Raw genomic sequence first — 82,675 nt, 5'->3', positions numbered from 1 at the left:
GTCGAGGAGCAGGACGTCCTTGACCTCGCCCTTGAGGACACCGGCCTGGAGCGCGGCGCCGATGGCGACGACCTCGTCCGGGTTCACGCCCTTGTTGGCCTCGTTGCCGCCGGTCAGCTCCTTGACGAGCTCGGCGACGGCCGGCATGCGGGTCGAGCCACCGACCAGGACCACGTGGTCGATCTCGGAGAGGGCGATGCCCGCGTCCTTGATGACGTTGTGGAACGGGACCTTGCAGCGCTCCAGGAGGTCGGAGGTGAGCTGCTGGAACTGGGCGCGGGTGAGCTTCTCGTCCAGGTGCAGCGGGCCCTCGGCGGAGGCCGTGATGTAGGGCAGGTTGATGGAGGTCTCGGTCGAGGAGGAGAGCTCGATCTTCGCCTTCTCGGCCGCCTCGCGCAGACGCTGGAGCGCCATCTTGTCGGCGGAGAGGTCGACGCCGTGGCCGTTCTTGAACTGGGTCACCAGGTAGTCGACGACGCGCTGGTCCCAGTCGTCGCCACCGAGGTGGTTGTCACCGTTGGTGGCCTTCACCTCGACGACGCCGTCGCCGATCTCCAGGAGGGACACGTCGAAGGTGCCGCCACCGAGGTCGAAGACGAGGATGGTCTGGTCGTCCTTGTCCAGGCCGTAGGCCAGGGCGGCCGCGGTCGGCTCGTTGACGATGCGCAGGACGTTGAGGCCCGCGATCTCGCCGGCCTCCTTGGTGGCCTGGCGCTCGGAGTCGTTGAAGTACGCCGGGACGGTGATGACCGCGTCGGTGACCTTCTCGCCCAGGTAGGCCTCGGCGTCGCGCTTCAGCTTCTGGAGGATGAAGGCCGACATCTGCTGCGGGTTGAAGGTCTTCCCGTCGAGCTCGATCTTCCAGTCGGTGCCCATGTGGCGCTTCACGGACCGGATGGTCCGGTCGACGTTGGTGACGGCCTGGCGCTTGGCGACCTCGCCGACCAGCACCTCGCCGTTCTTCGCGAAGGCGACGACGGACGGCGTGGTCCTGGCACCCTCGGCGTTGGTGATGACGGTGGGCTCGCCGCCTTCGAGAACGCTGACGACGGAGTTAGTGGTGCCCAGGTCGATGCCGACCGCACGTGCCATTTCGATTCCTCCAGCTGACTGACTTGAGTGGAACTGACTCAAGGATGCACGACGGGACGCGGGGCGTCAACAGACCTGAGTCGAGGCGACTCAACTCTTCACCGCGCGCACCACTCAAAGGGACGCGGAGAGCGCGTCGTTCCCTGACTCCGGGGGCGGGAGATGGGAGAGTCCTGGTGCCCCGTGTCGGGCAAAGCGGGCATATTCCACGAACATCCCATGATCTCAGCCGGAGGGGTCCGGGGCATGACGGCGAACCGTACGCATCACGCGCACCGCAGTTTCGGCCCCGAGGACGGTCCCGGGCCCACCGGGACCCCCGGCCTCCCGCACACCTCCGGGACCCCCGGCCCCCGGCGCACCTCCGAGCCCACCGGGACCCCCGGGACCCCCGACCCCCGGCGCACCCCCAGCCCCCCGTACGCCACCACCCCCCGGCGCGCCCCCGGCCTCCCGTACGCCACCGGCCTCCCGCGCGCCTTCGACCTCAAGCGCGCCTTCGACCTGCTGGGGGGCACGCTCCTGCTCCTCGTCCTCTCCCCCCTCTTCGCCGCCGTCGCCCTCTCGCTCGCCCTGGGCTCGCCCGCGCCCGGCGGCGCCCCGCTGCTGCGCCGCCGGGAGGTGGCGGGCCTCGGCGGCCGCCCCTTCACGATGCTGACCTTCCGCACCAGGAGCCCGCTGGCCGCGCTGCCGCTGCTGCTGCACGTCGTACGGGGCCGGATGTCGCTCGTCGGACCGTGCCCGCTCTCCCCCACCCACCCGGAGTGCACGGGCGAGGCGCGGCGCCGGCTCTCCGTGCGCCCGGGGCTGACCGGGCCGTGGCAGATCAGCGACCGGTCCGACCTGCCCTGGGAGGAGCGCGAGCTGCTGGACCTCCACTATGTGGACCACCACTGGCTCGGGATGGATCTGGCCGTTCTGGCGCGTACGCTTCCAGCAGTCCGCCGTCGTCGTCTCCGGCGCGCCTCGGCCCGTCCGGCAAGGCTTGCCTGAGCGACACAGATCACCGCGAGGGCCGCTACAAGTGGAGCGCCCCGCCCGGTAATCTCAGCACGGACTAGATAAGTTACCGCTTAGTAGGCTCAGGGCGAAGGTGAGGCGAGCACAGGCCGCGCCAGCCGCGCCCCAGGCCCGCCCGAGGAGCCCGTCATGCAACTCGCCGCGATCATCGTGTCGCTGACGCTGACCGTGGTCGGCGTTGCCCTGCTCGCTCGCGCCATCGGCCAGTTCGTCCGGTACTTCAAGCTCGGCCAGCCGGTCCCGGCCGGCACCCGGACCGACAACCCCTACCAGCGCAGCGTCACCCTGGTCCGGGAGTTCCTGGGCCACACCCGGATGAACCGCTGGGGCATCGTCGGCTTCGCCCACTGGTTCGTCGCCGTCGGCTTCCTGACCCTGCCGCCGACCCTCGCGCAGGCGTTCGGCCAGCTCTTCCAGGCCGACTGGACGCTGCCGGTCATCGGCGGCTTCCTGCCCTTCGAGCTCTACATCGAGTTCATCGGCGTGATGACGATCCTCGGCATCGCCGCCCTGATCGTCATCCGCCTGCTGAGCCTGCCGGGCCGGGCCGGCCGCAAGTCCCGCTTCGCCGGCTCCAAGGCGGGCCAGGCGTACTTCGTCGAGTACGTGATCCTCACCATCGGCCTCGCGATCTACGTGCTGCGCGGCCTGGAGGGCGCGATCCACCACGTCGAGCACTACGAGGCCGCGTACTTCGCCTCGTACCCGCTCGTCCTGGCCTTCAAGGGCCTCTCCCTCTCCACCCTCCAGACGCTCATCTACTTCACCGCCATGGTGAAGATCAGCACCTCGTTCATCTGGATGATCGTGGTCTCGCTGAACACCAACATGGGCGTCGCCTGGCACCGCTTCCTCGGCTTCCCGAACATCTGGTTCAAGCGCAACGCCACCGGCGAGACCGCGCTGGGCGCGCTCCAGCCGATGACGACCGGCGGCAAGCCGATCGACTTCGAGGACCCGGGCGAGGACGACGTCTACGGCGTCTCCCAGGTCGAGCAGTTCTCCTGGAAGGGCCTGCTCGACTTCTCCACCTGCACCGAGTGCGGCCGCTGCCAGTCGCAGTGCCCCGCCTGGAACACCGGCAAGCCGCTCTCCCCCAAGCTCCTCATCATGTCGCTGCGCGACCACGCGCACGCCAAGGCGCCGTACCTGCTCGCGGGCGGCGGCAAGACCATGGAGGGCGACGAGAAGGCCACCGAGGAGCAGCTGAAGGACGTCCCCGCCGCGGCCCTGGCCGAGGCCGAGCGCCCGCTCATCGGCACCGTCGAGGAGAACGGCGTCATCGACCCGGACGTCCTGTGGTCCTGCACCACCTGCGGCGCCTGCGTCGAGCAGTGCCCGGTCGACATCGAGCACATCGACCACATCGTCGACATGCGCCGCTACCAGGTCATGATCGAGTCCGCGTTCCCGTCCGAGGCGGGCACGATGCTCAAGAACCTGGAGAAGAAGGGCAACCCCTGGGGCCTGGCCAAGAAGCAGCGCGTCGAGTGGACCAAGGAGGTCGACTTCGAGGTCCCGATCGTCGGCAAGGACGTCGAGGACCTCTCCGAGGTCGACTACCTCTACTGGGTCGGCTGCGCCGGCGCCCTGGAGGACCGCGCCAAGAAGACCACCAAGGCCTTCGCGGAGCTGCTGCACATCGCGGGCGTCAAGTTCGCGATCATGGGCGGCGAGGAGAAGTGCACCGGTGACTCCCCGCGCCGTCTGGGCAACGAGCCGCTCTTCCAGCAGCTCGGCCAGGAGAACGTCGCGATGCTGAACATGGCGTTCGGCGAGGACGACGAGGACGAGTCGACGAAGAAGCCGAAGTCGGCGAAGAAGATCGTCTCCACCTGCCCGCACTGCTTCAACACCATCGCCAACGAGTACCCGCAGCTCGGCGGCGAGTACGAGGTCATCCACCACACCCAGCTGCTCCAGCACCTCATCGACGAGGGCAAGCTGATCCCGGTGACCCCGGTCGACGGCCTCATCACCTACCACGACCCGTGCTACCTGGGCCGCCACAACAAGGTCTACACGCCGCCGCGCGAGATCATGTCGGCCGTCCCCGGCCTGCGCCAGCAGGAGATGCACCGCCACAAGGAGCGCGGCTTCTGCTGCGGCGCCGGCGGCGCGCGGATGTGGATGGAGGAGCGGATCGGCAAGCGCATCAACACCGAGCGCGTCGACGAGGCGCTGTCCCTCAACCCGGACATCGTCTCCACCGCCTGCCCGTTCTGCCTCGTCATGCTCACGGACTCCGTGAACGGCAAGAAGAACGACGGCAAGGCCAAGGAGAGCCTCCAGGTCGTCGACGTGGCCCAGCTGCTGCTGGAGTCGGTGAAGACCCCGGTCGACCCCGAGCCGGAGACCCCGGCGGAGGAGCCGGAGCCGGTCGCGTAAGACCATGCGAGAAGGGCCGTCCCACCCGGTGGGACGGCCCTTTTTCACGCCCTCAGCGCTTCTGGGCGTGGTACTGGGCGACGAGCCTGCCGTTCAGGTCGTAGACCCAGCTGTCGCCGCCCTGCTTCGGGGCGCCGATCACGACGAACCGGTACTGGTGCTCGCCGGGCTGCGCGGCGAGCTTGTAGGTCCAGCCGTGGTGCCGGACGGTGAGGTGCTTCGCGTCGACGGTGGCGAGGCGCTCGCCGTCGAGGGCGGCGATCCGGACGCGCGGCCCGTCCTTGACGTTCTTGGCGAAGGTGGCGACGGTCCCGTCGGCGAGCTTGGCCTCGGGCTCACGGTGGGGGACGGGCTTCGGCTCGGGGGCGGGGACCCGGTCGAGCCACGAGCTGACGGTCCCGTCGGGCCGGAGCACGAGGTGGAGCCCGTTGTTCTCCCCGTACGCGGGCTTCCCGTCGGTGCTGCTGAGGGTGCCGAGCAGCTGCCCGCCCCCGTAGACGTCGGCGGAGAAGCGCCCGGGGCCGTCCCGGTAGACCTTGGCGAGCGAGCCGTCGGCGAGGTCCACGTTCCGCCAGAGGACGGACCGGTCGCTCGCGGCGGCGGCAGGGTCCGCGGGTCCCGCGGGGTCCTCGGTGGCGAAGGCCGCGGCCGCCGGGAGGAGGAGGGCGGCGGAGGTGCCGGTGGCGACGGCGGCGGTACGGAGGACGCGGGCACGGCGGTTGAGACGCATGGAAAGCTCCAGAAGGGTTTCGCTGCTGACCCCACCGAAGCTACGAGCCCGATATGTAGCAATTGCGCCCGTTTCGTAACAGCGACCGCACGGTCGTCCGGCGACCCCGTGACCCCCTGGGGGATGTCACAGCTCCGCACCGAAGGCGCGGGGGCGCCGCGGAAGCGGGTACGTTCAATGACGTGGCTGGATTCAGGAACGGACGCGGCCGGGACAACCGCCCCCCGCAACAACAGCATCGACCGCAGCAGGCGCCGTACGGGTACAACGCGCCCCCGCAGGGGTACCCGCCGCAGCAGCAGTGGCAGCAACAGCCACCGCGGCAGCCGTACGGGGAGCCCGAGTACTTCGGCGACCCGCACGCGCAGCACCCGCACGCGTCGACGGCGAACAACCCGGGCCACACCCAGATGTTCAGCGTCGACGACCCCTACGGTCCGCAGGGCGGCTACCAGCCGCCCCCGGCCCCCGTCGGCCCCCGCCTGGGCTGGAAGGCCCTGCTGAGCGGCATCGTGCTGCGCCCGGCGGATACCTTCCTCCAGATGCGCGACCACGCGGTCTGGGGCCCGGCGCTGATCGTCACCTTCCTCTACGGCCTGCTGGCGATCTTCGGCTTCGACCAGGCCCGCGACGAGGTGCTGAACGCGACGATCTCCAGCACGATCCCGTACGTCCTGATGACCGGCGTCGGCTTCGTCCTCGCCGGCCTGATCCTGGGCGCGGTCACCCACACCCTCGCCCGCCAGCTCGGCGGCGACGGCGCCTGGCAGCCCACGATCGGCCTCTCCATGCTGATCATGTCGCTCACCGACGCCCCCCGCCTCCTCTTCGCCCTCTTCCTGGGCGGCGACAACGGCCTGGTGCAGATCATCGGCTGGCTGACCTGGGGCGCGGCCGGCGCGCTCTTCACGCTCATGGTGAGCCGCTCCCACGACCTCCCCTGGCCCAAGGCCCTGGGCGCCTCCGCCATCCAGCTGGTGGCCCTCCTGAGCCTGATCAAGCTGGGCACGCTGTAGGGCGGACGCGAGAGAGCCCCCGCCGGGCGTCCGGCGGGGGCTCTCTCGCGCGTCGGGAGGCTCAGGCGTCGAGGACCTGGCCCTCGCGCTTGACGACGGGCGGCTGGACGGACCACGGGAAGTTGATCCACTCGTCCGTCTTCTTCCACACGTACTCGCACTTCACGAGGGAGTGGGACTTCTCGTAGATGACGGCGGAGCGGACCTCGGCGACGTGGTCGACGCAGAAGTCGTGGACGAGCTTGAGGGTCTTGCCGGTGTCGGCGACGTCGTCGGCGATCAGGACCTTCTTGTCGGAGAAGTCGATCGCGTTCGGGACGGGCGCCAGCATGACCGGCATCTCCAGGGTCGTCCCGACCCCGGTGTAGAACTCCACGTTCACGAGGTGGATGTTCTTGCAGTCCAGCGCGTAGGCCAGACCGCCGGCGACGAACACGCCGCCGCGCGCGATCGACAGGACGATGTCGGGCTCGTACCCGTCGTCGGCGATGGTCTGCGCCAGCTCGCGGACGGCCGTCCCGAAGCCCTCGTACGTCAGGTTCTCGCGTACTTCACTCATGTCCGGCTACCGCCTCACACCTGGGTCCGATGGAAGTTCATGTACGAGCGGGAGGCCGTCGGCCCCCGCTGCCCCTGGTACCGGGAGCCGTACCGCTCGCTGCCGTACGGGAACTCGGCGGGCGAGCTCAGCCGGAACATGCACAGCTGCCCGATCTTCATCCCCGGCCACAGCTTGATGGGGAGGGTCGCGAGGTTCGACAGCTCCAGGGTCACGTGCCCCGAGAAGCCGGGGTCGATGAACCCGGCGGTGGAGTGCGTGACGAGCCCGAGCCGCCCGAGGGAACTCTTCCCCTCCAGGCGCGACGCGATGTCGTCCGGCAGGGTGATGACCTCGTACGTCGAGGCGAGCACGAACTCGCCCGGGTGCAGGATGAACGCCTCGTCGCCCTCCGGCTCCACCTCGCGCGTCAGGTCGAGCTGCTCGGTGGCGGGGTCGATGTGCGGGTAGCGGTGGTTCTCGAACACCCGGAAGAAGCGGTCGAGCCGCACGTCGATGCTCGACGGCTGCACCATGGATTCGTCGTACGGGTCGATGCGCACCCGCCCGGCATCGATCTCGGCCCGGATGTCCTTGTCTGAGAGAAGCACGCCCCCACGATACGCAGAGGGCGCGGGCCGCCCCAATCGGGCCACTCCGCGCCCCGCCCAGGTCAGCCCGGCTCAGCGCGGCTGGACCTCCACCGGCACCGCGTGCCTCAACCGCGCGCACCGCGGACACCGGACGAGCCGCGCGGGCCCGATCCGTCCGGCGCCGAGCTGCTGCAGCGGAAACGAGGCGGTACTGAACACGTGCCCTTCGGCACAGCGGACGACGGTGCGCTCCACGGAACCCATCAAGTCCCTTCCCCTACACACGTGGTGGACGAGACAGCCACATTAGGGGATCAACGGGACAGCCCTCCACGCGGCACTCCGACCCGCCGAAGAGAGACGGAGTACGCCACCCGTGGCACATGGGGTACAGTGTGCAACGATGCGGCTGGTTCATCCGGCCGCTGCGCGGATGTAGTTTAATGGTAGAACATGAGCTTCCCAAGCTTATAGCGCGGGTTCGATTCCCGTCATCCGCTCGTAGAGACGAAGCCCCAGGTCGGTGACCTGGGGCTTCGTCGTTGCCCAGGTCTCTCCGGGCGCGCGCACCGCACCGGCTCCGCCCTCCTGGTCGCCGGCCTCGGCGCCGCCGGGTCGCCGTCACGGCGGTCATCGGCGGTCATCGGCGGTCATCGGCGTGAAAGCGTTCCACGCGGCCGGGGCGGTACGGCAGGCGGTGTCTGCCGGGTTCCCGCGCCGGTCCCGGTGCCGGCTCGACCGTCGTCGTGCGTATTCCGCGATCAGGCCCGGGCTGCCAGGATGCCTGCACGCTTTCGTTCTCGGCGCGGCCCCAGCTCCGGTGCCTGGCCGCAGGGCACGCGATACGTGTCCCCCTGCGCAGCCCGTCGGTATGGAGGAGGCCGTCGCGCCGGGCCGGAGGCCTGTTCACGGGTATGGGAAGGATGGGGGCCGTGTTCGTAGGGCGCGAGCGGGAACTGGATGAGCTCCAGAACGCGTTGAAGGTCTGCCGGCTGGTGACCGTGACCGGTGTGGCGGGCGTCGGCAAGTCGCGGCTTGCGCGGCAGGTGGTGGACCTCGGTCTGGCGGCCGCCGCGGAGGATTCCTGCTGGGCGGATCTGTGGCAGCTGCGCGATGACGGCCTGCTCGCGGCGCTCGTGGCTGATGCGTGCGGTCTGTCCGATCACACGCCGAGGATGCCGGTGGAGGTGATCTGCGACTGGATCGGCGATCGCGAACTGCTGCTCGTGCTCGATTCCTGTGAGCACGTGCTGACCGCGTGCCGGAGCCTGGTGCAGAGGCTGCTCGAGAAGTGTCCGCGACTGAGGATCGTGGCCACCAGCCGCGAAGTGTTCCACCTGGACGGGGAGTACGCCGTTGTCGTCGAACCGCTGCCGTGCGCCACGGACGCCCCCGAGTTGTTTCTGCGGCGTGCCACGGAACTGGGGCACGTGCCCGAACCCGGGGACCTGAACCAGGTCACCGAGCTGTGTTCCTACCTCGACGGGCTTCCGTTGGCGCTGGAGCTCGCCGCGGGGACACTGCGGCACTGCGGAATCGAGGACCTTCTGCGGCGCCCGCGGCACGAGTTGAGCCGGGGGGAGGACGAGGTGCGTCCGGTGGCGCCCCGCCGGCACGACGTTCTGCGGACCGCCCTGGGGTGGAGCCATGAACTGTGCGCGCCCGCGGAGCGTCTGCTGTGGGCGCGGCTGTCCATCGTCCAAGGGCACTTCGACGAGCCCCTGGCAGTGGCCTTGTGCGCCGGTGGGCCGCTCTCCGCCCACGACGTGGGCCACGCTCTGGAGAGGCTGGTGGACAAGTCCGTCGTGACCCGCAGACGCGGACGCTACCTGTTGCTCGACACGGTGCGTGAATACGGACGCCTGTGGCTCGCCGAACTCGGCGAGCTGGACGCGATGGCGAGCCGGCACGCCTCGTACTTCCTGACTCAGGCGCGGCACGCGGACGCCACGTGGACGAGTGCCGAGCAGACCGGCTGGTACCGCACCATCAAGGAGGCGCACCCCGATCTGTGTGCGGCCCTGGACCACCTGATCGTCCACGACGTCGACGCGGCGCTCGAGCTGGCCACCTTGACGGGCTTCTACTGGACTTGCTGCGGACATGCGCACACCGCGCAGCTCTATCTCTCCCGCACGCTGAAGGCCTGCGACGGCCAGGGGCCCGTGCGGCAACGAGCTTTGTGGGCCCTCGGCCTGACCTATCTCCTGCAGGGAAACCACGCCGCGGGGACGCACCTGGCGCGTCAGTGCCTGGAGCACGCCCGTGTCACCGGGGATGCGACGGCGCTGCTGCGGGCCTCCTACCTGCAGGCCATGAGCGACCTTCTGCGGGGCGATCCCCGGCCGGGCCTGGAGCTTCTGGAGCAGGCCCTGCGGAACGCGGGCGCACACGGCACGGACGCCGCTCCCCAGGCCGTGATGATGTGCCGGATGCTGCGTCTGTTCGCCCTCACCGGGCTCGGTGAGTTGGAGGAGGCCCTGGAGTCGGCCGCGGTTCTGCGCGCGGAGTGTGTCGCCATGGGCGAGCACTGGATCCGCTCCTACGCCGATTACCAGATGTGTGTGATCGCGCTGCGTGAGGGGGACAGTGAACTGGCCCTGGAGTACGCCCGTTCGATGCTGCACGCGAAGCAGCAGATCGGTGACACCTTCGGTATCGCGCTGGGCCTCGACATGCTGGCCGCGGCCTTCTCCGCCAACGGAGACGGCTATTCCGCGGCGCTCGCATCCGGCGCGGGCCAGCGGCTGTGGGACGCGGTGGGGCATCCACAGCGTGGCGCCCCGGACGTGGCCCCGCTGCGCGAGGCGGGCGAGGACACTGCGCGCAGGCTGGTGGGCGCGGTTGCCTACGAGTCGTACCGCAGCGAGGCCGCCCATGCCGACCCCGGCGAGATGCTCGCCTGGGCGGCCGGCGGTGAGCCACCCCTGTAGGGCGTCGGCGCGGCACGATCACAAGAGATGACTTTCCCGGGCGGTCACCCGTTTGCCGCGCCCGGTGCGACTTTCTCCGCACCGGTCCGGAGCGGCGAAAAGCGTTGTGCCACCTGGCCGAAGTCGCCTTCGGGAGCGCGTCGGCACAAGGGGGCGCGAGGTGGTGAAATACCGCGCACGAATTCGACCGCGTACGCCCCCTCGCGCAGAGGGATTCAAAGATCACGCGCTGGTAGCTTCCGGCCTCGTGACCGATTCGTTTCCCGAAACTCCGAGTGCCCCGCAGTACCCCATGCCGATGCCGACGGGGCGGGCGGTCTCCGTCCGGCCCACCCTGCTGCGCCCCGCCGAGGAGGACGACCGGGCCGTCCTCGACGCCCTGCTCGACTCCGGCCGCGTGCGCGAGCGGCACGACCGCATCGACGAGCAGCTCGCCGAACTGGCGCGCTGCTCCCGCCCTCATGACGTCCTCACGGCGCGTCGGCTGGCGGAAGCCGTGGCAGAGCTGACCGGTGGCGCCGAGCTCAGCCGTTACGGAACGTGGGTGTGGTACCCGTGGTCCGGGCGCCTCGTGCGGGTGCTGCCCCGCGAGGAGTTCCGGCGGGTGCGCACCGACCGCAACCGGGGCAAGATCACCACTGCCGAGCAGCGGCACCTGCTCGCGCGGCGGATCGGGGTGATCGGCCTGTCGGTGGGCAACAGCGCGGCGCTCACCTGTGCCATGGAGGGCGTCGCGGGATCGTTTCGTCTGGCCGACTTCGACACTCTCGGACTCAGCAACCTCAACCGGTTGCGGGCCGGCGTGCACGACTTGGGGCTGCCCAAGACGGTGCTGTGCGCACGGCAGATGTACGAGATCGACCCGTACCTCGACATCGAGCTGTGGCAGGAGGGACTCACCGAGGACACCATCGACGCCTTCTTCGGCGCCGCGGGCCGTCCGCTCGACCTCGTGATCGAGGAGTGTGACACCCCCTGGGTGAAGACCGCCGCTCGCGAACACGCACGACGGCACGGTGTCCCGGTCCTGATGGACACCAACGACCGGGGGATGCTGGACGTCGAGCGCTTCGACCTGGAGCCGGACCGCCCTCTGTTCCACGGCCGGGGCGGCGGCCTGAGTTCCGAGGACGTACGGCGCCTCTCACCGGCGGACGCCTTGGCCTACCTGCTGCGCGTCTGCGACGAGAGCCGGCTCAGTCCTGCCATGAAGGACGCTCTCGGTCGGATCGGGCACTCCCTGTCCAGCTGGCCACAGCTGGCCAGTGGGGTGACGCTGGGCGGCGCCCTGGTCACCGACACCGCGCGCCGCATCCTGCTCGGCGCGCCCGTGGCCTCGGGCCGCTACTACACGGATCTCGAAGAGATCATCGGCGCCGAGCCTGTCCCCGCGGGAGCGTCCCGGTGAACCGCCTTCCCGAACTCCACGGTGAACACCTGTGGTTGCGCGAACTGCGGGCCACCGACCTGGCCCCCTTCGAGCGCATCCACACCCACCGTGTGCTCACGCGCTACCTCGGTGTCGACCGGATGGACGCCCGTCAGGCCCAGGACGCGTTCGCGCAGCATCTCGCCCAGCCCTACACCCATCCGCGGCGCAAGCACACCCTGGCCGTCTGTCCACCCGGCCAGGACGTCATGGTCGGCACCATGGGCCTGCTCATCGAGGAGTACGGGCGCAACGCCATGCTCACCGGCCTGGTCCTGCTCCCGGACGCGCCTGTACGGGGTCACGGGCACGAAGCGGGCCGCCTCCTGATGGCCTATGGATTCGGGCACTTGGGGCTGCACCGCATCTGGGCCGGGCACCGCGCCGATCACCCCCGGATGCGTGAGGTGATGCTCGCGGCCGGCCTGCAACCCGAGGCCACGCTGCGGGAACTGTTCCACACTCAGGGCCGGTGGCACGACGTCACCACCTACGCGGCGCTCGCACCCGCATGGATCCGCCGTGCCACCCCCGCCGAACAGGCCATCCTCCGCGGTGCCGCCTTCCCCTCCCCCGCCGGCGCTCCGGACGCACCGGCACGGCCCGCGTACGCGACGACCGGCCGGTGAATCCTGCCGACGGCGGGACGCGAGGACGGTGTCCGCAGCGGGACGGCCCTCACGGCGCGAACGGCGGACGGCATCGCCGGCTGTCCCCGCGAGGCATCCCCGCGGGGGCAGCCGATCAGTCCGAGGCCGAGAACCGCGCCTGTCTCGCCTTGCACGCCGACGACGCCTCCGCCCCGCGTGACCTCGTCGTCGCCGAGATCGAGGCCCGTCCACGCGGCACCGAGCCCGCCACCCGGGGCCCGGGAGCCCGCCCCGTCCGCGTCCGCCCGGAGGGCCGTGTGCCGCAGCGTGCCGGCAGGGGCGGTGCACAGCGGTCACCAAGGGGCTCGGCACGGCAGCCGGAACGACGAGCCTGAGGAACACGCTCGCAGGTCAGATGCCGTCCAGAGGCCCAGGTGCCGGATGCTTCCCGAGCTCATGGCGCGGGTTCGATTCCCGTCATCCGCCCGTAGGGACGAAGCCCCAGGCCGGTGACCTGGAGCTTCGTCGTCGTCCAGACCTGTCGGGGGCGGTACGAGGGCGGGGCGGGGGAGCCGCTGAGGCGGCCGGGCGGGGGCCGTGGCCGGCGGGACCGCCTCCCGCCGGGGCCCTTCCGTCCCGGGCCGTCCGGTTCAGTCCCACCAGAGGGACCACATCGTCGAGCGGACCATGCCGTCGCCGGCCGTGATCGCGTCCTGCACGGTGTCGCCGCAGCAGGCGAGCAGCTCGGTGGTGGCCTGCGCGGCGTCCCGCGGGTCCAGGGGCGGCCGGTCGACCACCAGCTCCAGGTAGGGGCCCGTGGCGAAGAACAGCTGTGCGCCCCACCGTTCCTGCCAGCGGCGCAGGAGAGCCGCGTCGTCGAGGGGAGTCAGGGACCGGCCGCCGTGCCCGAACCAGTTCATGGTGTCGTACAGGCACGGGAGGAGGACGGGCACCTCGTAACCGCCGCGCGCGACCACGAAGTCGACCCATCGCGTGCCGCTGGAGGGGGCGCTGCCGTCAGTGGCCCACCGCGGCGTTCCCGGCGTCGCGCCCACCACGGCAGGACCGAGCAACGGTGCCAGGCGGTCGGGATCGTGGTCGTCCCGCCATCCCTCGAAGTCCTCGTCGCCGAAGGCGAGTTCCGCGGTCGACCGCCGGAAGCCGGAGACCACGACCGACGCGGCCCGGGCGTCGTGGTCCTGGCGGACGGCCTCGCGGACCGAACGCTGCCATTCGGCCGGGTCGTGGCCGGCCTCGTCGTCGCAGGCGGCCTCCCCCTTCGGCGAGGCCGTCGTGACACAGGGCCACCAGCCGGTCCGCCCGTTCCCGTCACGGCCCGCGCGACCTCGGCCCCGGGGCACCACTCCCGCAGGAGAAGCAGGAGCTCATCGGCGGAGAGGGCGGGCGGGCGAAGGAACGGCGTCATGGGCTCAGGACCCTAGAGGCCATCGGCACAGACCCCGCCCCCTTTTCTTCCCGGCGCGCGCGGAACGGGCGCCGGTCGGGGAGGGGAGTCGCGGGCCCGCCGGCGCCCCGGCGGCCGCGGAGGGGCGTGTCCCCTCCGTGCCCGTCGGGGCGGCGAGGTCCGGGCCCTGGCCGGGCGGTGCCGGGTGGTGGCGGGCGGTGCCGGGTGGTGGCGGGGCGTCAGCTCTGGGCGGTGTCGTCGTCCGTCCGCCCGGTGCCCTCGGCGGCGTGGGTCTTCTCGCGCATCTTGCGCACCAGCTCCGCCTTTCGGTCGGCGGCGCCCTGGCGGTCGAGGTTGCGGTGCGGGCCGTTGTTCTGCCGTTCGGCGCGGGACAGCCTCTTGCGCTGGCCGCCGCCCTGGCCCACGGGGTTGTTGATGTTCTTGCTGTCGGTCACGGGGTCTCCCGGCGATGAGGTGAAGTGTTCTACGGCTCCATCCTGGGGGACGGGCGCGGCGGCGACCGCCGATCGCCCGGGGCACGGGGCCAGGGGGAAGGGGGCCGGCGCCCCCGGGGGCTTGTGGCAGGGCCCCGGTCGCGCCGCGGGGAGGGGGCGATATCTCACTGCGCGGAGTGAGAATTCGGAAGGCGGCGCGACGAGGATTGTTGCCGCGCAAAAGGAGCGGAGATATTCACCCGGCTTTCGGGGCGGTGCCGTGCTACTGTCGATATCAGTTGCAGTTGTGGTTCCCGAAACTTCAAGTGCTCCCAGCGGCCTTCGAGGCGGCGGTGGCGCTTTTTTCGTCTCCGGATTTCTCCGGCGGGGCAATCATCACAGCGACATGGTTTCCGCACAGTGCGGACGCCGATGATCCTCGAAGGAGAAAACATGAGCACGGGCACCGTGAAGTGGTTCAACGCGGAAAAGGGCTTCGGCTTCATCGAGCAGGACGGTGGCGGCCCCGACGTGTTCGCCCACTACTCGAACATCGCCGCCCAGGGCTTCCGCGAGCTGCAGGAGGGCCAGAAGGTCAGCTTCGACATCGCGCAGGGCCAGAAGGGCCCGACGGCCGAGAACATCGTCTCCGTCTGATCCTGGCGCACACACCGCAGCAGGGGCCCGCATCCTTCGGGGTGCGGGCCCCTGCTGCGTACGCCCCACCGGAATCCCGCCGGGCGGACCCGTCCCAAATATCCGCCCCCGGTCCCGCCTCCGGTCCCGCTCCCGGACCCGCTGCGGCCCGACCGAGCGGACGTCGCCTCCGCGGCACGCCGCCCCTTCCGCCGATCGCGCCTTCCGGGCCCCTTTCCGGCGGTTCAGCTTTCGTGCCGCATTCGAAGCCGTCGGAAAACATTCCGTCCCGTTCCCCGGTCGCGGAAATTCCTTGACGTGCCCCGCACCGAGGAAGGCCCCGCATGAACAGCACGCGTCCGACCGGTCCTCGCCCCGCCCCGGACGACGGGGAATCCGTCCACGGGCCGCAGGAGACCGCCCTCCCCGAACCGGTCGCTCCCGCGCCGGCGGCCGTCGGATCGTTCGCCGGGCTGGGCCTGCCGGAGCGGCTGCTCGCCGCGCTCGCCGGCGAGGGCGTCACCGTCCCGTTCCCCATCCAGAGCGCGACCCTCCCGAACGCGCTCGCGGGCCGGGACGTCCTCGGGCGCGGCCGCACCGGCTCCGGAAAGACGCTGGCCTTCGGCCTCGCCCTGGTGGCCCGTACGGCCGGCACGCGGGCCGCGCCCAGGCGACCCCTCGCCCTCGTCCTCGTCCCCACCCGCGAGCTGGCGCGGCAGGTGGCCGACGCGCTCGCGCCGTACGCCCGTGCCGTCGGGTCGCGGCTGACCACGGTCGTCGGCGGAACGCCCCTCGGCAGGCAGACCTACGCCCTCCGGAAGGGCACCGAGATCGTCGTCGCCACCCCGGGGCGGCTCACGGACCTCGTCGTCCGGGGCGACTGCCTGCTGGACCGGGTCTCCGTCACCGTCCTGGACGAGGCCGACCAGATGACCGACATGGGCTTCGCGCCCCAGATCGCCGGCCTCCTCGACCGCGTGCCCGCCGACGGCCAACGGCTGCTCTTCTCCGCCACCCTGGACCGCAGCGTCGACCGGCTCGTCGGCCGCTACCTGTCGGACCCCGTCGTGCACTCCGTCGACCCCGCCGCCGGGGCCGTCGCCACGATGGAGCACCACGTCCTGCACGTCCACGCCGACGACAAGCCGGCCGCGACCGCCGAGATCGCCGCCCGCACGGGGCGCGTGATCCTGTTCCTCGACACCCAGCACGCCGTCGACCGGCTGACCGGGGACCTGCTGGCCCGCGGGGTGCTCGCCGCCGCGCTGCACGGCGGCAAGTCCCAGCCCCAGCGCACCCGCGCGCTCGCGCGGTTCCGGAGCGGACAGGTGCCGGTGCTCGTCGCCACGAGCGTCGCGGCCCGGGGCATCCACGTCGACGGCCTCGACCTCGTCGTCAACGTCGATCCGCCCTCCGACCCCAAGGACTACCTGCACCGCAGCGGCCGCACCGCCAGGGCCGGGAACCCCGGCAGCGTCGTCACCCTGGTCACCCCGAAGCAGCGCCGCGCCGCCGTCCGCCTCATGTCCGAGGCGGGCGTCCAGCCCCGGATCACCCGGATCCGCCCCGGCGGGGCGGAACTCCACCGCATCACGGGGGCACGGACCCCCTCGGGCGTCCCCGTCCCCGCCCCCGTCCCCGGGACGGAGCCGTCCGGCGCCCGCCGTCCGTCCCGCGCCGCCGCTCCGGCGCGGCACGACGGCCGCCGGGCGGTCCCGGACCCCGCCCCCGCGTCCCCCTCCTCCCCTCTCCCCAGGAGCCGCTCGTGACACCGACCCGCACCCCACCCCACCGCCCGACCGGCCCGGCCGGCCCGGCCACGGACGCACCGCACGTCTGGGCGGACATGACCGTCGAGGTCGCCCTGGCGGTCATGGCCGGAGCGCGCACCACGCACCTGGTCATCCACGACGCCGACGGCCGGCGCACCGGCCTCGTCACCCGGGACCGGCTCGCCGGCTTCCGCGCCGGTCCCGCGTACACCGACCGGGTGCGCCTGAGCGAACTCGTCGCCGCGGACACCGCGCCCCGCACCTGACCGTCCGCGCCGGGACGGCCGTCCCGGCGTTCCCCTTCCCCCTGTGAGGTCCCATGCGCTGCGTGATCGCCCGTTTCCCGTTCGAGCTGACGAAGAACGGCGTCCTGGAGTCGATGAAGGGCGTCAGGCCCGAACCCGTGACCGGTGCGTTCGTGACCATCGGACGCCGCGACTACCCCGCCAAGCAGGTCGGCGCGGTCGTCACGCGCCAGGACCGCCGCGACTTCGGCGTCGGCGAGGTCCTGCGGGCCATGACCCGGCTCGGCTTCACGTGCGGCACCCGCCCGGCCGCCTCCCCCTCGGCCACCGCCGCGCCGGGCCACGAGACGTCGGACTTCCTGGGCGTGCCCCCCGCGGCCTGACGGCCGAAGGGCCGGCGGAGGGAGCGAAGCCCTCCCCCGCCCGGCCTCCGCTCTCCTCTGTTCTCCTCCGCTCTCCTCCGCCCCGTCCGCCTTCCGCCCCTCCAGCCGTCAGGAGCGCCGCTACCGGCGTCGCCGACGACGGCGTTACCCTCGGTGAACGAGCCGGACCGCCGGCCGCGCACCGAAAGGTCCGACGGAGAGGTGAGAATGACAGCAGACGATCCGCTCGGCCGTCTCGACGACGACGACTACCCCGCCTACACGATGGGCCGGGCCGCCGAGATGATCGGTACGACGCCCGGCTTCCTCCGTGCCCTGGGTGAAGCCCGGCTGATCACCCCGCTCCGCTCCGAGGGCGGCCACCGCCGCTACTCCCGCTACCAGTTGCGCATCGCCGCCCGCGCCCGCGAACTCGTCGACCAGGGCACCCCCATCGAGGCCGCCTGCCGCATCATCGCCCTCGAGGACCAGCTCGAAGAAGCCCAGCGCATCAACGCCGAGTACCGCCGCGCGGCGGGCGGACCCCACCCCCCGTCGACCGACTGAACCCGGCCCCGGCCCCGGCGCGCCCGCGTGACGCGGGGTCACGCGCCGCCGCGCGCCGTCCGGGCCGGCGGGCGGGGCCCGGGTCGGGCGCCGTCCGGGGCTCCGGGCGGGTCCGCGCGTGGCGCCCTCAGGTACCTCGACCGGGGGACGGGTTCCCCCGGGCAGGGGCCGCCCGGGGCCGCTCCTGTCGCGCGGGGCACGGCGCCGTGGTGGGCTGGGGCGGCGGGGACGTCCGACCAGCCGATCTCCCTGGGTGGCCAGCACATGACCATGATCCTCACCATCGTCGCCATCGCCGCGGCCCTCGCCGTCGGCCTGTTCGCCAATCAGGTCCGCCGCCGGCGCCGCGCGGCCGGCGGCGACGGCGAGGAGGCGTCCGTCAGCGATCTGGTCAGCCCCCTGGAGACCCTCGCGGTCCTCCTGGTCGCCTTCGTCATCGTCGTGGCGGCCGAGTCGTACGGCTCCGCCTCCACGGCCGTCGAGGCCGAGGCCGGGCGGGTCGACCAGCTCTACGAGGTCGCCGACTACGCCCCGGAGCCGCAGCGCGAACGGCTCCAGGCCGCGGCCGTCTGCTACGCACGGGCGATCCAGGCCGCGGAATGGCCGCTCATGGCCGAGGGCGGGGAGAAGTCCCCGGCCGCCTCGGTGTGGTCCACCGGCTTCCGCACCCACTTCAAGGAACTCGCCCACCAGGACGACGCCACCTTCGCCCTCCTGGTCGAGGCCGACGACGAACGCTCCAAGGCCCGCCAGACCAGGATCTCCGAGGCGAGCCCGGCCATCCCCCCGGCCGTCTACTGGTTCATGGTCGTGGCCCTCGCCGCCACCGTCGGGGCCTTCGCCTTCGGCCTGCCCCGCGACCGGGGGCCCTCGCACCTCACCCTGCTGTGCGTGCTCGCCGTGCTGTTCACCGGCTCCCTGCTCCTGATCCAGGACATCGACACGCCCTTCTCGGGCCAGATCCAGATCACCAGCGACACCATGCGGCAGACCGCGGAGGACATCTCCGAGGACTACGCCACCGACCACCCCGGCGCCACCCTCCCGTGCGACGCGGAGGGGAAGCGGATCTGATCCGGTGGCGGACCTGACCCGGTGGCGGACCTGACCCGGTGGCGGACGGGGTCCGGTGGCGGACGGGGTCCGGTCCGGCGACGGAGTCGTCAGCTGCCCTCGGCGAGGGTGTGGGCGACGAGGGCGTTGGCGTGGCCGTGGCCGAGGCCGTGCTCGGTCTTGAGCCAGGCGACGATCTCCATGTGCTTGGTGAGCGGAGAGGCGCGGACGAGGTCCTTCCACTCGGCGATCGGACGGCCGTACTTCTTCTCGATGGAGGGGAAGTAGCTGGCAGGGCCCTTCACGGCTTCGGTCATGGGATGTCCCCGTTCTCTCACTCGTCGGTCTCGGTCGTGTCGGTGACGCCCACCGGAGCGGCGGTCGGCCTGCGGTCGGTCATGCCGGCTCTTCCTCCGGCGTGGTCGTCGCTCATATGACCGGCGGCGGGCGGCGGACTCATCGCTTCCCGCGCCGTGAACTGGATCACGTTTCCCTGCGGGCGGCCTGATCTCGCGTCAGGGGGCGACGGGGTCAGTCCCAGGTCCGGGGCGGGAGGGTGGTGAGGGCGGTGGCCCGGGCCCGCACGAGTGCTATTTGGTGCCCCCCGGCGAATTCCGTGGGCTGCCGGGAGGTCTGGGCGGCGTGGCGGCGGTAGCGGAGGGTGGGGGCGTCGACGAGGACGCCGTCCGTGGTGGCGGAGGCGGCCATCAGCAGGCCCGTGTCCTCCATGCCGTGGAGGGCGGACCAGCCACCCAGGAGGTGGAGGAGGGGGCGGCGCCACATGACGCCGGCGGGATGGACCGGCAGCCGGTAGTCGGTGGCGGTCGTCGTCCACGCGGCGAGGAGGGCGCCCCTCGGGAGGAGGCCGGGGCGGACCGGGAGGGGGTGGTCGGTGAGGGTGCCGTCGGGGGCGAGGTCGCGGGCGTGGCCGACGGCGTAACCGGCGGAGGGGTGGGCGGCGAGGGCGGCGGCCAGGGCGGTCAGGGCGCCGGGTTCCAGCTCGTCGTCGGCGTCGACGTTCTGGACGAGGGGCGCGGTGGCGCGGGCCAGGGCGATGTTGCGGGTGACCGCGGGGCCCTCGGCGGTGGCGTGGGAGGCGACGAGGACGCGGGGGTCGCCGGCGGCGGCGCAGGCGGACAGGGCCGCCCGGGCCTCGTCCTGGGGGCCGTCGATCTGGACCAGCCACCGCCAGGAGGGGTGCGTCTGGTCGAGGAGCGAACGCCACACCGCCGGGAGGAAGGCCGCGTGAGCGGCGTGCACGGCCGTCACCACGTCCACCTGCATGATCCGATCATATGGACCCCGTGGGGCGGCGGGGCGTGATAGGCACGGGATCAGGGCAATCCGAGCGCACGGAGCGGGAGTTGGGGGGAGCACGCATGGACGCGGGGGCGTACGCGGCGAGGCTGGACGCGGTGGTGGCGGCGGACTCCCGGGAGCTGGACCGGGTGTGCGAGGAGGTGGCCGGCGCGCTCCTGCGGGACGGGGCCGAGCCGCCGTTCGACGTCGGCTCCGCCGACTTCGCCGCCGATCCGTACCTGATCTGCGCCGACCGCTACTGGCGGCTCCGCTTCCTGGAGCGGCCCACCATCCTCACCGCGGCGGCCTGCGCGGTCTGGCTGGGGGCGCGGGTGGCCCGCGAGGCGCGGACCGAGGTGCTGGAGCGGTGGGCGCTCGGGTACGCCTTCATCACCAAGGACAGCGTCGAGTCCGCCGTCGAACTCGCCCGCGCCACCGAGGAGATCGTCTCCCGGGACGCCCCCGCCGGCGACGTCGCGTACTTCGCCACGCTCTACCACGCGGGCAAGCTGCGCTCGGACTTCCACTTCGACGAGCTGCACCAGTTCCTGGACTCCTCGCTGCTGGCGCTCGCGGCCGGCGCGCACCGGCAGTCGGCGCTCTTCACGGCGCTGCGCTCCTTCGCGGCCTTCGGCAGCCGGGCCCTCACCGCCGAGTACGCGACGGGGCTGCTCGACCGGGCGTGGCGGTCGCCCGAGCGGACCCGGCACGTCGTGGACATCTGCCTCAACGGCATCCAGTTCGCGGTCCCGTTCGACGGGCACGGCGTCCTGCTGCGGGACCGGGCCGCCGAGGCCGTGCGCGACCACCCCGGCGACCACATGTTCCGCTTCCGGCTCGCGACCGGCCTGCACATGACGGGCGACCACGACGCCGCGCTCGCGGAGGTCGACACCGCGCTGCGGCTGCTGCCCGCCGTCGGCAACCGCGGCAGCCACAAGCTGCTCCAGGAGCAGTACCTCACCAAGCGGGAGGTCATCGTGGAGGGCCGGCTCCGCGCCGCGCTCGACGCGGAGCACCGCGCGCGGCTCGCCGAGCGGGAGGAGCGGCACCAGGAGCGCTGGGCGCGGGCGGAGGAGGAGGCGCGGCGGCAGAAGGAGGAGCTGGAGCGGGCGCTCCGGGAGAGCCAGGAGAGCGCCCGGGCCAACCACGTCCGCTCGGTGGAGCTGGTCGCGCTCTTCGCCTCCGTGATCGCCTTCGCCGTCGGCTCGCTCCAGGTGACGCTGACCGGCGACTTCTCGCTCCGCGACCGGCTCCTCCTCATCGGCGCCTGGGGCCTCGGCCACGTCGCCTTCGCCCTCCTCGTGATCGGCGGGACGTGGCTGATCACCCGGCCGCGCCGGTAGGAGCCGGCAGGAGGCCACGGAAGGCGGTGGGAGCCGGTAGGAGGCTGCGGCGGGAGGCGGTGGGAGCTGGCGGGAGGCGGTGGGGTGCCGGCAGGAGGCGGTGGGAGCCGGCGGAAGGCGGCGGGTGCCGGTGGGGCGTACGGTCGGCGTGACACGGATCACCTTCGTGCGGGCGGGTGGTCGTCACGTCCGGGGGCCCCGTCCGGTTCTCCGTGTGTACCCCTTCCGGAGCCTGGAGGTTGACCATGAGGATCCTGCTCGCCGGGGCGACCGGCGCCATCGGCCGCCCGCTGACCCGCGTCCTGGTCCGTGACGGACACGAGGTGCTGGCCCTGGCCCGGTCGGAGGGCTCGGCGGAGGCGGTGCGCGCCCTGGGGGCGGTGCCGGTCCGCGCGGACGCCCTCGACCGGGAGGGGCTGCTGCGGGCGCTCGACGGGCTGACCGCCGACGCGGTGGTGCACCAGCTGACCGCGCTCAAGGCGCCCAAGCTGCGGCTCACCGCCGACGACCCCAGCAACGTGCTGCGCGAGCGCGGCACCGCGCACCTGCTGGAGGCGGCGGGCGTCCTCGGGGCGGGCCGGTTCGTCACCCAGTCGCTGGTGCTCGGCTACGGCTACCGCGACCACGGCGACCGGTCCCTCACCGAGGAGGACCCCTTCGGGGTGCGCACCGGCACCGTCGCGGACCACGTGATCACGGGGCTCGTCGAGGCGGAGGGCCGGCTCTTCGCCGCGGACCACGTGGCGGGGGTCGCGCTGCGGTACGGCGTCTTCTACGGGCCCGGCACCTGGTTCGACCCGACGCCCGCCGGCCGGCCGTTCCCCGTCCCGGCGGGCGGCGGCGGGACGATGTCGTGGGTGCACGTCGAGGACGCCGCCGAGGCGACCGCCGCCGCGCTGGAGCGGGGCCGGCCGGGCGAGGCGTACAACGTCGTCGACGACCGGCCCTCCACCTGGGGCGAGCTGGCCGCCGCCCGCGGGCGCCGGCTCGTGCTCCCCGGCCGGCTCCTGCGCCTGGCGGTCCCCTACCTCGGCGCCCTCATGCTCGACACGCGGCTGCGCGTCTCGCACGCGAAGGCCACGGCCGACCTCGGCTGGACCCCGCGCTTCCGGGACCACCGGGAGGGCATGCGGGCCCGGTCCTGACCGGGCCCCGGGACGTCAGGCGGTCGCCTTCGCGATGAGGGCCTCGATGCGGGCCTCGACCTCGGGGGTGAGGGTGGTGAGGGCGAAGGCGGTCGGCCACATGTCGCCGTCGTCGAGGGTGGCGGGGTCGTTGAAGCCGAGGGTGGCGTAGCGGGCCTTGAACTTGCCGGCGCTCTGGAAGAAGAAGACGACCTTGCCGTCCTTGGCGTAGGCGGGCATGCCGTACCAGGTCTTGGGGGTGAGGCCGGGGGCGACCTTCTTGACGAGGGCGTGGACGCCCTCGGCGAGGACGCGGTCCGCGTCGGCCATCTCGGCGACCTTCGCGAGGAGGTCGGCCTCGCCGTCGGCCTTGGCGCGGGAGCCCCGGGCCCTGGTGCCCTTCAGCTCCTTCGCGCGCTCCTTCATCGCCTCCCGCTCCTCGTCGGTGAAGCCGTCGTAGGACTTGGTGGTGGAGGTGCTCTTGGCGGCCATGGTCGTTCCCCTCGTGGTGGTCTTTCCCGGTGCTGTTCCAGGCTAGGTTTCCGGGGCTCCGGGTGCTTCTCGGAAACTGATCGGCTGCCGCGCGGGCCTCGGGACGGGCCACTGGGCGGACCGCCGGGCGGGTCGCTGGGCGGGCTGCTGGGCGGGTCAGGAGAGCCAGGCCCCGTCGCGCATCAGGGTGCGGCCCTCCAGCTCGTCGGCCTCGCGCCACGCCTGCACGCGGCGGGGCCTGACCAGGAAGTACTGGTAGGGGCTCGCCAGTTCGCGCGGGTCGAAGCCGGTCTTCCCGGCGAAGGCGTCGCCGGTGCCGGCGGGGAGGTCCGCGAGGTCCACGGGCTCGGCGGTGCCGTCGATCAGCACCACGTCGCGGGTGGGGCCGAGGGCCAGCCTGACCCGGTCGTCGGCCAGCAGGTTGCGGGCGGTGCGCGAGGCGCGCGGCGTGGAGATCAGGACCCCGGTGCCGTCCCAGAGGAAGGAGAGCGGGATCAGGTGGCCCCGACTGGCCACCCACAGGTCCACGTCCGTCTCCAGCCGGACCAGGGCGTCCGCGATCCGCTGCTTCCTGGTCCTGGGAGCGGGTACGGGCGTGGGTGCGGGCTCGGTGGTCATGGCGTCCTCCCCCTGGCGGCGCGGAGCGCGGTGACGAAGGCGTACGGGGTCGTGCCGTAGGCCCGGGTGAACGTGCGCTGGAGCGTCACCGCGGTCAGGCCCGCCTCGCGGGCCAGGGCCGGGACGTCCAGCGGGCGCGTGTACGCGCGGTCGATGCGGTCGCGGACCCGGCGCAGGTCCTTGAGCGCCTGGAGCCGTACCGCCGTCGTGCGGGCGGCCGCCCATCCGGGATGGCACATGCCGTTCCCTCCCCTCCCCCCTCGGGGCTCAGCGCAGTTCCTGGATGCGGATGAGGTTGCCGGCCGGGTCGCGGAAGGCGCAGTCGCGGACGCCGTACGGCTGCTCGGTGGGCTCCTGGACCACCTCGGTGTCGCCGGCGGAGACCTTCTCGAAGACGGCGTCGAGGTCGGGGGTGGCGAGCAGGATCCAGCCGTACGTCCCCTTGGCCATCATCTCGGTGATGGTGCGGCGCTCGTCCTCCGTGACGCCCGGGTCGACGGCCGGCGGGGCGAGCAGGATCGAGGTGCCCGGCTGCCCGGCGGGGCCGACCGTGATCCAGCGCATCCGGCCCTGGCCGACGTCGCTGCGGACCTCGAAGCCGAGCACGTCGCGGAAGAAGGCGAGGGAGGCGTCGGGGTCCTCGTGCGGGAGGACCGTGGTGTGAATCGTGATGTCCATGACGATCAAGGTAGTTGGCCCCCGACCGGAACGCTTCTCGAATCCTGACCGCGTCGGACCGCCGTCGCACCGGAGCACCGCGTCGGACCGGGCCACCGCGACCGGCCGTCGCCGCACCGGAGCGCCGCGCCGGACCGTCGTCGTACCGGGACACCGCGACCGACCGTCGTCGTACCGGGACACCGCATCGGACCGTCGTCGTACCGGAGCACCACGGCGGACCGTCGTACCGGGCCACCGTGACGGACGAGGGCCGCCGCCGAATTCCCGCGCCTCCCCTAGCCCTTCGGCCGGGCGCCCTTCGGATCCGGCCCCGGCCCGGCCCCCGGGCGCGGCCTGGCGTGCTCCGGCTCCGGCTCCGCCTCGACGCGCTCCGATCCGGCCGCCAGGTCCGGTCCGACGCCCCCCGGGCCCGGCCCCGCGGCCCCCGGCCCCTCGGCCGCCAGGAAGTCCGTGATCGCCAGGGCGAGGAGCAGGGACAGGGCCAGGCCGACGACGACCCAGCCGGTGGGGTGGGGCCACAGGACGAAGGCGAGGGCGGCGCCCGCCACCAGGATCCACACGATCCAGGTGTGGAAGCGGTGGACGAACGGGCCCACCGGGCCCAGCCGCATCCCGGCCCGGTCGGCCGTCGACCGGGTCGCGGTGACGCCCGAGCGCCACAGGCCGCGCGTCAGGGCGGCGGGGCGGCTCGGGCCGGAGAGCCAGGCGGCCAGGGCGACGAGGACGCCGAGGACCGCGCACACCCGGACCGAGGTGCGCAGGAAGCGGACCAGGGTGTCGTAGACCGAGCCGGCCGCCGCCGGGGAGACCGAGGCGGGCAGGGCGTTGAGGTAGACCGTACGGAAGACGGTGAGGGCGATGCCGAGGACGACCGCCGCCACCGCGAAGCCCAGCGCCGCCGCGACCAGCGCCCGCCGCCGGCGCACCGCGAGCAGCACGCCGCCGGCCACGCACAGCACGGCGATCACCGGCAGCCACAGGCCCACCGCCTGGAGGAGCGCGAAGCCGGTCTTCGCCTTCCCGATGTCGTCCGACCTGAGGACGGTGAAGTCGGTGTGCACCTCGGGGATGTTCCCGGCGGCGGTGAGCCCGGAGGCGACGAGGCGTTCCTTCACCCGGTCGATCACGGGCGCCAGGTCGATCGTCACCGCGTCCGTCTCGATCTTCACCGCCCCGTCCTCGTCGCCCGTGAGGGCCCGGTCGAGGGAGGTGTGGATCGCCCGGTTGGCGTCGGTCCAGATCGTCTCGAAGGCCGGGGAGGCGACGACGTCCCGGGCCCGGTCGTGGACGAAGCTGCCGACCGCGCTCTCCAGGGAGCCGCCGAGCTTCCCGAGCGCCTTCTCCACCAGCGGGCGCTGGTCGGGGGCCACGCCTTCGAGGAGCGCCGGGAGGTCGAGGTGCCGCATGACGGCGTCGGTCGCCCGGTTCGCGACGGCGTCCTGCACGTCCGGGTCGGAGGCGAGCGGCTCGACCGTCTTCACGTACCGGTCGGTGTCGCCGAGGAGGTCCGCGGTCCAGGCGGCGACCAGGCCCAGCGGCACGAGGACGCAGCCGATCACCACCAGCAGCGCGGAGCAGAAGGAGCGGAGCCGGTGGCGCTCGCGCCGGGGCGCGCCCCGGCCGGCGTCCGCCTCCAGGGCCGCCACCCGGGCCCGCAGCAGGGTGAGTTCGTCGTCGGTCCCGCCACCTGGTGCTCCCATGGAGTCAGCGTGCGGGCGCGGCGGGGTTCCGGCGTCCCGGGCGGGGCCGAACGGGTGAGCCCGGCGGCGCGCCATGCGCGATCATGCCGTCATGACCTCACTGCCGCGCTGTGCCGTGCTCGACGACTACCAGAACGCCGCACTCTCCTCCGCCGACTGGAGCCCGCTCCACGGCCGCGTGGAGGTACGGGTGCTCCACGAGCACCTGACGGACCCGGACGCCCTCGTCGCCGCCGTCGAGGACTGCGAGGTCCTGGTGGTCATGCGGGAGCGGACGCCGCTCGGCGCGGAGCTGCTCGACCGGCTGCCCCGGCTGCGCCTCGTGGTCACCTCCGGGATGCGCAACGCCTCGATCGACCTGGCCGCCTGCCGGGAGCGCGGGATCACCGTCTGCGGCACCGCCAGCGGCTCCGAGCCGCCCGCCGAGCTGACCTGGGCGCTGATCCTGGGGCTGGTCCGGAAGGTGACGACGGAGGCGCGGGCGATGCGCGAGGGCGGCCCCTGGCAGTCGACCGTCGGCGGCGACCTGGCGGGCCGCACGCTGGGCCTGCTGGGCCTGGGGAAGATCGGCGGCCGGGTCGCCGCCGTCGGCCGCGCCTTCGGCATGGACGTCCTCGCCTGGAGCCCGAACCTGACGGAGGAACGGGTCGCCGCGCACGGGGAGGGGATCCGGCTCGCGAAGGACAAGGCCGAGCTGTTCGCGGCGAGCGACGTCGTCTCGCTGCACCTGGTGCTCTCCGACCGGACGCGCGGCATCGTCGGCGAGCCCGAGCTGCGGGCGATGCGCCCGGGGGCGTACCTGGTGAACACCTCGCGGGCCGGGCTCGTGGACGGGGCGGCGCTGCTGCGGGCGCTGCGCGAGCGCTGGTTCGCCGGGGCCGGCCTCGACGTGTACGAGACGGAGCCGCTGCCGGCCGACGACCCGCTGCGCACCCTGCCGAACGTGCTCGCCCTCCCCCACCTCGGGTACGTCTCCGAGGCCAACTACGCCCGCTACTTCGGGCAGGCGGTGGAGGACATCGAGGCGTACCTGGCGGGGAAGCCGGTCCGCGTCCTGGGATAGCCCGGTCCGGAGCGGGCGGGGGCTACCGCAGGACGGCGCGGGCCAGGTCGAGGAACTCCTCGTCGGTGAGGCCCAGGGAGCGGGCCTCGGCGGCGGCCTCCCGCAGCCGGGTGACGAGGCGGGCGCGGTCGGGGGCGGCGACGCCGGGGACGACGACGGCGCCGCGGCCCCGGCGGAGTTCGATGAGGCCCTCCTCGCGCAGCCGCTGGTAGCCGCGCAGGACGGTGTGGACGTTGACGCCGAGCGAGTCGGCGAGTTCCCGGGCGGCCGGGAGCCGCTCGCCGGGGGCGGCGGTGCCGTCGGCGAGGGCGCCGCGGACGCAGGCGGCGATCTGGTCGCCGAGCGGGACGGCGGAGGCGGGGTCGACGCGGAAGAGCACGGTCAGAGCCTTCCACGGCGTTCGACGAGGGTGTTGAGGAGGGCGGCGGCGGTCCGGGCGTCGGGCACGGTGACGGCGAACTCGCGGCCGTCGCCGCGCCGGACGACCAGGGCCTCGCCGGAGCGGAGGATCACGCCGGAGCGGTGGGCGCGGAGCCGGTAGCCCCAGCCGCCGAACTCGCGCAGGGCGCCGACGTCCCGGGCGTCGGCGCCGGCGATGTCGGCGAGCGGCACGTGGACGCGGGGCCGGGGGGTGAGCGTGGAGCGGACGGTGAGGCCGCGGCGGTCGACGCCGACCCGGACGCGGGCGAGGGCGAGGCCGGGGACGGCGACGGCGAGGGCGACCGGGAGCAGCGGCCACGCGCCGAGGAGCGCGGCGACGGCGCCGGCGGCGGCGAGGAGCAGGCCGAGGGCGGTGAGCGGGCCGGAGGCGGTGGCGCGGGACCAGCCGGCGAGCTCGCCGGCGCCGAGGTCGAGGCGGGGCGCGTCCGGGCCGATGTCCGGGCCGTCGGCGGTGGCGTCCCCGGGCGGGACGAGCCGGGAGAGGGCGTGTCCGGCGAGGGCGAGGACGGCGCCGGCGGCGAGCGCGAGCGCGAGGTTCGAGAGCGGGGAGCGGACGGCGGCGGGGTCGGCCGCGTCGAGGTTGTCCCGGACCAGGAGGCTGAGCAGCGTGCCGAGCAGTCCGGCGGTCAGCCACGCGCCCCACAGGGCGCTCCGGTGCGCGAGCGCGGTCCAGGCGGCGCCGAGGCCGAGCGGCAGCGCGGCGCCGACGGCGGCGAACGCGGTCCGGCCGGTGAAGCCGTCGGCGGCGCCGGTGCCGGAGGCGAAGTGGGTGGCGAGCGGGTCGGGGAGCCGGTCGGACCAGAGCGCGAGGAGCAGCGGGGGGACGGCGGCGGCGAGGACGAAGGGGAGCGCGGTGAGGACGCGGAGCCGGAGCGGGGCGCGGTGCTGCGGCCGGCTCGGCGTACGGGACGCGGCAGGGTTCATGACAACCTCCTTGTTCGCACTCTACTAGAACAAGTGGGTTTGACGGACCCTCGCGTCCGTCCCGGTTCCGCCCCGGTTCCGGATGCGGGGCCCCGTCGCCGCCTGTTCACTGGTTCAAACGCTGACGAATGCTGCCGAATGGGGAGATCTCATGCGCCGTCGGTCCGCCGCCCTCACCGCCCTCGCCGTGCTCACCGCCGCCCTCGCGACCGGCTGCGGCAGCGACGACGAGCCCGACCCGCTGCGGAACCAGCAGTGGGCGCTCGACGCGCTGAAGCTGCCCGGCGCGTGGGACACGGCCGAGGGGGAGGACACGGTCATCGCCGTCGTCGACACCGGCGTGGACCCCGGCCACCCCGACCTCAAGGGGCGGCTCGTGGACGGCTACGACTTCGTGGACGGCGACGACGACCCGAAGGACCTCAACGGGCACGGCACCCACGTCGCCGGCATCGCCGCCGCCCACACCGAGAACGGCATCGGGATCGCGGGCGGCGCGCCCGGCGCGAAGATCATGCCGGTGCGGGTGCTGGGCGCGGACGGCAGCGGCAGCGACGCGAACATCACCAAGGGGATCGTCTGGGCCGCCCAGCACGGCGCCGACGTCATCAACCTCTCGCTCGGCGAGTCCGGCCTGATGGCCCGGCTGCTCAAGGGCGGCGTCCTCAACGACGCGATCGCCCTCGCCGACGACAAGGGGGCGGTCGTGGTCGCCGCCGCCGGCAACGACTCGACCCTGCTCCAGCCGTACGAGCTGACCACCCCGGTCCTCGTCGTCAACGCCGCCGACCGGAACGGGCAGCCGGCCTCCTTCACCAACTTCGGCGCGCAGAACGCGGTGGCGGCGCCCGGCGTGGACATCCTCTCCACCCTGCCGACCTACACGGCCAAGGAGACCCTGAAGAACACCTCGGGGTACGGCAAGCTCTCCGGCACCTCGATGGCCTCGCCGTACGTGGCCGCCGTGGCCGCGCTCCTGCACCAGGAGGGCCTGGACCCGGCCGGGATCATGACGGCGATCCGGGACACGGCGACGAACCCGTCGGGGAACCTGAAGCTGGGCCTCGGGAACGTGGACGCGGCCGCCGCCGTGAAGGCGGCGGCCGACAAGAACTGACCGACGGAATCCGGGGGTTACGCCTCCAGGACCTCGCGCAGCGTCTTCGCGAACGCCTCCGGCGCCCCCCGCTGCCCGAACTCGCCGCCCAGGAAGCCCCCGTGGTGGCTGGGGAAGACGGCGAGCGGGGTGCCGAGGCGCTCGGCGAGCGCGGCGGCGGCGCGGGCGGCGAGCTCCCGCCGGGACTCCTCGCCGGCGGCGACGACGATCCGGGTCGTGCCGGCGGCGGCCTTCAGGGCCTCGGTGTCGGGGACGTACGAGGTACAGCCGCGCATGTTCCTGCCGAGCAGGGGGTCGTCCCGGCGCCCGTCGTCCTCGGCGGGCAGGCCGTACGTCTCCGGCGGGACCGGCAGCCCGGCCCAGCCGGCCGGGATCGGGCCCTGGTGGCTCGTGAGGGCGATGAACTTGGCCATGCCGGCGCCCCAGCCGTCCCGCAGGTAGGTGGCGCGGACGTCCTCGCAGGCCGCCAGGGCCTCGGCGCCGTCGGGGACGAGCCCGGCGGCGGGCGGCTCGTGGGCGACGAGGGTGTGCACGAGTTCGGGGCGGCGGGCCACCAGGGCCAGCGCGTTGACGGCGCCGCCGCTGCTGGCGAAGACGTCCACCGGCCCGGCGGCCAGCTCCTCGATCAGCCGGGCCAGGTCGTCGGCGTGCTCCTCCGGCCGGATCTCGACCGGCGCCCCCTCGGCGGTCTCGCTGCGGCCGACCCCGCGCGGGTCGTACGTGACGACGGTCCGGTCGGTGAAGTGCGAGGCGAGCGTGGTGAAGCCGGTCGCGTCCATGGGGGAGCCGATGAGCAGCAGCGGACGCGGGTCCCGGCCGGTGCCGGGGCGGACGTCGTAGCGCAGGGTCGCGCCGGCGGTCTCCAGGGTGCGGGTGGTGGGCTCGGCCATCGTTCTCTCCTCCGTGGGTGCTCAGAAGGGTGGACGGCGGCCGGGCCGGAAACTCATCGCCCGGGACCAGTGTCGTCTACTCGCCGCACTCGTGGGCGGACGGGTCGACCACCACGCGGTCGAGCAGGCTCCGCAGCAGGGCCCGCTCCGCCTCGGTGAGGTCGGCGAAGAGCTCGCGCTCGGCCTCGCTGACGGCCCGGTCGATGCGGTCCAGGACGGCCGCCCCGGCCGGGGTGATCTCGACGATGTGCCGGCGCCGGTCGGCCGGGTCGCGGCGCCGCTCCGCCAGCCCGTCCGCCTCCAACTCGTTGAGGACGGCGACCAGTTGGCTCGGGTCGATCTCCATCGCGGCGGCCAGGTCCCGCTGGCTCATGGGCGCGGGGGCGAGCTGCATCAGGGTCATCGCGTTGCGCGGATGCAGCCCCTCGACGCCCAGGGCGGAGCGGATGCGCGCGCCGGTGAGCTCCCCGCGGAAGGAGAGGAGGAAACCGAGCCGGTCGGTCGGGAGGGCTGCCATGTCGTCCACCGTAACAACAAGAAGATTGTGGAGCGAGGGAAATCGTTGTTACTCTTCAACGGTTTCCGCATCTGGATCATTGGAGCGTCCCCATGTTCATCGCCTATGCCGTCCTCGCCGGCCTGCTCGCCCTCGCCATGACCGGCTCCGCCGTCGCGACCTTCACCCGCAACCCGGCGGTGGCGGGGAACATGACGAAGCTCGGGGTGCCGGACTCATGGCTGCCGTGGCTCGGCACGGCGAAGGTGGCGGGCGCGCTCGGCCTGCTCGCCGGCCTGGTGGTCCCGGCGCTCGGCGCGGCGGCGGCGATCGGCCTGGTCCTCTACTTCGTCGGCGCCCTCGTCACCCACGTCCGCGCGAAGGACTACGCGCTGGCGCCGGTCCTCGTCCTGACCGTCCTCCCGGCGGTCGCGCTGGTGCTGCGCATAGCCAGCGCCTGACCCCTCCCCCGCACCCCCTCCCCCACCCCTCCGACGAGACGAGACGAATCGTCTTGTCAAATCCCCCGGGACCCTTTACCGTCGAGTCGACGAGACGTCGCGTCTCGCTTTCCCGACGGCAGGAGACCGCCCTTGTTCCGTGCCCGACTCACCGAGGTCACCAAGCGCTACGACGACCGGTACGTCCACCACCGGACCGTCCTCGACCGGGCCTCCCTCACCGTCCGCCCCGGCGAACGCCTCGGCGTCGTCGGCGACAACGGCTCCGGGAAGTCCACCCTGCTCCGGCTCCTCGCCGGCCTCGAAAGCGCCGACCACGGCACCGTGGCCGTCGACGCCCCCGGCGGCCTCGGCCATCTCGCCCAGACCCTCGACCTCCCCGCGACCGCGACCGTCAGCGACGCCGTCGACCACGCTCTCGCGGAGATCCGCGAGCTGGAGCGGGAGATCCGGGAGGCGGAGGCCGCCCTCACCCCCGCCGGACTCGACCGGTACGCCGCCCTGCTCGCCGCCCACGAGGCGCGCGGCGGCGCGGGGGCCGAGCGGCGGGTGGCGACCGTGCTGCGGCGGCTCGGCGAGACCGCCCCGCTCGACCGGGACCGGCCGCTGGCCACGCTCTCCGGCGGGCAGCGGGCCCGGCTCGCCCTGGCCGGCGTGCTCGCCGCCGAACCCGAACTGCTGCTGCTCGACGAGCCGACGAACCACCTGGACGACGCGGCCGTGGCCTGGCTGGAGGAGCGGCTGCTCGCCCACCGGGGCACCGTCGTCGCCGTCTCCCACGACCGCGCCTTCCTCGACCGCGTCGCCACCGCCGTCGTGGAGGTCGACGAGGACCGGCACACGCTGCGCCGCTACGGCGACGGCTACGCCGGCTACCTCGCCGGCCGCGCCGCCGAACGGGCCCGCCGGATCCGCGAGCACGAGGAGTGGAAGGAGGAACTGGCCCGCCACCGGGCCCTCGCCGACAGCACCATCGACCGCTTCTCCGCCATCCCGCGCAAGGCCCCCGCCGCCTTCAGCGGGGCGGGCGCCTTCCGTGCCCGGTCCCGGGCGCACGGCGCGATGAGCCGGATCCGCGCCGCCCGCGAGCGGCTGGCCCGGCTCACCGAGCACCCGGTGCCCGCGCCGCCCGAGCCGCTGCGCTTCCGGGCGGAGCCCGCGGGCGAGGGCGCGGCCGTCACCCTGACCGGGGTGCGCGTCGACGGCCGGCTCCGGCTCGGCGCGCTGCACCTCGAAGCGGGCGAGCGGCTGCTCGTCACCGGCCCCAACGGCGCGGGGAAGACCACCCTCCTCCGGGTCCTGGCGGGCGAGATCGCCCCGCACGCGGGCACGGTGACCGTGCCCGCCCGGGTCGGCATGCTCCGCCAGGACACGGCCTCACCCCACGACCCCCGTACGGTGGGCGAGGCCTTCGGAGAGGGCCGCGAGGACGAACTGCTCGCCCTCGGGCTCTTCGCGGCCCGGGATCTGACGACCCCGGTCCGCCTGCTGTCGACGGGCCAGCGCCGCAAGCTGGAGCTGGCCCGGCTGGTGACCGCCCCGGCCGATCTGCTCCTCCTCGACGAACCGACCAACCACCTGGCGCCGGCCCTCGTGGAGGAGGTCGAGGCCGCGCTCGCGGCCTACCGGGGCACGCTGGTGATCGTCAGCCACGACCGCCGGCTGCGGCAGGGCTTCCGGGGCCGGCGCCTCGAACTGGCCCCGGCCCACGCCCTCGTCACGAGCTAGGCGCGCGGCCTACTCGTCCGCGGAACCCTCCAGGTCGCCCTCCGTCTCCAGGAACACCTGGCGCAGGGCGGCCAGGGTCTCCGGGTCCGGCTTCTCCCACATGCCGCGCGACTCGGCCTCCAGGAGGCGCTCCGCGATGCCGTGCAAGGCCCAGGGGTTGGCCTCCTGGAGGAAGGCCCGGTTCGTCTCGTCGAGGACGTACTCCTGGGTGAGCTTGTCGTACATCCAGTCGGCGACAACCCCGGTCGTGGCGTCGTAGCCGAAGAGGTAGTCGACGGTCGCCGCCAGCTCGAAGGCGCCCTTGTAGCCGTGGCGGCGCATCGCCTCGATCCAGCGCGGGTTCACCACCCGGGCCCGGAAGACCCGGGAGGTCTCCTCCACCAGGGTGCGGGTGCGGACGGTCTCCGGGCGGGTGGAGTCGCCGATGTACGCCTCGGGGGCGGTGCCCCGCAGCGCGCGGACGGTCGCCACCATGCCGCCGTGGTACTGGAAGTAGTCGTCCGAGTCGGCGATGTCGTGCTCGCGGGTGTCGGTGTTCTTCGCCGCGACCGCGATCCGCTTGTACGCGGTCTCCATCTCGGCGCGCGCCGGGCGCCCTTCGAGCCCGCGCCCGTACGCGTACCCGCCCCACACCGTGTACACCTCGGCGAGGTCGGCGTCGGTGCGCCAGTCCCGCGAGTCGATCAGCTGGAGGATGCCCGCGCCGTAGGTGCCGGGCCGGGAGCCGAAGATGCGGGTGGTGGCGCGCCGCTCGTCGCCGTGCTCGGCCAGGTCGGCCTGGGCGTGGGCGCGGACGTGGTTCTGCTCGGCGGGCTCGTCGAGCCCCGCGACCAGCCGGACGGCGTCGTCGAGGAGCGCGATGACGTGCGGGAACGCGTCCCGGAAGAAGCCGGAGATGCGCAGCGTCACGTCGACGCGCGGGCGGCCGAGCTCCTCCAGGGGGATCGGCTCCAGGCCGTTGACGCGGCGGGACGCCTCGTCCCAGCGCGGCCGGACGCCGAGCAGGGCCAGCGCCTCGGCGACGTCGTCGCCGGCGGTCCGCATCGCGCTCGTCCCCCACAGCGAGAGGCCGACGGAGGTGGGCCACTCGCCGTTGTCCTCGCGGTAGCGCGTGAGGAGGGAGTCGGCGAGCGCCTGCCCGGTCTCCCAGGCGAGCCGGGACGGCACGGCCTTCGGGTCGACGGAGTAGAAGTTCCGTCCGGTCGGCAGCACGTTGACCAGGCCGCGCAGCGGGGAGCCGGACGGGCCCGCCGGGACGAAGCCGCCGTTCAGCGCGTGCACGGCGTGGGTCAGCTCGTCCGTCGTGGCGGCGAGCCGGGGCACGACCTGCTCGCAGGCGAAGCGGAGCACGTCGTGGACCTCGGCGCCGTACCCGTCGGCGACCGACGCGACCGCGTCCGCCGCCCAGTCCGCCGCCTCCATCGCCTCGACCAGCGCGCGGGCCTTCGCCTCCGCCTCGTCGGCGGTGGTCCGCGTCGCGGCCGACTCGTCCAGGCCGAGCGCCTCGCGCAGGCCCGGCAGCGCCTGCGTGCCGCCCCAGATCTGGCGGGCGCGCAGGATGGAGAGGACCAGGTTGACCCGCTCGGGGCCGGTGGGGGCGGTGCCGAGGACGTGCAGGCCGTCCCGGATCTGGGCGTCCTTGACCTCGCACAGCCAGCCGTCGACGTGCAGCAGGAAGTCGTCGAAGCCGTCGTCCTCCGGGCGCTCCTCCAGACCGAGGTCATGGTCGAGCTTCGCGGCCTGGATCAGCGTCCAGATCTGGGCGCGGATCGCGGGCAGCTTCGCCGGGTCCATGGAGGAGATCTGCGCGTACTCGTCGAGGAGCTGCTCCAGGCGCGCGATGTCGCCGTAGGAGTCGGCGCGGGCCATCGGCGGCACGAGGTGGTCGACGAGGGTGGCGTGGACGCGGCGCTTGGCCTGGGTGCCCTCGCCCGGGTCGTTGACGAGGAACGGGTAGACCAGCGGCAGGTCGCCGAGGGCCGCGTCGGGGCCGCAGGCGGCGGAGAGTCCCGCGTTCTTGCCGGGCAGCCACTCCAGGTTGCCGTGCTTGCCGAGGTGGACCATCGCGTCGGCGCCGAAGCCGCCGTCCTCCGCGCGGGCCGCGATCCAGCGGTAGGCGGCCAGGTAGTGGTGCGACGGCGGCAGGTCCGGGTCGTGGTAGATCGCGATCGGGTTCTCGCCGAAGCCGCGCGGCGGCTGGATGAGGATCAGCAGGTTCCCGCGCCGCAGGGCGGCGAGGACGATGTCGCCCTCCGGGTTCCGGGACCGGTCGAGGAACATCTCGCCGGGGGCCGGCCCCCAGTGCTCCTCGACCCGCTCGCGCAGCTCGGCCGGCAGCTCGGCGTACCAGCGCTTGTAGTCGGCGGCCGGGATGCGGACCGGGTTCTTCGCCAGCTGCTCCTCGGTGAGCCAGTCCTGGTCGTGGCCGCCGGCCTCGATGAGGGCGTGGATCAGCTCGTCGCCGTCGCCGGAGACCAGGCCGGGCAGCTCCTCGGCGGGCCCGAAGTCGTACCCCTCCTCGATCAGCCGGCGCAGCAGCGCGACGGCGGAGGCGGGGGTGGCGAGGCCGACGGCGTTGCCGATGCGGGAGTGCTTGGTCGGGTAGGCGGAGAGGACCAGCGCCAGCTTCTTCCCGGCGTTCGGGATGTGCCGCAGGCGGGCGTGGCGGACGGCGATGCCGGCGACGCGGGCGGCGCGCTCGGCGTCGGCGACGTAGGCGGGCAGGCCGTCGGCGTCGATCTCCTTGAAGGAGAACGGGACGGTGATGAGCCGGCCGTCGAACTCGGGGACGGCGACCTGGCTGGCCGCGTCCAGCGGCGACAGGCCCTCGTCGTTCTCCTCCCAGGCCGACCGGGAACCGGTCAGGCACAGCGCCTGGAGGATCGGCACGTCGAGCGCGGCGAGCGCGCCCGCGTCCCACGCCTCCTCGTCGCCGCCGGCCTGCGCCTCGGCCGGCCTGGTGCCGCCGGCGGCGAGGACGGTGGTGACGATCGCGTCGGCGCCGCGCAGGACGGCGAGCAGCTCCTCCTCGGGGGCCCGCAGGGAGGCCACGTACAGCGGCAGCGCGCGGGCCCCGGCGTCCTCGACGGCGTCGCAGAGGGCGCTGACGAAGGCGGTGTTCCCGCTCATGTGGTGGGCGCGGTAGTAGAGCACGGCGACCGTCGGGCCCTCGGTGACGCGGGCGGTGCGCTCCAGCGGGCCCCAGGTCGGGGCGGGCGCCGGGGCCTCGAAGCCGTGGCCGGTGAGCAGGACGGTGTCGGAGAGGAAGCGGGCGAGCTGCTCCAGGTTGGCGGGGCCGCCGTGGGCGAGGTAGGCGTGCGCCTCGGTGGCGACGCCGACCGGGACGGTGGAGGCGGCCATCAGCTGGGCGTCGGGGGCCTGTTCGCCGCTGAGGACGACGACCGGCTTCCCGGTGGCGAGGACCGCGTCCAGGCCGTCCTGCCAGGAGCGGACGCCGCCGAGGAGGCGGACCAGGACCAGCTCGGCCCCGTCGAGGAGGGCGGGGAGGTCGGCGAGCGGGAGCCGGGCGGGGTTGGCGAAGCGGTACTCCACCGGTCCGCCGGCCGCACGGGCGCTGAGCAGGTCGGTGTCGGAGTGCGACAGCAGCAGGAGCATGGCGAGGCTCAGGCCCTTCCTCGGGGTTTCCGCGCCCCGGGTGGTCGTGGTCGGCGGGGAGTTCCTGACTCACCCGTGCCGTCGCCGGCTCGGGCTCACAGTGGCGGGACCGCGCCGGATTCTCACCGGGCTTCCTCCCCGGGGTCCTGGGACCCCATGCCGATCTGCATAGTAGATCCTGGCGCCCGCGGGCCGGAGGGGGCCGGGGAGTCGGCCGGATCACACTCGGTGGCCGCCCGGTTCCCCGTGGGTATGCTCGCCGCCATGCCGCCCACCCCACCCCCGCCGCCCGAACCGGGCGAACCTCGCATACGGGACCGTGGCGACGCCTGCCCCGGGGCGCTGCGCCTGCACCCCGCCGACGACGGCCGCCTGGCCCGACTCCGCCTGCCCGCAGGCAGATTGACTCCCCGTCAGGCCGAGGTCCTGGCCGGCGCGGCGGAGTCCCTGGGCGACGGGCGGATCAGCGTCACCTCGCGCGGCAACGCGGAGCTGCGCGGCCTCGGCGAGGGCTGCGGGGCGGAGCTCGCCGCCCTCCTCGGCGCGGCCGGCCTGCTGCCCTCCCCCACCCACGAACGGGTCCGCAACATCGTGGCCTCGCCCGCCGCCGGACTCGACGGACTCGGCCACGGGGACGCGCAGTTGTGGGCCCGCGCCCTGGACGCGGCGCTGTGCGCGGAGCCCCGCGCCGCGGCCCTCTCCGGCCGCTTCCTCTTCGTCCTCGACGACGGCCGCGGCGACGTCGCCGGACTCGGCGGCGATGTGACCTTGGTCGCAGCGCCGGACGGAGCCGTCCTCCTGGAGACCGGCTCCGGCACCTTCCGCCTGCCCGCCGCCGACGCCGCCGGCGCCGCCCTCGCCTGCGCCCTCGCCTTCCTCGACGCCGCCGAGGCCACCGGGACCGGCGCGTGGCGCCCGCGCGAGCTGCCCGCCGGGCACGTCCCGGAGTGGGCCGGCGCCCTGGCCCGCGCGGGGATCGCCGCGGAGCCCGTACCCCCGCTCTCCCTCCCGCCGGCGCCGCCGCCCGCGCCCGGCCCCCTCGGCGACCGCGCCCTGCACGTCCTCGCCCCCCTCGGCCGGCTCACCGCCGACGGCCTGCGGGCCCTCGCCGACGGCGCCGACGAGCTCCGGCTCACCCCGTGGCGCGGAGCGGTCGCCGTCGGGGCGGCCCCCGCCCGGCTCCCCGTCCTCGCCGCGCACGGCCTGATCACCGACCCGGCCGCCCCCGGCACCGGCGTCACCGCCTGCACCGGCCTGCCCGGCTGCGCCAAGTCCCTCGCCGACGTCCGGGCGGACGCCCGCACGGCGCCCCCCGGGCCGCTGCCCGTGCACTTCTCCGGCTGCGCGCGCCGCTGCGGGCACCCGCACGGCACCTGGGTCGAGGTCACCGCCCGGGACTCCGCCACGTATCTGCTGGACGGCGTCCCCGTCCCCCGTACCGCCCTGGCCGAAGCCGTGGCGGCGGCCCGTACGACACCGATGGAGAGCTGAGGATGTACGAGTACGAGAAGGACGGCGTCGAGATCTACCGCCGTTCCTTCGCCACGATCCGCGCCGAGGCGGACCTCGGGGGGATGCCCGACGACGTCGCCACGGTCGCCGTGCGCATGATCCACGCCTGCGGCATGACCGACCTCGTCCGGGACATCGCCTACTCGCCGGGCGTCGTCGCGAGCGCCCGCGCCGCCCTCCGGGCCGGCGCCCCCATCCTCTGCGACGCGCAGATGGTCGCCTCCGGCGTCACCCGCAAGCGGCTGCCCGCCGACAACGAGGTGCTGTGCGCGCTCTCCGACCCGGCCGTGCCCGCCCTCGCCGCCGAGCTCGGCACCACCCGCTCCGCCGCCGCCCTCGAACTGTGGCGGGACCGCCTCGAAGGCTCCGTCGTCGCCATCGGCAACGCCCCCACCGCCCTCTTCCACCTCCTGGAGATGATCGGGAAGGGCGCGCCGAAGCCGGCCGCCGTCCTCGGCATCCCCGTCGGCTTCATCGGCGCCGCCGAGTCCAAGGACGCCCTCGCCGCCAACGACCTCGGCCTCGACTACCTGGTGGTCCGCGGCCGCCGCGGCGGCAGCGCGATGACCGCCGCCGCCCTCAACGCCCTCGCGCACGAACCGGAGATCCAGGCATGACCGCTGTGAAGGGCAAGCTGTACGGGGTCGGCCTCGGCCCCGGCGACCCGGACCTGCTCACCCTCGCCGCCGTCAAGGCCATCGCCGAGGCCGACGTCGTCGCCTACCACTCGGCCCGCCACGGCCGCTCGATAGCGCGCTCCATCGCCGCCCCGCACCTGCGCGAGGACCACGTCGAGGAGCGGCTGATGTACCCGCTCACCGTGGAGACCACCGACCACCCCGGCGGCTACCGGGGCGCGCTCGACGACTTCTACGAGGAGGCCGCGGCCCGGCTCGCCGCCCACCTCGACGCGGGCCGCACGGTCGCCGTCCTCGCCGAGGGCGACCCGCTCTTCTACGGCTCCTACCAGCACATGCACAAGCGGCTCGCGGACCGCTACGACACCACCGTCATCCCCGGCGTCACCTCCGTCAGCGCCGCCGCCGCCCGGCTCGGCGAGCCGCTGTGCGAGGCCGAGGAGGTCCTCACGATCGTCCCCGGCACCCTGCCGGAGGACGAGCTGACGGCCCGCCTCGCGGCCGCCGACTCGGCGGTCGTGATGAAGCTCGGCCGCACCTTCCCCGCCGTCCGGCGCGCCCTGGAGCGGGCCGGCCGGCTGGAGGACGCCCGGTACGTGGAGCGGGCGTTCATGGCGGGCGAGCGGACCGAGCGCCTCGCCGACGTGGACCCGGAGACCGTCCCGTACTTCTCCGTCGCCGTCCTCCCCTCCCGCATCGACCGGGCCAACCCCGTGCGCGAGCGCGGCGAGGTCACCGTCGTCGGCACCGGCCCCGCCGGCGCGCCCTGGCTGACGCCCGAGTCGCGCGGCGCGCTGGTCAACGCCGACGTCCTCGTCGGCTACACCACCTACCTCGACCGGGTCCCGGTCCTGCGCCCCGGGCAGGTCCGGCACGGCTCCGACAACAAGGTCGAGTCGGAGCGCGCCGAGTTCGCCCTCGACCTGGCCCGGCGCGGCCACAAGGTGGCGGTCGTCTCCGGCGGCGACCCCGGCGTCTTCGCCATGGCGACGGCCGTCCTGGAGGTCGCCTGCGAACCGGCCTACGCCGGCGTCCCCGTACGGGTCCTGCCCGGCGTGACCGCCGCCAACGCGGCCGCCGCGGCGGCCGGCGCCCCCCTGGGCCACGACTACGCGACGATCTCGCTCTCCGACCGCCTCAAGCCCTGGGAGGTCATCGCGGACCGGCTGCGCGCCGCCGCCGGGGCCGACCTCGTCCTCGCCCTCTACAACCCGGGCTCGAAGTCCCGCACCCACCAGGTCGCCGCCGCCCGCGACCTCCTCCTGGAGCTCCGCTCCCCCGACACCCCCGTGGTCGTCGCCCGCGACGTCGGCGGACCCGAGCAGTCGGTCCGGGTGGTGACCCTGAAGACCCTGGACCCCTCCGAGGTCGACATGCGCACCCTGCTCCTCATCGGCTCCTCGCAGACCCGCGCGGTCGAGCGGGGCGACGGCCGCACGATCGCCTGGACGCCGCGCCGCTACGGCTGACGGGCGCCCCGGGCCACCCAGGCGGCGGCCTCCTCCGGGGTGGCCGCCGTCGGGACGCCCCCGGGGACCGGGGGGCGGCGGACGACGACGACCGGGATGCCGGCCTCGCGGGCGGCGGTGAGCTTGGGGGCGGTGGCGGCGGCGCCGGAGTCCTTCGTCACCAGGACGTCGACGCGGTGGCGGGCGATCAGTTCCCGTTCCCCTTCGAGGGTGAACGGGCCCCGGTCCAGGAGGACTTCGGTGCGCGTCGGCATCGGCGCCTCCGGGGCGTCGACCGACCGGACGAGGAACCACTCCGGGCGGTCGGCGAAGGCGGCGAGGCCCATGCGGCCGGTGGTGAGGAAGACGCGGTCGCCGAGGCCGTCGAGGGCGGCGGCGGCCTCCTCCAGGGAGCCCGCGTCGCGCCAGTCGTCCCCCTCCCCCGGGACCCACCCGGGGCGGCGCAGCGCCAGCAGGGGAACATGGACGGCGGCGGCCGCCCGGGCCGCGTTGAAGCTGATCCGCTCGGCGAAGGGATGGGTGGCGTCGATGACCGCGTCCACGGCGTGCTCGCGCACCCACGCCGCGAGCCCGTCCGGCCCGCCGAACCCGCCGATCCGCACCTCCCCGGCCGGCAGCCGGGGGTTCGCCACCCGCCCCGCGAGGGAGCTGGTCACCCTCGTGCCGGGATGCAGCAGCCCGGCCAGGGCGCGGGCCTCGGTCGTCCCTCCGAGAATGAGCACGTGCATGGGAGACCTTTCGTGAGTACCGGCGGCGGGCGCGAGGCCCAACTCAAGCACACCGGCCTGCGGCCCGGCTGGACGACCGGCGCCTGCGCGACGGCGGCGACGACGGCCGCGTACACCGCCCTCCTGACCGGGGAGTTCCCCGACCCGGTGACGATCACCCTGCCCAGGGGCCAGACGCCGTCCTTCGCCCTGACGGCGGAGTCCCTGACCGGCGACGCGGCCATGGCGGCGGTGGTGAAGGACGCGGGTGACGACCCTGACGTCACCCACGGCGCGGTGATCCGCTCGACGGTACGGCTCCTGCCGCCGGGCTCCGGCGTCGTCTTCCGCGCGGGCGAGGGCGTCGGCACGGTCACCCTGCCGGGCCTCCCCCTGGAGGTCGGCGAGCCGGCGATCAACCCCGTGCCGCGCCGGCTGATGCGCGACCACGTGGCCGGGGTGGCGGCGGCCCACGACGCCCCCGGGGACGTCGAGATCACGATCTCCGTCGACGACGGCGCCGAGATCGCCCGCTCCACCTGGAACCCCCGCATCGGCATCCTCGGCGGCCTGTCGATCCTCGGCACGACCGGGATCGTCGTCCCGTACTCCTGCTCGGCCTGGATCGACTCGATCCGCCGCGGCGTCGACGTGGCCCGCGCGGGCGGCCTCACCCACGTCGCCGGCTGTACGGGTTCCACCTCCGAGCGCACGGTGACGGAGGTGTACGACCTCCCGGACATCGCCCTCCTCGACATGGGCGACTTCGCGGGCGCGGTCCTCAAGTACGTCCGCCGCCACCCCGTCGACCGCCTGACGATCTGCGGCGGCTTCGCCAAGCTCTCCAAGCTCGCCGCCGGCCACCTGGACCTCCACTCCGCCCGCTCCCAGGTCGACAAGCCCTTCCTCGCGTCCCTGGCCCGCGGGGCCGGCGCGTCCGAGGCCCTGGCGGCGGAGATCGCGCACTCCAACACGGGCCTCGCCGCCCTCCGCCTCTGCGAAGCCGCCGCCGTCCCCCTCGGCGACGCGGTCGCCACCCGGGCCCGCGACGAAGCCCTCACCGTCCTCCGCGGCGCCCCCGTCACGGTCGACGTCATCGCCATCGACCGCGCGGGCACGATCGTCGGCCGCTCGACCCCGAAGGGCCCCTGACCCCGCCCCACGCCCTCCAGCCGCCGGAGTCAGCCGAGGTAGGGCCGCTCGCGGTGCTCCAGGAAGTGGCGGAGCCTGAGCCGCTGGGTGGGGTGCATCGGAAGCCGGTCCCACTCGTCCGGCGGGACGAACCGCAGCTCTGTCGACTCGTCGGAGATCGCCAGTTCTCCGCCGACGATCCGCGCGGTGAAGCAGACGTTGAACTGCCGGCGCACCTCGCCGTCCGTGTAGGCGATGATGTGCCGCGGGTCGGTGTACGTGCCGACCAGCCCCGTGACCTCCACGTCCAGGCCGGTCTCCTCCTTGACCTCGCGGACGGCCGTGCCGGGAAGCGAGTCGGCGAGGTCCATGCCCCCGCCGGGGAGGGCCCACAGGCCGTTGTCGCGTCGGCGCTGGAGCAGGACGCGTCCCTGCTCGTCGGTGACGACGGCCGAGGCCGCGACCACCATGCTGTTGGGCTCGGGCGCGTTCGGATCGTCGTAGTACTCGGTCCGTGCCATGGTCACCCCTCGTGCCGTACGGGCGTCGCCGTGGCCCACACCGCGCCGAAGCTCTCGGCGTAGGTGTCGAACATCCCGCCTTCGCCGCTCCGCCGAAGATGCCACACCGGGGCCCGTACGCGTCGGCGCCCCGGACGCGGACGCGAGCCGGGTCAAGGGATGTCGTCGTCCGGTGGGGGTGCGCCTTCGAGGAGGCGTTCGCCGATGTCGTCGGCCCAGCGCTGGGCCCAGGCGCGGAGTTCCTGGATGCGGGTCTCGTCGAGGCCGTGGGCGGTGAACTCGTCGTCGTCGAGCCAGACCGTGCCGGCCAGTTTGGCCTGGAGTTCTTCCAGGTCGAAGCCGTCGCGGGCGTGCTGCCGGCCGAGTTCCTCCAGTTCCTCGGCGCTCCAGCGGTCGGCCGCCGCGCGGACGTCGATCAGGTCCCGGGCCATGCCCCGGTCCGCGAGGGCGCGGACCTTCGTGCCGACGACGTCCCGCAGGGAGAGGAGGAGGCCGAACTCCCGCTGTTCGGGAGGGCCGCACAGCACCTCCTTGAGGACGTCCACCTCGCACGCCTCGCCGGTGGCGGGGTCGGTGACGACGAGGCGGGCGGAGAGCGGGTCGGTCTCCACGGTCCGCACGTGCCAGCCCCGCGCCTCCAGGTCCGACCGCAGGTGGGCGGCGATCTCCGCCATGGGCCGGGGGTTCTCGGTGGCGACGTCGAGGTCCTGGCTGAGGCGGTCCACCAGGCCGTGGGCCTGGACGGCGTAGCCGCCGGTCAGGACGAGGGGGTACTCGGTGCCGGCGCGGAGCACGTCGTCGAGGAGGCGGCGGTGGAGGGCGGTGAGCTTCACCCGGCGCGTCCGGCCGCCGGCGCCGGTTCGGGGGCCAGCTCGCGGAAGGCTTCCTCCCAGACGGTCCGCAGGTCCTTGCTGACGAGGGTGCGGAGCACCGGCCACATCTCGACGAGCAGGTCCCGGTTGAGGTGGCGCACCAGGTCGTCGTGGCCGCCCTCGGCCAGGACCGTCCGGTAGCAGCTCATCCGCAGGCGGGGCCGGTCGAGGTCGTACTCCGTCAGTCCCGACCAGGCCAGGTGCAGGGGCAGCCGGACCCGTCCCCGGTCGGGGCCCCGGAGGGCGGACAGGTCGGTGGGGAGCCTTCGTGCGTACCGTTCGCGCCGTACCTCGGAGACGGTCGCCGTCTCGTGTGCCATGCCCCCGATTATCCCCGGGCCCGCCCGTCCCGGGGGCATCATCCGCCGCACGGACCGGATGCGGTTCCGGGTCCCCGAACCTAGGCTCGGCAGCGAGAAACCCTCACCTACAGGGAGGAATCGCCATGGCGAAGCGCGGCAACAAGAAGCGGGCCCGCAAGAAGAAGAAGGCGAACCACGGCAAGCGGCCCAACGCCTGAGGCGCCGGGCCGCGGGCGGGGCGGGGCCGTCAGCAGGCGTGGCGGTCCCGGGCCGGGTCGTACAGGTGGCTGTCGCGGAACTCGGAGGCGGCGAGCGTGCGGCCGACGACGATGACGGCCGTCCTGGTGATGCCGGCCTCCTTCACCTGGCCGGCGATGTCCGCGAGGGTGCCGCGCAGCACGACCTCGTCGGGGCGGCTGGCCATGGCGACGACGGCGGCGGGGCAGTCCTCGCCGTAGTGGGGGATCAGTTCGGAGACGATCCGGTCGGCGTAGCGGGCGCCGAGGTGGAGGACGAGCAGGGCGCCGCTGCGGCCGAGGGTGGCGAGGTCCTCGCCCTCCGGCATGGGGGTGGCCTGCTGGGCGATCCGGGTGAGGATGACGGTCTGGCCGACGGTCGGGACGGTCAGCTCCCGCTTGAGGGCCGCCGCGGCGGCCGCGAAGGCGGGGACGCCGGGCACGACCTCGTACGGGACGCCGGCCGCGTCGAGCCGCCGCATCTGCTCGGCCATGGCGCTGAAGACGGACGGGTCGCCGGAGTGCAGCCGGGCCACGTCCTGGCCGGCCTCGTGGGCGGCGGTGATCTCCGCGACGATCTCGTCCAGGTGCATGTTCGCGGTGTCGACGAGCTTCGCGTCCGGCGGGCACTCGGCGAGCAGCTCGCGGGGGACGAGGGAGCCGGCGTAGAGGCAGACCCCGCAGGCCGCGAGGGTGCGGGCGCCGCGCACGGTGATGAGGTCGGCGGCTCCGGGGCCCGCGCCGATGAAGTAGACGGTCATGCGTTCGTTGAACCCTTCGTTACGGACCACTGGGTGACCGGCATGGCCTGGCGCCAGCCGGTGAAGCCGCCGACGGGCACGGCGGCGGAGACGGCCAGCCGGATCAGCTCGCCGCCGTGCCGGGCGTACCAGCGGGCGAGCAGCGCCTCGGATTCGAGGGTCACGGTGTTGGCGACGAGCCGGCCGCCGGAGGGGAGCGCGTCCCAGCAGGCGTCGAGCAGGCCGGGGACGGTGAGCCCGCCGCCGATGAAGACCGCGTCGGGGGCGGGCAGGCCGGCCAGGGCCGCGGGCGCGGCGCCGGTGACGACCTTCAGGGCCGGTACGCCGAGGGCGGCGGCGTTGCGGGTGATGCGGGCGGCCCGTTCGGGCGAGCGCTCGACGGCGACCGCCCGGCAGTCGCGGTGGGTCCGCATCCACTCGATCCCGATGGAGCCGGAGCCGCCGCCGACGTCCCAGAGGAGCTCCCCGGGGGCGGGGGCGAGCGCGGCGAGCGTGGCGGCGCGGACGTACCGCTTGGTGAGCTGCCCGTCGTGCTCGTACGCCTCGTCGGGCAGGCCGGGCGCGGCGCCGAGCCGCAGGGCGCCGGGGTCGCGGACGCAGTCGAGGGCGAGGACGTTGAGGGCGTCGGTGCGCGCGTGGGGCCAGTCGGCGGCGGTCCCATCGAGGAGCCGCTCGGCGGGCCCGCCGAGCTGTTCCAGGACCCGGATCCGGGTGCCGCCCCAGCCCGTCCGGCGCAGCAGCTCCGCGACCCGCGCGGCCGTGTCGGCGCCCTCGCTGAGGACGAGGACGCGGCGGCCGTCGTGGAGGGCGGCGGAGAGCCCGGCGAGGGGCCGGGCGACGAGCGAGACGGTCTCGACGGCCTCCAGGGGCCAGCCGAGGCGGGCGCAGGCGTACGAGACGGAGGACGGGTGCGGGTGGACGGCCAGGCGTTCCGCGCCGGCGGTCTCGGCGAGGGTGCGGGCGATGCCGTGGAAGGAGGGGTCCCCGCTGGCGAGGACGGCGACCGCGCGGCCCCGGTGGGCGGCGAGCAGCCCGGGGACGGCGGGACGGAGCGGGGACGGCCAGGCGATCCGCTCGCCGGGGCAGTCGTCCGCCGGGAGGAGGTCCAGCTGGCGGGGCCCGCCGATGATCACGTCGGCGGCGCGCAGGGGACGGCGGGAGGTCTCGGGGAGCCCGTCCCAGCCGTCCGCGCCGATTCCGACGACCGACACCACCGATATCGCACCGTTCACGACGGGGACTCTACGTGAGGGGCGCAGGTGGGCGGCACGTGGCGGCCCTCACTTCTGGGCGTTCTGGCCCACGTGGAAAAGGAGCCAGACGAAGCCGGCGAAGGCGTGGGTGGCGAAGACGTAGACGAAGACGCGGAGCATCACGCCCCGCTCCTTCCAGCCCTCGTTGTCGTACGTCTTCTCGGTCATGGGGTTCAGGGTACGGGGGCGGGGGCCGGGGACGGCGGGGCGAGGAGGGGCTGGGGCGCGGGCTCGGAGCGGGGACCGGGGCCGGGCGCGGGGGGCCGGAGCGGGGACCTGGACCGGGTCGCGGAGGGGCCGGAGCGGGCGCCGGAGCCCGGGTCGGGGCCGGGGCGGAATACGGGGGTGGGTGGCGTGGTTGGACGGGATGGTTTAAGCTTCAACTACTAAATCGGAACGCGAGAGGTGACCACGATGCAGTTCGGGATCTTCACCGTCGGCGACGTGACGACCGACCCCACCACCGGCCGCACCCCCACCGAGCACGAGCGCATCAAGAACACGGTCGCCATCGCGCTCAAGGCGGAGGAGGTCGGACTCGACGTCTTCGCGACCGGCGAGCACCACAACCCGCCGTTCGTGCCGTCCTCCCCCACCACCCTCCTCGGCCACATCGCGGCCCGCACGGAGAACCTGATCCTCTCCACGTCCACGACGCTCATCACCACCAACGACCCGGTGAAGATCGCCGAGGACTACGCCACCCTCCAGCACCTCGCCGACGGGCGCGTGGACCTGATGATGGGCCGCGGCAACACCGGCCCGGTCTACCCGTGGTTCGGCCAGGACATCCGGCAGGGCATCCCGCTCGCCATCGAGAACTACGCGCTCCTCCACAGGCTGTGGAGGGAGGACGTGGTCGACTGGGAGGGCAAGTTCCGCACCGCCCTCCAGGGCTTCACGGCCACCCCGCGCCCGCTCGACGGCGTCCCGCCGTTCGTCTGGCACGGCTCCATCCGCTCCCCGGAGATCGCCGAGCAGGCCGCGTACTACGGCGACGGCTTCTTCGCCAACCACATCTTCTGGCCCAAGCAGCACACCGAGAAGATGGTCCGCCTCTACCGCCAGCGGTACGCCCACTACGGCCACGGCACCGAGGAGCAGGCGATCGTCGGCCTCGGCGGCCAGGTCTTCATGCGGAAGAACTCGCAGGACGCGGTACGGGAGTTCCGCCCGTACTTCGACAACGCGCCGGTCTACGGCCACGGTCCGAGCCTGGAGGAGTTCAGCAGCCAGACCCCGCTGACCGTCGGCTCCCCGCAGGAGGTCATCGAGCGCACCCTGTCCTTCCGCGAGTACGTCGGCGACTACCAGCGCCAGCTCTTCCTCGTCGACCACGCGGGACTGCCGCTGAAGACGGTCCTGGAACAGCTCGACATCCTCGGCGAGGAGGTCGTCCCCGTCCTCCGCAAGGAGTTCGCGAACCTCCGCCCGGCCGGCGTCCCGGCCACCGCCCCGCTCCACCCCGCCGTCACGGCGGCCGCGCAGAAGAAGGAGGCGTAACCGCCATGCGCACGCTCAAGCTGGTCGCGGTCTCGGCCGGTCTCAGCAGTCCCTCCTCCACCCGGCTCCTCGCCGACCGGCTCGTCCAGGCCACCCGCTACCGCCTCGCCGAGCAGGAGTACGCGGTCGACGTCGAGGTCGTCGAACTCCGGGACCTCGCCGTCGACATCGCGAACAACTTCGTCACCGGCTTCCCGTCGCAGCGACTCCAGGACGCGATCGACGCGGTGACGGGCGCGGACGGCGTCATCGCGGTGACGCCCGTCTTCACCGCCTCCTACAGCGGCCTCTTCAAGTCCTTCTTCGACCTGGTCGACCCGGCCGCGCTGACCGGTACGCCGGTCCTGATCGGCGCGACCGGCGGCACCGCCCGCCACTCCCTCGTCCTCGACCACGCCCTGCGCCCCCTCTTCGCCTACCTCCGCGCCCAGACCGCCCCGACCGCCGTCTACGCGGCCTCGGAGGACTGGGGGACCGGCGGCGACGCGTACACGGAGGGCCTGCCGTCCCGGATCACCCGGGCGGGCGAGGAGTTCGCGACGCTGGTCGCGGCGACGGCCGAACGCCGGTCCGGCGAGACCGGCGTGGAGGAGGTCGTCCCCTTCGAGAAGCAGTTGGCCGACCTGAGGCTGGACTGACCGGTTTGTTACGTTGGGGAGGGAATTTCCCCGACGACGGACGGAGGTCGGCGATGACCGGCGGCAGGATCGTGGTGGGCGTGGACGGCTCGGAACCGTCCCTGAAGGCGCTGAAGTGGGCGGCCGCGCAGGCCGCCCTCACCGGGGGCGCGCTGCACGCGGTGATCGGCTGGGAGTACCCGGCGTCCTGGGCGACCCTGATGCCCGGCGTACCGCCCGAGTTCGACCCCGAGCAGCTCGCCAAGCAGATCCTCGACCAGTCCCTCGCGCAGGCGCTCACCCCCGAGCAGGCGGCCGCCACCACCCGGACGGTCGTCGGCGGCAACGCGGCGCAGGCGCTGGTGGACCAGGCGGAGGGGGCGGAGCTGCTGGTGGTCGGGGACCGGGGCTACAGCGGTTTCAAGGCGGCGGTCCTCGGCTCCGTCTCCTCCAACGTCACCCAGCACGCCCCCTGCCCGGTGGTGGTGGTCCGAGGTACCGTCCCCCAATAGTGACCCCGCCGGACGGCGGGAAGCGCGTCAGGCGGGGAGCACGTCAGACGGCGGGAAGCGCGCCGGACGGCGGGAAACGCGTCAGGCGGGGAGCGGTTCGGCGGTGACGAGGGCCAGGTTGTCGGGGGCGCCTTGGGCGCGGGCCCGGGAGAGGAGTTCCTCCGCCGCCGCCGCGACCGTCGCCGCCCCGGAGAGGACGTCCGCCAGCTCCCCCTCCGGCAGCAGCGCCGAGAGCCCGTCCGTGCAGAGGAGGATCCGGTCCGCGGGCCGCAGCTCGTGGACGCTCAGCGCGGGGTCCGGCACCGCGCCCCCGCCGTCCAGCGCCTTCAGGAGCACCGCCCGGTCGGGCCGCTCCGCCGCCTCCGCCGGTTCCAGCTCGCCCGCGTCGACGAGCGCCTGGACGACCGTGTCGTCCCGGGTGAGCCGCCGTAGCCGCCCGTCCCTCAGCAGGTGGGCCCGCGCGTCCCCGACGTGCGCGAGCACCAGCCGGGTGCCGGCGAGCAGCGCGGCGGTGAGCGTCGTGCCGGAGCCGTCGAGGCCCGCCACGGCCTCGCCGGCCGCGCGGACGCCGTCCTCCAGCGCGTTCAGCGCGTCCCCGGCCCGCCCCGGCGCGGACCCCGCCGACGGCACGGCCGCGACCGCGGCGACCGCCGCCCGCGCGGCCCGCGCGCCCTCGGGGCCGTACCCGTCCGCGACGGCCAGCAGCCGGGGCGAGGCGTGGACCGCGTCCTGCTGTTCGGGCCGGACCAGGCCCCGGTCGAGGAGGGCCGTGGCGTTCAGTACGTACGTGGTTCCGGCGGTCATGTCGGTGCGGGTTCCTTTCACGTGGTCCACCAGGGAGGCCGCGAGGCCCCGCCGCGCCGCCGTCTCGGCCTCGACGGAGGCCCAGTACGCGCGGATCGCGCGGGCCGCGCCCGCCGGGTCCTCGGCGTGCAGCGCGCAGACCCGCCCGACGTCGGCGAGCGGCATGCCGATCCGCCGCAGCCAGGCGATCAGCCGGGCCCGTTCCGTCTGCGCCTCGGCGTAGTACCGGTAGCCGCTGTACGGGTCGACCCGGTCGGGCCGCAGCAGGCCGAGCTCGTCGTAGCGGCGCAGCGCCTTCGCCGAGAGGCCGGTGGCGCGGGCGAAGTCACCGATGGTGAGCGATGGTGATGGTGATGCCGGCACGTCTCCCCGTCCTCCTTGGACCGGGCCCTTCGCCCGGCCCGGCCGATGCTGGTCCTTCCCCGCGGGGGAAGGTCAACGGCGTGCCCGGCCCCTCCCCGCGAGGCCCCTCCCGCCGTGCGGAGCCGCCGGCCCCGGCGCAGGATGCCCTCATGGACAGCATGAACAGCGCGGACCGCGCGGACCGCACGGACCCCATGGACATCAGGCTCGAACTGGTCGGCGTCCCGGTCACCGACGTCGACCGCGCCAGGGCCTTCTACGAGAAGGCGGGCTTCCACGCGGACCACGACGTGACCGTCAACGACGGGATCCGCTTCGTGCAGATGACCCCGCCCGGCTCGGCCTGCTCGATCGCCTTCGGGAAGGGGATCACGGAGATGGCCCCGGGCTCCCTGGACAACCTCCAGGTGGTCGTCGACGACATCGAGCGCGCCCACGCCGAACTCACCGCGCGCGGCATCGACGTCGGCGCGATCGACGACCGTCCGTGGGGGTCGTTCGTCTACTTCGCGGACCCGGACGGCAACCGCTGGGCCGTCCAGCAGAAGATCCCCCGGACCAAGGGCCGAGAGTGACTCAACGGCGGTTGTAGAGCCGCATCGTCACCGCGCCGAACACCATCACGAAGAGCGCGGACCACCCCAGCGTCCAGGCGATGTCCGCGCCCGGCCAGTCTCCTCCCATCAACTCCCGTACGGCCGTCGCCAGATGGGTCACCGGGTTGTTGTTGACGAAGGCCTGGAGCCAGCCCGGCATGGTCCTGGGGTCGACGAAGACGTTGGAGAGGAAGGTCAGCGGGAAGATCACCATCATGCTGACGCCCATGACGGACTTCTCGCTGCGCAGCAGCAGGCCGAACATGGTCCAGATCCACGAGAAGGCGAACGAGAAGACCAGCAGCAGCGCCACCCCGAGCAACACGCCCGCCACCCCGCCGTCGGGCCGGTAGCCGATCAGGAGGCCGACGGTCAGCATCACGGCGGAGGCGATCAGGTAGCGCACGACGTCGCCGAGGAGGTAGCCGACCATCGGCGCGGGCCGCCAGATCGGCAGCGTGCGGAAGCGGTCGAAGACGCCCTTCTCGATGTCGGTGTTGACCGAGACGCCGGTGTACATCGTGATCATCACGACCGACATCACGAGGATGCCGGGCAGCAGGAACTGGACGTACTCCGCGACCGAACCGGCCAGCGCGCCCCCGAAGAGGTACGTGTACATCAGCACCATCATGATCGGGAACGCGGTCACGTCGAACAGCTGCTCCGGCACGTGCTTGATCTTCAGCAGGGCCCGCCGGCCGAAGGTGAGCGAGGCCGAGAGCGCGCCCGGCCGGGGCGGCCGGTCCCGCCCGACGAGCAGGGCGGCGAGCTCGTCGGGCCGGGGGGCGGCGAACTCGGCGCCGGTGTCGGTGGCGGCGGCGCCGGTGGAGGTGGAGGTGGTGGAACTCATGCCCGGGGTTCCCTCCGGTCGGTGAGGGCGAGGAACACCTCGTCGAGACTGGGCTGTCCCAGCGCGAAGTTGTCGACGGTGATCCCGGCGCGGGCCAGTTCGGCGAGGGCCCGGGACGCCTGCTCGGCGGCCCCGAGGTCGGAACCGGCCCCGGTCCCGCGGCCCGCGCCACCGCCGCCGGCGGTGGTGTGTCCGTCGACGGTGGTGTGTCCGTCGACGGTGGCGTGTCCGTCGACGGTGGCGTGTCCGTCGACGGTGGCGTGTCCGTCGACGGTGGTGTGTCCGTCGACGGTGGTGTGTCCGTCGACGGTGGCGGTGAGGGCGACGGGGTCGGGGTCGAGCTGGACGGTGGCGTTCAGGGCGGCGGCGAGGACCCGCTCGGCGGCCGGCCGCTGCGCCGGGTCCCGGAGCCGCACGTGGACCGAGCCCGAGCCCACCGACGCCTTGAGCTCGCCCTTCGTGCCCTCCGCGATCACCTTCCCGTGGTCGATGACGGCGATCCGGGAGGCGAGCTGGTCGGCCTCGTCGAGGTACTGGGTGGTGAGCAGGACGGTGGTGCCCTGGGCGACGACGGCGCGCACGATGCCCCAGACCTGGTTGCGGCTGCGCGGGTCGAGACCGGTGGTCGGCTCGTCGAGGAAGAGCAGGTCGGGGGTGTTGAGGATGGAGGCGGCGATGTCGATGCGGCGCCGCATGCCGCCCGAGTAGTTCTTGACCTGCCGGTCGGCCGCGTCCGCGAGTCCGAACGCGGCGAGCAGCTGCGCGGAGCGGTCGCGGGCGGCGGGGCGGGAGTGGCCGAGGAGGCGGGCGAGGAGGACGAGGTTCTCGGTGCCGGTGAGGTCCTCGTCGACGGAGGCGTACTGGCCGGTGAGGCTGACCAGGCCGCGCACGGTGTCGGCCTCCTCGACGACGTCGTGCCCGAAGACCCGGGCCCGGCCGCCGTCGGGGCGCAGCAGGGTGGCGAGCATCTTCACGGCGGTGGTCTTGCCGGCGCCGTTCGGCCCGAGGACGCCGTAGACGGTGCCGGCGGGGACGCGGAGGTCGACGCCGTCGACGGCCCGGTTGCTCCCGAAGACCTTGACGAGCCCTTCGGTCTCGATCGCGAGCCCGCTCATCGCCTCATCCCTCCGCCGCCTCCTCTCCTCGGGGCCCGGCCCCCGCGTCAGTACGGGGCCGGACGGCCCCTCGCGTCCTCGTGGGTGTAGAAGAGGTAGAACGCCGCCCCGCCCACGCCCAGGCCGACGACCAGCCCCAGCACGCTCGACGAGAGCACGCTCGCCCCGGAGAGGCTGTAGAGGAAGCCGACCGCGCCGCCGGCCACCGCACCCCACGCCACGCCGCGCGCCTCGCGCGGCAGCGCGCGCCCGTACGTGCGGAGCGCGTACAGCGCGCCGGCGAGGACGATCGCGGAGACGATGCCGAGCCAGAGCTGGCCCCAGGTGAGCGGTCCGCCGTGCCGCCAGACGGTCGCGGCGTAGAGGCCGTAGAGGACCCCGATGACGGCGGGGAGGACGACGCCGTGCAGGTGCGCCGGGCGCCGTGCGGGTACGGCTGCGTGTGCGGCCATGGCAGGAGCTCCTTCGTCTCGCCCCCCTGCTGCTGCACCCTCTGCTGCACCCTCCAGGGCACACCAGCCGCCCGCGCCCCGCAAGTGGATCAGCGGCCGGGCCGCCCGCCCGCCGGCACGGACACGGGCCGCTCACCCGAACGGCCCAGCCAGAAGGCCGAAATCGTACGAATGCTCCCACGATGAGGTCATGAGCCAGAACAGCACTCCTCCACGACCGGACAGCACCCCGCGCGCCCACAAGTCGGACGCCGGCCAGGCCTGGGCCTCCGGCGGCACGCTCTTCGCCGGCGTCCTCATGCTGGTCACGGGCATCATGAACGTCTTCCAGGGCATCGCGGGGATCGCCGAGGACGACGTCTACACCCGCGTCGGCGACTACGTCTTCAAGTTCGACCTCACCACGTGGGGCTGGATCCACCTGATTTTCGGCATCGTCGTCGCCGTCGCCGGCTACGGGATCCTCAAGGGCGCCGAGTGGGGCCGGGTCGCCGGCATCTCCCTGGCGTCCCTCAACGTCCTCCTCCAGTTCCTCTTCCTGCCCTACCAGCCGTGGTGGGCGCTGTTCTCCATGGCCATCTCGATCTTCGTGATCTGGGCCCTGGCCACGGACGACGCGTACGGCCCCGGCGAGCGGTACTGAGGGCGGGGCGCCGCGGATGACCCCACGGTCACGGCCGGTCCGGCTGCGGGCGGGCGGGGCGCTGCTCCTCGCCCTCGCCGCGGCCGGCGCGGCCACCGGGTGCGACGCCGTCCAGGAGACCGCCGGGGACCTCGTGTCCTCGGCGGCCTCCTCCGTCGCCTCGGCCGCGCAGCGGAAGATGGACCGGATCAAGGACGGGGCGAACGCGACCGGGGACCTCCGGGCCGGGGAGACCTCGGCCGACGGGGACCGCACGGTCGCCACGGTCACCGCCACCAACCCCGAGGACGGGACGGCCGACTACACGGTCATGGTCACCTTCCGGGACGACGGCGGGAACCTCCTCGACGCGGTCGTCCTCACCCTCGACGGCGTCGCGCCCGGAACCTCCAAGTCCGGTACGGCGCGCAGCAACAGGGCCCTGGAAGGGGCGACCCGGGCGGAGATCGTACGGGCCCTGCGACACTGAGGAAGTGGACCGAGCCCCCGCCGCCGCGACCGGCACGCCGCCCCGTACGAGCACGGGTACGGGCACGGATACGAGCACGCGCACGGGCGCGACGACCGGGCCCCCGGCCCCGCCGCTGCGGCCCGGACTCCGCACCCGTGCGGCGGCCTGGGCCGCGGGCCTCCTCCTGGCCGTGCCGGCGGCCGTCGCGGGCTGCCGGGCGCTCGGCACCGACGGCGTCACGCCCCTCCCCCAGCTCCTCTCCTTCCTCCCCTGGCTGACCGTCCCCGCCGGGCTCGGGCTGCTGTGCGCGGGCCTCGCCCGCCGCCGGGGCCTCGCGTTCCTCGCGGTGCTCGTCCTCACCGGCACCGTGTGGGCCTCGCTGCCGTACACGCCGCTGTCCGCCGTCACCCACGGCCTCCCGGTCGCCCGGGTCCGGGTCATCGCGGCGAACGTCGAGTTCGGACAGGCCACCGGCGCCCTGATCGACCTCGCACGCCGGGAGAGGCCCCAGCTCCTGTTCGTCTCCGAGTGCGACCCCGCCTGCGGGCGGAGGCTCACCGCCGCGCTGTCCCGGCAACTGCCGCACCGGGTCGCCGTGGAGGCGGAGGGCTCCGCCGGTTCCGTCCTCCTCAGCGCCCATCCGCTGCGGGACCGGGCCGTCGTGCCCTCGGTCATGGGCATGCCCGGCGCCACGGCGGACATCGCGGGCCGGCCGGTACGGCTCCAACTCGCCCACCCCATGCCGCCCGTGCCCGGCCAGGTCCGGCTCTGGAAGGACGAACTCGGCCGGCTCCGGGACGCCGTCGCCGCCCGTCCGGCCGGCGAGGAGCTGATCCTGGCGGGCGACTTCAACGCCTCCCAGGACCACGCCGCCTTCCGGTCCCTGCTCGACGCCGGCCCCTTCCTCGACGCGGCCCGCACCACCGGCGACTCCCACGCCCCGACCTGGCCGGCCGAGGGCCCCCTGCCGGCGTTCGTCCAGATCGACCACGTCCTGAGCAGCCCCGGCCTCCTCGCCGCCGCCACCCGCTTCCTCCCGCTCGCCGGCAGCGACCACCGGGCCGTCCTCGCCGATCTCGACCTGCACGACGGGCGCTGATCGGCCACGCTGGGAGCATGGACGACGAGCAGATCCTCGACGACATCGGAGCGCTGGTGGAGGAGGAGCGCGCCCTTCGCCGCCGCACCGGCGGCCTCCTCCCCGAGGAGCGCCGACGCCTCACGGAGCTGGAGGTCCGCCTCGACCAGTGCTGGGACCTGTTGCGGCAGCGGCGTGCGAAGGCGGAGTTCGGGGAGGACCCCGACACCGCCGCCCTCCGCCCCGCCGCGGAAGTAGAGTCCTACCGCAACTGACCCCCTACGCCCGCGCCCGGCCGCCGCTCCGTTGTGGGCCGCGCCCGGCCGGGGCGGTCGCGCCGCTCCGTTGTGGGCAATCGTTCCGCTGGGGCGGAACGGGTGGGCACAACGGAACGGCACCCTCAGCGGTGCCTCCGCGACCGGGCCTGGACCCGCACCACGAGTGCGACGCCCTTCGGGTGCGGGTTCAGGCGCGGAAAGCCTTGGCCCGGCAGGGGCGCCGTCCCTGTGCCCACCCGTCCCGCCCTGCGGGACGCCTGCCCACAGGGACGGGGCGCGGCCCACACGGGACAGCGGGGCGCGGACCGCGTGGTCCGGGGCGGGCCACCCGCACCGCACCGCGCCGCGCCGAGCGGAAGGCGCGCGTAAGTTGGAGCGCATGGAACGCGGGCGCGGAAGGCGAGGACGGACAGGACCCCCCGCCTGGCTGACCGCGGGCCTGCGCCCCACCCCCGCCCCCGTCCCCCGGGCCGCCGTCGCCCGCGCGGCCCTCGCCCTCTCCGCCCCCCTCGCCGTCGGCCTCGCCGCGGACCGCCCCGCCGAGGGCGCCCTCGTCTCGATGGGCGCGCTGTCCAGCGTCATCGGGGACACCGCCGACGCGTACCGGATGCGGGTCTTCAACATCGCCGTCCCGCAGCTCTTCGGCGCCCTCGGCGTCACCCTCGGGACGCTCGTCTTCGGGCACGGCTGGCTCGCGGTGGCGACGCTCACCCTGGTGGCGCTGGTCTCCGGGATGATCTCCTCGATCGGCGCGGTCGCCTCCGCCTCGGGGCTGCTGCTGCTCCTCAACGCCGTCGTCGGCGCCGGCCTGCCCATGCCCGACCCCTGGTGGAAGGCGCCGGTCCTGCTGGGCCTGGGCGGTCTCGTCGTCCTGGCGCTCACGCTCCTCGGCTGGCCGCTGCGCCGCGCCGCGCCCGAGCGGGCCGCGGTGGCGGCCACGTACCGGACGGTCGCCGAGCTGTACGAGGCCGCCGGCACCGACGCGTACCAGGAGAAGCGGCACGCGGTCACCGCCTCCCTCAACCAGGCGTACGACCTGATCCTGGCCCGCCGCGCCCGCCAGCACGGCCGCACCTCCTCGCTGGCCCGGCTGCTCGCCCAGCTCAACGTGCTCGTGCCGCTCCTGGAGGCCGCGCCCGCCGCCGACCTGCGGGCCCGGCGGCTCGGCCCGCTGCCGCCGGAGGTCGCCGCGACCGTCCGCGACCTCGCGGACGCCGTCGAGACCGGCCGCACCGAACGGCCCGACCTCACGCTCCCGCCCTCGTCCCGCCCGGCCGAGAAGGCAGTCGAGCACGCCCTGCGGCACGCCGTCACCGTCGTCCACGAGGCCGAGCCCGATCCCTACGGCGTCGACGACCGGCTCGGCCGCCCCGCCGCCCTCACCGTCCGGGCCCGCCGCGCCGTCCGCACGATGCTGCTCTCCGCGCCGGCCTGGCGGTACGGGCTCCGCCTCGCGCTCTGCATCGGGCTGGCACAGGCCCTCGTCTCGCTGGTCCCGGTGCCCCGCTCGTACTGGGTGGCGCTCACCGTCACCTTCGTGATGAAGCCCGACTTCGGCTCGGTCTTCTCCCGCGCGGTGCTCCGCGCCGTCGGCACCTGCCTGGGCCTGGTCGCCGCCGCGCTGGTCCTCGCCGAGGTGCCCCGCGGCTGGTGGGACGTGCCGGTGATGGCGGTGCTCGCCGCGCTGATCCCGGCGTTCTCCGCGAAGGGGTACGCCTTCCAGACCGCCGCCATCACCCCGGTGATCCTGCTCCTCTCCGACACCCTCAACCAGGAGGGCTTCGACCTCGTCCTGCCCCGGCTGTACGACTCCCTCATCGGCTGCGCCATCGCGCTGGTCGCCGGCTACCTGCTGTGGCCGGAGTCCTGGCACAGCCGGATCGGCGACCGGCTCGCCGACGCGGTCGCGGACTCCGCCGCGTACGTGGACCGCGCCTTCCGCCCGGACGCCGACGGCGGCGGCCGGCTGCGGGCCCGCCGCAAGCTGTACCGGGACCTGTCGGCGGTCCGCTCCGAGTTCCAGCGGGCGCTGACCGAGCCGCCGCCGACCGGCACCCGCGCCTCCGCCTGGTGGCCGCTCGCCATCGCCGTCGAGCGGATCGTGGACGCCACCACCGCCGCCCGCATCCGCGTCGCGCACGGCGCCCCGCCGCCGGACCCGGCGGAGGTGGCGGCGGTGGCGCGGGAGCTGCGGGAGCTCGCCGACGCCCTGCGCGCCACCGAGACGCTGGTCGCGGTCCGCGCCGACCTGCCCGGCGACGACGACGGCGTCCTCGCCCCGCTCCGCCAGGAGGTGCGCGCGGCCCGCGCCATCGCCGGTCCCGAGCTGCGGTAAACCCCTCCCGGGCCGGTGCGCCGGGGCGCAGAAGCGGACTTACCGGCGGTCACGGAACCGAACCCTCCTGCCACCGTTACCGGATCCCACCGGGGCGACTACGATGCGCTCGACCGCCCCCGCCGTGATCAGGGCCCGCACCCCTGCCCGCGTCCGCTCCCGGGCTGCCGACCGACCCTCCGACCGGGCCACTTCACCCCGCCCGCCCGCTCCGCCCCGCCCCGCCCCGCTCCGCCCGCCCCACCCCTCCGCCGTCCGGACCCCCCACACCCGATCCCAGGACTCCGAGGACACCGCCATGCGCACGACCACCAGCAGAGGGCTCCAGCCCAATGTCCTCGGCACCTTCGACACGATCGTGATGGCCGTCGCCGGCAGCGCCCCCGCGTACTCGCTCGCCGCGACCACCGCCGTGCTCTTCGGCGCGGTCGGGCTCGCCGGTCCGGCCGCGCTCCTCTACTGCGCGATACCGATGCTCGGCATCGTCCTCGCCTACGCCCGGCTCGGCCGGATCGACGTCAACGCGGGCGCCGGCTACTCGTGGGTGGGCCGCACCCTCCACCCCTTCCTCGGCTTCCTCTCCGGCTGGGCGCTGATCCTCGCCGCCACCCTGTTCATGGTGGCGGGCTCGCTGCCGGCCGGGGCGCTCACCCTCGCCCTCTTCGACCGGGAACTGGCCGCCTCGACGCCGCTCGCCGCCGCCGTCGGCGCCGGCTGGTTCCTGCTGATGCTCGGCGTGGTCCTGGGCGGCACCCGGCTCACCGTACGGGCCCAACTCCTCATGTCCGGGATCGAGATGGCGATCCTGGTGGGCTTCGTGCTGGCGGCGGTGGCGCACCGGGGCCGGGCGGTCGCCTTCGACTGGTCCTGGTTCGGCCTCGGCCACTTCCACGGCCCGGAGGGCTTCGCGGCGGGCGCGCTGATCGCCGCCTTCTACTACTGGGGCTGGGACGTCACCAGCAACCTCAGCGAGGAGACCCGCAACAGCCGGCGCACGGCCGGGTTCGCCGCGCTGGTCGGCGTCGGCTCCGTCTTCCTCCTCTTCGAGGCCTTCACGGTCGCGGTGAACGTGCTGCTGCCCGCCGACCGGATCCTGTCCGCCGGGCCGAACGTGCTCGCCGTCCTCGGCGAGGAGATCTGGCCCGGCGCCGGCGGGAAGCTGCTCGTCGTCGCGGTGGTCCTGTCCACGGTCGCGACCCTGGAGACCACCCTGCTCCAGGCGACCCGCTCGCTCTTCGCGATGGGCCGCGACCGGACCCTGCCCGCCGCCCTCGGCCTCGTCCACCGCCGCTGGAACACCCCGTGGGTCGCGGTCGCGGCCGTCGGCGCCGCCGCGCTCGTCCTCTTCGCCGCCGCGGCCGCCGCCGGCTCCGTGCAGCAGATCCTGCGGGACGCGGTCTCCGCGATCGGCCTCCAGATCGCCTTCTACTACGGCCTGGCCGGCATCGCCGCCGTCGTCGCCTACAAGTCGCTGCTGCTGAAGTCGGCGAAGAACCTGCTGCTCGGCGGGGTGTGGCCGCTGCTCGGCTCCGCGTTCATGCTGTGGGCCTTCGTCGAGTCGCTGGGCGAGCTGTCCACCACCGCCCTCGCCATCGGCCTCGGCGGGCTCGCCCTCGGTCTCGTCCCGATGACGGTGTACCGGCTCAAGGGCAGCGACTACTACCGGCCCGCCCGCCTGGACGCGACCCGCGCGCTCGCCGCGGCGGGCGAGTCGGCCCCGACGGACCCGGGCTCCCGCCTGCGGGACAAGAGCTACGCCACGGACTTCTGACGCACCGCCGTACCGGCACACCGACACACCGACCGAAGGAGGTCCCCATGGGCGTACGCCGACGCGCCCTCAGGCGGTCCCGCGCGGAGCGGTTCACACCCGACTTCGACCCGGACTTCGGTGACCGCGCGCTGACGGAGGCCCGTCACGACATCGTCATCGGCCGGTGGCAGGGCGTACGCGACCTGCTCGCCGCCACCGGCGACGACTGGGCCCGCCGCACCCACCGGATCCGGCTGCTGTCGCACGCCGCCGCCGGCAGCTCCACCGTCGAGGCATGGCGGGCCGCCGAGCCCGGGAACCCGGACGCGGCCGTGCTGCGGGCGGCGACCGAGGTGGTCCGCGTCTTCGACGCGGCCATCGCCGCCGGCCGGGGCGCCGCGGTCGACCGGGCCCGGATCGACGCGGCCGTCGACGCCTGCCGGGGCGCTGCGGAGGCGGCGCCCGCCGACCCGATGCCGTGGGTGTCGCTGCTGTCGGTGGCCCGGCTGTACGAGGGCGGGGTGCCGCGCCGCGAACTGCGCTACTGGTTCGACGAGTTGCGGCGCCGCGACCCGTACAACACCGAAGGCCACGTGCAGGTGCTGCGCTACCTCTCGGCGCGCTGGCACGGCACCCACGGCTCCATGTACGACTTCGCCCGGGACGCGGCGGGGGTGGCGCCGCCCGGCTCCGCGCTGCCGGTCCTGGTGCAGGTGGCACGGGTGGAGGAGTACCGCTACATCGCGGACGGGGCGCTGGGCCGGGGACCGGTGCGCGGCTTCGACCAGCACTGGAAGCACGAGCTGGCGGTGACCGAGCTGCGGCGCACCCACGAGCGCTGGATCGGCGGCCGGGACGACTCGCTCCCGGTCGCCCCCGAGGAGGTCGGCGACCTCAACTTCCTCGCGCACGCGGCCTGTTACGCGGGCCAGGTGGAGCTGGCGCGGGAGCTGATGGGGATGCTCGGGACGCGGGCGGCGTGGGTGCCGTGGGCGTACACGGGCGACCCGGCGGAGCAGTTCGTCCGCTTCCGGGAGGGCCTGGGGGCCGGCTGACCGGCCCCCGGGCCCCCTGCCGTCACCGGTCTCAGACGCCGATGTCGCGGCCGTCGGTGCGCCAGACGGCGACGACGGACGGGCGGACGATCTTGCCGGGGCCGTCGGGCCAGGTGGAGGCCGGGTTCTCGACGGAGGCGCCGTCGATCTCGCCCGGGTGCTGGACGGCGACGAGGACGCGGCGGTCCTGGATGATCGGGCCGCAGGTCTCGGCGCCCTTGGGGACGGTGAGGAACTGCTTCAGCTCGCCGCGGCGCTCGCCGTGCACGGCGACGCCGAAGAGGCCGTCGTGCGAGCCGAGGGCGTTGCCGTCGGTGGAGAGCCACAGGTTGCCGTGCGGGTCGAAGGCCACGTTGTCCGGGCAGGAGATCGGGGAGACCTTGTCCTTCGGGTAGCCCGCGAAGTAGGTGGCCGGGTCGTTCGGGTCGCCGGCGACGAGGAAGAGGCGCCAGGCGAAGCCGTCGGAGGCCGGGTCGTCCCAGTGCTCGGCGAGCTCCAGGACCTGCCCGTGCTTGTTGAGGTTGCGCGGGTTGGCCTCGTCCGCGCCCGGGTTGGTGCCCTTGCCGCGGTTGGAGTTGTTGGTGAGGGCGACGTAGACGCGGCCGGAGCGCGGCGACGGCTCGACGTCCTCGGGGCGGTCCATCTTCGTCGCGCCCGCCTTGTCGCCGGCGAGGCGCGTGAAGACGAAGACCTCCTCGGCGGTCATGCCGGGCACGTGCGAGACGGCGCCCTCCGGACCGGCCGTGGCCAGCGGGATCCAGGTGCCGGAGCCGTCGAACTCGCCGTCGTTCGGGAGCTTGCCGGTGCCGTCGATCTCGGCCGCCGGGGAGTCGCCGGTCAGCTTGGCGACGTACAGCGTGCCCTCGTCGAGCAGGGTGAGGTTGTGCTCGCGGGCCCGCCGCGAGGACCCCTTCATCATCCGCTTCGACGACACGAACTTGTAGAAGTAGTCGAACCGCTCGTCGTCGCCCATGTAGACGACCGGACGGCCGTCGGCGGTCAGCCGCGGCTGGGCGGCCTCGTGCTTGAACCGGCCGAGCGCGGTGCGCTTGCGGGGCGTCGACTCCGGGTCGTACGGGTCGAGTTCGACGACCCAGCCGAAGCGGTGCACCTCGTTCGGCTCCTGGGCGAGGTCGAAGCGCTTGTCGAACCGCTCCCACTTGCGCTCGGAGGCGCCGGTGCCGACGCCGTACCGCTTGTCCGTGGCGGACGAGCCGTTGGCGAAGTACTGGTTGAAGTTCTCCTCGCCGTGGAGGGTGGTGCCCCACGGGGTGGTGCCGCCGGCGCAGTTGTTGAGCGTGCCGAGGACGGTACGGCCCTCGGGGTCGGCGGAGGTCCGCACGAGGGCGCCGCCGGCGGCGGGGCCGGTCAGCTCGAACTCGCTGGTGGTGTGGAGGCGGCGGTTGAGGTAGTGGCGGGTGACCGGCGTCAGCTTGCCGGTGCGGCGCTCCTCCTGCACGACGACGACGGAGAGGCCGTGCGCGGCCCAGGCGATCTCGACCTGCTCGCGGGTCGGGTTCGCGGCGTCGTAGCCGCGGAACATCAGGACCTCGTCGGTGTACTCGTGGTTGGCAACGAGGACCTGCCTGCCGTGCTCCCCGCGCAGCGGCAGGAGGGAGAGGAAGTCGTTGTTGTACCCGAACTGCCCGGCCTGCGCCGCGGCGGTCTGCTTCTCCGGGTCGAAGGCGGGCGCGCCGCGGAGGATCGGCTCGCCCCAGCGGATGACGACGTTCTGCCCGTACCCCGCCGGAACGGTGACCTCGTCGGCGGTGTTGGGCGCGACCGGCGCGAACCGGAGCCCACGGGCCCCGTCGGCCTTGGTCCCGTGCCCGTGCCCGTGGCCGGGGTGCGCCTGCGCCTCCTGCGCCCCGCCGAGCACCAGCGAGCCGCCGGCGGCGGAGGCGACCGTCACGACGGCGGCGGCCCGGAGCGCGGACCGGCGGGACAGCGCGCCGGCGATGACGTCGCCGACGTACTCGTTGTCGCTGGTGTTGGGCACCTCGTGGAAGCAGGCGTCGCCGCAGCGGAACCGGCAGGTGAGGGCGGAACGCCCGCCGCCGTGCGGGTTGGTGCCGATCAGCGGCAGCAGTTTGCGCACTTGGTCCTCCTCCGGCGCAGCACTGCGCCGACATGGTGTGCCGACAGGGTGTCGGAAATCCGTTCGGCCGTGACGGTATGTGCGCACCTCTGCACGGGGGCGGACGCGGAATGAACGCCGGATGAATGAGCGGCAACCGTGACCGACGGGGTCCCCGGAACCGGAAGGGGCGGCCGCTAACCTTACGTGTCCGCCCTGGCCAGGGATGAAGGACGCATACCGCATCCAACTCATGCGAAAGGGTTCGCCCATGGGTATTCGGAGCTTGCTGCGCAAGGTGTTCGGCCGCGACCGCGAAGACGCCGCGACCCCCTCCGTCCCGCCCCAGTCCCGCGAACCCCACTCCGAGACCCCGGCCCCGGCGGACCTCCCCCCCTCCGCCGAGACCCCCGGGGCCCCCGAGACCCCCGCCGGGACGACCCCCGAGACGCCCGGTACGGCGCCCTCCGAGGCAGCCGCCCGGGAAGCCGCCGACGCCCTGGTGGCCGCCGCCTTCGACAACCCCCAGATCCCCAAGGCCCGCACCGCCTCCTCCCCGCCCCCGGCGGAACCGGCGACGGAAACCGACCCGTCCGAGAAGCCCACGACACCCACGCCGAAGCCCGAGGCGGAAGCGGAAGCGGACGCCGTGGCGGCCACGCCGGAGGCTGAGCCCGAGGCGGACGCCGTGGCCGCCGCCGCTGCCGATGCCGAGCCGCAGGCGACCGTCGAGGCCGACGCCGTGGCGGAGCCGGAGGCGGACGCCAAGGCGGAGCCCGAGGCAGACGCCGAGGCAGACGCCGATGCCGAGCCGAAGGCGGACACCACGCCGGAGGCGGGCGCCGTGGCGGAGCCCGAGGCGGACGCCAAGGCGGAGCCCGAGGCGGACGCCGAGGTCGCTGCCGATGCCGATGCCGAGCCGCAGGCGACCGTCGAGGCCGACGCCGTAGCCGACGCCGTGGCGGAGCCGGAGACGGACGTCAAGGCGGACCCCGAGGCGGACGCCGAGGCCGCTGCCGAGCCGCAGACGACCGTCGAAGCTACTGCCGATGCCGTCGCCGACGGCGACACGGACGCCGTGGCGGAGCCGGAGGCAGACGCCGAGGCCACTCCCGACGCCGAGCCGAAGGCGGAGGCCGAGCCGCAGGCCAAGGCCGACGTCGTCGCTGACGGCGACGCGGACGCCGAGACCGCTGCCGCCACCGAACCGCAGGCCAAGGCCGACGTCGTCGCCGGCGGCGACGCGGACGCCGAGACCGCTGCCGCCACCGAACCGCAGGCCGAGGCCACCCCCGCCCCGACCGCTGACGCCACCGCCGACGCCGAGCCGGAGGCGGACGCCGAAGCGGACATCGCCCCGGAGGCCGCCGCCGAGGAGTCCGCTCCGGTGGCTGCGCCGGAGGCGGACGCCACCGCTGCCCCGGCACAGCCGGACACGACCCCGGAGGCCGTCGAGGCGGAGCCGCAGGCGACCGCCGAGGCCGAGCCGGAGGCGGAGGCCGACACCGCCCCGGCACCGGCCGCCGACACCACCGCCGAGCCGGAGGCCGAGGCCGCGCCCGCGCCCGAGTCGCAGGTGGACGCCGAAGCCGAGGCCGCCCCGGAGGCCGCCGCCGAGGCGGAGCCGGAGGTCGCTCCGGAGGCCGGCGCGGAGCCGGAGGGCGTCGAGGCCGCCGGCGACGGCGACCGCGGGCCCGCCGTGCCGCTCGCGCGGGTCAGGGCGGCGGCGCCGCAGCTGGCCGACGCGTACAAGGCGGCGGGGAGCGTGCTCCGGAAGGCGGGGCTCGACGGGGCCCGGGCGCGGGTGTACCTCGTCGTGGACCGGTCCGGGTCGATGCGCGGGTACTTCAAGGACGGCTCCGTGCAGCGCCTCGCCGAGCAGGCCGTCGCGCTCGCCGCGCACCTGGACGAGGCGGCGACGGTGACGACCGTCTTCTTCTCGACCGACGTCGACGGGGTCGTCGACCTCGCGCCCGCCGACCTCACCCCCACCCGCGTCGAGGAGATCAACGCCGGTCTCGGCCGCCTCGGCCGCACGAACTACCACCGTGCCGTCGAGGAGGTCCTGGCCCACCACGAGAAGGCCGACCCGGCCCGCCCGGCGCTGGTGATCTTCCAGACGGACGGCGCCCCCGAGTCCCGTACCGCCGCGACCCAGGCACTGGCGGAGGCGGCCGGCCGCCCCGTGCACTGGCGCTTCACGGCCTGGGGCGAGGAGGACGGCAAGGCCTTCGACTACCTGCGGAAGCTCACCGCGGACCGGACCGCGACGCACTTCGCGGGCCCGACCCCGGTCGAGACCCCGCACGCGGAGTTCTACCGGGGCGTACTCGCGGGCCTGGAGCTGTAGCCCCCCCGCCCGCGCCCTCCGCCCCCTGCTTATCGATGTGAGTCGATCTTCACGGGCCCGTTAGGATTTCGACCATGGCGGCCACTGGATCCGAGAAGCAGGGGGCGAAGGCGTTCTACGTCACGACCCCCATCTACTACGTCAACGACGCTCCTCACCTGGGCCACGCCTACACGACCGTCGCAGGCGACGTGCTCACGCGCTGGCACCGTCAGCGCGGCGAGAAGGTGTGGTACCTCACCGGCACGGACGAGCACGGTCAGAAGATCATGCGCACCGCGGAGGCGAACGGCGTCTCGCCCCAGGAGTGGTGCGACAAGCTCGTCGAGGAGGCATGGAAGCCCCTCTGGGAGCACCTGAACATCGCGAACGACGACTTCATCCGCACCACGCAGAAGCGTCACACGGACCGCGTCCAGGAGTTCGTGCAGGACCTGTACGACAAGGGCGAGATCTACAAGGGCGGCTACGAGGGCCCGTACTGCGTCGGCTGCGAGGAGTTCAAGCTCCCGGGCGATCTCATCGAGGCGGAGGACGGCACCAAGCTCTGCCCCGTCCACAAGAAGCCCGTGGAGATCCTCAAGGAGGAGAACTACTTCTTCAAGCTGAGCGAGTACGGCCCGAAGCTGCTGGAGTTCTACGAGGCGAACCCGGGCTTCATCCAGCCGGAGTCGGCCCGCAACGAGGTCGTGAACTTCGTCAAGCAGGGCCTGGAGGACCTCTCCATCTCGCGGTCGACCTTCGACTGGGGCATCCCGGTCCCGTGGGACGCCGAGCACGTGATCTACGTGTGGATCGACGCGCTGCTGAACTACGCGACGGCCGTCGGCTACAACGAGAACCCGGAGAAGTTCGAGGAGACCTTCCCCGCGAACGTCCACCTCATCGGCAAGGACATCCTCCGCTTCCACGCGGTGATCTGGCCGGCGATGCTGATGGCGCAGGGCCTCCCGGTCCCCGGCAGGGTCGCGGCCAACGGCTGGCTGATGGTCGGCGGCGAGAAGATGTCGAAGTCGAACCTGACCGGCATCAAGCCGCAGGACCTGACCTCGCACTTCGGCGTGGACGCGTACCGCTGGTACTTCCTCCGGGCCATCGCCTTCGGTCAGGACGGCTCGTTCTCGTGGGAGGACTTCTCCGCCCGCTACACCTCCGAGCTGGCCAACGACTACGGCAACCTCGCCTCCCGCGTGGCGGCGATGGTCGGCAAGTACTTCGGCGGCGAGCTGCCGGCCTCGGCGGCCGACGGCGACGCCGAGAAGGCGGTCCACGAGGGCCTGGCGAAGGCCGTCGCGACGGCCGACGCCAAGATCGGCGAGGAGCTGGACTTCCAGGGCGGCATCCTGGCGGTCTTCGACTTCGTGAAGCAGGTCAACGGCTACATCACGGAGCAGGAGCCGTGGAAGGTCGCCAAGGACGAGTCGGAGGAGGGCCGGGCCCGCCTGGCGACGATCCTCTACACGGCCGCCGAGTCCCTCCGCGCCGTCGCCGTCCTCCTCAACCCGATCATGCCGGAGACCTCCCAGAAGCTCTGGGACTCCCTCGGCGCCGAGGCGTCCCTGGGCGCCCTCGCCGACCAGCCGGTCCAGTCCTCCGCCACGTGGGGTCAGCTCCCGGCCGGCGCGACGGTGACGAAGGGCGCGGTGCTCTTCCCGCGCCTGGAGGAGCCGAAGAAGGACTGACGTCCGCCCGCACGCAAGCGAAGGCCGCCGCCCGGTACCGACCGGGCCGGCGGCCTTCGCCGTCCCCGCCGTCACCCCACGGCGAGCACGGCGACCGCCGGCGCCATGTACACCAGCGGGAACGGCACGTGCCCGTACGCCTTCGCCCGTACGACGGTGATCACGGCGCCCGCGAAGTAGAGCACCAGCCCCACGGCCGCCAGCACCCCCACCACCGGCACCCAGAACCCCGCGACGAGCCCCGCGGCCCCGGCCAGCTTGATCACCCCGAGCCCGTTCCACCACGACCGGGGCACCCCGTACGCGGCAAGCGGCTCCACGACGAACTTCGCCCTCGCGAGCACCGAGGCGCCCGAGAACCCGGCCATGAAGGCGGCGAGCGCGGTGACGACGGCGGCGGTGGTGGACATGCGGACTCCTCCGGTCGCGGCCCCGGGAGGGGGCCGTACACCGGGATGACGGAGCGGACGGCGAAGGTGTGACGACGACGACGGAGAACAGCGATGCGAGATTCATGTAAACAAAAGTTCCCAAGCGCAGGGCTCGTAAACTAGAGTTGTCACATGACGTTCTCGGACCAGCTTCCCGCAGAAGAACTGACCGGCCTCGAATCCGCCCTCTACGAGGCCCTGAACCCCCTCGCCGCCACCCTCCGAGCCCGTGCCACCGGGCAGCCCGAGGACCGGATGTGGCACGGCGAGCCGGTGGACATCGCCCTCTCCGTCCTCGCCGCCTGGAAGGTGGTCGACCAGGAGGTCAAGCGCCTCACCGCCGTCGCCGCCGGCACGGCCGGTTCGTACGGCGCGAGCTACGAGCAGCTCGGTGCCGTCTGGGGCATCACCCGCCAGGGCGCCCGCAAGAAGTGGCCGGACGCGGTGCCCCGCCCGACGCCCGGCACCACCACCCTCGCCCTCTTCGGCGGCCGTGCGGAGCTCTCCCCCTCCGGCGACACCTGGACGTGGACGGCCACGGCCGCCGACGGCTCCAGAACCGACGAGGCCGCCGCCCCCACCAAGGAGGAAGCGGCGGCACTGGCGGGCGCGTTCCTGAAGGACCACGCCCGCTGAGGATCCGCGACGGCGATCAGCCGTGGGCGCGCGTGAACCCGACGAACCCAGCCCACGCGCCGGGTGAGAGCACGAGCTGCGGCCCAGCGGTGACCTTGGAGTCCCGGACGTGGACACCGGCGAGGGTGGCGGCGACCTCGACGCACGATTCGCCGTCGGTCCCGCCGCTGTAGCTGCTCTTGAACCACGCCAGTTCGGAGGCGTCCCCGGCAGAGACCTTGCGGATCATGTTTCTCCCAGCAGTTGCTCGATAAGGGCCAGAGACTCCCGCGGCGAGAGAGCCTGCGCCCGGATGGTGCCATACCGCAGCTCAAGGATGCGGAGCTGCCTCGGGTCAGTGATCGGCCTCCCGTTGAACGCGCCGTCGGATCGCCCCACCGCCGTACCATCCAGGAACTTCAGCAACTCGATCCTGCCGTCCAGCCCCGGGTGGGCCTCGGTGTTCGTCGGCATGACCTGAAGTGTGACGTTACGCAAGCGCCCCACCTCCAGCAGATGTTCGAGCTGCTGCCGCCACAACATTGTGCCCCCAACCTGCCGACGCAGCGGCGCCTCTTCCAGCACGAAGTGGATCGACGGGGCCGGATCCCGTTCGAAAACCGACTGGCGGGCAAGGCGAGCGGCCACCATGCGTTCCATGTCGTCCGGCGAGTACGGAGGCTGCGCGGCCCCGATCAAAGTGCGCGCATGCTCCGGCGTCTGCAACAGCCCGGCGATGATGTTGCACTCGTACACCCCGATCTCCACCGCCTTGGCCTCCAGCTTCGCCAGCTCCCGCACCTTCTTCGGGTACCGGACCTTCGCCACGTCGTCCTTCATCGCCGACAGCAGCCCATCCGCCCGCAGGACCTCGTCCGCCTTGTCCAGGTACTCGGGGCGCGGGATCCGCTTGCCGCCCTCGATCTTGTAGACCAGGTCCTCGCCGTAACCGACCGCTTCCGCGAACTCGGCGGCCCGCATGCCCACCGCCTCGCGCCGCAAGCGCAGTTGGCGACCCACCGTGGCCACCACGGCGACGCCCCACTCGTCGTCCGGATCGACTTCCCAACCGCTTTCCTCCGCCGACATCCCGCACCCCTCCGTGTGTCCTGTGTGGCCGCGTCCCCCTACCCGCCACGGGGTCTCCGACAGACCGGACAGCAGTGGACAAGCCCCGGACAGTCACCCTACGTATCGGCGGTGTGACTGTTCACGGTAGCGGGAGGCGACCACGCTGGGTGACGTGACCGAAGAGAAGACCACCGCTCAACTCACCGATCTCCTGGACCACTTCGACATCCGGCTCTCCCCGACACCGCGCGGGGCGCGGCTCGCCCGGCTGCTGGCGATGGAGTGGTTGCGGCCCCGGACGGACGTGCCGTACGCCGTCACCGAGGCGGCCGAGCAGATCGTCGCCGAGCTGACGACGAACGCGGCGACGCACGGCCGGGTCGCCGGCCGCGACTTCCGTCTCGCGCTGGCCGCGCTGCCGGGGGTCCTGCGGATCGAGGTGACGGACACGCGCGGGGACGCCCTGCCCGAGCAGCACGAGGGGCGCGGGCTGTTGCTGGTCGGGGCACTGGCGGACCGGTGGGGCGTGGAGCCGGGTCCCACGCCCCGGAAGACGGTCTGGGCGGAACTCGACCACGCCCGGTACCGCTAGGCCGTACGCCGGAAGCGGATCTTGCGCGGGGGCGACGGCGGTGCCGTCCCGAGGAGCCTCGGTACCCTGATCGGCATTCAGGGCAGGGCCTCCCTTCTGTGCGAGAAGCGCGGGACGCGGGGGCCCGGCACGTGCGGAGGGGCACCGGATGAGTGGCGGGCGGAGCAGGGCGAGGGAGGAGTCCCTCGGCAGGGCGTTCACTGGTGCCTCGCGCGTCGAGTGCGGTCCCGTGGACGTCGAGGCGGCCCGCCTGGCCTACCGGGAGGCGGGTTTCGACGTCACGGACGAGCTCGTGGCGTTCCTCGGGAAGTACGGCGAGACGACGGTCTTCTGGCCGTCCCATGTCACCGGGGACGAGACCTCGCTGACGATCTCGGTCGGGGAGGCCACGGAGGCGTTCGCGCCGAACGTGCGGTTCTTCGAGAGGCGCCTCGGCATGTCCGCCCTGCCGGTGGGCATCGCCTTCGAGACCGAGGAGATGGTCCTCCTCGCGGAGAACGGCGACATCGTCCTCGGTGGTGACGCGGGACTCCAGCGGGTGGCGCACGGTTTCGAGGAAGCCGTACGGGCCCTGATCTCGGGCGACTGGGACATGACCTTCTTCTAGAGAGCCTGTCCGGCGGATCTCGCCGGGTTCGCGGCGTCCGACACGCGCGTCCGTGACGTACCGGAGACGCCGGCCGGACCGGTCCGGGTGCCGCTCAGGTGCCGTCGCCGTCCTGACGCGCGGCGCGGCGCCCTCGGAGACCCACAGGGCGACAACAAAAGTTTCCATCTTGTCCCCGGCGGACGGCGCCCGGCGGTGGACGGCCACGGCCGCCGACGGCAGCGGACCTGCCCCGTCCGAGCCCTCCGCCGACGGCGGAAGACCCCCGCTTCCCACCGCCCCCGACCTGCGCCGTTCACCGCTTCACCGGCGCCCGGCCGACCGGCGTCCGGTGGGCCGTCCGCCGGTGGGAAGGGCGATCAAATACCTGAAGTACTGGGAGGAAACACTCCCCACCCACCCACCCTCTCGCGGGCGCGAGAACGCGATCACTCACGAGGGTGAATATGCCAACTGGCCGTGGTTCGTGGGTGTTTGCCTGCCCTAGGCTCTTCCCCGACCGACTGTTCACAGACATACGTCGGCCCTCGCAGGGATAGCCGTCCCGACGCGAGGGCCTACCAACCAGGAAGAAGCAACCTTCCCGATGGATACCCTCCAGCCTAGTCGGCGTCCCCGCGCCGCGTCCCGTCCCCGCTCCAAGAACCACCCTCCCCGGGGTGGCTACGCCGGCGTGGTCCACGAGAACACCCCGCACAAGCGCGGTTACGTGGTGATCGGCAACCACCTCGTCCAACACCCGTCCCTCTCCGGCCTGGCGAGGTCGCTCGGCGCCTTCATCCAGTCCCTGCCCGAGGGCTCCCCCGTGGACATCAACACCCTGGCGCAGAACTTCCGCGAGGGCCGGACCAGCATCGGAAAGGCCCTGCGCGAGCTGGAGGAACACGGCTACCTCCGCCGCACGGTGCTCCGCCTCCCGAACGGCCGCCTGGTCACCCGCACCATCTCCTACAACCAGCCCCCCACCGCCACCCCCGTCCCCGCCCCCGCCTCCGTCCCCGCTCCCCGCAAGCGCCCCTCCCCACTCCCCGCCCAGGAACCGGCGCCCTCCCCCGGGCCCGACCAGGAGCAGCAACAGCACCACGACCTGCCCCCCGGGCCCGTCCCGGAGCCGCACCACGACCTCGCTCCCCGGCCCACCCCGGGACCGCCGGAACCGCACCACGACTCCGCCCCCCAGGCCGAACAGGAACCGGACCACGCCCCCGGCTCAGACCCCGCGCCCGCACCCCCGGAGGTCGTACCGACGCCCCCCGCACCCCCGGAGGACGCCGCACCCGCCCCGGGCGACCCGGCCCCGCCCCCGGAGGCCGCCCCCGCTCCCGAGCCGACTCCCCCTCCCCCGCCTCCCTCCGGCCGTCACTCCCTCCCTCCCGTGCCGCACCCCGGGTTCCCCGCCCAGGAGCTGCTCCAGATCTCCCTCCGGCTGCTGCTCGAACTGCGGGAGGCCGACCCGCGGCTCTACTTCTCCGCCGCCGAGGCCGACCACCTCGCACCGGGCGTCGCCGCCTGGATCGAACGCGGGGTGAGGCCGGCGACCGTCCGCCACGCCCTCACGACGGACCTCCCCAAGGAGCCCCTCCGCCGCCCCGCCGCCCTCCTCGCCCACCGGCTGAGCGTCCACCTGCCCCCGCTGCCCATGCCCGACGTCCCATGGGTCGACCCCTTGGGCCCGCCGCCCGCTCCCCGGCCGATCCAGTACTGCGAGAACTGCCACAACTGCTTCCGGGGCGCGCCGACGGACCACTGCCCCCGCTGCGGCAGCACCCCGTCGGAGCCGGCCACCTACGTCCCGAACAGACCCCCGACCGAAGACGCCGAAGGGGCCGAAGGGGCCGAAAGCGCCAACGGAGCCGAAGGAGCCGAAGGCGTCGACTCCCCCACTCACCCCGCCACCTGACGGCCCATCAGCAAGTCGGCCCTCAGTCCAGGCAGAACTCGTTCCCCTCCGGATCGCTCATCGTGATGTGTCCCGCGTCCAGGCCGCCCGGCTCCCTCCGGTACAGCCGCTTCGCCCCCAGCGCCTCCAGTCGGGCGGCCTCCGCCTCCAGCGCGGCCATCCGCTCGTCGCCGGTCAGGCCGGGGGCCGCGCGGACGTCCATGTGCAGGCGGTTCTTCGCCGTCTTGCCCTCCGGCACCTGCTGGAAGAAGATCCGCGGCCCCACGCCGTCCGGATCGACGATGGCCGACCGGCTGTTGTGCAGCTCCGGCGGCACCCCCCACGCCGTGAGCGCGGCCGTCCAGCTCTCGAACCCGGCCGGCGGCGGCTGCACGACGTACCCCAACGCCCGCGCCCAGAACTCCGCCTGCGCCCCCGGGTCCGCGCAGTCGTACGTCACCTGGAATTCCTTGGCCATGCTCGCCTCCACACACTCGAAACCGACACGCACCCACTCCGGCCCCGACCTCCCGGGCCGCCCCACCATCCTCACACCGCCCTCTGACAATCCCCCGCCCCCGGAGCCGCCGCCCGGTGGAATACGGTCACGAGGAGCACGCCCCGGCCCGCCCCCGGTGGGGACGACGGAGAGGATCGGGCCGGAACACCCGCGCGAGAGGAGTCGAGAATGCCGGAGAGCGTCGTCGTCGAGGCGATCCGTACCGGGCGGCTGGAGCTCGTGCCGTTGGAGGTGGAGCATGCCGGGGAGATGGCCGGCGTGCTGGGGGACCCGGCCCTCCACGCGTTCACCGGGGGCGCGCCGGAGAGCCCGGAGGAGCTGCGGGCGCGGTACGCGCGGTGGGCCGCCGGGGCGCCCGACCCCCGCACCACCTGGTGCAACTGGGTGATCCGCGCCCGTGAGGAGGGGCGGCTCGTCGGGACCGTGCAGGCGACCGTCGTCGGCGGCGTCGCCGAGGTCGCCTGGGTCGTCGGGAGCGCCTGGCAGGGGCGGGGGTACGCCTCCGAGGCGGCCCGCGCGCTCGTCGGGTGGCTGCGGGACCGGGGCCGTACCGTCGTCGCCCACGTCCGTCCCGACCACGTGGCCTCCGCCGCCGTCGCCCGCGCCGCCGGGCTCGTGCCCACGGACGAGACGCACGACGGGGAGGTGCGGTGGGTCCTGCCCGCCGTGCCCGGTGAGAACTGAAGGGCCCGGAACCGTGCGTACGGTTCCGGGCCCTTCAGCCGTGCGTCGGCGTCGGCGTCAGCGCGCCGCGTCCGGGTGGACGGACTCCGTGACCGGACGGTCCTCCGGCTTCGCGGACGGCTTCTCGACCGGCTTGCGGAGCTGGATGTTCAGCTCGCGCAGGCGGGACTCGTCGAGCTCGGTCGGGGCGCCCATCATGAGGTCCTGCGCGTTGCCGTTCAGCGGGAACGCGATGGTCTCGCGGATGTTGGGCTCGTCGGCCAGCAGCATGACGATGCGGTCGACGCCGGGGGCGATGCCGCCGTGCGGCGGGGCGCCGTACTGGAAGGCGCGGAGCATGCCGGCGAACTCGGTCTCGACGGTCTCACGGCTGTAGCCGGCGATCTCGAAGGCCTTGAACATGATGTCGGGCTCGTGGTTCCGGATGGCGCCGGAGGACAGCTCGATGCCGTTGCAGACGATGTCGTACTGCCAGCCGAGGACGTCCAGCGGGTCCTTGGTCTCCAGGGCCTCCAGGCCGCCCTGGGGCATGGAGAAGGGGTTGTGCGAGAAGTCGATCTTGCCGGTCTCCTCGTCCTTCTCGTACATCGGGAAGTCGACGATCCACGCGAAGCGGAAGACGTTCTCCTCGAACTGGCCGGCGCGCTTGGCGGCCTCGACCCGGACCGGGCCCATGATCTTGGAGACCTCGTCGAACTCGCCGGCGCCGAAGAAGACGGCGTGGCCGGGCTTGAGGCCCAGGCGCTCGGCGAGGACCTTGACGTTCTCCTCGGTGAGGAACTTGGCGATGGGGCCGGTGAGGGCGTTCTCCTCGCCGACGCGGACCCAGGCCAGGCCCTTCGCGCCGAGGGAGACCGCGTAGTCGCCGAGGGAGTCGAAGAACTTGCGGGGCTGGTCGCCGGTGTCCGGGACGGCGAGCGCGCGGACGTGCTTGCCGGCGAACGCCTTGAACTCGGAGTTCTCGAAGACGTCGGAGATGTCGACGAGTTCGAGGGAGGTCCGCAGGTCGGGCTTGTCGTTGCCGTACTTGAGCATCGACTCGCGGAACGGGATCCGCGGGAAGGGGGAGGAGACCGGGCGGCCGCCGCCGAACTCCTCGAAGAGCTCGGTCATGAGCTTCTCGATCGGCTGGAAGACGTCCTCCTGCTCGACGAAGCTCATCTCGACGTCGAGCTGGTAGAACTCGCCGGGCGAGCGGTCGGCGCGGGCGTCCTCGTCGCGGAAGCAGGGCGCGATCTGGAAGTAGCGGTCGAAGCCCGAGATCATGAACAGCTGCTTGAACTGCTGCGGGGCCTGCGGGAGCGCGTAGAACTTGCCCGGGTTGAGGCGGGACGGGACGACGAAGTCACGGGCGCCCTCGGGGGAGGTCGCGGTGAGGATCGGGGTCGCCATCTCGTTGAAGCCGAGGGCCGTCATCTTGGAGCGGATGGCGGCGATGACGGCGGAGCGCAGCATGATGTTGCGGTGCATGCGCTCGCGGCGCAGGTCGAGGAAGCGGTACTCCAGGCGCCGCTCCTCGTTGACGCCGTCGTCGGCGTTGATGGTGAAGGGGATCTGCTTGGCGGCGCCGAGGACCTCGACCTCGCCGACCTCGACCTCGACCTCGCCGGTGGGCAGCTCGGGGTTGACGTTCTCCGCGCCGCGCGAGACGACCTTGCCGTCGACGCGGACGACGGACTCCTTCGTCAGCTTGTCGAGGGCCTCGTAGGCCGGGGTGCCGGGGCGGGCGACGAGCTGCGTGATGCCGTAGTGGTCGCGCAGATCGATGAAGAGGATGCCGCCCAGGTCGCGCCGATTGTGCAGCCAGCCGCTGAGCCGGACGTCGGTGCCGACGTCAGAGGCGCGGAGCTCGCCGCAGGTGTGGGACCTGTACCGATGCATCGTCGTTCATCCAGTCTTCGGGATCGGAGTGGAAAGACCTTGACAGCGTCAGGGCGCCAAGGCTTTCCCAGCCTACCGGGACACCCAAGATCGCGATTCGATTACTCTCGGTCGCGCCCGGCGGGGTCACGGTGGCGACCCGCTGTCCGATATTCATAAAGTGGGGCAATGCGCACCGAGGACGTCCTGGCCGCGATCGCCACGGGCCTGTGGCGCTGGGACAACGCTTCCGGGATCGTCTCGCTCGACGCCGAGGCCGCCCGGCTGCTCGGGCTGCCCGCGGAGCCGGTGCGGCTGTCCGAGGCGGCGGTGCGCTCGCGCTTCCATCCGGTGGACTGGAACGAGATCGACGGCGTGGTCAGTCTGGCGGTGGCCGAGGGGACGCTCGCCGAGGCCCGGCTGCGGATCATGGACGAGCAGGGCCGGGTGATCCGGACCGTGCGGAGCCGGTCCAAGCCGCTGATCGAGGGGAACGACTACCAGCTGGTCGGCACGCTCCAGGAGGTGGCCGAGCCGCAGCCGGGGACGGCCGGGCCGCACACGCCGATCACCGGCGACTGGCGGCGCTCGCGCGAGGCGTTCCTGCTGGACGCGGGGCGGGCGCTCGCGGAGGCGCGGTCCACGGCGGAGGTGCTGCGGGTGGCGGCCTCGCTGTCGATGCCGGGGTTCTCGCCGGACGGGCTCGCGGTCTTCGGGATGTCGGGCGAACGGCTGACGGTGATCGGGCACCACGGGCAGCGGGACGGCGACGAGGGCCCCTTCACGTCGATGTCGCTGGCGACGGACTACCCGGCGGCGGAGGTGGTGCGGACCGGGCGGGCGATCTACCTGCCGTCCCCGGAGGAGTACCGGCGCCGCTTCCCGACGACGTGGCCGCTGGCGGAGCCGTTCGAGCGGCAGTCGTGGGCGTTCGTGCCGCTGGTGGTGGCGGGGCGGACGATGGGCGCCTGGATGGCGGCGTTCAAGCACCCGGTGGCGTTCACGCCCGACGAGCGGTCGGTGCTGACGACGGTGGCGCGGATGCTGGCGCAGGCGCTGGCCCGGGCCGGGGTGGCGGAGTCGGAGCGGGAGCTGTCGCTGGGGCTCCAGCGGACGATGATGCCGGTGCTGGGGCCGGGGATCCCGGGGATCCGGGTGGCGGCGCGGTACGTGCCGACCGGCGGCGGGCTCCAGGTCGGCGGCGACTGGTACGACATGATCCGGCTGCCCGGCGGCACGCGCGGCCCGGCGGGCGGCTCCCCCGGCCGGATCGCGCTGGTCATCGGGGACGTCCAGGGGCACGACGTGCGGGCGGCGGCGCTGATGGGGCAGCTGCGGATCGCGCTGCGGGCGTACGCCTCCGAGGGGCACCGGCCGGACGCGGTGCTCTCGCGGGCCTCGCGGTTCCTGTACGGGGTCAACGACGGGTACGACGGGGGCGAGGACGCGCCGGGCGGCGGGCCGCGCTTCGCGACCTGCCTGTACCTGGAGGTGGACCTGGCGTCGGGGACGGTGGACATCGCGCGGGCGGGCCATCCGGACCCGGCGGTGCGCATGGTCGACGGAACGGTTCTGCTGCGGCCGACGGCCGGCGGTCTGCCGCTCGGCATCGACCCCGACACCGACTATCCGACCACCCGGCTCACCCTGGAACCCGGCGAGACCCTGATGATCTGCACCGACGGGCTCCTGGAGACCGGCGGGCACGACCTCGACAGCGGCTGGGAGCGGGTCCGGCGGCTCCTGGAGGAGCACCGGGGCGACGACCTGGAGGAGCTGGCCGACACCCTCGTGGAGGCCGTCCACGGGCCCGGCTCGCACCACACCACCGGCCCGCTCGCGGACCGGCGCGAGGACGACATCGCCGTCCTGCTGCTCTCCCGCCGGCCGGCCACGACGGTGCGGGAGGCCCCGCGCCGCACCCTGATGACGATCGCCCAGGCGGAGCCGGAGCGGATCGCGGAGGCGCGCGAGCAGGTCCGGCAGCTGCTGCACGACTGGGCCGACGGGGACCAGCTCGACGCGGCCGTCCTGATGGTCTCCGAGATGGTCACCAACGTCCTGGTCCACACGGACGGCGACGCGCTGCTGACCGCCGAGGTCGGCTGCGGCGACAAGGGCCGCCGGCTGCGCGTGGAGGTCTCCGACGCGAGCGACGAGCTGCCGCACAAGCGCCATCCCGGCGAGATGGCCTCCAGCGGGCGCGGCCTGGTGCTGATGGAGATGCTGGCGGACGCGTGGGGCGTGGAGCCGCGCGGCGAGGGCAAGACGATCTGGTTCGAACTGACGGAGCCGGCGGGGCCGGAGGGCTGCTGCGGGTAGCGGGGCCGTGCCGGACGCGCACGCCCTCCGGCGCGCGCCGCTCACCCGGACGGCGGAGACTGGTGTCGTACGGCCGCCCGGGGGGACCACGGAGCTGGTCATGGACACCCACAAGGTCGGCAGTGACACCACTGTCCTGGCCGACAGCCTGGAAGTGCCGGGGATGGGACACGTCCCCGTCAACGCGTACGTGCTGACCGCCGCCGAGCCCGTCGTCGTCGACACCGGACTGTCGATCGCGGACCGGGACTTCGGCGCCGTGCTCGCCACGGTGATCGACCCGGCGGACGTGCGCTGGATCTGGCTCACCCACCCGGACCGCGATCACACGGGCGGGATCTTCGAGCTCCTGGAGGCCGCCCCACGCGCGCGCGTGGTGACCACCTTCCTCGGCTTCGGCATCATGTCGACCGAGCGGGCGCTGCCCATGGACCGGGTGTACTTCCTCAACCCGGGGCAGTCCCTGGACGTCGGGGACCGCGTCCTGCACGCCTTCCGGCCGCCGCTCTTCGACAGCCCGGCGACCGTCGGCTTCTACGACGACCGGACCCGGACCTGCTTCAGCTCGGACTGCTTCGGCGGCCCGATGCCGACCGCCGAGCTCGCCGAGAGCGGACACGCGAGCGACCTGAAGCCGGAGGAGCTGCGCGGGACGCAGCTGATGTGGGCGACGCTCGACAGCCCGTGGGTGCACGTGGTGGACCCGGAGAAGTACCGGGCGACCCTGGAGCCGCTGCGGGCGATGGACCCGGAGATCGTGCTGTCCACCCATCTGCCGCCGGCCGTGCGGATGACGGACCGGATGCTGGGGACGCTGGCGGAGGCGCCGGACGCCGACCCCTTCGTCGGCCCCGACCAGGCGGCCCTGGAGGCCATGCTGAAGTCCTTCGAACCGGGCGCCGCGCCGGTCTCCTAGCCGGCCTCCTCCGGTGCCGGCCGGGAGGTCCCGTACCGGGCGCGGAGCACGCCGAGGACGCCGGTGGCGGCGGCCGTGAGGGGGACGGCGAGGAGCATGCCGAGGACGCCGGCGACGGAGGCGCCGGCGGTGATGGCCAGCATGACGGCGGCCGGGTGCATCTGGACGGTGCGGCTCTGGACCATCGGCTGGAGGACGTTGCCCTCGATGACCTGGACGGCGAGGACGACGCCGAGGACCCACAGGGCGATGACGAAGCCGCGGTCGGCGAGGGCGACGAGGACGGCGACTGCGCCGGAGAGGAAGGCGCCGAGGTAGGGGATGTAGGCGGTGACGAAGACGAGCGCGGCGAGCCCGATCGCGCCGGGGACCTGGAGGACGAGCAGTCCGATGCCGATGAGGACGGCGTCGACGAAGGCGACGAGGGTGGTGCCGCGCATGAAGCCCTCGACGGCCTCGAAGGCGCGGCGGCCCATGGCCTCGGCGGTGTCGGCGGTGCCGGACGGGACGAAGGCGCGCAGGGCGCCGACGGCGCGGTCGGAGTCGCGGAGGAAGAAGAAGATGAGGAGGAGGGCGAGGACGGCGGTGGCGAGCATCTGGCCGACCACGCTGAGCCCGGAGATCACCCCGGAGGCGGCGGTGCCGCCGAACTTCTCCAGGAGGGTCCTGGCGTTCTCGGCCAGGTCCTCCAGGGAGGTGCCGGCGGCGCCGAAGTGCTCGGCGATGTCGAGGGCGGCCCGCCGCAGCGAGGCGAGGATCTGGTCACCGGTCTCGATGAGGGCGGCGACCACGATGTACGTGGCTCCGCCGACGACGAGGAGGACGGCGAGGACGGTGACGGCGGCGGAGAGGGACTTGCTCACCTTCATCCGCAGCAGCCGCCGGTAGAGCGGCCCGAGCAGCGCCGTCCCGAGGATGGCGAGGAGCACCGGCGTCACGGCGGCCTTGAAGACCACGCACAGCCAGATGAAGACGGCGACGACCCCCGCGACGAGCAGTGCCACGGCGCACCAGGCGGCGAGCTTGCGGGCGGGTTCGGGAAGCAGCGGCGTTCGACTCGTCTCCACCCGTCCATAAGATCACACCGGTGCTCGCGCGACGCGGACGTGACGGGCCGTCCGGGCGACGGCCCGTCACATCGGCGCGGCCGCCTACTCGCCCATGCCGTGGACCGCCGGGACGGTGCCGAGGCGGCCGGCCTGGAAGTCCTCGAAGGCCTGGCGGAGTTCGGCCTGGGTGTTCATGACGAACGGTCCGTAGTGGGCCATGGGCTCGCGGATCGGGCGGCCGCCGAGGAGGACGACCTCCAGGTCCGGGGTGTGGGAGTCCTGCTTCTCGTCGGCGCGGACGGTCAGCGAGCCCCCCTGGCCGAAGACGGCGGTCTGGCCGAGGTGGATCGGGCGGTGCTCGGCGCCGACGGTGCCGCGGCCGGCCATGACGTACGCGAGGCCGTTGAAGTCCTCGCGCCAGGGCAGGGTGATCTCGGCGCCGGGGCGCAGGGTGGCGTGGATCATCGTGATCGGGGTGTGGGTGATGCCGGGGCCCTGGTGCCCGTCGAGCTCGCCGGCGATGACGCGGAGCAGCGCGCCGCCGTCGGGGGAGGTGAGGAGCTGGACCTGGCCGCCGCGGATGTCCTGGTAGCGGGGGGCCATCATCTTGTCGGCGGCGGGGAGGTTGACCCACAGCTGGAGGCCGTGGAAGAGGCCGCCGCTGACGACGAGGGACTCCGGCGGGGCCTCGATGTGCAGGAGGCCGGAGCCGGCGGTCATCCACTGGGTGTCGCCGTTGGTGATGGTGCCGCCGCCGCCGTTGGAGTCCTGGTGGTCGAAGGTGCCGTCGATGATGTAGGTGACGGTCTCGAAGCCGCGGTGCGGGTGCCAGGGGGTTCCCTTGGGCTCGCCGGGCGCGTACTCCACCTCGCCCATCTGGTCCATCATGATGAACGGGTCGAGGTACTGGTAGTTGATCCCCGCGAACGCCCGGCGCACCGGGAAGCCCTCGCCCTCGAAGCCCTGGGGGGCCGTGGTGACGGCGAGCACGGGACGCGGGACGGCGTCGGCCGATGCGACGACGCGCGGCAGGGTGAGCGGGTTCTCGACGGTCACGGCGGGCATGGTGGACCTCCTGATGCGGCCTCGGGCACGGGGGGCCTTCCGGCCTCGTACCCCCACTTTAGTTGAATGCTGAACTTCCTGCCACCCGGAACGCGGAACGCCCGGGAGGAATTCCTCCCGGGCGCTCTCCCCCTGACTCCGGGGCGCTCTCTCCCCCGGCTCCAGGGCTCTCCTTCTCCCGACTCCAGGGTCGGTCAGCCGTACATCCGCCGCATCGCGAACTCCACCATCTGCTCCACGGCCTTCGCGTCGAAGACGATCCGGTGGTCGCCCTCCATGTCGAGGACGAAGCCGTAGCCGGTCGGGAGCAGGTCGATCACCTCGGCACCGGTGATCACGAAGTACTTCGACTCCTTGCCCGCGTACCGCCGCAGCTCCTTCAGCGAGGTGAACATCGGGATCACCGGCTGCTGGGTGTTGTGCAGGGCGAGGAAGCCGGGGTTGTCGCCGCGCGGGCAGTAGACCTTCGAGGTCGCGAAGATCTGCTGGAAGTCCTCGGCGGCCAGGGTGCCGGTGGTGAAGGCGCGTACGGCGTCGGCGAGGGAGGGCGGCGAGGGCTCGGGGTACAGCGGGGGCTGCTGCTGGGCGTATCCGCCGCCCGGCATCCCCGCCTGCATGCCGGCCTGCGGCGGCGCGTACTGCCCCTGCTGGGGCGGCGCGTACTGCTGCTGGGCACCCGGGTTCTGCTCGTAGCCGTACATGAGCCCCAGCCTATCGAGCGCCCCGCCCCGCCAGGACCCCTACGGGCCGGTCACCTCGCGGCGCGGGGGCACCGCGCGGGGCCCGGCGGGAAGGCGCCGCCGGCCTCGTCGTACGCGGCGATCGAGCTCCGGTCACAGGAAGTGCCGGTCCGGTCACGCGCCCCGCCCGCCCGCGCGTCTCCGCGCCACCGGGTCGCGGGCGCGGCGGCCGCCCTCCACCGGCGCGCGCGATTGACGTCACAGATGTCCGGATAGGGGTTGCAACTTATTACTGGCGGGTAGCATCATCGGAGAGAGCGTTTTGCTACTCGCCGGTACGTGTACGAGGAACCTCCCTCCCCGAGCCTTACGGAGCCGTCGCCATGGGGCACTACAAGTCGAATCTCCGCGACATCGAGTTCAACCTCTTCGAGGTGCTCGGCCGCGACAAGGTGTACGGCACCGGTCCGTTCGAGGAGATGGACGTCGACACCGCCAAGAGCATCCTCGACGAGATCCGCCGCCTCGCCGAGAACGAGCTGGCCGAGTCCTTCGCCGACGCCGACCGCAACCCGCCGGTCTTCGACCCGGAGACCAACACCGCCCCGGTCCCGGCCACCTTCAAGGCCTCGTACAACGCCTTCATGGAGTCCGAGTACTGGCGCCTCGGCATCCCCGAGGAGATCGGCGGCACCGTCTCCCCGCGCTCCCTGATCTGGGCCTACGCGGAGCTCCTCCTCGGCTCCAACCCGGCCATCTGGATGTACTCCTCCGGCCCCGCCTTCGCCGGCATCCTCTACACCGAGGGCAACGAGCAGCAGAAGAAGGCCGCCCAGATCGCCGTCGAGCGCCGCTGGGGCTCCACGATGGTCCTCACCGAGCCCGACGCCGGCTCCGACGTCGGCGCCGGCCGCACCAAGGCGATCCAGCAGGAGGACGGCTCCTGGCACATCGAGGGCGTCAAGCGCTTCATCACCAGCGGTGAGCACGACATGGAGGAGAACATCCTCCACTACGTCCTCGCCCGCCCCGAGGGCGCCGGCCCCGGCACCAAGGGCCTGAGCCTCTTCCTCGTCCCGAAGTACGAGTTCGACTGGGAGACCGGCGAGCTCGGCGCCCGCAACGGCGTCTACGCCACCAACGTCGAGCACAAGATGGGCCTCAAGGCCTCCAACACGTGCGAGATGACCTTCGGCGACAAGCACCCCGCCAAGGGCTGGCTCATCGGCGACAAGCACGACGGCATCCGCCAGATGTTCCTCATCATCGAGTTCGCCCGCATGATGGTCGGCACGAAGGCGATCTCCACCCTCTCCACGGGCTACCTCAACGCCCTGGAGTACGCCAAGGAGCGCGTCCAGGGCACCGACCTGGCGAACTTCATGGACAAGAACGCGCCCAAGGTCACCATCACCCACCACCCCGACGTGCGCCGCTCGCTGATGACGCAGAAGGCGTACGCCGAGGGCATGCGCTCCCTCGTCCTCTACACGGCCTCCGTGCAGGACGCCATCCAGCTCAAGGAGGCGGCCGGCGAGGACGCCAAGGCGCTCCACGGCCTCAACGACCTGCTCCTGCCGATCGTGAAGGGCTACGGCTCCGAGAAGGGCTACGAGCAGCTCGCGCAGTCGCTCCAGACCTTCGGCGGCTCCGGCTTCCTCCAGGAG

General features: G+C 73.5%; 82 protein-coding genes, 1 tRNA gene, 1 pseudogene and 1 riboswitch (1 of these 85 only partly in view). Of the genes and pseudogenes, 44 read left to right on the top strand and 40 right to left on the bottom strand.

The features are described from left to right. Positions 1–1,092 (bottom strand): Hsp70 family protein (locus AB0E83_RS01460; protein WP_362104244.1); only part of this gene is annotated, 1,092 nt, incomplete at its 3' end. A gap of 246 nt (positions 1,093–1,338) precedes the next feature. Here AB0E83_RS01460 and AB0E83_RS01455 point away from each other — a divergent pair. Both AB0E83_RS01455 and AB0E83_RS01450 read left to right on the top strand, forming a co-directional pair. Beyond that, on the top strand, positions 1,339–2,085 hold the full coding sequence (locus tag AB0E83_RS01455; RefSeq protein ID WP_362104242.1) for a sugar transferase: 747 nt from the start codon (positions 1,339–1,341) through the stop codon (positions 2,083–2,085). Between the two features lie 156 nt (positions 2,086–2,241). Continuing rightward, positions 2,242–4,500, top strand: a complete 2,259-nt coding sequence (locus AB0E83_RS01450) for a heterodisulfide reductase-related iron-sulfur binding cluster (RefSeq protein WP_362104240.1) — start codon at positions 2,242–2,244, stop codon at positions 4,498–4,500. Positions 4,501–4,552: 52 nt separating this feature from the next. Here AB0E83_RS01450 and AB0E83_RS01445 read toward each other — a convergent pair whose 3' ends face one another. Beyond that, entirely contained in the window at positions 4,553–5,230 is a 678-nt protein-coding gene (locus AB0E83_RS01445) for a hypothetical protein (RefSeq protein WP_362104238.1), read from the bottom strand. A gap of 182 nt (positions 5,231–5,412) precedes the next feature. On the opposite strand from AB0E83_RS01445, the gene AB0E83_RS01440 reads away from it, so the two are divergent. Further along, the gene (locus tag AB0E83_RS01440) at positions 5,413–6,246 is read left to right on the top strand and encodes a Yip1 family protein (protein ID WP_362104236.1); all 834 of its coding nucleotides are present in this window, start codon (positions 5,413–5,415) and stop codon (positions 6,244–6,246) included. Positions 6,247–6,307: 61 nt separating this feature from the next. Here AB0E83_RS01440 and AB0E83_RS01435 read toward each other — a convergent pair whose 3' ends face one another. Continuing rightward, positions 6,308–6,805, bottom strand: a complete 498-nt coding sequence (locus tag AB0E83_RS01435; protein ID WP_362104234.1) for a phosphoribosyltransferase — start codon at positions 6,803–6,805, stop codon at positions 6,308–6,310. Between the two features lie 14 nt (positions 6,806–6,819). Continuing rightward, the gene (dcd, locus tag AB0E83_RS01430) at positions 6,820–7,395 is read right to left on the bottom strand and encodes a dCTP deaminase (protein ID WP_362104232.1); all 576 of its coding nucleotides are present in this window, start codon (positions 7,393–7,395) and stop codon (positions 6,820–6,822) included. A gap of 411 nt (positions 7,396–7,806) precedes the next feature. Between dcd and AB0E83_RS01425 the strand changes: the two genes are divergently transcribed. From AB0E83_RS01425 to AB0E83_RS01410, 4 genes are all read left to right on the top strand, one after another. Beyond that, positions 7,807–7,877: transfer RNA gene (locus tag AB0E83_RS01425), tRNA-Gly, on the top strand. A 432-nt stretch (positions 7,878–8,309) separates the two neighbouring features. Then, positions 8,310–10,310: an AAA family ATPase gene (locus tag AB0E83_RS01420; RefSeq protein ID WP_362104231.1), complete on the top strand. Its 2,001-nt coding sequence runs from the start codon at positions 8,310–8,312 to the stop codon at positions 10,308–10,310. Between the two features lie 298 nt (positions 10,311–10,608). After that, the gene (locus tag AB0E83_RS01415; protein WP_362104230.1) at positions 10,609–11,718 is read left to right on the top strand and encodes a ThiF family adenylyltransferase; all 1,110 of its coding nucleotides are present in this window, start codon (positions 10,609–10,611) and stop codon (positions 11,716–11,718) included. Then, positions 11,715–12,368 carry a GNAT family protein gene (locus tag AB0E83_RS01410; protein ID WP_362104228.1) on the top strand — a complete coding sequence of 218 codons (654 nt, stop codon included), beginning with the start codon at positions 11,715–11,717 and terminating at the stop codon, positions 12,366–12,368. The genes AB0E83_RS01415 and AB0E83_RS01410 overlap by 4 nt, the downstream gene beginning before the upstream one ends. Before the next feature lie 611 nt (positions 12,369–12,979). Here the strand turns inward: AB0E83_RS01410 and AB0E83_RS01405 are convergent. Further along, positions 12,980–13,690, bottom strand: a complete 711-nt coding sequence (locus tag AB0E83_RS01405) for a DUF4253 domain-containing protein (RefSeq protein ID WP_362104226.1) — start codon at positions 13,688–13,690, stop codon at positions 12,980–12,982. A gap of 283 nt (positions 13,691–13,973) precedes the next feature. Continuing rightward, positions 13,974–14,189 (bottom strand): DUF6243 family protein, encoded by a 216-nt coding sequence (locus AB0E83_RS01400; RefSeq protein WP_362104224.1) that lies wholly within the window; start codon positions 14,187–14,189, stop codon positions 13,974–13,976. A gap of 432 nt (positions 14,190–14,621) precedes the next feature. On the opposite strand from AB0E83_RS01400, the gene AB0E83_RS01395 reads away from it, so the two are divergent. The 6 genes from AB0E83_RS01395 to AB0E83_RS01370 all read left to right on the top strand — a co-directional run bounded on the left by AB0E83_RS01395 (position 14,622) and on the right by AB0E83_RS01370 (position 18,824). Further along, positions 14,622–14,825, top strand: a complete 204-nt coding sequence (locus tag AB0E83_RS01395) for a cold-shock protein (RefSeq protein WP_362104222.1) — start codon at positions 14,622–14,624, stop codon at positions 14,823–14,825. 323 nt (positions 14,826–15,148) lie between these two features. After that, positions 15,149–16,573: a DEAD/DEAH box helicase gene (locus AB0E83_RS01390; RefSeq protein WP_362104220.1), complete on the top strand. Its 1,425-nt coding sequence runs from the start codon at positions 15,149–15,151 to the stop codon at positions 16,571–16,573. Then, positions 16,570–16,842 carry a CBS domain-containing protein gene (locus tag AB0E83_RS01385; RefSeq protein ID WP_362104218.1) on the top strand — a complete coding sequence of 91 codons (273 nt, stop codon included), beginning with the start codon at positions 16,570–16,572 and terminating at the stop codon, positions 16,840–16,842. The genes AB0E83_RS01390 and AB0E83_RS01385 overlap by 4 nt, the downstream gene beginning before the upstream one ends. Positions 16,843–16,895: 53 nt before the next feature. Then, positions 16,896–17,204 carry an SCO5918 family protein gene (locus AB0E83_RS01380; RefSeq protein ID WP_362104216.1) on the top strand — a complete coding sequence of 103 codons (309 nt, stop codon included), beginning with the start codon at positions 16,896–16,898 and terminating at the stop codon, positions 17,202–17,204. A 207-nt stretch (positions 17,205–17,411) separates the two neighbouring features. Next, positions 17,412–17,750 carry a MerR family transcriptional regulator gene (locus AB0E83_RS01375; protein WP_362104214.1) on the top strand — a complete coding sequence of 113 codons (339 nt, stop codon included), beginning with the start codon at positions 17,412–17,414 and terminating at the stop codon, positions 17,748–17,750. A 264-nt stretch (positions 17,751–18,014) separates the two neighbouring features. Then, complete coding sequence (locus tag AB0E83_RS01370) at positions 18,015–18,824, top strand: hypothetical protein (RefSeq protein WP_362104212.1); 810 nt, start codon at positions 18,015–18,017, stop codon at positions 18,822–18,824. An 89-nt stretch (positions 18,825–18,913) separates the two neighbouring features. Here the strand turns inward: AB0E83_RS01370 and AB0E83_RS01365 are convergent, their stop codons facing one another. From AB0E83_RS01365 to AB0E83_RS01355, 3 genes are read right to left on the bottom strand one after another with little or no spacing between them, the layout of a single operon-like run. After that, complete coding sequence (locus AB0E83_RS01365; RefSeq protein WP_362104210.1) at positions 18,914–19,120, bottom strand: DUF4287 domain-containing protein; 207 nt, start codon at positions 19,118–19,120, stop codon at positions 18,914–18,916. Between the two features lie 17 nt (positions 19,121–19,137). Further along, positions 19,138–19,290: a hypothetical protein gene (locus AB0E83_RS01360; RefSeq protein ID WP_362104208.1), complete on the bottom strand. Its 153-nt coding sequence runs from the start codon at positions 19,288–19,290 to the stop codon at positions 19,138–19,140. Positions 19,291–19,334: 44 nt separating this feature from the next. Next, positions 19,335–20,087, bottom strand: coding sequence for a glycosyltransferase family A protein (locus AB0E83_RS01355; RefSeq protein WP_362104206.1), 753 nt, complete (start codon positions 20,085–20,087; stop codon positions 19,335–19,337). 95 nt (positions 20,088–20,182) lie between these two features. Between AB0E83_RS01355 and AB0E83_RS01350 the strand changes: the two genes are divergently transcribed. After that, a complete protein-coding gene (locus tag AB0E83_RS01350) occupies positions 20,183–21,448 on the top strand; it encodes a hypothetical protein (RefSeq protein WP_362104204.1) in 1,266 nt (421 codons plus the stop codon). 245 nt (positions 21,449–21,693) lie between these two features. After that, a complete protein-coding gene (locus AB0E83_RS01345; RefSeq protein WP_362104202.1) occupies positions 21,694–22,593 on the top strand; it encodes an NAD(P)-dependent oxidoreductase in 900 nt (299 codons plus the stop codon). 15 nt (positions 22,594–22,608) lie between these two features. On the opposite strand, the gene AB0E83_RS01340 is transcribed toward AB0E83_RS01345, so the two are convergent. From AB0E83_RS01340 to AB0E83_RS01320, 5 genes are all read right to left on the bottom strand, one after another. Further along, positions 22,609–23,064 (bottom strand): DUF1801 domain-containing protein, encoded by a 456-nt coding sequence (locus AB0E83_RS01340; protein WP_362104200.1) that lies wholly within the window; start codon positions 23,062–23,064, stop codon positions 22,609–22,611. A 156-nt stretch (positions 23,065–23,220) separates the two neighbouring features. Then, entirely contained in the window at positions 23,221–23,682 is a 462-nt protein-coding gene (locus AB0E83_RS01335; protein WP_362104198.1) for a pyridoxamine 5'-phosphate oxidase family protein, read from the bottom strand. Beyond that, positions 23,679–23,921, bottom strand: a complete 243-nt coding sequence (locus AB0E83_RS01330) for an AraC family transcriptional regulator (protein WP_362104196.1) — start codon at positions 23,919–23,921, stop codon at positions 23,679–23,681. The genes AB0E83_RS01335 and AB0E83_RS01330 overlap by 4 nt, the downstream gene beginning before the upstream one ends. A 28-nt stretch (positions 23,922–23,949) precedes the next feature. Next, positions 23,950–24,360, bottom strand: a complete 411-nt coding sequence (locus AB0E83_RS01325) for a VOC family protein (RefSeq protein WP_362104194.1) — start codon at positions 24,358–24,360, stop codon at positions 23,950–23,952. Between the two features lie 278 nt (positions 24,361–24,638). Next, positions 24,639–26,063: a hypothetical protein gene (locus AB0E83_RS01320; RefSeq protein WP_362104192.1), complete on the bottom strand. Its 1,425-nt coding sequence runs from the start codon at positions 26,061–26,063 to the stop codon at positions 24,639–24,641. A gap of 91 nt (positions 26,064–26,154) precedes the next feature. Between AB0E83_RS01320 and AB0E83_RS01315 the strand changes: the two genes are divergently transcribed. Then, the gene (locus AB0E83_RS01315; RefSeq protein ID WP_362104190.1) at positions 26,155–27,126 is read left to right on the top strand and encodes a D-2-hydroxyacid dehydrogenase family protein; all 972 of its coding nucleotides are present in this window, start codon (positions 26,155–26,157) and stop codon (positions 27,124–27,126) included. A gap of 22 nt (positions 27,127–27,148) precedes the next feature. Here AB0E83_RS01315 and AB0E83_RS01310 read toward each other — a convergent pair whose 3' ends face one another. Next, the gene (locus AB0E83_RS01310) at positions 27,149–27,505 is read right to left on the bottom strand and encodes a GntR family transcriptional regulator (protein ID WP_362104188.1); all 357 of its coding nucleotides are present in this window, start codon (positions 27,503–27,505) and stop codon (positions 27,149–27,151) included. 2 nt (positions 27,506–27,507) lie between these two features. Next, positions 27,508–28,491 carry a hypothetical protein gene (locus tag AB0E83_RS01305; RefSeq protein ID WP_362104186.1) on the bottom strand — a complete coding sequence of 328 codons (984 nt, stop codon included), beginning with the start codon at positions 28,489–28,491 and terminating at the stop codon, positions 27,508–27,510. A gap of 151 nt (positions 28,492–28,642) precedes the next feature. Between AB0E83_RS01305 and AB0E83_RS01300 the strand changes: the two genes are divergently transcribed. Then, positions 28,643–29,608: a S8 family peptidase gene (locus AB0E83_RS01300; RefSeq protein ID WP_362104184.1), complete on the top strand. Its 966-nt coding sequence runs from the start codon at positions 28,643–28,645 to the stop codon at positions 29,606–29,608. A 17-nt stretch (positions 29,609–29,625) separates the two neighbouring features. On the opposite strand, the gene AB0E83_RS01295 is transcribed toward AB0E83_RS01300, so the two are convergent. Then, complete coding sequence (locus tag AB0E83_RS01295; protein WP_362104182.1) at positions 29,626–30,498, bottom strand: alpha/beta hydrolase; 873 nt, start codon at positions 30,496–30,498, stop codon at positions 29,626–29,628. A gap of 76 nt (positions 30,499–30,574) precedes the next feature. Further along, a complete protein-coding gene (locus tag AB0E83_RS01290) occupies positions 30,575–31,015 on the bottom strand; it encodes a MarR family transcriptional regulator (protein WP_362104180.1) in 441 nt (146 codons plus the stop codon). A 92-nt stretch (positions 31,016–31,107) separates the two neighbouring features. Between AB0E83_RS01290 and AB0E83_RS01285 the strand changes: the two genes are divergently transcribed. Together AB0E83_RS01285 and AB0E83_RS01280 are read left to right on the top strand one after the other, a co-directional pair. After that, positions 31,108–31,455, top strand: coding sequence for a DoxX family protein (locus AB0E83_RS01285; RefSeq protein WP_362104178.1), 348 nt, complete (start codon positions 31,108–31,110; stop codon positions 31,453–31,455). A gap of 132 nt (positions 31,456–31,587) precedes the next feature. Beyond that, positions 31,588–33,183, top strand: a complete 1,596-nt coding sequence (locus tag AB0E83_RS01280) for an ABC-F family ATP-binding cassette domain-containing protein (RefSeq protein WP_362104176.1) — start codon at positions 31,588–31,590, stop codon at positions 33,181–33,183. A 9-nt stretch (positions 33,184–33,192) separates the two neighbouring features. On the opposite strand, the gene cobN is transcribed toward AB0E83_RS01280, so the two are convergent. Next, complete coding sequence (cobN, locus tag AB0E83_RS01275; RefSeq protein ID WP_362104174.1) at positions 33,193–36,798, bottom strand: cobaltochelatase subunit CobN; 3,606 nt, start codon at positions 36,796–36,798, stop codon at positions 33,193–33,195. A gap of 38 nt (positions 36,799–36,836) precedes the next feature. After that, positions 36,837–36,971, bottom strand: a riboswitch (cobalamin riboswitch). Between the two features lie 91 nt (positions 36,972–37,062). Between cobN and AB0E83_RS01270 the strand changes: the two genes are divergently transcribed. Genes AB0E83_RS01270 through AB0E83_RS01260 form a run of 3 tightly spaced genes read left to right on the top strand, consistent with a single transcriptional unit; the run spans position 37,063 to position 40,417 of the window. Then, positions 37,063–38,289 carry a cobalamin biosynthesis protein CobG gene (locus AB0E83_RS01270; RefSeq protein ID WP_362104172.1) on the top strand — a complete coding sequence of 409 codons (1,227 nt, stop codon included), beginning with the start codon at positions 37,063–37,065 and terminating at the stop codon, positions 38,287–38,289. A gap of 2 nt (positions 38,290–38,291) precedes the next feature. Beyond that, entirely contained in the window at positions 38,292–38,927 is a 636-nt protein-coding gene (locus AB0E83_RS01265) for a precorrin-8X methylmutase (RefSeq protein ID WP_362104170.1), read from the top strand. Beyond that, entirely contained in the window at positions 38,924–40,417 is a 1,494-nt protein-coding gene (locus AB0E83_RS01260; RefSeq protein WP_362104168.1) for a precorrin-2 C(20)-methyltransferase, read from the top strand. The genes AB0E83_RS01265 and AB0E83_RS01260 overlap by 4 nt, the downstream gene beginning before the upstream one ends. On the opposite strand, the gene AB0E83_RS01255 is transcribed toward AB0E83_RS01260, so the two are convergent. After that, on the bottom strand, positions 40,408–41,145 hold the full coding sequence (locus AB0E83_RS01255) for a cobalt-precorrin-6A reductase (RefSeq protein WP_362104166.1): 738 nt from the start codon (positions 41,143–41,145) through the stop codon (positions 40,408–40,410). The genes AB0E83_RS01260 and AB0E83_RS01255 overlap by 10 nt on opposite strands. Before the next feature lie 12 nt (positions 41,146–41,157). Between AB0E83_RS01255 and AB0E83_RS01250 the strand changes: the two genes are divergently transcribed. Beyond that, a complete protein-coding gene (locus AB0E83_RS01250; protein WP_362104165.1) occupies positions 41,158–42,276 on the top strand; it encodes a cobalt-precorrin-5B (C(1))-methyltransferase in 1,119 nt (372 codons plus the stop codon). A 29-nt stretch (positions 42,277–42,305) separates the two neighbouring features. Here the strand turns inward: AB0E83_RS01250 and AB0E83_RS01245 are convergent, their stop codons facing one another. From AB0E83_RS01245 to AB0E83_RS01215, 7 genes and pseudogenes are all read right to left on the bottom strand, one after another. Next, a complete protein-coding gene (locus AB0E83_RS01245) occupies positions 42,306–42,776 on the bottom strand; it encodes an NUDIX domain-containing protein (protein WP_362104163.1) in 471 nt (156 codons plus the stop codon). 2 nt (positions 42,777–42,778) lie between these two features. After that, positions 42,779–42,912, bottom strand: a pseudogene (locus AB0E83_RS01240) (XRE family transcriptional regulator); the annotation flags it as partial. A 16-nt stretch (positions 42,913–42,928) separates the two neighbouring features. Beyond that, positions 42,929–43,609, bottom strand: coding sequence for a nucleotidyl transferase AbiEii/AbiGii toxin family protein (locus tag AB0E83_RS01235; protein WP_362104161.1), 681 nt, complete (start codon positions 43,607–43,609; stop codon positions 42,929–42,931). Further along, positions 43,606–43,968 carry a transcriptional regulator gene (locus AB0E83_RS01230; RefSeq protein WP_362104159.1) on the bottom strand — a complete coding sequence of 121 codons (363 nt, stop codon included), beginning with the start codon at positions 43,966–43,968 and terminating at the stop codon, positions 43,606–43,608. The genes AB0E83_RS01235 and AB0E83_RS01230 overlap by 4 nt, the downstream gene beginning before the upstream one ends. A gap of 229 nt (positions 43,969–44,197) precedes the next feature. Continuing rightward, positions 44,198–44,947 (bottom strand): precorrin-4 C(11)-methyltransferase, encoded by a 750-nt coding sequence (cobM, locus tag AB0E83_RS01225; protein WP_362104157.1) that lies wholly within the window; start codon positions 44,945–44,947, stop codon positions 44,198–44,200. Beyond that, on the bottom strand, positions 44,944–46,179 hold the full coding sequence (cbiE, locus tag AB0E83_RS01220; protein ID WP_362104155.1) for a precorrin-6y C5,15-methyltransferase (decarboxylating) subunit CbiE: 1,236 nt from the start codon (positions 46,177–46,179) through the stop codon (positions 44,944–44,946). The genes cobM and cbiE overlap by 4 nt, the downstream gene beginning before the upstream one ends. 48 nt (positions 46,180–46,227) lie before the next feature. After that, positions 46,228–46,368 (bottom strand): DUF6126 family protein, encoded by a 141-nt coding sequence (locus tag AB0E83_RS01215; protein WP_362104153.1) that lies wholly within the window; start codon positions 46,366–46,368, stop codon positions 46,228–46,230. A 246-nt stretch (positions 46,369–46,614) separates the two neighbouring features. Here AB0E83_RS01215 and AB0E83_RS01210 point away from each other — a divergent pair, with 246 nt between their 5' ends. From AB0E83_RS01210 to AB0E83_RS01200, 3 genes are read left to right on the top strand one after another with little or no spacing between them, the layout of a single operon-like run. Further along, positions 46,615–47,703, top strand: coding sequence for an LLM class flavin-dependent oxidoreductase (locus tag AB0E83_RS01210; RefSeq protein ID WP_362104151.1), 1,089 nt, complete (start codon positions 46,615–46,617; stop codon positions 47,701–47,703). Between the two features lie 5 nt (positions 47,704–47,708). After that, positions 47,709–48,341 carry an FMN reductase gene (locus tag AB0E83_RS01205; protein ID WP_362104149.1) on the top strand — a complete coding sequence of 211 codons (633 nt, stop codon included), beginning with the start codon at positions 47,709–47,711 and terminating at the stop codon, positions 48,339–48,341. 53 nt (positions 48,342–48,394) lie between these two features. Then, entirely contained in the window at positions 48,395–48,832 is a 438-nt protein-coding gene (locus AB0E83_RS01200; protein WP_362104147.1) for a universal stress protein, read from the top strand. A gap of 81 nt (positions 48,833–48,913) precedes the next feature. Here the strand turns inward: AB0E83_RS01200 and AB0E83_RS01195 are convergent, their stop codons facing one another. Further along, positions 48,914–49,999, bottom strand: coding sequence for a MerR family transcriptional regulator (locus tag AB0E83_RS01195; RefSeq protein WP_362104145.1), 1,086 nt, complete (start codon positions 49,997–49,999; stop codon positions 48,914–48,916). 194 nt (positions 50,000–50,193) lie between these two features. Between AB0E83_RS01195 and AB0E83_RS01190 the strand changes: the two genes are divergently transcribed. Continuing rightward, positions 50,194–50,574, top strand: coding sequence for a GNAT family N-acetyltransferase (locus tag AB0E83_RS01190; RefSeq protein WP_362104278.1), 381 nt, complete (start codon positions 50,194–50,196; stop codon positions 50,572–50,574). 1 nt (position 50,575) lies between these two features. Here the strand turns inward: AB0E83_RS01190 and AB0E83_RS01185 are convergent, their stop codons facing one another. Genes AB0E83_RS01185 through AB0E83_RS01175 form a run of 3 tightly spaced genes read right to left on the bottom strand, consistent with a single transcriptional unit; the run spans position 50,576 to position 53,015 of the window. Continuing rightward, entirely contained in the window at positions 50,576–51,448 is an 873-nt protein-coding gene (locus AB0E83_RS01185; RefSeq protein ID WP_362104143.1) for an ABC transporter permease, read from the bottom strand. Next, entirely contained in the window at positions 51,445–52,563 is a 1,119-nt protein-coding gene (locus AB0E83_RS01180) for an ATP-binding cassette domain-containing protein (RefSeq protein WP_362104141.1), read from the bottom strand. Before AB0E83_RS01180 ends, AB0E83_RS01185 begins: the two co-directional genes overlap by 4 nt. A gap of 47 nt (positions 52,564–52,610) precedes the next feature. Then, positions 52,611–53,015, bottom strand: a complete 405-nt coding sequence (locus tag AB0E83_RS01175; RefSeq protein ID WP_362104139.1) for a hypothetical protein — start codon at positions 53,013–53,015, stop codon at positions 52,611–52,613. A 190-nt stretch (positions 53,016–53,205) separates the two neighbouring features. On the opposite strand from AB0E83_RS01175, the gene AB0E83_RS01170 reads away from it, so the two are divergent. The 7 genes from AB0E83_RS01170 (at position 53,206) to AB0E83_RS01140 (ending at position 60,608) form a co-directional block, all read left to right on the top strand. After that, entirely contained in the window at positions 53,206–53,658 is a 453-nt protein-coding gene (locus AB0E83_RS01170; protein WP_362104137.1) for a hypothetical protein, read from the top strand. Between the two features lie 16 nt (positions 53,659–53,674). Further along, positions 53,675–54,127, top strand: a complete 453-nt coding sequence (locus AB0E83_RS01165; RefSeq protein WP_362104136.1) for a hypothetical protein — start codon at positions 53,675–53,677, stop codon at positions 54,125–54,127. A gap of 4 nt (positions 54,128–54,131) precedes the next feature. After that, entirely contained in the window at positions 54,132–55,208 is a 1,077-nt protein-coding gene (locus AB0E83_RS01160; protein ID WP_362104134.1) for an endonuclease/exonuclease/phosphatase family protein, read from the top strand. A gap of 17 nt (positions 55,209–55,225) precedes the next feature. Continuing rightward, the gene (locus AB0E83_RS01155; RefSeq protein ID WP_362104132.1) at positions 55,226–55,462 is read left to right on the top strand and encodes a DUF2630 family protein; all 237 of its coding nucleotides are present in this window, start codon (positions 55,226–55,228) and stop codon (positions 55,460–55,462) included. A 382-nt stretch (positions 55,463–55,844) separates the two neighbouring features. Then, the gene (locus AB0E83_RS01150) at positions 55,845–57,800 is read left to right on the top strand and encodes an FUSC family protein (RefSeq protein WP_362104130.1); all 1,956 of its coding nucleotides are present in this window, start codon (positions 55,845–55,847) and stop codon (positions 57,798–57,800) included. Between the two features lie 298 nt (positions 57,801–58,098). Further along, entirely contained in the window at positions 58,099–59,571 is a 1,473-nt protein-coding gene (locus tag AB0E83_RS01145; RefSeq protein WP_362104128.1) for an APC family permease, read from the top strand. 47 nt (positions 59,572–59,618) lie between these two features. Next, positions 59,619–60,608, top strand: coding sequence for a hypothetical protein (locus AB0E83_RS01140; RefSeq protein WP_362104126.1), 990 nt, complete (start codon positions 59,619–59,621; stop codon positions 60,606–60,608). Between the two features lie 31 nt (positions 60,609–60,639). On the opposite strand, the gene AB0E83_RS01135 is transcribed toward AB0E83_RS01140, so the two are convergent. Beyond that, positions 60,640–62,706 carry a PhoX family protein gene (locus AB0E83_RS01135; RefSeq protein WP_362104124.1) on the bottom strand — a complete coding sequence of 689 codons (2,067 nt, stop codon included), beginning with the start codon at positions 62,704–62,706 and terminating at the stop codon, positions 60,640–60,642. A gap of 250 nt (positions 62,707–62,956) precedes the next feature. Here AB0E83_RS01135 and AB0E83_RS01130 point away from each other — a divergent pair, with 250 nt between their 5' ends. Next, positions 62,957–65,035 carry a VWA domain-containing protein gene (locus tag AB0E83_RS01130; protein WP_362104122.1) on the top strand — a complete coding sequence of 693 codons (2,079 nt, stop codon included), beginning with the start codon at positions 62,957–62,959 and terminating at the stop codon, positions 65,033–65,035. 74 nt (positions 65,036–65,109) lie between these two features. Beyond that, positions 65,110–66,717 (top strand): methionine--tRNA ligase, encoded by a 1,608-nt coding sequence (gene metG / locus AB0E83_RS01125; protein ID WP_362104120.1) that lies wholly within the window; start codon positions 65,110–65,112, stop codon positions 66,715–66,717. Between the two features lie 71 nt (positions 66,718–66,788). Here metG and AB0E83_RS01120 read toward each other — a convergent pair whose 3' ends face one another. Then, entirely contained in the window at positions 66,789–67,127 is a 339-nt protein-coding gene (locus AB0E83_RS01120) for a DoxX family protein (RefSeq protein WP_362104118.1), read from the bottom strand. A 153-nt stretch (positions 67,128–67,280) separates the two neighbouring features. Here AB0E83_RS01120 and AB0E83_RS01115 point away from each other — a divergent pair, with 153 nt between their 5' ends. Continuing rightward, positions 67,281–67,784 (top strand): hypothetical protein, encoded by a 504-nt coding sequence (locus AB0E83_RS01115; protein ID WP_362104116.1) that lies wholly within the window; start codon positions 67,281–67,283, stop codon positions 67,782–67,784. A 16-nt stretch (positions 67,785–67,800) separates the two neighbouring features. Here AB0E83_RS01115 and AB0E83_RS01110 read toward each other — a convergent pair whose 3' ends face one another. Together AB0E83_RS01110 and AB0E83_RS01105 are read right to left on the bottom strand one after the other, a co-directional pair. Further along, positions 67,801–68,013, bottom strand: a complete 213-nt coding sequence (locus AB0E83_RS01110) for a DUF397 domain-containing protein (protein ID WP_362104114.1) — start codon at positions 68,011–68,013, stop codon at positions 67,801–67,803. Continuing rightward, positions 68,010–68,852 (bottom strand): helix-turn-helix transcriptional regulator, encoded by an 843-nt coding sequence (locus AB0E83_RS01105; RefSeq protein WP_362104112.1) that lies wholly within the window; start codon positions 68,850–68,852, stop codon positions 68,010–68,012. Before AB0E83_RS01105 ends, AB0E83_RS01110 begins: the two co-directional genes overlap by 4 nt. Positions 68,853–68,997: 145 nt before the next feature. Between AB0E83_RS01105 and AB0E83_RS01100 the strand changes: the two genes are divergently transcribed. The 3 genes from AB0E83_RS01100 (at position 68,998) to AB0E83_RS01090 (ending at position 71,933) form a co-directional block, all read left to right on the top strand. Then, positions 68,998–69,426: an ATP-binding protein gene (locus AB0E83_RS01100; RefSeq protein WP_362104276.1), complete on the top strand. Its 429-nt coding sequence runs from the start codon at positions 68,998–69,000 to the stop codon at positions 69,424–69,426. A gap of 229 nt (positions 69,427–69,655) precedes the next feature. Beyond that, entirely contained in the window at positions 69,656–70,033 is a 378-nt protein-coding gene (locus AB0E83_RS01095) for an SUKH-3 domain-containing protein (protein WP_362104110.1), read from the top strand. 673 nt (positions 70,034–70,706) lie between these two features. Next, entirely contained in the window at positions 70,707–71,933 is a 1,227-nt protein-coding gene (locus AB0E83_RS01090) for a hypothetical protein (protein ID WP_362104108.1), read from the top strand. A gap of 22 nt (positions 71,934–71,955) precedes the next feature. Here AB0E83_RS01090 and AB0E83_RS01085 read toward each other — a convergent pair whose 3' ends face one another. Further along, positions 71,956–72,390, bottom strand: coding sequence for a VOC family protein (locus AB0E83_RS01085; protein ID WP_362104106.1), 435 nt, complete (start codon positions 72,388–72,390; stop codon positions 71,956–71,958). Between the two features lie 210 nt (positions 72,391–72,600). Between AB0E83_RS01085 and AB0E83_RS01080 the strand changes: the two genes are divergently transcribed. Continuing rightward, entirely contained in the window at positions 72,601–73,116 is a 516-nt protein-coding gene (locus AB0E83_RS01080; protein ID WP_362104104.1) for a GNAT family N-acetyltransferase, read from the top strand. A gap of 57 nt (positions 73,117–73,173) precedes the next feature. Here AB0E83_RS01080 and aspS read toward each other — a convergent pair whose 3' ends face one another. After that, positions 73,174–74,997, bottom strand: coding sequence for an aspartate--tRNA ligase (gene aspS / locus AB0E83_RS01075; RefSeq protein WP_362104102.1), 1,824 nt, complete (start codon positions 74,995–74,997; stop codon positions 73,174–73,176). 168 nt (positions 74,998–75,165) lie between these two features. On the opposite strand from aspS, the gene AB0E83_RS01070 reads away from it, so the two are divergent. After that, positions 75,166–77,298, top strand: a complete 2,133-nt coding sequence (locus tag AB0E83_RS01070; RefSeq protein WP_362104100.1) for a SpoIIE family protein phosphatase — start codon at positions 75,166–75,168, stop codon at positions 77,296–77,298. Positions 77,299–77,398: 100 nt separating this feature from the next. Then, the gene (locus AB0E83_RS01065; RefSeq protein ID WP_362104098.1) at positions 77,399–78,214 is read left to right on the top strand and encodes an MBL fold metallo-hydrolase; all 816 of its coding nucleotides are present in this window, start codon (positions 77,399–77,401) and stop codon (positions 78,212–78,214) included. Here the strand turns inward: AB0E83_RS01065 and AB0E83_RS01060 are convergent. The 3 genes from AB0E83_RS01060 to AB0E83_RS01050 form a co-directional block, all read right to left on the bottom strand. Then, positions 78,211–79,281: an AI-2E family transporter gene (locus AB0E83_RS01060; protein WP_362104096.1), complete on the bottom strand. Its 1,071-nt coding sequence runs from the start codon at positions 79,279–79,281 to the stop codon at positions 78,211–78,213. The genes AB0E83_RS01065 and AB0E83_RS01060 overlap by 4 nt on opposite strands. 84 nt (positions 79,282–79,365) lie before the next feature. Further along, the gene (locus AB0E83_RS01055) at positions 79,366–80,328 is read right to left on the bottom strand and encodes a pirin family protein (protein WP_362104094.1); all 963 of its coding nucleotides are present in this window, start codon (positions 80,326–80,328) and stop codon (positions 79,366–79,368) included. Positions 80,329–80,522: 194 nt separating this feature from the next. After that, the gene (locus AB0E83_RS01050; RefSeq protein WP_362104092.1) at positions 80,523–81,029 is read right to left on the bottom strand and encodes an SseB family protein; all 507 of its coding nucleotides are present in this window, start codon (positions 81,027–81,029) and stop codon (positions 80,523–80,525) included. 362 nt (positions 81,030–81,391) lie between these two features. On the opposite strand from AB0E83_RS01050, the gene AB0E83_RS01045 reads away from it, so the two are divergent. Next, on the top strand, positions 81,392–82,675 hold the 5' portion of the coding sequence (locus AB0E83_RS01045) for an acyl-CoA dehydrogenase (RefSeq protein WP_362104090.1). The gene runs 546 nt beyond the window's last position; only the first 1,284 of its 1,830 coding nucleotides appear in the window; the start codon lies at positions 81,392–81,394; the stop codon falls past the right edge of the window.

The sequence above is a fragment of the Streptomyces sp. NPDC035033 genome, assembly GCF_040636735.1.
GTDB lineage: Bacteria > Actinomycetota > Actinomycetes > Streptomycetales > Streptomycetaceae > Streptomyces.
This window is presented reverse-complemented; position numbering and strand designations above follow the sequence as displayed.

Excerpts from the sequence above, each read along its gene's own strand:
- AB0E83_RS01455 (WP_362104242.1), top strand. The coding sequence starts at position 1,339 with ATGACGGCGAACCGTACGCATCACGCGCACCGCAGTTTCGGCCCCGAG.
- AB0E83_RS01450 (WP_362104240.1), top strand. The coding sequence starts at position 2,242 with ATGCAACTCGCCGCGATCATCGTGTCGCTGACGCTGACCGTGGTCGGC.
- AB0E83_RS01445 (WP_362104238.1), bottom strand. The coding sequence starts at position 5,230 with ATGCGTCTCAACCGCCGTGCCCGCGTCCTCCGTACCGCCGCCGTCGCC.
- AB0E83_RS01435 (WP_362104234.1), bottom strand. The coding sequence starts at position 6,805 with ATGAGTGAAGTACGCGAGAACCTGACGTACGAGGGCTTCGGGACGGCC.
- AB0E83_RS01415 (WP_362104230.1), top strand. The coding sequence starts at position 10,609 with ATGCCGACGGGGCGGGCGGTCTCCGTCCGGCCCACCCTGCTGCGCCCC.
- AB0E83_RS01395 (WP_362104222.1), top strand. The coding sequence starts at position 14,622 with ATGAGCACGGGCACCGTGAAGTGGTTCAACGCGGAAAAGGGCTTCGGC.
- AB0E83_RS01390 (WP_362104220.1), top strand. The coding sequence starts at position 15,149 with ATGAACAGCACGCGTCCGACCGGTCCTCGCCCCGCCCCGGACGACGGG.
- AB0E83_RS01380 (WP_362104216.1), top strand. The coding sequence starts at position 16,896 with ATGCGCTGCGTGATCGCCCGTTTCCCGTTCGAGCTGACGAAGAACGGC.
- AB0E83_RS01375 (WP_362104214.1), top strand. The coding sequence starts at position 17,412 with ATGACAGCAGACGATCCGCTCGGCCGTCTCGACGACGACGACTACCCC.
- AB0E83_RS01370 (WP_362104212.1), top strand. The coding sequence starts at position 18,015 with ATGACCATGATCCTCACCATCGTCGCCATCGCCGCGGCCCTCGCCGTC.
- AB0E83_RS01365 (WP_362104210.1), bottom strand. The coding sequence starts at position 19,120 with ATGACCGAAGCCGTGAAGGGCCCTGCCAGCTACTTCCCCTCCATCGAG.
- AB0E83_RS01355 (WP_362104206.1), bottom strand. The coding sequence starts at position 20,087 with ATGCAGGTGGACGTGGTGACGGCCGTGCACGCCGCTCACGCGGCCTTC.
- AB0E83_RS01350 (WP_362104204.1), top strand. The coding sequence starts at position 20,183 with ATGGACGCGGGGGCGTACGCGGCGAGGCTGGACGCGGTGGTGGCGGCG.
- AB0E83_RS01345 (WP_362104202.1), top strand. The coding sequence starts at position 21,694 with ATGAGGATCCTGCTCGCCGGGGCGACCGGCGCCATCGGCCGCCCGCTG.
- AB0E83_RS01340 (WP_362104200.1), bottom strand. The coding sequence starts at position 23,064 with ATGGCCGCCAAGAGCACCTCCACCACCAAGTCCTACGACGGCTTCACC.
- AB0E83_RS01335 (WP_362104198.1), bottom strand. The coding sequence starts at position 23,682 with ATGACCACCGAGCCCGCACCCACGCCCGTACCCGCTCCCAGGACCAGG.
- AB0E83_RS01330 (WP_362104196.1), bottom strand. The coding sequence starts at position 23,921 with ATGTGCCATCCCGGATGGGCGGCCGCCCGCACGACGGCGGTACGGCTC.
- AB0E83_RS01325 (WP_362104194.1), bottom strand. The coding sequence starts at position 24,360 with ATGGACATCACGATTCACACCACGGTCCTCCCGCACGAGGACCCCGAC.
- AB0E83_RS01320 (WP_362104192.1), bottom strand. The coding sequence starts at position 26,063 with ATGGGAGCACCAGGTGGCGGGACCGACGACGAACTCACCCTGCTGCGG.
- AB0E83_RS01315 (WP_362104190.1), top strand. The coding sequence starts at position 26,155 with ATGACCTCACTGCCGCGCTGTGCCGTGCTCGACGACTACCAGAACGCC.
- AB0E83_RS01305 (WP_362104186.1), bottom strand. The coding sequence starts at position 28,491 with ATGAACCCTGCCGCGTCCCGTACGCCGAGCCGGCCGCAGCACCGCGCC.
- AB0E83_RS01300 (WP_362104184.1), top strand. The coding sequence starts at position 28,643 with ATGCGCCGTCGGTCCGCCGCCCTCACCGCCCTCGCCGTGCTCACCGCC.
- AB0E83_RS01295 (WP_362104182.1), bottom strand. The coding sequence starts at position 30,498 with ATGGCCGAGCCCACCACCCGCACCCTGGAGACCGCCGGCGCGACCCTG.
- AB0E83_RS01290 (WP_362104180.1), bottom strand. The coding sequence starts at position 31,015 with ATGGCAGCCCTCCCGACCGACCGGCTCGGTTTCCTCCTCTCCTTCCGC.
- AB0E83_RS01285 (WP_362104178.1), top strand. The coding sequence starts at position 31,108 with ATGTTCATCGCCTATGCCGTCCTCGCCGGCCTGCTCGCCCTCGCCATG.
- cobN (WP_362104174.1), bottom strand. The coding sequence starts at position 36,798 with ATGCTCCTGCTGCTGTCGCACTCCGACACCGACCTGCTCAGCGCCCGT.
- AB0E83_RS01270 (WP_362104172.1), top strand. The coding sequence starts at position 37,063 with ATGCCGCCCACCCCACCCCCGCCGCCCGAACCGGGCGAACCTCGCATA.
- AB0E83_RS01265 (WP_362104170.1), top strand. The coding sequence starts at position 38,292 with ATGTACGAGTACGAGAAGGACGGCGTCGAGATCTACCGCCGTTCCTTC.
- AB0E83_RS01260 (WP_362104168.1), top strand. The coding sequence starts at position 38,924 with ATGACCGCTGTGAAGGGCAAGCTGTACGGGGTCGGCCTCGGCCCCGGC.
- AB0E83_RS01255 (WP_362104166.1), bottom strand. The coding sequence starts at position 41,145 with ATGCACGTGCTCATTCTCGGAGGGACGACCGAGGCCCGCGCCCTGGCC.
- AB0E83_RS01245 (WP_362104163.1), bottom strand. The coding sequence starts at position 42,776 with ATGGCACGGACCGAGTACTACGACGATCCGAACGCGCCCGAGCCCAAC.
- AB0E83_RS01230 (WP_362104159.1), bottom strand. The coding sequence starts at position 43,968 with ATGGCACACGAGACGGCGACCGTCTCCGAGGTACGGCGCGAACGGTAC.
- cobM (WP_362104157.1), bottom strand. The coding sequence starts at position 44,947 with ATGACCGTCTACTTCATCGGCGCGGGCCCCGGAGCCGCCGACCTCATC.
- AB0E83_RS01215 (WP_362104153.1), bottom strand. The coding sequence starts at position 46,368 with ATGACCGAGAAGACGTACGACAACGAGGGCTGGAAGGAGCGGGGCGTG.
- AB0E83_RS01210 (WP_362104151.1), top strand. The coding sequence starts at position 46,615 with ATGCAGTTCGGGATCTTCACCGTCGGCGACGTGACGACCGACCCCACC.
- AB0E83_RS01205 (WP_362104149.1), top strand. The coding sequence starts at position 47,709 with ATGCGCACGCTCAAGCTGGTCGCGGTCTCGGCCGGTCTCAGCAGTCCC.
- AB0E83_RS01200 (WP_362104147.1), top strand. The coding sequence starts at position 48,395 with ATGACCGGCGGCAGGATCGTGGTGGGCGTGGACGGCTCGGAACCGTCC.
- AB0E83_RS01190 (WP_362104278.1), top strand. The coding sequence starts at position 50,194 with ATGGACATCAGGCTCGAACTGGTCGGCGTCCCGGTCACCGACGTCGAC.
- AB0E83_RS01185 (WP_362104143.1), bottom strand. The coding sequence starts at position 51,448 with ATGAGTTCCACCACCTCCACCTCCACCGGCGCCGCCGCCACCGACACC.
- AB0E83_RS01180 (WP_362104141.1), bottom strand. The coding sequence starts at position 52,563 with ATGAGCGGGCTCGCGATCGAGACCGAAGGGCTCGTCAAGGTCTTCGGG.
- AB0E83_RS01175 (WP_362104139.1), bottom strand. The coding sequence starts at position 53,015 with ATGGCCGCACACGCAGCCGTACCCGCACGGCGCCCGGCGCACCTGCAC.
- AB0E83_RS01170 (WP_362104137.1), top strand. The coding sequence starts at position 53,206 with ATGAGCCAGAACAGCACTCCTCCACGACCGGACAGCACCCCGCGCGCC.
- AB0E83_RS01165 (WP_362104136.1), top strand. The coding sequence starts at position 53,675 with ATGACCCCACGGTCACGGCCGGTCCGGCTGCGGGCGGGCGGGGCGCTG.
- AB0E83_RS01155 (WP_362104132.1), top strand. The coding sequence starts at position 55,226 with ATGGACGACGAGCAGATCCTCGACGACATCGGAGCGCTGGTGGAGGAG.
- AB0E83_RS01150 (WP_362104130.1), top strand. The coding sequence starts at position 55,845 with ATGGAACGCGGGCGCGGAAGGCGAGGACGGACAGGACCCCCCGCCTGG.
- AB0E83_RS01145 (WP_362104128.1), top strand. The coding sequence starts at position 58,099 with ATGCGCACGACCACCAGCAGAGGGCTCCAGCCCAATGTCCTCGGCACC.
- AB0E83_RS01140 (WP_362104126.1), top strand. The coding sequence starts at position 59,619 with ATGGGCGTACGCCGACGCGCCCTCAGGCGGTCCCGCGCGGAGCGGTTC.
- AB0E83_RS01130 (WP_362104122.1), top strand. The coding sequence starts at position 62,957 with ATGGGTATTCGGAGCTTGCTGCGCAAGGTGTTCGGCCGCGACCGCGAA.
- metG (WP_362104120.1), top strand. The coding sequence starts at position 65,110 with ATGGCGGCCACTGGATCCGAGAAGCAGGGGGCGAAGGCGTTCTACGTC.
- AB0E83_RS01120 (WP_362104118.1), bottom strand. The coding sequence starts at position 67,127 with ATGTCCACCACCGCCGCCGTCGTCACCGCGCTCGCCGCCTTCATGGCC.
- AB0E83_RS01115 (WP_362104116.1), top strand. The coding sequence starts at position 67,281 with ATGACGTTCTCGGACCAGCTTCCCGCAGAAGAACTGACCGGCCTCGAA.
- AB0E83_RS01110 (WP_362104114.1), bottom strand. The coding sequence starts at position 68,013 with ATGATCCGCAAGGTCTCTGCCGGGGACGCCTCCGAACTGGCGTGGTTC.
- AB0E83_RS01105 (WP_362104112.1), bottom strand. The coding sequence starts at position 68,852 with ATGTCGGCGGAGGAAAGCGGTTGGGAAGTCGATCCGGACGACGAGTGG.
- AB0E83_RS01085 (WP_362104106.1), bottom strand. The coding sequence starts at position 72,390 with ATGGCCAAGGAATTCCAGGTGACGTACGACTGCGCGGACCCGGGGGCG.
- AB0E83_RS01080 (WP_362104104.1), top strand. The coding sequence starts at position 72,601 with ATGCCGGAGAGCGTCGTCGTCGAGGCGATCCGTACCGGGCGGCTGGAG.
- aspS (WP_362104102.1), bottom strand. The coding sequence starts at position 74,997 with ATGCATCGGTACAGGTCCCACACCTGCGGCGAGCTCCGCGCCTCTGAC.
- AB0E83_RS01070 (WP_362104100.1), top strand. The coding sequence starts at position 75,166 with ATGCGCACCGAGGACGTCCTGGCCGCGATCGCCACGGGCCTGTGGCGC.
- AB0E83_RS01065 (WP_362104098.1), top strand. The coding sequence starts at position 77,399 with ATGGACACCCACAAGGTCGGCAGTGACACCACTGTCCTGGCCGACAGC.
- AB0E83_RS01055 (WP_362104094.1), bottom strand. The coding sequence starts at position 80,328 with ATGCCCGCCGTGACCGTCGAGAACCCGCTCACCCTGCCGCGCGTCGTC.
- AB0E83_RS01050 (WP_362104092.1), bottom strand. The coding sequence starts at position 81,029 with ATGTACGGCTACGAGCAGAACCCGGGTGCCCAGCAGCAGTACGCGCCG.